General features: G+C 30.9%; 76 protein-coding genes, 2 tRNA genes, 2 rRNA genes and 1 riboswitch (2 of these 81 running past the window's edge). Of the genes, 56 read left to right on the forward strand and 24 right to left on the reverse strand.

The window, feature by feature from the left end; translation table 11 throughout:
- The 4 genes from OD91_RS12360 to cmk all read left to right on the forward strand — a co-directional run.
- Nucleotides 1-527 (forward strand): 23S ribosomal RNA (locus OD91_RS12360); it begins 2,353 nt to the left of the window's first position.
- 160 nt (nucleotides 528-687) lie between these two features.
- Nucleotides 688-798, forward strand: a 5S ribosomal RNA gene (gene rrf / locus OD91_RS12365).
- A gap of 134 nt (nucleotides 799-932) precedes the next feature.
- Nucleotides 933-1,928, forward strand: coding sequence for a type IX secretion system protein PorQ (gene porQ, locus OD91_RS12370; protein ID WP_255513254.1), 996 nt, complete (start codon nucleotides 933-935; stop codon nucleotides 1,926-1,928).
- Between the two features lie 6 nt (nucleotides 1,929-1,934).
- A complete protein-coding gene (cmk, locus tag OD91_RS12375; RefSeq protein WP_144896691.1) occupies nucleotides 1,935-2,618 on the forward strand; it encodes a (d)CMP kinase in 684 nt (227 codons plus the stop codon).
- Nucleotides 2,619-2,648: 30 nt separating this feature from the next.
- Here cmk and OD91_RS12380 read toward each other — a convergent pair whose 3' ends face one another.
- A complete protein-coding gene (locus OD91_RS12380; protein ID WP_144896692.1) occupies nucleotides 2,649-3,278 on the reverse strand; it encodes a 7-carboxy-7-deazaguanine synthase QueE in 630 nt (209 codons plus the stop codon).
- Nucleotide 3,279: 1 nt separating this feature from the next.
- Nucleotides 3,280-3,732 (reverse strand): RidA family protein, encoded by a 453-nt coding sequence (locus OD91_RS12385; RefSeq protein ID WP_144896693.1) that lies wholly within the window; start codon nucleotides 3,730-3,732, stop codon nucleotides 3,280-3,282.
- Between the two features lie 213 nt (nucleotides 3,733-3,945).
- On the opposite strand from OD91_RS12385, the gene rpsA reads away from it, so the two are divergent.
- Nucleotides 3,946-5,898 (forward strand): 30S ribosomal protein S1, encoded by a 1,953-nt coding sequence (gene rpsA, locus OD91_RS12390; protein ID WP_144896694.1) that lies wholly within the window; start codon nucleotides 3,946-3,948, stop codon nucleotides 5,896-5,898.
- A 259-nt stretch (nucleotides 5,899-6,157) separates the two neighbouring features.
- Nucleotides 6,158-6,664, forward strand: coding sequence for a hypothetical protein (locus tag OD91_RS12395; RefSeq protein WP_144896695.1), 507 nt, complete (start codon nucleotides 6,158-6,160; stop codon nucleotides 6,662-6,664).
- Here the strand turns inward: OD91_RS12395 and OD91_RS12400 are convergent.
- Nucleotides 6,653-7,450 carry a DUF6090 family protein gene (locus OD91_RS12400; protein ID WP_144896696.1) on the reverse strand — a complete coding sequence of 266 codons (798 nt, stop codon included), beginning with the start codon at nucleotides 7,448-7,450 and terminating at the stop codon, nucleotides 6,653-6,655. The two genes, OD91_RS12395 and OD91_RS12400, sit on opposite strands and share 12 nt — an antisense overlap.
- A gap of 148 nt (nucleotides 7,451-7,598) precedes the next feature.
- Here OD91_RS12400 and glmM point away from each other — a divergent pair, with 148 nt between their 5' ends.
- Complete coding sequence (glmM, locus tag OD91_RS12405; protein ID WP_144896697.1) at nucleotides 7,599-8,990, forward strand: phosphoglucosamine mutase; 1,392 nt, start codon at nucleotides 7,599-7,601, stop codon at nucleotides 8,988-8,990.
- A complete protein-coding gene (locus tag OD91_RS12410) occupies nucleotides 8,991-10,457 on the forward strand; it encodes an aminotransferase class V-fold PLP-dependent enzyme (RefSeq protein WP_144896698.1) in 1,467 nt (488 codons plus the stop codon). It begins immediately after the preceding gene.
- On the opposite strand, the gene OD91_RS12415 is transcribed toward OD91_RS12410, so the two are convergent.
- Nucleotides 10,450-11,337: a lysophospholipid acyltransferase family protein gene (locus tag OD91_RS12415; protein ID WP_144896699.1), complete on the reverse strand. Its 888-nt coding sequence runs from the start codon at nucleotides 11,335-11,337 to the stop codon at nucleotides 10,450-10,452. The two genes, OD91_RS12410 and OD91_RS12415, sit on opposite strands and share 8 nt — an antisense overlap.
- Before the next feature lie 80 nt (nucleotides 11,338-11,417).
- Here OD91_RS12415 and OD91_RS12420 point away from each other — a divergent pair, with 80 nt between their 5' ends.
- Entirely contained in the window at nucleotides 11,418-12,071 is a 654-nt protein-coding gene (locus OD91_RS12420) for a rhomboid family intramembrane serine protease (RefSeq protein WP_144896700.1), read from the forward strand.
- 142 nt (nucleotides 12,072-12,213) lie between these two features.
- Here OD91_RS12420 and OD91_RS12425 read toward each other — a convergent pair.
- Both OD91_RS12425 and OD91_RS12430 read right to left on the reverse strand, forming a co-directional pair.
- Nucleotides 12,214-12,286: transfer RNA gene (locus tag OD91_RS12425), tRNA-Gly, on the reverse strand.
- 60 nt (nucleotides 12,287-12,346) lie between these two features.
- On the reverse strand, nucleotides 12,347-12,793 hold the full coding sequence (locus OD91_RS12430; protein ID WP_144896701.1) for a GNAT family N-acetyltransferase: 447 nt from the start codon (nucleotides 12,791-12,793) through the stop codon (nucleotides 12,347-12,349).
- Nucleotides 12,794-12,907: 114 nt separating this feature from the next.
- Here OD91_RS12430 and OD91_RS12435 point away from each other — a divergent pair, with 114 nt between their 5' ends.
- The 14 genes from OD91_RS12435 (at nucleotide 12,908) to OD91_RS12500 (ending at nucleotide 38,715) form a co-directional block, all read left to right on the forward strand.
- Complete coding sequence (locus OD91_RS12435) at nucleotides 12,908-14,290, forward strand: kelch repeat-containing protein (protein ID WP_144896702.1); 1,383 nt, start codon at nucleotides 12,908-12,910, stop codon at nucleotides 14,288-14,290.
- A 395-nt stretch (nucleotides 14,291-14,685) separates the two neighbouring features.
- On the forward strand, nucleotides 14,686-17,493 hold the full coding sequence (locus OD91_RS12440; protein ID WP_144896703.1) for a triple tyrosine motif-containing protein: 2,808 nt from the start codon (nucleotides 14,686-14,688) through the stop codon (nucleotides 17,491-17,493).
- A 207-nt stretch (nucleotides 17,494-17,700) separates the two neighbouring features.
- Nucleotides 17,701-20,895 carry a TonB-dependent receptor gene (locus OD91_RS12445; protein WP_144896704.1) on the forward strand — a complete coding sequence of 1,065 codons (3,195 nt, stop codon included), beginning with the start codon at nucleotides 17,701-17,703 and terminating at the stop codon, nucleotides 20,893-20,895.
- Nucleotides 20,896-20,906: 11 nt separating this feature from the next.
- Entirely contained in the window at nucleotides 20,907-22,376 is a 1,470-nt protein-coding gene (locus OD91_RS12450) for a RagB/SusD family nutrient uptake outer membrane protein (protein WP_144896705.1), read from the forward strand.
- A 13-nt stretch (nucleotides 22,377-22,389) separates the two neighbouring features.
- The gene (locus OD91_RS12455; protein WP_144896706.1) at nucleotides 22,390-24,465 is read left to right on the forward strand and encodes a hypothetical protein; all 2,076 of its coding nucleotides are present in this window, start codon (nucleotides 22,390-22,392) and stop codon (nucleotides 24,463-24,465) included.
- 10 nt (nucleotides 24,466-24,475) lie between these two features.
- The gene (locus OD91_RS12460) at nucleotides 24,476-26,140 is read left to right on the forward strand and encodes a family 16 glycosylhydrolase (protein ID WP_144896707.1); all 1,665 of its coding nucleotides are present in this window, start codon (nucleotides 24,476-24,478) and stop codon (nucleotides 26,138-26,140) included.
- A gap of 113 nt (nucleotides 26,141-26,253) precedes the next feature.
- On the forward strand, nucleotides 26,254-29,718 hold the full coding sequence (locus OD91_RS12465; protein WP_144896708.1) for a hypothetical protein: 3,465 nt from the start codon (nucleotides 26,254-26,256) through the stop codon (nucleotides 29,716-29,718).
- Between the two features lie 61 nt (nucleotides 29,719-29,779).
- Nucleotides 29,780-31,042 (forward strand): glycosyl hydrolase family 17 protein, encoded by a 1,263-nt coding sequence (locus tag OD91_RS12470; RefSeq protein WP_144896709.1) that lies wholly within the window; start codon nucleotides 29,780-29,782, stop codon nucleotides 31,040-31,042.
- Between the two features lie 4 nt (nucleotides 31,043-31,046).
- Complete coding sequence (locus OD91_RS12475; RefSeq protein ID WP_144896710.1) at nucleotides 31,047-32,060, forward strand: glycoside hydrolase family 2 TIM barrel-domain containing protein; 1,014 nt, start codon at nucleotides 31,047-31,049, stop codon at nucleotides 32,058-32,060.
- A 6-nt stretch (nucleotides 32,061-32,066) separates the two neighbouring features.
- Complete coding sequence (locus OD91_RS12480) at nucleotides 32,067-33,557, forward strand: glycoside hydrolase family 30 beta sandwich domain-containing protein (protein WP_144896711.1); 1,491 nt, start codon at nucleotides 32,067-32,069, stop codon at nucleotides 33,555-33,557.
- Nucleotides 33,558-33,560: 3 nt separating this feature from the next.
- Nucleotides 33,561-34,973, forward strand: a complete 1,413-nt coding sequence (locus OD91_RS12485; protein ID WP_144896712.1) for an MFS transporter — start codon at nucleotides 33,561-33,563, stop codon at nucleotides 34,971-34,973.
- A 16-nt stretch (nucleotides 34,974-34,989) separates the two neighbouring features.
- Nucleotides 34,990-35,874 (forward strand): glycosyl hydrolase family 17 protein, encoded by an 885-nt coding sequence (locus OD91_RS12490; protein WP_144896713.1) that lies wholly within the window; start codon nucleotides 34,990-34,992, stop codon nucleotides 35,872-35,874.
- 310 nt (nucleotides 35,875-36,184) lie between these two features.
- Nucleotides 36,185-37,951 (forward strand): T9SS type A sorting domain-containing protein, encoded by a 1,767-nt coding sequence (locus OD91_RS12495; protein ID WP_144896714.1) that lies wholly within the window; start codon nucleotides 36,185-36,187, stop codon nucleotides 37,949-37,951.
- 302 nt (nucleotides 37,952-38,253) lie between these two features.
- The gene (locus OD91_RS12500) at nucleotides 38,254-38,715 is read left to right on the forward strand and encodes a kelch repeat-containing protein (protein ID WP_144896715.1); all 462 of its coding nucleotides are present in this window, start codon (nucleotides 38,254-38,256) and stop codon (nucleotides 38,713-38,715) included.
- Here OD91_RS12500 and OD91_RS13560 read toward each other — a convergent pair.
- Nucleotides 38,701-38,868 carry a hypothetical protein gene (locus OD91_RS13560; protein WP_186434454.1) on the reverse strand — a complete coding sequence of 56 codons (168 nt, stop codon included), beginning with the start codon at nucleotides 38,866-38,868 and terminating at the stop codon, nucleotides 38,701-38,703. The genes OD91_RS12500 and OD91_RS13560 overlap by 15 nt on opposite strands.
- A gap of 76 nt (nucleotides 38,869-38,944) precedes the next feature.
- On the opposite strand from OD91_RS13560, the gene OD91_RS12505 reads away from it, so the two are divergent.
- Nucleotides 38,945-39,997, forward strand: coding sequence for an AraC family transcriptional regulator (locus tag OD91_RS12505; protein ID WP_144896716.1), 1,053 nt, complete (start codon nucleotides 38,945-38,947; stop codon nucleotides 39,995-39,997).
- Nucleotides 39,998-40,125: 128 nt separating this feature from the next.
- Nucleotides 40,126-46,800 (forward strand): Calx-beta domain-containing protein, encoded by a 6,675-nt coding sequence (locus OD91_RS12510; protein WP_144896717.1) that lies wholly within the window; start codon nucleotides 40,126-40,128, stop codon nucleotides 46,798-46,800.
- Between the two features lie 58 nt (nucleotides 46,801-46,858).
- On the opposite strand, the gene OD91_RS12515 is transcribed toward OD91_RS12510, so the two are convergent.
- Nucleotides 46,859-46,932, reverse strand: a tRNA-Met gene (locus OD91_RS12515).
- A 111-nt stretch (nucleotides 46,933-47,043) separates the two neighbouring features.
- Between OD91_RS12515 and OD91_RS12520 the strand changes: the two genes are divergently transcribed.
- Entirely contained in the window at nucleotides 47,044-47,427 is a 384-nt protein-coding gene (locus tag OD91_RS12520) for an START-like domain-containing protein (protein WP_144896718.1), read from the forward strand.
- A gap of 98 nt (nucleotides 47,428-47,525) precedes the next feature.
- On the forward strand, nucleotides 47,526-48,356 hold the full coding sequence (locus OD91_RS12525) for an aminotransferase class IV (protein ID WP_144896719.1): 831 nt from the start codon (nucleotides 47,526-47,528) through the stop codon (nucleotides 48,354-48,356).
- Here the strand turns inward: OD91_RS12525 and OD91_RS12530 are convergent.
- From OD91_RS12530 to OD91_RS12550, 5 genes are all read right to left on the reverse strand, one after another.
- Nucleotides 48,349-48,900, reverse strand: a complete 552-nt coding sequence (locus OD91_RS12530; protein WP_144896720.1) for a YqgE/AlgH family protein — start codon at nucleotides 48,898-48,900, stop codon at nucleotides 48,349-48,351. The genes OD91_RS12525 and OD91_RS12530 overlap by 8 nt on opposite strands.
- A gap of 97 nt (nucleotides 48,901-48,997) precedes the next feature.
- A complete protein-coding gene (locus OD91_RS12535) occupies nucleotides 48,998-49,270 on the reverse strand; it encodes an HU family DNA-binding protein (RefSeq protein ID WP_144896721.1) in 273 nt (90 codons plus the stop codon).
- 188 nt (nucleotides 49,271-49,458) lie between these two features.
- Nucleotides 49,459-50,403, reverse strand: coding sequence for a methionyl-tRNA formyltransferase (gene fmt / locus OD91_RS12540; RefSeq protein WP_186434455.1), 945 nt, complete (start codon nucleotides 50,401-50,403; stop codon nucleotides 49,459-49,461).
- Nucleotides 50,400-52,277, reverse strand: coding sequence for an ATP-dependent DNA helicase RecQ (locus tag OD91_RS12545; protein ID WP_144896722.1), 1,878 nt, complete (start codon nucleotides 52,275-52,277; stop codon nucleotides 50,400-50,402). The genes fmt and OD91_RS12545 overlap by 4 nt, the downstream gene beginning before the upstream one ends.
- A complete protein-coding gene (locus OD91_RS12550) occupies nucleotides 52,277-52,813 on the reverse strand; it encodes an AAA family ATPase (RefSeq protein WP_144896723.1) in 537 nt (178 codons plus the stop codon). The genes OD91_RS12545 and OD91_RS12550 overlap by 1 nt, the downstream gene beginning before the upstream one ends.
- A gap of 96 nt (nucleotides 52,814-52,909) precedes the next feature.
- Between OD91_RS12550 and OD91_RS12555 the strand changes: the two genes are divergently transcribed.
- The 5 genes from OD91_RS12555 to OD91_RS12575 are packed head-to-tail and all read left to right on the forward strand — an operon-like array spanning nucleotide 52,910 to nucleotide 57,971.
- Entirely contained in the window at nucleotides 52,910-53,191 is a 282-nt protein-coding gene (locus OD91_RS12555; RefSeq protein ID WP_144896724.1) for a DUF493 family protein, read from the forward strand.
- A 12-nt stretch (nucleotides 53,192-53,203) separates the two neighbouring features.
- Nucleotides 53,204-54,820 (forward strand): peptidylprolyl isomerase, encoded by a 1,617-nt coding sequence (locus OD91_RS12560; protein WP_144896725.1) that lies wholly within the window; start codon nucleotides 53,204-53,206, stop codon nucleotides 54,818-54,820.
- A gap of 10 nt (nucleotides 54,821-54,830) precedes the next feature.
- Nucleotides 54,831-55,676 carry a hypothetical protein gene (locus OD91_RS12565; protein ID WP_144896726.1) on the forward strand — a complete coding sequence of 282 codons (846 nt, stop codon included), beginning with the start codon at nucleotides 54,831-54,833 and terminating at the stop codon, nucleotides 55,674-55,676.
- Nucleotides 55,642-57,018, forward strand: coding sequence for a peptidylprolyl isomerase (locus OD91_RS12570; protein WP_144896727.1), 1,377 nt, complete (start codon nucleotides 55,642-55,644; stop codon nucleotides 57,016-57,018). Before OD91_RS12565 ends, OD91_RS12570 begins: the two co-directional genes overlap by 35 nt.
- On the forward strand, nucleotides 57,018-57,971 hold the full coding sequence (locus OD91_RS12575; RefSeq protein ID WP_144896728.1) for a MoxR family ATPase: 954 nt from the start codon (nucleotides 57,018-57,020) through the stop codon (nucleotides 57,969-57,971). The genes OD91_RS12570 and OD91_RS12575 overlap by 1 nt, the downstream gene beginning before the upstream one ends.
- On the opposite strand, the gene OD91_RS12580 is transcribed toward OD91_RS12575, so the two are convergent.
- From OD91_RS12580 to OD91_RS12590, 3 genes are read right to left on the reverse strand one after another with little or no spacing between them, the layout of a single operon-like run.
- Nucleotides 57,968-58,513: an RsmD family RNA methyltransferase gene (locus tag OD91_RS12580; RefSeq protein ID WP_144896729.1), complete on the reverse strand. Its 546-nt coding sequence runs from the start codon at nucleotides 58,511-58,513 to the stop codon at nucleotides 57,968-57,970. The genes OD91_RS12575 and OD91_RS12580 overlap by 4 nt on opposite strands.
- Complete coding sequence (locus tag OD91_RS12585; protein ID WP_255513257.1) at nucleotides 58,513-59,325, reverse strand: DUF3822 family protein; 813 nt, start codon at nucleotides 59,323-59,325, stop codon at nucleotides 58,513-58,515. Before OD91_RS12585 ends, OD91_RS12580 begins: the two co-directional genes overlap by 1 nt.
- Nucleotides 59,306-60,040: a hypothetical protein gene (locus OD91_RS12590; RefSeq protein ID WP_144896730.1), complete on the reverse strand. Its 735-nt coding sequence runs from the start codon at nucleotides 60,038-60,040 to the stop codon at nucleotides 59,306-59,308. Before OD91_RS12590 ends, OD91_RS12585 begins: the two co-directional genes overlap by 20 nt.
- 104 nt (nucleotides 60,041-60,144) lie before the next feature.
- Between OD91_RS12590 and OD91_RS12595 the strand changes: the two genes are divergently transcribed.
- The gene (locus OD91_RS12595; protein ID WP_144896731.1) at nucleotides 60,145-61,572 is read left to right on the forward strand and encodes an ATP-dependent RecD-like DNA helicase; all 1,428 of its coding nucleotides are present in this window, start codon (nucleotides 60,145-60,147) and stop codon (nucleotides 61,570-61,572) included.
- On the opposite strand, the gene OD91_RS12600 is transcribed toward OD91_RS12595, so the two are convergent.
- Complete coding sequence (locus OD91_RS12600) at nucleotides 61,569-62,519, reverse strand: lipid A deacylase LpxR family protein (protein WP_144896732.1); 951 nt, start codon at nucleotides 62,517-62,519, stop codon at nucleotides 61,569-61,571. The two genes, OD91_RS12595 and OD91_RS12600, sit on opposite strands and share 4 nt — an antisense overlap.
- A gap of 101 nt (nucleotides 62,520-62,620) precedes the next feature.
- Between OD91_RS12600 and ppk2 (OD91_RS12605) the strand changes: the two genes are divergently transcribed.
- The 6 genes from ppk2 (OD91_RS12605) to OD91_RS12625 all read left to right on the forward strand — a co-directional run bounded on the left by ppk2 (OD91_RS12605) (nucleotide 62,621) and on the right by OD91_RS12625 (nucleotide 75,348).
- A complete protein-coding gene (gene ppk2 / locus OD91_RS12605) occupies nucleotides 62,621-63,478 on the forward strand; it encodes a polyphosphate kinase 2 (RefSeq protein ID WP_144896733.1) in 858 nt (285 codons plus the stop codon).
- Nucleotides 63,479-64,264, forward strand: a complete 786-nt coding sequence (gene ppk2, locus OD91_RS12610; RefSeq protein WP_144896734.1) for a polyphosphate kinase 2 — start codon at nucleotides 63,479-63,481, stop codon at nucleotides 64,262-64,264.
- Nucleotides 64,265-64,361: 97 nt separating this feature from the next.
- Complete coding sequence (locus OD91_RS13680; RefSeq protein WP_144896735.1) at nucleotides 64,362-65,681, forward strand: LuxR C-terminal-related transcriptional regulator; 1,320 nt, start codon at nucleotides 64,362-64,364, stop codon at nucleotides 65,679-65,681.
- Between the two features lie 131 nt (nucleotides 65,682-65,812).
- Nucleotides 65,813-69,802, forward strand: a complete 3,990-nt coding sequence (locus OD91_RS12620; protein ID WP_144896736.1) for a LamG-like jellyroll fold domain-containing protein — start codon at nucleotides 65,813-65,815, stop codon at nucleotides 69,800-69,802.
- Nucleotides 69,802-69,969 (forward strand): hypothetical protein, encoded by a 168-nt coding sequence (locus OD91_RS13565; protein WP_186434456.1) that lies wholly within the window; start codon nucleotides 69,802-69,804, stop codon nucleotides 69,967-69,969. The genes OD91_RS12620 and OD91_RS13565 overlap by 1 nt, the downstream gene beginning before the upstream one ends.
- Nucleotides 69,970-70,002: 33 nt before the next feature.
- A complete protein-coding gene (locus tag OD91_RS12625; RefSeq protein ID WP_144896737.1) occupies nucleotides 70,003-75,348 on the forward strand; it encodes a T9SS type A sorting domain-containing protein in 5,346 nt (1,781 codons plus the stop codon).
- Nucleotides 75,349-75,387: 39 nt separating this feature from the next.
- On the opposite strand, the gene OD91_RS12630 is transcribed toward OD91_RS12625, so the two are convergent.
- Complete coding sequence (locus OD91_RS12630; protein WP_144896738.1) at nucleotides 75,388-76,020, reverse strand: hypothetical protein; 633 nt, start codon at nucleotides 76,018-76,020, stop codon at nucleotides 75,388-75,390.
- A 62-nt stretch (nucleotides 76,021-76,082) separates the two neighbouring features.
- Here OD91_RS12630 and OD91_RS12635 point away from each other — a divergent pair, with 62 nt between their 5' ends.
- Together OD91_RS12635 and OD91_RS12640 are read left to right on the forward strand one after the other, a co-directional pair.
- Nucleotides 76,083-76,643 (forward strand): DNA mismatch repair protein MutS, encoded by a 561-nt coding sequence (locus tag OD91_RS12635; protein WP_144896739.1) that lies wholly within the window; start codon nucleotides 76,083-76,085, stop codon nucleotides 76,641-76,643.
- 36 nt (nucleotides 76,644-76,679) lie between these two features.
- Nucleotides 76,680-77,813: a cysteine desulfurase family protein gene (locus OD91_RS12640; protein WP_144896740.1), complete on the forward strand. Its 1,134-nt coding sequence runs from the start codon at nucleotides 76,680-76,682 to the stop codon at nucleotides 77,811-77,813.
- Between the two features lie 39 nt (nucleotides 77,814-77,852).
- Here the strand turns inward: OD91_RS12640 and OD91_RS12645 are convergent, their stop codons facing one another.
- The 3 genes from OD91_RS12645 to OD91_RS12655 form a co-directional block, all read right to left on the reverse strand.
- Nucleotides 77,853-82,877, reverse strand: a complete 5,025-nt coding sequence (locus OD91_RS12645) for a hypothetical protein (protein WP_144896741.1) — start codon at nucleotides 82,875-82,877, stop codon at nucleotides 77,853-77,855.
- A gap of 455 nt (nucleotides 82,878-83,332) precedes the next feature.
- Entirely contained in the window at nucleotides 83,333-87,151 is a 3,819-nt protein-coding gene (locus OD91_RS12650) for a proprotein convertase P-domain-containing protein (protein WP_144896742.1), read from the reverse strand.
- Nucleotides 87,152-87,446: 295 nt separating this feature from the next.
- Nucleotides 87,447-95,732: a LamG-like jellyroll fold domain-containing protein gene (locus OD91_RS12655; protein ID WP_144896743.1), complete on the reverse strand. Its 8,286-nt coding sequence runs from the start codon at nucleotides 95,730-95,732 to the stop codon at nucleotides 87,447-87,449.
- 295 nt (nucleotides 95,733-96,027) lie between these two features.
- A riboswitch (SAM riboswitch) is annotated at nucleotides 96,028-96,161 on the forward strand.
- A gap of 124 nt (nucleotides 96,162-96,285) precedes the next feature.
- On the opposite strand from OD91_RS12655, the gene OD91_RS12660 reads away from it, so the two are divergent.
- The 15 genes from OD91_RS12660 to cysM all read left to right on the forward strand — a co-directional run bounded on the left by OD91_RS12660 (nucleotide 96,286) and on the right by cysM (nucleotide 112,415).
- Entirely contained in the window at nucleotides 96,286-97,563 is a 1,278-nt protein-coding gene (locus OD91_RS12660) for an O-acetylhomoserine aminocarboxypropyltransferase/cysteine synthase family protein (protein ID WP_144896744.1), read from the forward strand.
- A gap of 9 nt (nucleotides 97,564-97,572) precedes the next feature.
- Nucleotides 97,573-100,968 (forward strand): bifunctional aspartate kinase/homoserine dehydrogenase I, encoded by a 3,396-nt coding sequence (gene thrA / locus OD91_RS12665; RefSeq protein ID WP_144896745.1) that lies wholly within the window; start codon nucleotides 97,573-97,575, stop codon nucleotides 100,966-100,968.
- Nucleotides 100,969-101,046: 78 nt separating this feature from the next.
- On the forward strand, nucleotides 101,047-102,213 hold the full coding sequence (locus OD91_RS12670; protein WP_144896746.1) for a PLP-dependent aspartate aminotransferase family protein: 1,167 nt from the start codon (nucleotides 101,047-101,049) through the stop codon (nucleotides 102,211-102,213).
- A gap of 27 nt (nucleotides 102,214-102,240) precedes the next feature.
- Nucleotides 102,241-102,654 (forward strand): Rrf2 family transcriptional regulator, encoded by a 414-nt coding sequence (locus OD91_RS12675; RefSeq protein WP_144896747.1) that lies wholly within the window; start codon nucleotides 102,241-102,243, stop codon nucleotides 102,652-102,654.
- Nucleotides 102,655-102,835: 181 nt separating this feature from the next.
- Nucleotides 102,836-103,099 carry a DUF2061 domain-containing protein gene (locus OD91_RS12680; protein ID WP_144896748.1) on the forward strand — a complete coding sequence of 88 codons (264 nt, stop codon included), beginning with the start codon at nucleotides 102,836-102,838 and terminating at the stop codon, nucleotides 103,097-103,099.
- Nucleotides 103,099-103,725: a phosphoadenosine phosphosulfate reductase family protein gene (locus OD91_RS12685; protein ID WP_144896749.1), complete on the forward strand. Its 627-nt coding sequence runs from the start codon at nucleotides 103,099-103,101 to the stop codon at nucleotides 103,723-103,725. Before OD91_RS12680 ends, OD91_RS12685 begins: the two co-directional genes overlap by 1 nt.
- Nucleotides 103,726-103,736: 11 nt before the next feature.
- Complete coding sequence (gene cysD, locus OD91_RS12690; protein ID WP_144896750.1) at nucleotides 103,737-104,642, forward strand: sulfate adenylyltransferase subunit CysD; 906 nt, start codon at nucleotides 103,737-103,739, stop codon at nucleotides 104,640-104,642.
- Between the two features lie 10 nt (nucleotides 104,643-104,652).
- Nucleotides 104,653-105,900 (forward strand): sulfate adenylyltransferase subunit 1, encoded by a 1,248-nt coding sequence (locus OD91_RS12695; RefSeq protein ID WP_144896751.1) that lies wholly within the window; start codon nucleotides 104,653-104,655, stop codon nucleotides 105,898-105,900.
- A gap of 23 nt (nucleotides 105,901-105,923) precedes the next feature.
- Nucleotides 105,924-108,026: a HEPN domain-containing protein gene (locus tag OD91_RS12700; protein ID WP_144896752.1), complete on the forward strand. Its 2,103-nt coding sequence runs from the start codon at nucleotides 105,924-105,926 to the stop codon at nucleotides 108,024-108,026.
- 2 nt (nucleotides 108,027-108,028) lie between these two features.
- Nucleotides 108,029-108,799, forward strand: a complete 771-nt coding sequence (cobA, locus tag OD91_RS12705) for a uroporphyrinogen-III C-methyltransferase (protein WP_144896753.1) — start codon at nucleotides 108,029-108,031, stop codon at nucleotides 108,797-108,799.
- A 5-nt stretch (nucleotides 108,800-108,804) separates the two neighbouring features.
- Entirely contained in the window at nucleotides 108,805-109,383 is a 579-nt protein-coding gene (locus tag OD91_RS12710) for a bifunctional precorrin-2 dehydrogenase/sirohydrochlorin ferrochelatase (RefSeq protein ID WP_144896754.1), read from the forward strand.
- A gap of 3 nt (nucleotides 109,384-109,386) precedes the next feature.
- Nucleotides 109,387-110,442 (forward strand): NAD(P)/FAD-dependent oxidoreductase, encoded by a 1,056-nt coding sequence (locus OD91_RS12715; RefSeq protein ID WP_144896755.1) that lies wholly within the window; start codon nucleotides 109,387-109,389, stop codon nucleotides 110,440-110,442.
- Nucleotides 110,442-110,771 (forward strand): 2Fe-2S iron-sulfur cluster-binding protein, encoded by a 330-nt coding sequence (locus tag OD91_RS12720; RefSeq protein ID WP_144896756.1) that lies wholly within the window; start codon nucleotides 110,442-110,444, stop codon nucleotides 110,769-110,771. Before OD91_RS12715 ends, OD91_RS12720 begins: the two co-directional genes overlap by 1 nt.
- Nucleotides 110,771-111,526, forward strand: a complete 756-nt coding sequence (gene epsC / locus OD91_RS12725; RefSeq protein ID WP_144896757.1) for a serine O-acetyltransferase EpsC — start codon at nucleotides 110,771-110,773, stop codon at nucleotides 111,524-111,526. The genes OD91_RS12720 and epsC overlap by 1 nt, the downstream gene beginning before the upstream one ends.
- A gap of 1 nt (nucleotide 111,527) precedes the next feature.
- Entirely contained in the window at nucleotides 111,528-112,415 is an 888-nt protein-coding gene (cysM, locus tag OD91_RS12730; RefSeq protein WP_144896758.1) for a cysteine synthase CysM, read from the forward strand.
- 107 nt (nucleotides 112,416-112,522) lie between these two features.
- On the opposite strand, the gene thrC is transcribed toward cysM, so the two are convergent.
- The 3 genes in view from thrC to thrA (OD91_RS12745) are tightly spaced (at most 36 nt apart) and all read right to left on the reverse strand, a layout consistent with a single transcriptional unit that may run on beyond the window.
- Nucleotides 112,523-113,806, reverse strand: a complete 1,284-nt coding sequence (thrC, locus tag OD91_RS12735) for a threonine synthase (RefSeq protein WP_144896759.1) — start codon at nucleotides 113,804-113,806, stop codon at nucleotides 112,523-112,525.
- 36 nt (nucleotides 113,807-113,842) lie between these two features.
- Entirely contained in the window at nucleotides 113,843-114,766 is a 924-nt protein-coding gene (locus tag OD91_RS12740; RefSeq protein WP_144896760.1) for a homoserine kinase, read from the reverse strand.
- A gap of 3 nt (nucleotides 114,767-114,769) precedes the next feature.
- Nucleotides 114,770-115,343 carry the final stretch of a bifunctional aspartate kinase/homoserine dehydrogenase I gene (gene thrA, locus OD91_RS12745; protein WP_144896761.1) on the reverse strand. 1,868 nt of this gene lie beyond the right edge of the window, so the window shows 574 of its 2,442 coding nt (coding positions 1,869-2,442); the start codon falls outside the window, past its right edge; it ends in the stop codon at nucleotides 114,770-114,772.

Below are 115,343 nucleotides of genomic sequence, written 5' to 3' on the forward strand. Positions count from 1 at the left end.
CAGGTCGATCAGGTTGGAAACAAGAGCATAGTGATCCGGTGGTTCCGCATGGAAGGGCCATCGCTCAAAGGATAAAAGGTACTCCGGGGATAACAGGCTGATCTCCCCCAAGAGCTCATATCGACGGGGGGGTTTGGCACCTCGATGTCGGCTCGTCACATCCTGGGGCTGGAGAAGGTCCCAAGGGTTGGGCTGTTCGCCCATTAAAGTGGCACGCGAGCTGGGTTCAGAACGTCGTGAGACAGTTCGGTCTCTATCTGCTGTGGGCGTTAGAAATTTGAGTGGATTTGACTTTAGTACGAGAGGACCGAGTTGAACTGACCTCTAGTGTATCTGTTGTCACGCCAGTGGCATGGCAGAGTAGCTACGTCGGGAAGGGATAAGCGCTGAAAGCATATAAGCGCGAAACCCACCACAAGATGAGATTTCTTTAAAGGGTCGTGGGAGATTACCACGTTGATAGGCTATAGGTGTAAAGACAGTAATGTCATAGCCAAGTAGTACTAATAACCCATAGACTTATGTACGCCGTTTTCCTTCCGCCTTGTGCGGAAGGGAACAACTCTTTTTTATTTTTTATAAAAATTTAGATTCTTTAGATATTATTTTTACTTCTATGTTAACTTATAGGCAGCAAAGCTGCGTTATAGGCAAAAGGCTGAAAGCCAAAAGTCAATAGCAAAAATTTAAGGTGATTATAGCAATGGGGCTCACCTCTTACCATTCCGAACAGAGAAGTTAAGCCCATTAGCGCCGATGGTACTGCCAATTAGGTGGGAGAGTAGGTCGTTGCCTTCCTTTGAAACCTCAATCTTTTAGATTGAGGTTTTTTATTTTTATATAACTTGTATAAAATATTCGAGATTTATAGCGTTATAATTAAGAATTCTTTTTTCTTTGTCGTTTATATGAAAAATTCATTGCTGCTTTTAATGATATTAGCTTTTACTTCTGTAAAAGGTCAAGTTGGAGGTGAAACAGTTTATCAATTTTTAAATTTATCTACATCTGCAAGACAAGTTGCTTTAGGTGGAGAAGTTTTAACATTGATGGATGATGTTAGTCAGCCAATTTGGAATCCGTCAGTAATAAATAGAGAGCTAGATAATCAATTAGCAGTAAACTACACGAGTTATTTAGCGGGTATAAATATTGGCTCAGCTTCGTTTGCAAAAATTATTAATAGAAGAATTGGAATTATTCATGGAAGCGTAAAATATTTAAACTATGGTAGTTTAGTTGGTGCTGATGAACAAGGTAATGAAACAGGTAATTTTTCTGCGAGTGATATTGCTTTTTCTGTTGGATATTCTTATAATATTCCTAATACTAACTTTTTTTTAGGAGCAAATCTTAAATTGATAAATGCTACAATAAATAACTTCTCATCTATTGGTATGGCAACTGATCTTGCTCTTTTATACCATAGTGATTATGATTCGTTTAATTTTACTTTAGTTGCTAGAAATATTGGTACACAGTTAAAGTCATTTAATGGAACTGGTGAAAAACTTCCGTTTAAGCTTGCTTTAGGGGGATCCTATAAATTAGAACATGTGCCTTTAAAATGGTATGTAACTGCTGATAATTTACAATCATGGAATATTTCTGTAGCGAATCCATCAAATCAAACTGTAGATTTAGAAGGTAATGTAACCACAGAGAATGTTTCTTTTTTAGGTAATATGTTTAGGCATTTTGTAGTTGGAGCTGAATTATTTCCAGAAAGTGCTGTAAATTTGCGATTAGGATATAACTTTAGACGATCAAAAGAATTGGCACTACAAAATGCTAGATCATTTAGTGGAATTTCTCTTGGTTTTGGAATTAAAATGAATAAAATGAAATTTAATTATGCTTATTCTAGAATTCACTCTGCTTCTAATGCGAGTACTTTTAGTTTGCAAATTGACTTAGACAGACGATAAAATTATATGAAAAAAATTATTATTGCTATCGATGGATTTTCATCAACAGGAAAAAGTACGATTGCTAAACAGTTAGCAAATAAACTTGGGTATATATATGTAGATACTGGCGCTATGTATAGAGCTGTCACGCTTTATGCTATGCAACAAGGTTTTGTTGAAGAATCATTTTTTAAAAGAAATGATCTTATCAAAAATTTACCAAAAATTTCTTTAGAGTTTCAATTTAATGAGAGTTTAGGTTTTGCAGAAATGTATTTGAATTCTGTAAATGTTGAAAAAGAGATTAGAACTTTAGATGTATCTAAATTAGTTAGTAAAGTGTCTACGGTTTCTGAGGTGAGACAAAAGTTGGTTGCTGAACAACAAAATATGGGTAAGAATAGTGGAATTGTTATGGACGGTAGAGATATTGGTACTGTAGTTTTTCCTGAAGCTGAATTAAAATTATTTATGACAGCTTCTCCGGATAAACGTGCAAAAAGAAGGTATAAAGAATTACTTGATAGAGGAGATGATGTAAATTATAAAGAAATTTTACATAATGTTGTTGAGCGTGATAGAATAGATTCTACACGAGAAGATTCTCCATTAATAAAAGCAGATGACGCAGTTGAATTTGATAATTCTGATATGGGATTAGAAGAACAATTTGAACGGATATATTCTTTAGTAGCGGATAGATTATAATAAAAAAGCAACCATATGGTTGCTTTTTTATTATGGAATATTCAAATATTTATGTGTTTGTAGTGATATTTTCCATTTAGGATTTTTCATCACATATTCTACTATTTGTTCTGTCATTTTTTCTTTCTTAGACCATTCTGGTTGTAAAAAGAGTTCACAATTATCACCTACTTTTTCAGCTTGTTCTTCTGCAAACTTAAAATCACTTGTATTATGGATAATCATTTTAAGCTCATCTGCTTCTTTGTAAACTTCTTCTAATGGTAATTTTGTCTTTTTAGGCGATAAACAAAACCAATCCCAAACTCCAGAAAAAGAATAAGCTCCAGAAGTTTCTATGTGGGTTTTGATATTTTGTTTTTGAAGTTGTTGTGTTAAATAATCCATAGACCACATTAATGGTTCTCCGCCAGTTACAACAACAGTCTTTGCATGTTTTTTTGTGCTTTCTACAATGCTATCTACAGAAGTTGGAGGATGTAAATCTGCATTCCAACTTTCTTTAACATCACACCAATGACAACCAACATCACAACCACCAATTCTTACAAAATATGCGGCAGTTCCGGTATGAAAACCTTCTCCTTGTATGGTGTAAAATTCTTCCATAAGCGGAAGCATTTTACCTAAATCAACTAATTCTTTTGTTTTTTTATCCATCTTATTTTTTTAGAGCAACGACTTCTATTTCAATTTTTGCTCCTGCAACTAAATCGGCTGCAAATGTAGTTCTTGCTGGTAAATTATCAGTAAAAAAAGTACGATAAACTTTATTCATTTTATTAAAATCATCTATATCAGATAATATCACGGTACATTTTATCACGTTATTTAAATCTGAATTATGTGTTTTTAAAACTTTTTCAATATTTACTAAAGTTTGCTTAGTTTCTGCTTCTATACCACCTTCAACAATTTTACCTAAAGTATGATCTTTTCCTATTTGTCCTGTTAAAAATAAAAGATTATCAACCTGTACAGCATCAGAAAAAGGGACGTTTTGTCTAGACTTTTCTATCGATTTATGGTGTTTAAGTACTGTTTTATTGTCTGATTTACAGGATGATAAAATAATAATTAAACATAATGAAAATATAAAGTGAGCTGTTCTCATAAGTGATTGATTTTATCAAACAAATATATAAAGAAGAAAAGTTAATTTTAATGAGTGTAAGTAATTAAAAATCAATGTTTTTTTGTAGATTTGCACTCCTTTTTACGAGTACAGATTTAAAAAGGGTTTAAAACAAATTATTAAGTTTAATTTCTCTTAAAGTTATTTTCGTTAAAAATCTGAATAACAATAAGATACAAAAAAAGTTCAGACATGTCTGAAGAAACAAAAAATACTGAAGAGCAAGTTGTTGCTAAAGAAGTAAAAAAAGCTGCTCCTAAAGCAGCAAAAGCGAAAAAAGCTAAAGCTGCTCCTAAAGCAGAAGAAACTGAAGTTAAAGAAACTGTTGAAGAAACAAAAGCTGTAGAAGCGGAAGTTGCAGAAGTAGTTGAAGAAACTAAAGTTGAAGAAGTAAAAGAATCTCCTGAAGAATTTTTAGCAAACTTTAACTGGCACAAATACGAAGAAGGTATTGATGCAGTTGATGATTCTAAACTAAAAGAGTTTGAAAAAGCCTTAGAAGGAATTGTTGGTTTTGTAAACGAGCGTGATGTTATTGAAGGAACTGTTGTAAGATTAACTGATAGAGATGCAATTATCGATATCAATTCTAAATCTGAAGGAGTTATTTCTTTAAATGAGTTTCGTTACAATTCTAGTTTAGCTGTTGGAGATACTGTAGAAGTATTAGTTGATAAAAGAGAAGATTCTTCTGGTCAATTAGTATTATCACATAGAAAAGCAAGAGTAATTAAAGCTTGGGAAAGAGTAAACAATGCTCATGAAACTGGTGAAGTAGTTAACGGTTTTGTTAAGTGTAGAACTCGTGGTGGAATGATTGTTGATATTTTTGGAATTGAAGCATTCTTACCTGGTTCTCAAATTGATGTTAAGCCAATTAGAGACTACGATCAGTATGTTGAAAAAACAATGGAATTTAAGGTTGTAAAAATCAATCATGAATTTAAAAACGTTGTAGTTTCTCATAAAGCATTAATTGAAGCTGATATAGAATTACAGAAAAAAGAAATCATTGGTCAATTAGAAAAAGGACAAGTATTAGAAGGTGTTGTTAAAAACATTACTTCTTATGGTGTCTTTGTTGATTTAGGTGGTGTAGATGGATTAGTACATATTACTGATTTATCTTGGTCTAGAATCAATCACCCGAATGAGGTTGTTGAATTAGATCAAAAATTAAACGTTGTAATTTTAGACTTTGATGATAACAAATCTAGAATTCAATTAGGATTAAAACAATTATCTGCTCACCCATGGGAAGCTTTAAATGCTGAATTAAAAGTTGGCGATAAAGTAAAAGGTGAAGTTGTTGTTTTAGCTGATTATGGTGCGTTTGTAGAAGTAGAACAAGGAGTAGAAGGGTTAATTCACGTTTCTGAAATGTCTTGGTCTACACATTTACGTTCTGCTCAAGATTTTGTAAAGGTTGGAGATAAAGTTGAGGCTCAAATCTTAACGTTAGATAGAGAAGACAGAAAAATGTCTTTAGGAATTAAACAATTACATCCAGATCCTTGGACAGATATCACTAAAAAATATCCTGTTGGATCTACACATTCTGGTACGGTAAGAAACTACACTAATTTTGGTGTGTTTGTTGAGTTAGAAGAAGGTATTGATGGATTAGTTTATATTTCTGATTTATCTTGGACTAAGAAAATTAAGCATCCTTCAGATTTTGTAACTGTTGGTGATCAATTAGAAGTTCAAGTATTAGAATTAGATGTTGAAGGTCGTAAATTAAACTTAGGTCATAAACAAACTCAGGATAATCCTTGGGATGATCACGAAGTTACATTTGCAATAGGTTCTATACATGCTGGTACAATTAAAGATAAAAATGATAAAGGAGCTACTGTTTCTTTTGAAAACGGAGTTGAAGCTTTTGCACCAACTAGATTCTTAGATAAAGAAGATGGTGGTAAATTAGGAAAAGGTGATGCTGTAGACTTTAAAGTATTGGAGTTTAGTAAAGAATACAGAAGAATAGTTGTATCTCATACTTCTATCTTTAGAGAGCAAGAAAAGAGAAATATCAAAACTGCAACTAAAAAGGCAGCAGAAGCAGATAAAACTACTTTTGGAGATATTGGAGGTCTTGCAGACTTAAAGAAGAAAATGGATGCAGATGCTAAGAAAAAATAATTTTCTTACACTATAAATTTTAAGAGCCGATGCATTTGCATCGGCTTTTTTTGTATATTTGTATCATCTTGATAAAAGAATACTACCTAATTCTTTTAAGTTTTTTGTTATCCCATTACCCCAAAATTTAGCACTTTCCCTCTTAAAAAGAATATTCTTTTTAACGCTGTAACTTTATTGTTATGGTCATTCTAAACTATATTATTTAAATATTTCTAATTTATTATAGCTTCAAATTAATATAATAATATAGATAGAAATGAAGAACATAATTTACAGATTGTTATTAATACTGATATTCTTATCAGCGTGTCAATCAGAGCTTTTATACATTGGGGACGAAGCGTCTACTTGTGAAAGAATTGATTTAAATATAGATTCTAGGTTTAAAAATCCTTTTGTAGAGAATTTGCCATCAGAAAAAATTGAGTATTCAAAAGAATGGCAATGGATTATGGAGAATGATACACTAAAAGTTTTTTCTAGAATTAAAATAAACGATACTACTACTACTAAAATTAATATGTTTAAGTTTATTGTGAGTGATGTTTGTGCAAATTCAGCAATAAATAAAACGTATGAAATTAGTGATCAAGGTTCAGTCATTCTAGAAAACACGATTGAAAAAGACTTTGTTTTTTTTACACAAAGTTATAGCAAAAACAATTTCTTAATTGGTAGAGCAAATTTTACTGATGGTTCAGAACCTGTTAAAATATTTATTGAGTTTGGTGAACAGAATGAAGTCTTAAGTTTAGTTGAGTGATATACCCCGATTTAACCCTAAATAAGAATCGATATTTTTAATTAAAGAATCATTTTCTACAAGGTTTTCTTTTATTAAATAAAGGAAATTGTCTTGTAAAACAAGTTTGGTTTTTATAGCGTTTATCAATTCTAATTTTGAAGCCGGTTCTTTAAGTTTATTTTGTATATATAAAGTTAAAGAAGGATCTAGAGTATCTGAAGAATTATCTTTATCAGTTGAAGGTTCATCTATTGTTATTTGAGAAAATTTATTAATCGCTGGATAAATTTCCTTATAAAAAATATTATTTAGATCGTTATTAACGTCATTGTCATTTGCTTCACATAACAAATAATAATTGATAATATTTATACTTAGAAGTTTATCGCTAATTAAGTTGAATTGTCCAGAGGTAATAAGTTCTTTATAAGTGTTGTCTACTCTTGAGTAATCGTACGTAATTGTTAAATAATTTAATTTGTCATCTAAACTGTCAATTTTAGAAAAACTAAAATTTGATTGGTAATCACTTATTAACTTTTCTTCTATTTCAATCGATTCTTCATAATGATCTATCATATCTTTTAAAATTACTTTTTGATATTCTAAATCTTCAACAATATTTGTTAAATACCATTTTTCTTTTTTTGAATTTTCTTTTTGAGCATTTAAATTATTGAATTGTAAGGCAAGCAAGATACCTATCATCACTAAAAATACTTCGCCAAAAGCATACAGTAGATATTTACTGAATTTATTATTATTTAAAAATTTCTGTTTAACTTTTCTAAAAAGACGTGTCATAGTGAGGGAATATTTTTAAAGGTACAAAAAATACTATAATTTCATAATAATCCTATTTTTTGACTCTTAAAAAATTATAAGAAGTTGCATTAATATTAAAAGATTTCCAAAGTAAATAATTTATATTTGTTTAGCTTAAAAACATAGAATGACATTAATAAAATCGATCTCGGGAATTAGAGGTACTATAGGAGGAAATACGGGTGATAATTTAACACCTATAGATGCTGTAAAGTTTGCTTCTGCTTACGGAGCATTCATAAAAGATAGAAACAATAACAAGAAAGACATTAAGGTGGTAATTGGTAGAGATGCCCGAATTTCTGGTAAAATGATTTCAAGTTTAGTCGCAAATACCTTAGTAGGTTTAGGGATTGATGTGGTTGATTTAGGTTTGTCTACTACACCAACAGTAGAAGTTGCTGTGCCATTAGAAAAAGCAGATGGAGGGATTATTTTGACTGCTTCTCATAATCCTAAACAATGGAATGCTTTAAAGTTGTTAAATGAGAAAGGTGAGTTTTTAAATGGAGCAGAAGGAGAGAAAATTCTTGAATTAGCAGAAAGCGAAGATTTCTCTTTTGCAGATGTTGATGATTTAGGAAGTTACACAAAAGATAGTTCGTATTTAGAAAAGCACATTCAAGAAGTTTTAAATTTAGAATTAGTAGATGTAGCAGCCATTAAAAAAGCAAACTATAAAGTAGTTGTAGATGGCGTAAATTCTACAGGTGGAATCTTTATTCCTGCTTTGTTGAAAGAATTGAATGTTGAGTGTATCGAATTATATTGTACTCCAAACGGACAGTTTCCTCATAATCCAGAACCTTTAAAAGAACATTTAATAGATATTTCTAACTTAGTTGTAAAAGAAAAAGCTCATTTCGGAATTGTAGTTGATCCAGATGTAGACCGATTAGCATTAGTGAGTGAAGATGGCGAAATGTTTGGAGAAGAATATACGTTAGTAGCTTGTGCAGATTATGTTTTAGGTAGGTTAGGTGGCGGAAATACAACCTCTAATTTATCATCATCTAGAGCGTTGAGAGATGTAACAGAAAAACATGGAGGAACCTACACTGCTTCTGCAGTAGGAGAGGTTAACGTGGTTATAAAAATGAAAGAAACCAATGCAGCTATAGGTGGTGAAGGAAATGGCGGAATTATTTATCCAGCTTCTCATTACGGACGTGATTCTTTGGTAGGTGTAGCCTTATTTTTATCACATATGGCGCATAAAAATATCTCATGTGCAGCTTTGAGAGCATCGTATCCAAGTTATTTTATGTCTAAAAATAAAATTCAATTAACACCACAAATTAATGTTGATGAAATTTTAGAGAAAATGGCAGCTAAATATGCCAATGAAGATGTGAATACAATTGATGGCGTAAAAATTGATTTTGCAGAAGAATGGGTACATTTACGTAAATCTAATACGGAGCCAATTATTAGAATATATACAGAAAGTAAATCGCAACAAAATGCAGATGATTTAGCGGTAAGATTTATTAATGAAATAAAAGAAATAATAGGGTAGATGGAGTCTTTAGAGCAGTATTTTCAAAAGTTTAGAGATCAGATTATTGGTATAGATCAAGAATTTGAAACACCATATGGTGTAAAAAAAATTATTTACTGCGATTGGACAGCTAGTGGAAGATTATATAGACCAATAGAAGAAAAGTTGCTAAATGATTTCGGTCCTTTTGTAGCCAATACACATACAGAAACTTCTACTTGCGGAGCTGCAATGACTATGGCATATCATGAAGCTAGAAATATTATTAAGCATCATGTGAATGCATCAAAAGATGATGTGCTGATTACCGAAGGTTCTGGTATGACTGGTGTCGTGAATAAATTTCAACGAATTCTTGGGTTAAAAGTAAACGAGAGTTTAAAAGAACACACTACTGTACCAGATGAATTAAAACCGATTGTTTTTGTGAGTCATATGGAGCATCATTCAAATCAAACTTCTTGGATGGAAACGATTGCAGATGTAGTTGTTGTGCCTTGTGATAATGAAGGTTTAATTTGTTTAAAGACCTTTGAAAAGACTATTAAAAAATATGCAAATAGACCCATTAAAATTGCGTCTATAATTTCTGGTTCAAATGTTACCGGAATAAAAACTGAATATCACGAAGTTGCAAAACTGATTCATAAATATGGCGGATTGTGTTTTGTAGATTTCGCATGTTCTGCGCCTTATGTAGATATAGATATGCATCCTCAAGAAAAAGATGCGTATTTAGATGCAATTTACTTTTCACCTCATAAATTTTTGGGAGGCCCTGCAACTTCGGGTGTATTAATTTTTAATAAAAAACTGTATAAAAACATGGTGCCTGATAATCCAGGAGGAGGAACGGTAAGTTATACAAATCCTTGGGGAGATCATGATTATTTTGATGATGTAGAAACTCGTGAAGATGGAGGAACACCAGCTTTTTTACAAACGATAAAAATTGCATTATGTATTCGTTTAAAAGACGAAATGGGTACACAAAATATAAAAAATAGAGAAGATGAAGTTAATAAGGTAGTTTTTGAAACCTTAGAAAATTTATCTGGCGTTCAAATTTTGGCTAAAAATCATAAAGAACGATTAAGTATTTTCTCTTTCTATTTTGAAAAGTATCACTTTAATCTAGTTGTAAAATTATTGAACGATCGATTTGGAATTCAAACACGTGGAGGGTGTTCTTGTGCTGGAACCTATGGACACTTTTTGTTAAATGTAGATCAAGCAACATCGAAAGCAATTGAAAGTCAGATTTTAGAAGGCTGTAATATAGAAAAGCCAGGTTGGGTTCGTTTATCAATTCATCCTACGGTAACTGATAAAGAAGTTCAATTTATTTGTAATTCATTAAAAGAATTATCAGAAAATATTGAAGATTGGTCTCATGATTATACCTATGATCCAATCAAAAATGATTACTCCCATAAAACTCAAAATTCTTTAGAAAAAAAGTTGGTAGAAAAGTGGTTTAAGTAGTTTTTGGTTCTTTTCCAACGTGCTTAAAACGTTTGTGAGACCATAAATAAAACTCAGGTTGCTTACTGATATGTTTTTCAATCATATCCGTATAAATATCAATTACTTTATTTCTAGGTAATGATTTAGCATCTTCTGTAATAGTTTCTATATCAATTTCATAATAGCCACGTTTTACTCGAGTCACATTTGCGTTTACAACAGCATAATCAAATTTTCTTCCAATCATGTCACCACCAATATGTACAGGAACTTTTTGACCGAAAAATTCTCTCCAATAATGTGCTTTTTCGACCGTAGGAGATTGATCTGAGGCTAAAACAAATAACCCTGTTTTATTGTTTTTATGATTTGTTAAAATAGTTTTTGTAGTTTCTGAAGCTTTTATTAGATGCATTCCAAATTTACTTCTGTATTTTTTCACTAGCCTTTCAAAGTATGGATTGTTCACTTTTGTATAAGCAGCATAAGAATCCATTTCAGTATTTAAAGTTAAACTAATAATCCATTCCCAATTACCATAATGCGCCATCATTAAAGCAATGCTTTTATCTTTTTTATATAAATCGTCAATCACTTTAATATTTTTAAAATGATATCGACTTTTTATTTCTTTCTCGCTGATGGTGAGTGTTTTAATACTTTCAAAAATAAAGTCTATAAAATATCGGTAGAATTTTTTATGAATGATTTTAAGTTCGGTAGCAGATTTATTTGGAAATGCTAATTTTAAATTATTCATCACTATTTTTTTTCTGTAGCCAATGATATAATATGTGATGTAGAATAAAAAGGTAGATTTTATATATAAAATTCTAAAAGGAAGAATAGAAATCAACCAAATAATAGGATAAAATAAATAATACGCTAACAATTTCATTTAAAAAAATATGATTGCAAATATCGGATATAAAATTGGAAACAATAATAATCCTGATTTGTTTTTGCTATGTTTGTTTTATGATAGGAGATATAAACCAAGTTGTATTAATTGTTATTGTTGCCACCGTTTTAGTGTCTATAAAAGGGTTTAATGATTTTTCTTTTTTTGAAAGTTATAAATTTCAAGTAAGTAGAATTTTAAACGGAGAAAAACTACGAATGATAAGTTCAGGTTTTTTACATGTAGATTGGTTGCATTTAGGGTTTAATATGTATGCTTTGTATTTGTTTGGCAATATTGTGAGTTCTAATTTAGGAAACATTAATTTCTTAATTATTTATGTAGGTAGTTTACTTGCTGGCAGTATTTATTCCTTAACATTTCACAAAACAGCACCTTATTATAGTGCAGTTGGCGCTTCTGGTGCTGTTTCTGGAGTAGTATATTCTTCTATTATGTTGTTTCCAGAAATGGAATTAATGTTATTTCCGTTACCAATTCCTATTCCTGGTTATATTTTTGGTGTTGGATACTTGCTATATTCTATTTACGGAATGAAAAAGCAGCTAGGTAATATTGGACACTCAGCACATTTAGGAGGTGCTATCGGTGGTTTTGTACTAACATTATTACTAGAGCCAAGAATATTTTCAATCAATAAAATGATGGTAATCTTATTAGCAGTGCCTATTATTTTATTATTAATTTTTGGAGATAAACTAAAAAAATAAAGCCTCACAAAATATGTAAGGCTTTAGAGCGAGAGACCAGGTTTATTTCGGCTACGCTCAATATAAACTTCTCACCTTACTTTTCTTATTTTATTACTATTTAGAGCAAAAAAAAAGACCTTACAATTAAGTAAGATCTTAGAGCGAGAGACCAGGTTCGAACTGGCGACATTCAGCTTGGAAGGCTGACGCTCTACCAACTGAGCTACTCTCGCTGATAGATGATGCAAAGATAAGCTCATTTTTAAATTTACCTATTATTTTCTTCTCTAAAATTAATAAAATTTTTGATCCTCTCGTAATACTTTAAGCATGTGGAAACCAAAGATTTCGAAGCCTTCGTTATAGTAAAACTTATGAGATTTTCTGTTTTCAACAAAAGTATTTAGTTCAATTCCTTCGCAGCCTTTGGATTTTGTGTGCTCGTAAATCCATTTAAAAAAGGTATTTCCTAACCCTTTATTTCTATGATTTTCGTCAATTACTACATGGTCTGGTTCTACAGATTTACCAATATAGTGCCTGGTAGAATACCACAGTCCCGATATTCCAATTAGTTCTTCATCCAAATACAAACCTATACATTCATAATGAGGTAGTTTTACCATTTCTAGTAATCGTTTTTCAAGAATAGAGTCAGGCGTTTTAGAATTGATTTTTCGAAGTAGGGGAATAATGGATAATATGTCTTTTGCTGGTATTGGTTTTATGTTGATATTCATTTTTATTAAAATTTCTATAAATGTAGAGATATTAAGTATATTAGATTAAAAAATATTTTAAATTATACACCTATTTTAGTTTGATAAGAAAAGACTTTAAAATGATAAACTGCTATGTTAAAAAAAATATTAACCCTTTTTCTCATATCCTTTTTAGGTATAAATACTTCATTTGCACAAAATATATCAGGAAAAGTATTAGGGAATAAATCAAAAAAAGGAATAGAAAAAGTAAGTGTATATCTAACAAGTAATAATAGAATTGGTGTAACCACTAATAAAACAGGTGTTTTCGTTTTAAAAATTAATTCTAAAGTTAAAGATACAGATAGTATAACATTTTCTTTGATTGGTTATAAAACTCGCAAAATAACAGTACAATTGTTAAAGCGAAATTCTCAAGAAATAATTTTGTCTAAGGAAACTAACTATATAGATGAAGTAGTAGTAAAAAACAAAAAAAGACAATCTAAGTTAAAATTTAAGAAAATTGCATCTTTAGATTCGGGTGTTTTTTCATTTGCCTCTTTAGTTGTAGGTAACAAACTATATATTTCTGGAGGAGATAAGACAATTGAAGAAAGGACTTATAGTAAAGCAATTGAAAATGCATTTGAAAAAGCGTTTGGAACTTCTTTTGTGTCAGAAGAAAGTATAATGAGAGAATGGGATACGACACCGAATTTTAAAGGATATAGTGACGTGTTATTTATTTATGACTTAGAAAAAAATACATTAAAAAAATCAAAAGTTAAATTTCAAAAAAGAGCCTATCATCAAATAAACTTTTATAATGATAATTTGTATGTTTTGGGTGGTAAAAATGTGAAATTTAATAAGAAAGAATATTTGCTAAATACAATCGAAGTATTAAATATTGACTCTTTACAAGTACAAACCGACAATGTAAATCCACACCAAGCAGTAAACTTTAATTCATTTGTTTATAAGGACTATTTAATAGTTGTAGGAGGTTCTGTAAAAATAAACAAAAAAGGAAAAAAAGTTTTTATAGATAAAATTCATTTATTCAATTTAAAAACCGGATTATGGCATGAAATAGGAAAAATGCCAAATCCAAGAGAAACTTCAGGTATTCTTGTCGACGATAAAATATTCTTAGTTGGTGGTTATAAAAATAAGCCAGTATCTTTTATTGAATCTTGGGACTTAACAAATAATGAATGGAAGTTAGAAGGAGATTTATTTACTGCTTTTAAAAAGCCAGCAATTACAAGTCATAAAAAGAACATTTATATTTATGATTATGGAAAATTATTGATTTATAATAATTCAGAAAAATCTTTAAAAGAATATAAGATAGGCCTACATTTAAAAGAAGCAAACATTCATTTCTATAAAAACTCACTTTATATTATTGGAGGATATATAGTAAAACATTATGGTACTGAACCTTCTACAGGTGTTTATAAAATTAAATTAACTGAATTCGCTAAAACGAAAGTAAATAGATTCAAAAAATTAAATAAGCACTAAATACAAACCTATACATTCATAATGAAGTATTTTTACCATTTCTAGTAATCGTTTTTCAAGAATAGAGTCAGGCGTTTTAGAATTGATTTTTCGAAGTAGAGGAATAACGGCCAATATGTCTTTTGCTGGTATTGGTTTTATGTTGATATTCATTTGATAATAATTTATGTAAATATATTATTTGAATTTAATTTTTTTTTGTTTCACAGAAATTAAATACAACAATTTTATCATTATTTAAATAATAAAGTTTTCCTAAATTTACTTACTTCTGGTTTTTTTTAATTATTCCTAGATTACATTCGTATTTACCTATACAATATTAATTTTGCCCTCAACAAAAAATAATGTATCTTGGTAAACTATCCCAGTTTTTATTATTCGAAAAAGTTGAAATGAAATTTATAAAATCGACATTTACTGTTTTATTGTTCTTTGTATTATCCATAAATATTGCTCAAGAATTACCACCTATAAATACATTTACTCCAGAAGATTATCGAGCTGAATCTCAGAACTGGTCAATAAGTCAATCTAATGATGGTTTTTTGTATGTAGTTAATAATCAAGGGTTGTTGGAGTTTGATGGTGTGAATTGGAAGCTTTTTCCTACACCTAATGAAACTATTATGCGTTCTGTAAAAGTGGTAGGAGATAAAATATATACTGGTTTTTACATGGATTTTGGATTCTGGAAAAAAGACGAATTAGGAGAATTACATTATACATCTTTAATTGAAAAAGCGAATATTACTCCTGATGAAGATGAGCAATTTTGGAATATTATTAAGATGAATGATTGGATGTTGTTTCAATCATTAAAAAGAATATACCTATACAATGATAAAACAAATCAATTTAAAATTATAGAATCTAAAACCAAGATTACTAAAATAATTCAAATCGATAATACCATATATTTTCAAAAAATAAATAAAGGTGTTTTTAAAATTGAAAAAGGAGAAGGTGTTTTAGTTTCTGATCATGATGTTTTTAAGGAGAATGAAATAATTTCTATCTATCAAGAAAATGAGAATCTTTTCTTTATAACAGACACTAAAGGGTTTTTCAAATTAAATAATTCTAGGTTAACTAAAATTGAGCTACCTTTTTATAATTCTTTTATGAATGCCACTATTTATAGTGCACAACAGCTTTCTAATGGAGGTTTTATCTTAGGAACTATTTCTCATGGAGCATATTATATTAATAAGGAAGGTGAGTTGATATACAACCTTAATTACAAAAATGGACTAACAAATAATACAGTTCTGTCTGTTTTTGAAGATGATAGAAAAAATATTTGGTTAGGTTTAGATAATGGAATAAACAGTATAAATATTGACTCTCCTTTTAGGATATATAATGATAAAAATGGTAATATAGGAACTGTATATGATTCTAAAATTCATAATGGAAATTTATATTTAGGAACAAATCAAGGGTTGTTTTATAAAAAATATCCCTCAAATAATGAATTGAAATTTATTGAAAATACTCAAGGACAAGTTTGGAGTTTGAAAAAGTTTGATGATAAGTTGTTTTGTGGTCATAATGCAGGAACATTTATTATTAACGATGATAAAGTAACTGTTATCAGTACAATAAATGGTACATGGGATTTAAAAAAGATTGCTGATGATAAGATTCTTCAAGGAAATTATGATGGATTACATATTTTAGAAAAAGAAAATTCTGAATGGAAATATTCACATAGAATTAAAGGATTTGATAATTCTAGTAGATATTTTGAACTATATAAAGATGATTTAATTTTTGTTAATCATGAATATAAAGGTGTTTTTAAGCTTAAAGTCAATAAATCTTATGATGAAATTTTATCATTTGAAAGAGATACTACAATAAGCAAAGGGCTACACTCAGGACTTATAAAATATAAAGGAGACATTGTTTATAGTTATAAAAATGGTGTCTATAAATTTGATGGAAATAAAAATAAGTTTTTAAAAGATTCATTTTTAAGTAAATTAATTCCCAAAGAAAATTTTATATCTGGTAAACTAGTTTTTGATACTAAAGAAAATCTATTATTTGGATTTGCTAATGAAAATATCAATTATTTAACCTCAGAAGAAATAAGTAATAACCCAATTATTAAGCAAGTTTCAATTTCTGAAAATTTTAAAAAAGGAGCAATTGGTTTTGAGAACTTTAATAAATTAAGTGAAAGTAATTATTTATTTGGAACATTGGATGGGTATACGTTATTTAACCTAGATAAAGTTAAAAATCATAATTATACTATAAAAATTAGTGGTGTAAAAAAGAATTCCTTAGACGCTAAACCTATTATTCTGCCACTCGGTTATGAAAATGAAAATATTGATTTAGATGCTGAAGAAAATAATATTCAATTCAAATATAATGTCCCGTATTTTGGTCAAGAATTGAATGTGAAATTTCAATATAAATTAATTGGACAGTCAGAGAATTGGAGTAATTGGTCTACAGAACCACAAGTGCTATTCAAAAACTTATCTTTTGGAGATTATACTTTTAAGGTAAGGGGTAAGGTTGGTAATAGTATTACTGAAAATGTAGCTAATTATAATTTCTCTATAAAAAGACCTTGGTATTTATCAAATTTAGCATTGGTTCTTTATATTATTTCTTTTATTATTTTCTCAATTTTAATGCATACAATATATAAAAGGTATTATAGTAAGCAACGAGAAGCACTATTACTGAAACAAGAAAAAGAGTTTAAACTTAAAAGTTTAGCAAATGAAAAAGAGTTGATGAAAATAAAAAATGACCAATTACGATTAGATGTAAATGGTAAAAATAGAGAATTGGCTATATCTACTATGAGTCTTTTAAAAAAGAACGAATTTTTAAGTTTAATTAAAACCGAATTGAAAGATGTTGAAAATAGAAAAGCTTATGATGTAGTTCGATTAATTGATAAAAACTTAAATAATACAGATGATTGGGAAATGTTTAAAGAAGCGTTTAATAATGCTGATAAAGACTTTATCAAAAAATTAAAAACCTCTCATCCAAATTTAACTCCAAATGATTTAAGACTCTGTGCTTATTTACGTCTTAATTTATCATCAAAAGAAATAGCACCATTATTAAATATATCTCCAAGAAGTGTAGAGGTAAAAAGATATAGATTAAGAAAAAAAATGAGTTTACCCCATGATGCGAACCTCACAGATTATATTTTAGAAATATAACCACACAACATTTTTTTAAATGACCTATACATTACCACAACATATATTAAAATAGCGAAAATAATGACATTTTATTTTCTGTAATTTTATTAGTAATAGCTTGATAAAAGAGTGTCTTTTTTACGATGTATATTTTTTGTAGGGTGTAAGTTTATGTAATTCACATTTATTTACCCTTAAATTTATCAAAAATTAAAAATCAATTTTATGAGAAAACTATTAATTGTAATAGTCAGCCTATTTTTCACATTCTTCTCTTATAGTCAAGATATGAATGTAAGTGGAGTTGTAACAGATACTACCTACGGAGACCCTTTACCGGGAGTAAGTATAATAATTAAAGGAACTACAAAAGGTACCCAAACCGACTTTGATGGTAATTATACCATTCAAGCCTCAAAAGGTGCTATTTTGGTTTTTAATTATTTAGGATTTAAAGTTAAAGAGGTAACTGTAAGTTCTTCTACGCACAATGTTAAAATGGAAGAAAGTTCAGAACAACTAGATGAAGTAGTTGTTGTTGGGTATGGATCGCAAAGAAAAGAATTAGTATCTGGTTCTTTTTCATCTTTAAATGCAGATAAAATTGCAGAAACAAATCCTACAAGGATAGAAGAAGCATTAACTGGAAATGCTGCAGGTGTACAAGTAACTGCAAATTCTGGTTCTCCAGGTTCTTCATTAAATATTAGAATCCGTGGTATTACAACCAATGGTAATAATGCACCTTTAGTAATTGTTGATGGAGTTAATATTGGTGAAGATCTTAGTGTTATTGATCCAAATGATATTGAAAAAATGGACATCATTAAAGATGCGAGTTCTGCTATCTATGGAGTACAAGCAGCGAATGGTGTAATTTTAATAACAACAAAAGCAGGTAAAAAGAATAGACCTACAAAATTTGCATATAATTCTTATTATACTATACAAGAAGCGTCAAATCAATTAGATTTAATGAATGCTACAGAATATGCAGTGTATGTAAATGAAACAGAAATTGCAGATGGTAACTCAATTCCTTATCCAAATATTGGTAGTTATGGTTTAGGAACTGATTGGCAAAAAGAATTATTTACTCAAGCTCAAATCTTAAATCATAGTATAAGTGCTAGTGGAGGTTCGGAAACAATCACTCATAGTACAAGTGCAAGTATTTTTCAACAAGATGGAATTATTAATCCAGAAAAATCAAATTTTAATAGACTTACAATTAAAAATAACTTAGGGATCGATCTAACAGATAAGTTAAAGTTAAATACTTTAATATTATATACTAATATTAATAGAAAAACTATTCCAGAAAACGGAAGAGGTTCTGCTTTATATCATGCATTAAATGCTTCACCATTAACATCAATTTTTGATGGAACTGATGGAACAGGTACTTCAAGAGGATTTTCATATATAGGTAGTGAGCAAGGGATAGAGATTATCAATCCTTTTGCATTAATAAATAATACTTATAACGAAACAAAAGTAAATCGATTTACAGGTAAATTAGAGTTGTCTTATAATGTAATAGATGATTTAAAAGTTACTTCAAGGTATAATTTTAACTATGCAGATGTTGTAAATAGAAATTATTATCCTTTAGCTTATTATGGGCCAAACAAGGTTAATAATAATGTTAATATAGATGCTAATAATCAGTTTGTAGTTGATACTAATGGTAATAATATTACAGACTTATATAGTACAGTAGCAGAAGATAATCAAAATTATTTTGATTACACTTGGGAATCTTTTTTAGAGTATAAGAAAACGATTGGAAATCATAATTTTAATTTCCTTCTAGGAACTGCATTTCAAAGTGTACAGTTTTATGGTGCCTATGGTTCTGGTTCTTTAGTAGGTTTGGATAACTGGGAAAATGCATATTTATTTAATTCCCAAAATGTTTATGATGAGCATATTTTGACGACATTAGATGGTTCTGGTAATATAGTTGTTGATAATAAAACAGTACAAAGAAATCAGTCTTCTTCTACAGGAATAAATGAAACAAGACAGTTTTCTGTTTTTGGAAGAATGCAATATGATTATGAAGGTAAGTATTTATTATCAGCAATGGTCAGAAGAGATGCTTCAACTTATTTTGGACCTAATAATAGAGTTGGGTATTTTCCTTCAGTTTCATTAGGGTGGATTGCTTCTAAAGAAGATTTTTTTAAGAGTGAAACAATTAATAATTTTAAAGTTAGAGGAAGTTGGGGTATCACAGGAAGTGATAAAATAAAAGACCCAGATACAGGGAACACATATAGGTGGATTGGAAACCTACAAGGAGCAAATGCAGAAGCAACGTATCCGTTTGGAAATGTTATTGTTAACGGAAATGCTCAAGGACAATTAGCGAATCCAGACTTACAATGGGAAACAAATACTCAAATTAATGTTGGTTTTGATTTAAGTTTCTTAGATAATATGTTTGATATTACTTTTGATTATTATACAAAAACTACTGAAAACTTACTTTTAGTACCTGAAGTCTCTGGGTTATTAGGTGCAACTGCTGGAGGTAGTTCTCCGCCAGTTGTTAATGCAGGTACGATTGAAAATAAAGGAATTGATTTAAGTTTAAACTTTAATAAACAGGTTTCTGATAATTTTAAAATCGGAGCAGGGTTAAATATAACTACAGTAAAAAACAAAACGATAGAAGTTAATAATGCAGCAGGCTTTATTTCAAGTGGTACATTTGGATTAAGTCAAAATACCTCAAGATTTCAAACAGGTTTACCTATAGGAACTTTCTATGGCTTAAAGACTGATGGAGTATTTCAAAATCAAGCAGAAATTAGCGCACATGCAACACAAGCTGGTGCAAAACCAGGAGATTTACGTTTTGTAGATGTTGATGGAGATGGTGTTGTTGAATTTGGTAGTGAAGATGATCTTACTGTTCTTGGAAATCCAATTCCTGAAATGACTTTAGGATTTAATCTAAATATGGATTATAAAGGATTTGATTTTTCAAGTTCATTGTATGCTTCATTAGGGAATGATGTTGTAAGAAGTTATGAGCGTTTCTTAACCTATAGCAATAAACCAAGATTGTATTTAGATAGATGGACTGGTGAAGGAACTTCAAATACTACACCGAGAGCCTCAACCAATGCTTCAAACAACTATTTGTTTTCAGATTTCTTTGTAGAGGATGCATCATTTTTAAGAATACAAAATGTGCAAGTAGGTTATTCTATACCCTCTTATGCTTTAAATAAATTAAAGATGGATAAAGTAAGAATATATCTTTCCGCAAATAATTTATACACGTTTACAAAGTATAGTGGATACAATCCGGATGTTTCTAATTCAAACCCATCTGCGGCAGGAGTTGATTTAGGACAATATCCACAAACACGTACTTATACATTAGGCGTTAATGTCTCATTTTAAAAAATATCAGGATGAAGAATAAAATAATATATAAAATTACAGTTGCATTAGTGGTTCTATTCACTATAAATTCTTGTGACGAGTATTTAGAAATTACTCCAGAAGGGAAACAGAATACAGAAAACTATTTTAATGTACCTCAAGACTATCATGACGCTTTAGTAGGAGTGTATGATTTGCTTAATACTACAGCATTAAATAACATGCTAGGAGAAATAGCATCAGATAATACTTTGTGTGGTGGAGAAAACCCTACAGATGTATTAGAATGGCAGCAAATAGATGATATGATTCATACACCAGATAATGGAGCTTTACGAAGTATTTGGCAATGGATGTATGCAGGAATTAGTAGAGCAAATTATATTGTAGAATTTCAAGATAAAACTCAATTTCAAGGAAAAGAACAAGTATTAGCAGAAAATCTTTTCTTAAGATCTTATTATTATTTTGAGTTGGTAAAGTTTTTTGGTGATGTTCCATTATATACAGATGGTAGAATAAGTATTGCTGATACTCAAACTATAGAAAAAACTCCTAAAGCAGAAGTTTATTCGAAAATAGAAGCAGACTTAAATGCAAGTATTAACAAACTTCCTTGGCAACAAAACCAAAAAGGTAGAGCAACAAGGGGCGCAGCTTTAGCTTTACTTGGTAAAATTTATTTATATCAAAAAAAGTATGATGAAGCTGCAGATGCGTTTAATAAAGTAATTGCTTCTGGTCAATACCAATTAGTTTCAGATTTCACAACAGTATTTTTAAACAATAATGAGAATAGTGTAGAAGCAGTTTTTGAAGTACAGTATTCTGGTACTCAAGAAGGAGCGAGTTTTGAATGTTTTCAATGTTTAGAAGGGAATTTTGCTGTAGGTTTTATGGGGCCTCGTTTTAAAGGAGGGAATTATGCACCATACGCTTCAGGATTTAGTTTTAATATACCAGTACAAGAATTAGTAGATGCATATGAAACAGGTGATACAAGAAAAGATGCTACTATTTTTGATATTGATGCATTTGTAGCGATTAAAACAGACGTTACATATAATAGAGGATCAGAACATACAGGTTTTTTTAACAAAAAATACATTCCTTATGCAGATGATAATGTAATACCAGATCAAAATATCAATAGAAGTAATAATTACAGAGCTATTCGATATGCAGATGTACTTTTAATGGCAGCTGAAGCAAATTTACAAGCCACAGTTCAAAAAAATAATCCTCAAGGTTTATTAGACCAAGTAAGAGATAGAGCTTTTGGAGATGCAAATCATAGAGTTAATGCAACTTTAGAGAATGTTCTTAATGAAAGAAGATTAGAATTAGCTGGAGAAGGACATCGCTTTTTTGATCAAGTAAGAACAGGTAAAACAAGTAGTATTCCTGGGTTTACAACAAGTAAAAATGAAGTATTTCCAATACCAAGAATAGAAATTGAATTGGCAGGAAATAGATGGGATCAAAATAATGGTTATTAAAAAAATATAAAAGATGAAAATAATAAACAAAATATCTAAAGTTTTTATCATTTTTATGATGATATTGGCTTGTACAGATGAAACTAATCTAGATTTTCTAGATGCTGTACCTGCTCCATCTAATGTTGCAGCAGCATTTAATATTACACAAGATAATACAGGTTTGGTAACAATATCACCAACTGCTGAAGGAGCTACTTCTTTTGAAATTCAATTAGGAGATGGAAGCCCAGCAATGGAAGTAAGATCTGGAAGTAATGTATCTCATACCTATGCAGAAGGAACTTATAATGTAAATATAATTGCGTCAAATATTAAAGGAGATACAACAGAAGCTACACAAGAACTTGTTGTGTCATTTCAAGCACCTCAAAATTTAGTGGTGACTTTAGAAAACGACAAAGCAATTTCAAAACAGTTAAATATTACAGCAACTGCTGATTTTGCCTCAATGTATGAGTTTCATTCAGGAGAAACAGGTGTAACTCAACCCGTTGCTACTGCTAATATTGGAGAATCAATTAATTACCAATATCAAACAGCAGGAACATATTCTATTAAGGTGATTGCAAAAGGTGGAGCAATTGCAACAACTGAGCATAATGAAGATTTTGAGGTTACTGCTATTTTAGCACCTTTAGCTTCTGTGTCTACACCTCCTAATAGGAGTGCAACTGATGTTATTTCTATTTTTAGTGATGCATATACAGATATCACAGATATAGATTATAATCCAAATTGGGGGCAGCAAACTGTTTATAATGCTTTTGATTTAAATGGAGATGCTATGCTTCAATATAGCAACTTAAATTATCAAGGAATTGATTTTTCAAATAATGTGCAAGATGCATCAGCAATGGAAACTTTACATATTGATGTTTGGACAGCAGATGCTACTTCAATAGATATTTTCCCTATTAGTTCAACATCAGCAGAATTCTTTGTAACAAAAACATTAGTGGCAGATCAATGGAATAGTTTTGAAATTCCTTTAAAAGAATTTACAGACCAAGGTTTAGTAATATCGGATTTAAAACAATTTAAGTTTGTAGGATCAGGTTCTGTTTTTATAGATAATTTATATTTCTGGAAAACACCTTCTGCACCTTCTATTTTGTCTGGAACTTGGAAATTATCTCCAGAGGCAGGTTCATTAAAAGTTGGTCCTTCATTAGGAAATGGAGATTGGTGGTCAATTGATGCCGCAAGTGTAACTACAAGAGCATGTTTATATGATGATGAATATGTATTTGGTATGGATGGGTCATTTAAAAATTCATTAGGAACCGATACTTGGGTAGAAACTTGGCAAGGAATTGCAGTAGAAGGTTGTGGTGTGCCAGTAGCGCCTCACAATAATTCTGGAGCCTTTACTTTTATTCATGATGAAACAAATAATAAAGTTACTGTTAATGGAGCTGGTGCGTATTTAGGATTGCCAAAAGTTAATAACGCTGGTGAATTACCAAATGTGGCTGTACCAAGTTCTATAACATATGATATTACATTATCAAATAACAATACTGTAATGGAGGTTAGTATAGAGGCTGGTTCTGGTGTGTTTTGGTCTTATAAATTAGTAAAAGATACATCACAAATAACAACACCAATAGATGGTACTTGGAAAATAGCTCCAGAAGCTGGTTCATTAAAAGTTGGACCTTCTTTAGGAAACGGTGATTGGTGGTCAATAGATGCAGCAGGAGTTACACAGAGAGCATGTTTTTATGATGATGAATATGTATTTAGTGCCGGTGGAGGTTTTAGTAATGTTTTAGGAGCTGATACTTGGGTAGAAGCTTGGCAAGGAGTAACAGCAGATGGTTGTGCAGCAGCTGTAGCGCCACATGATAATTCTAATGCAGCAACATTTGAATATGATGCTACAGCTAATACAATAAAGTTAAATGGAAAAGGAGCTTATTTAGGAATTCCTAAACCTAATAATTCAGGAGAATTATCTGACCCTACAACAGCACCAGATTCAATAACTTATGATGTAACTCTGTCTAACAATAATACGGAAATGGAAATTAGTATTGAGGCAGGTTCAGGAGTTTTTTGGACATATAAGTTATTAAAACAATAAAAATATTATGATGAAAAAAATTAAAAATATTTATATAGTTCTATTTTCTTTAATGACAGCTTTTTACGGATGTCAAGAAAATGAGTATCAACTAGGAGGGCTTATTTCTCCTTCAAATATTGTGGTAACTGCAGAAATAGTTGGTAAAGATGCAAATAATCCAAATGGAGACGGTTCAGGTTTTGTAATTTTTACAGTTACTGCCGATAATGTAATTAATTACCAACTTGATTTTGGAGATGGTAAGAAAGATGTAGAACCTACAGGAGTTATAAAACATAGATATACTAAAGTAGGTGTTAATAAATATACAGTAATTGTAAATGCAACTGGTACTGGAGGATTAAGTTCTAATACTACTACAGATGTTACCGTGTTTAGTTCTTTTACAGATGTAGAAGCAGAAAACTTTTTAAGTGGAGCTAATGTAGGTGATAGTAAAAAATGGTATTGGCAAGCAGATAAAGATGTGCATGTTGGTTTAGGACCAGTAACAGATGATTACGGAAATGGTGAATTTGCCTATGAAGCTTGGTGGAATGGTATTAAAGCTTGGGATACAGAAAAAGGTTGTATGTATGACAATGAGTTTGTCTTTACAAGAACTGCAGATGGAATTACTTTTGAACAAACAGTTGGACCAGCTTTTGTACCTGGAACTTATGCTGGAGATTTAGGAGTGGGAGGAGATCAATGCCATGATGAAACAGTTGCAACAACTATGTTTGGTGTTAAAAATGTTTCTTTTTTGCCCTCTTCATCTAAAGCAGCACTAGAAGGTTCTTATAATAACGAACCTTATAGAAAATCAAGCTTTGAAATTTCTGATGGAGGTTTTATGGGATGGTTAGTTGGAGCTAGTACATATGATATTATTTCTATTTCTAATGATGAATTAATTGTAAGAATTATTCAAAAAGGAGATGGATTTGCATGGTATCATAAATTTACATCAACAAAGCCGTCAAAAACAGCTCCAGTTCAATTTACAAACTTAGTTTGGGAAGATGATTTTAATACAGATGGTGCACCAGATGCAACTAAATGGACTTATGATTTAGGTGCTGGTGGTTGGGGTAATAATGAACTTCAAACTTATACTAATAATGCAGAAAATGCTAAGGTTGAAGGAGGTTCTTTAAAAATTACCGCTAAAGCTGATGGTAATGGTGGTTATACTTCCGCAAGATTAAAAACAGAAGGGTTATATAATTTTAAATATGGTAAAGTAGAAGTAAAAGCTAAATTACCTGCTAGTGCTGGTACTTGGCCAGCAATTTGGATGCTAGGATCTAATTTTTCTACTGTAAGTTGGCCAAAAAGTGGTGAGATCGATATTATGGAGCAAACTGGGGCTGATAAAAACAAAATATTGGCAACTTGCCATTGGGAAGATAGTACTTCAAATCAAAAAGCTGATTATGGAACAAATACTAGTATTTCCAATGCTTCAATTGAGTTTCACGTGTATTCATTAGAATGGACAGAAGCTTCAATAAAAATCTATTTAGATGATGTGTTATTTTATGAATTAACAAATAGTGCAAGTTTACCGTTTAATGCAGACTTCTTCTTAATTCTAAATGTTGCTATGGGTGGAAGCTTAGGTGGAAATGTAGATGCAGGATTTACAGAGGATACAATGGAAATAGATTATATAAAAGTTTATCAATAAGAATTTTTTGAATTAAAGTTTTGAGATTGGTTAGTACCTAACTAATCAATCTCTATTTACCCAACAAATAATATCAATAAAGCTAATAGTTAACATTAGTTTAAAAGCTATTAATGAATATCAATAAAGAATTAAATATAGGAAATATAAAATCTCAATTCTTAGAAAAAGAGGTTTTAGGACAGCAAGTTTCTTTAAAAGGAGAGACATTTTATAAGATTTCTAATGTAGATGGAATGCGTCCTTTTTTTATGAGCATAGTGAGTAACTCTAACCACTGGATGTTTATATCTAGTACCGGGGCTCTTTCTGCAGGTAGAAAAAACAGTAATTACGCGTTGTTTCCTTATTATACTGATGATATTATTACAGAATCATCTGAAGTAACAGGTAGTAAGACCATCATTAAAGTTAAAATTTATCAAGAAACTTATTTATGGGAGCCATTTTCTGAATTCAACAGAAATACCTATAAGATTTCAAGAAATATATATAAAAACTCATTTGGAGATAAAGTAATATTTGAAGAAGTAAATCATGATTTAAACCTCACTTTTACTTATGAATGGAATTCAAGTAATACCTATGGATTTGTAAAAAAATCAACCTTAATTAATCGTTCTTCAGATTCTATTGAAGTTCATGTTTTAGATGGCTTACAAAATATCTTACCATACGGAGTAGAAGAAGATTTACAAAGAGCAAGTAGTAATTTAGTAGATGCTTATAAAAGAAATGAATTAGAAGCTGATGTTGGTTTAGGAATTTATTCGCTTAGTGCAATAATTGTAGATAAAGCAGAACCTAGTGAAGCCTTAAAAGCCAATATAGTTTGGTCTTTAGGAAATGAAAAACCTACTTATTTATTATCGTCTCTTCAAGTTAATAATTTTAGAAACGGTTTTAAAATTGAGCAAGAAGTTGATGTAAAAGCAGAAAGAGGTGCATATTTTACTAGTTCAGTATTTGCTTTAGCGCCAAATACCGAAAATGAATGGTTATTTGTTACGAATGTAAATCAATCTATAACAGATATTAATCAATTAAAGGAAACAATTAAGAGTACTGAAAATTTAAAATCTTTAATTTTTGAAGATATTGAAAATGGTACTGAAAATCTTAAAAGTTTAGTTGGTGCAGCAGACGGAATTCAATTAACCGCAGATAATTTAAGAGGAGTACGACATTTTGCAAATACCATGTTTAATATTATGCGTGGTGGAATTTTTGATAATAATTATCAAATTGAAAAGTCTGATTTTGTAAATTATATACAAAATGCAAATAAAGAAGTATACAAGTTAAAATCTGCTACGCTTAACAAATTACCGTCAGAATTTACATTGTTTGATATAAAAAGCATTGCTAAATATGATGAAAATACAGACTTCTTTCGTTTATGTTTCGAGTATTTACCATTAAAATTTAGTAGAAGACATGGTGACCCTAGTCGTCCTTGGAATAAGTTTTCTATCAATACAAGAAGTGAAGTGGATGGTTCTAAAATATTAGACTATCAAGGAAATTGGCGTGATATTTTTCAGAATTGGGAAGCTTTAGCGCATTCATATCCTGAGTTTATTGAAGGAATGATTCATAAGTTTTTAAATGCCACAACTTTCGATGGTTATAATCCTTATAGAGTAACAAAAGGCGGTTTTGATTGGGAAACTATTGAACCAGATAATCCATGGTCTTATATAGGGTATTGGGGAGATCATCAAATTATATATTTATTAAAGTTTTTAGAATTTATAGAGAAACATTTTCCTAAAAAACTAACTGAGTACTTTAATAAAAATGTATTTGTTTATGCAAATGTTCCATATAGAATAAAATCATATCAAGAGATATTACAAGACCCAAAAAACACGATTGATTTTGATGATTCTTCAGAAGAAGAAATACAAAAGTTAAGAAATAATATTGGTGTTGATGGCGCTTTGTTAAGAGATGAAAGTAATGCTATCTATAAAGTTAATTTTTTAGAGAAAATTTTAGCAACAGTTTTGGCTAAAATGTCAAACTTTATTCCAGAAGCTGGAATATGGATGAATACACAACGTCCAGAATGGAATGATGCTAACAATGCCTTGGTTGGTAATGGTGTTTCTATGGTTACGCTATATTATTTAAGACGTTTTTTAGCTTTCTTTAAAAATATACTAAACAAAACAGAACAAGAAAGTATTGAGATTTCTAATGATTTATTTACTTTTTTCAAAGAAGTTAAAGAAACTTTAGAAGCCAAAGATGAATTATTATTAGGTAGTATTTCTGATACCGATAGAAAGTTAATTTTAGATCAATTAGGGACAGCAGGAAGTGCGTATAGAGAAGAAATTTATAAAAATGGTTTTTCTGGTGATAAAACATCATTGGGATTAAATGAAATAGAAGCTTTTCTTAAAATTTCTTTAGATTTTATTGAGCATTCTATAGAAGCTAATAAGCGTCCAGATAAATTATATCATGCATATAATTTAATGACTGTTAAAAATGATTCTGAAGTTTCTATCTCTTATTTACCAGAAATGCTAGAAGGGCAAGTAGCTGTTTTAAGTTCAGGTTACTTAAAAACGAATGAATCTGTAACGCTATTGGATGCTTTAAAAAACAGCGCATTATTCAGACCAGATCAATACAGTTACATTTTATATCCAAATAAAGAATTACCAAGATTTACCGATAAAAATAATATTCCAGATTCAGAGGTTCAAAAATCTGAATTGTTGCAAAAATTAGTTGCGGATAATAATACACAAATAGTACAGAAAGATTGTTTTAATCAATATCACTTTAATGGTAATTTTAATAATGTAGACAGTTTAAAAGATGCATTAAATAATTTATCTGATTCAGAATACAAGATTCTTATTGAAAAAGAGAGCAATTTAATTGCCAATGTTTTTGAGGGTGTGTTTAATCATAAAGCATTTACAGGTAGATCAGGTACATTTTTTGGCTACGAAGGCCTAGGGTCTATTTATTGGCATATGGTTTCTAAACTATTATTGGCAGTACAAGAAGTTAGTATTTCTGCAATTAATAATAATGATAGTAAACAAGATATTGGAAGATTATTAGATCACTATTTTGAAATTAATGAAGGAATAGGTGTAAATAAATCGCCAAAATTATATGGTGCTTTTCCAACAGATCCATATTCGCATACACCTGCAGGAAAAGGAGCGCAACAACCTGGTATGACAGGTCAAGTTAAGGAAGATGTTTTAAGTAGGTTTGGCGAATTAGGTGTTTTTGTTTCTAAAGGATCTATTTGTTTTAATCCAAGTATTTTAAGAAAAGAAGAATTTTTTAATGAAGCTAAAACGTTTCATTATATTAATGTGAAGCAAGAAACAAAAACAATAAATCTTCATAAAGATTCTTTAGCTTTTACCTATTGTCAAGTACCAATTATTTATAAAAAATCACTAAAAGAATCTATTCTTATAAAGTTTACAAATGATAGAGTTTTAGATTCTAATAATTTAGTAATTGAAAAAGAAATAAGTAAAAAAATGTTTAAAAGAACTGGGGAAATTGAATCAATAATAGTTCATGTAAAAAAATAAATTGAAAATAAAAAGAAACATAAATAGGCAATTTTTTATAAGCTGTTTTATAACATCAGCGATGCTTTTTTTATTGATAATAAATTTTTCGTGTAAAACTGAAGCTAAAAAAGAATCAGAATTAAATAATTTAAAAAATAAAGTGAGTATTTCAGCAAAAGACATTTTAGGAAACCCAAAATATTTAGCAATTTCTTATGGAGGCTATAGAACAGATTCAAGAGATGTTCAGCCAACTATATCAGAAATAAAAGAAGATATGAGAATTCTTTCAGCTATGGGTATTGGTGTTTTAAGAACTTATAATGTTCAATTACAACAAGCTGAAAATATTCTAAAAGCGATAACTGAAATTAAAAAAGAAGATCCTTCTTTCGAAATGTATGTGATGCTTGGTGCATGGATTGATTGTTTAAATGCATGGACTAGCCAAGAGCCAAATCATGATATTGAAAGTCCTAACAATACTGGAGAAATTGATAGAGCTGTAGCTTTAGCGAATAAATATCCAAATATTGTAAAAATTATAGCGGTTGGAAATGAAGCCATGGTACATTGGGCTACAAGCTATTTTGTGCAACCTAATGTAATTTTGAAATGGGTAAATCATTTACAAGACTTAAAACAAAAAGGAGGGTTACCATCAGATTTATGGATAACCAGTTCAGATAATTTTGCTTCTTGGGGTGGTGGAGATACCGCATATCATAAAGAAGACCTTGTAAAATTAATTAAAGCAGTAGACTATATATCTATGCATACCTATGCGTATCATGATACGCATTATACTCCTGCATATTGGGTTAATGATCCAATGGAACATGAAACCGATTTACAAAAAATTGATGCGGCAATGCTTAGAGCTAAAAATTATGCAATTAGTCAATATAATGGTGTAAAATCTTATATGAAAAGTTTAAATATTAACAAACCAATTCATATAGGTGAATCTGGTTGGGCGAGTCAATCTAATGGACTTTATGGAAAAGATGGGTCAAAAGCTACAGATGAGTATAAAGCAGCAGAGTATTATAAACATATAAGAGAGTGGACGAATGAGGAAGAGATATCATGTTTCTATTTTCAAGCTTTTAATGAAAATTGGAAAGATGCACAAAATCCTCAAGGTTCAGAAAATCACTTTGGGTTGTTTACAATCGATGGAAAGGCAAAATATGCCCTTTGGGATTTAGTCAATCAAGGTGTTTTTAAGGGATTAACAAGAAATGGTAATTCTATCACAAAAACTTACAATGGAGATAAAGAGCAGCTTATGAAAGATGTTTATGTTCCGAATACACAAAGTGCAATTTTAAACAATTAATAATATGAAAAATTACATTTTTTCCTTTTTACTTCTTTTTAGCATGTCTTTTTCATCATGTCAAAAAAACGATAATTTGGATAAAGTGTCTGTTAATAAAAGACAATTATTATTAAATAACATTCCTTATTTAATAAAAGGTGTTTGTTATCATCCAGTGCCTATTGGCAGTGATAAGAGAAGTTTTGAGACTATCGATAAAGATCTTGAATTAATGGTTGAAGCTGGCATAAATACAATACGAGTTTACATGCCAATTGATGATGTGAAAGTTCTTAATAAAATTGAATCTGTAGGTTTAAAAGTTATTATTGGATTTGGATATAATGATTCAAAAGATAAGTTCAATATTCATTCAGGAAATTTCATTACGTATATCAATACATATAAAAATCACAATGCAATTTTAATGTGGGAGTTAGGTAATGAGTATAATTACCATCCAGAGTGGTTTAATGACGATATAAAAAATTGGTATAATGCAATGAATGAAGCAGCAGCAAAAATTCATGAAATAGATTCCAATCGTCCAGTATCAACAGCTCATGGAGATTTACCAAATGAACAAGCATTATCATTAAGTCCAAATATTGATGTTTGGGGAATGAATGTTTATAGGATGGTTGTACCAGAAACCATTTTTCCTGAATGGGAAGCTATAAGTTCTAAACCAATGTATTTATCAGAAGTAGGTGGAGATAGTTATTTGGCAAAAGCAGTTGAAGGATTTGAGCAAGGTGAAAATCAAGAAGCACAAGCACACGCTAATAAAGTTATCCTGGATAAAATTTTTGACAATCAAGAAATATGTTTTGGTACAACCTTATTCTCATTTACCGATGGCTGGTGGAAAGCAGGAAATAATGATAAGCAAGATGTTGGTGGTTGGGCACCTAACAGTACTGGAATTCCTTATGATGGAGCGCCAAATGAAGAGTATTGGGGAATCGTAGATATCCATAGAAACAAAAAGAAAACTTTTAAAGTTGTTAAAGAAAAATTTAGAAGTATAAAATAGACTATTATGTTAAAATTAGTAAAATTCGTATTGATAATTATGTTAGTAATTTCATCTTGTAGTTCAAAAAAACAGCTAGAAGTAGAAGTGTATGAAACTTCTGAGAGTGGAAATAAACTAACTAAAATTTCCAATATAGAAGCTTCAAAAGATGATATAAAAGTTGTTATAAATCCAACGAAAAAATATCAAACAATTTCTGGTTTTGGTGGGTCTTTTACAGAATCTTCTGCGTATTTACTAAATCGTTTAAGCAAAGAAAATAGAAATAAAGTTTTAGAAGCTTATTTTGGGGAATCTGGCGCAAAATATTCGCTAACAAGAACACATATTAGTTCTTGCGATTTTTCTTTAAATAATTATACCTACGCACCAGTAGAAGGGGATGTAAACTTAGAGCATTTTTCAATTGATGAAGATAGGGATGATTTAATTCCGATGATAAAAGATGCAATGGAAATTTCTAAAGACGGGTTTAATATTATAGCTTCTCCTTGGACTGCGCCGCCTTGGATGAAGGACAATAAAAAATATGTAGGCGGTAAATTATTACCAGAATATAATGATGCCTATGCATTATTCTTTTCGAAATACTTAGATGCTTATAAAAAAGAAGGTATTGATATCTGGGGAATAACGGTTGTAAATGAGCCTCATGGTAATGGAAATAACTGGGAAAGTATGCATTTTTCACCCAAAGAAATGACTGATTTTGTTAAAGATCATTTAGGACCTAAATTAGAAAAAGAAGGTAAAAGTCATATCAATATTTTAGGATACGATCAAAATAGGGAAGGTTTAAATGAATGGGTTGATGAAATGTATAAGGATGAATTAACATCTAAATATTATGCAGGTACAGCAATTCACTGGTATGAAAGTACTTTCAAATATTTTCCAGAAAGATTGCAATACGCGCATGAAAAAGCACCAAACAAGTATTTAATTCAAACAGAAGCCTGTGTAGATTCAGAAGTTCCAAAATGGCAAGATGATGCTTGGTATTGGAAAAAAGAAGCTACGGATTGGGGTTGGGATTGGGCTCCAGATCATCAAAAGCCATGGCATCCAAAATATGCTCCAGTTAATAGATATGCAAGAGATATTATTGGTTGTCTTAATAATTGGGTAGATGGTTGGGTAGACTGGAATATGGTATTAGATACTCAAGGAGGTCCAAATTGGTTTAAAAACTGGTGTGTGGCACCAGTTATAGTAGATCCAGAAAAAGATGAAGTGTATTTTACACCAATTTACTACACGTTAGCACACTTTAGCAAATTTATTAGACCACAAGCAACGGTTATTGGAGTAGAAAATCCTGATAAATCTTTGATGATTACTGCTGCAAAAAATCCAGATAATTCTATTGCAATTGTTGTTTTTAATGAAGGAACTGAAGCAAAAAATATATCAATTTCTCTTCATGAGGAAAATGTAAGTATAAAAATTAAAGGACAAGCTATTCAAACGATAGTAATTCCTGCTAAAAAATAATATATGTCAAATACTATTACTAAAGTACCATTTGGTCAAAAAGTTGCTTTCGGAATTGGAATGCTCGCCAATCAAATGTTTCCAGCAGCAATAAGTATTTTTATAGTAGTATTGGTTCAAGATCTTGGTTTTCCAGGTTGGATGTGGGCTGTTGTTTCAGTCGGGCCTAGATTATTTGATGCTATTACCGATCCTATTATGGGTTTTATTTCTGATAATACAAAATCTAAATGGGGAAGAAGAAGACAGTATGTTCTGATTGGAGCTATTGTTATGGGAATTTCTTTTGTTATAATGTGGCAATTATTTAAAGATAACGGGATAGATTATAACTTTGCTTATTTCTTTTTTTGGTCTTTTATATTTTATTTAGGACTAACAATTTTTAGTGTTCCCTATGTGGCGATGGGGTATGAAATGAGTGAAGATTTTCATGAGCGAACTAATATTATGGCAGTTGCTCAGTGGATTGGGCAATGGGCTTGGGTGATTGCACCTTGGTTTTGGGTTATTATGTATGACACTGATTTGTTTGAAACTGCAGATTTTGCAGTTAGAGAATTAGCTATTTGGGTCGGAATTATTTTTGCAATATGTGCAATAGTTCCTGCAATTTTTATTAAAAGTAAATCTACTATAAATGAAAATTATTCACCACTAACAGCAAAGAATATTGGTGGAAGTTTAAAAGAGATTGGTAATGGTTTTGTGGAAGCTTTTAGTTCTAAGCCTTTCAGAAAATTATGTATATCTACTTTTTTTATTTTTAATGCCTTTAATACTGTTGCTGGTTTCACTTTTTTCATTATTGTTTATTATTTGTTTAGCGGAGATGCTGGAGCTGCAGGTATTTGGCCAACACTTTTTGGAAGTGTAGGTGCTTTAGTTTCTACTTTTATAGTGATTCCATTAGTAGCAAAGATGTCAAAAATGATGGGTAAAAAGAAAGCCTTTATGATATCACAAACAATTTCTTTAATCGGTTATATAATGTTTTGGTTTTTGTTTATTCCTGGTAAACCCTATATGTTTTTATTCGCTTTGCCGTTTTTCTCTTTTGGAATAGGTGGTCTTTTTACAATAATGATGTCTATGACAGCCGATGTAATTGATTTAGACGAATTAAATACAGGTAAGCGTAGAGAAGGAGTTTTTGGAGCAATTTACTGGTGGATGACAAAATTTGGTTTTGCCATAGCCGGTGGTTTAACAGGTACAATTCTAAGCCTTGTTGGATTTGATTCCGCATTAAGTGAACAGCCAGATAGTGCTATTTTTGGATTAAGAATTTTCTTTTCAGGACTTCCAATTTTAGGAACTTTGATTGCTTTGTATATTATGAAAGATTATGATTTATCAGAAGAAAAAGCAAACGAAATTAGGAAAAAACTAGATAAAAGAAAAGAAATAGCATAACTCCAACTTAAACAACATGTCTTATAGATCAGAAAAATTTTTGCCACTTGCTCAAATTGATTTTGAAGAAAATACTACAGAAATATTAAAGCAAAAAGCAAGCGCTATTTTAAAAAAAGGAATGCATGGTATTTGTTTTAGCCCATATTTAGAACATCAAAAACCAGGAGATACTATTTCTAAAGAACAAATTAGAGAGCGTTTAGAGGTTATTCAGCCTTATACTAACTGGATTAGAACATTTTCGTGTACAGATGGAAATGAACATATACCTATTATAGCAAAAGAACTTGGTTTAAAAACCTTAGTAGGTGCGTGGTTAGGAGTAGATAAAACGATTAATGAAACTGAAATCTCTAACTTAATAAGTTTATCAAAATCAAATTATGTAGATATTGCAGCTGTAGGTAACGAAGTAATGTATAGAGGAGATTTAACAGAAGAAGAGTTGTTAAAGCATATTCAAGATGTTAAAAGTCAGATTCCTAATATTCCAGTAGGATATGTAGATTCATACTACGAATTTTCTGATAGACCAAAGCTTACTGAAACTTGCGATGTGATTTTAGCAAATTGCTATCCTTTTTGGGAAGGATGTGATCAAGATTATTCTTTACTATATATGAAAGATATGTATCAAAGAGCTTTGAAAGCAGCAAAAGGGAAAAAAGTTATTATTACAGAAACTGGTTGGCCATTTAAAGGAACAAAATTACATGGAGCTCATCCATCAGAAGATAATGCCCTAAAGTATTTTATAAATTCTCAAAATTGGTCACAAGAAGATGCAATAGATATTTTCTATTTTTCATCATTTGATGAAACTTGGAAAGAAAGTTCTGAAGGAGATGTTGGCCCTTATTGGGGTATTTGGGATAAGTTAGGAGATGTAAAATTTTAAACATTTTTTGTTTAAATTAATGAAGCTACAAGATATACTTGTAGCTTTTTTTATTTTTTAAACTAAATAATTATTTACCTGTATTTCAGTAACTTAACAAAACACAACATTACCTATACAACAGTGTAAATAAATTTTCCATAGTTATTTATCATCAAAATAAAAACAACCTTTACCTCTTGTTAATAAAGGGTTTTAGCCTGTTTTGGCTGGTTTTTTTTGATTGTATATTTCTTGTAGTGGTGGTTTTTTATGATTATTAATAACTAATGGGTAATATTGGATATCTATAAATATAAAATAATTAATTATGATTAAAAAAATTACATTAGTATTCTTTTTAGTAACAACTTTTGGGTTTTCTCAAACAACTTTACTAGATTTTGAGTCTGCAACTACTTGGACAGATTTTGATGGTGGAGCAGTTACAACTATTGCAAATCCTCAAAATAATTCTGATAATTCTTCAGCTAAAGTAGGTCAAATGGTTAAAAGTGCTGGTCAAACTTGGGGTGGAAGTTGGACACAATTAGCTTCTGCACCTGATTTTGCTAATAATAATACACTTACTATGAAAGTATATTCTCCAAGAGTAGGAGCAAAAGTACTTTTAAAAGTAGAGAACGCTGCAGACGGAGCTATTAATTTCGAAAAGCAAGTAGAAACTACAAAAGCAAATGCATGGGAAACTTTATCGTTTGATTATTCAACTATAAATTCAACAAATTCATATGAAAAAGTTATTATAATTTTTGATAATGGAACAATGGGTGATGGTACAGCAAATTTTACTTTTTTAATTGATGATGTAGTTTTATCTAACGTTGCATCTACAACGACGATTGCTCTGCCTTTAGATTTTGAATCTGCTACAAGTTGGGGAGATTTTGATGGAGGTGCAGTTACCACAGAAAATAACCCAATGAGTAATGCAGATAATAATTCAGCTAAAGTGGGTAAAATGGTTAAAAGTGCTGGTCAAACCTGGGGAGGAAGCTCTTTAGTGTTAAGTGCTGCAATGGATTTTGCGAGCAATAATACTTTTACAATGAAGTTTAATTCTCCTAGAGTTGGAGCTAAAGTTCTACTAAAAGTAGAAAATTCTGGTGTACCAGCTGAAAATTTTGAAAAAGAAGTGTTAACAACCGTTGCTAATGCATGGGAGACATTAACTTTCGATTATTCTGGAATAGATAAAACAAAAAGTTATGACAAATTAGTTGTTATCATAGATAATGGTACAATGGGTGATGGTACTGCTAATTTTACTTTTTATATGGATGATATTTCTTTATCTAATGTTGTACCAACAAAAGATCAAATTGATTTACCTGTTGATTTTGAAGGTACAACTGTAGACTTTACAGTAACAGATTTTGGAAACAATGAATCTTCTTTAGTTGCAGATCCAACGGATGCAACAAATATGGTTATTAAAACTATCAAAAAGGCAACAGCTGAAACTTGGTCAGGTACTACTGTAGGAAAAGCAAATGGATTTAAAACCGTTATTCCATTTACAGCTTCAGTTAGAAAAATGAATGTTCGTGTATGGTCTCCAGACGCAAATACTCCTGTTAGATTAAAAGTTGAAGAATCAGGTGATAATACTCATAGTGTAGAAACAGAAGTGAATACAACAGTAGCTGGTGGTTGGGAAATTTTAGAATTTGACTTTGATAGTCAAGCTACAGGTACAGCAGCATTTGATGCTACTTATACGTATAATAAAGCATCTTTATTTTTCAATTTTGGTACAGACGGAGCTACAGCTGGTGAAAAAATATATTATTTTGATGATGTTAAATTTGGAGCGGCTTCTACTTCTAGTGTAGTTGATAATGATGTAGCTAAAATAAGTATGTATCCAAATCCTTCTAAAAATAATATTACAATCTCTTCTAAAGAAAAAATTGAAAATATTACAATTTATAACATATTAGGTAAATCTATAAGAACTATTAATGTTGATAGTAATTCTAAAAACATAAATGTCTCAGATTTAAATGCTGGTATTTATATGGTTAAGTATAGTGCTAATGGAAAAATAGGAACTGCTAAATTTATTAAGCAGTAGTTAATTATTGAAATAATTATTATAAGCGTTCAATTTATTTTGAACGCTTTTTTTTGTTATTATATTTTCTGTAATTTTAGTTTAAACTTTTTGCAGTAAGAGGAAAAGTAGAATATTTATACAATGAAATACAAATTATAGATATTAAAAATGAAACAATACAAATTGATAAAACAAATCCACACCAAGCAGTAAACTTTAATTCATTTGTTTATAAGAACCATTTAATAATTGTAGGAGGTTCTGTAAAAATAAATAAAAAGGGTAAAAAAGTTTTTACAGATAAAATTCATTTGTTCAATTTGCAAAGTGGTGCATGGCATGAAATAGGAAAGATGCCAAATCCAAGAGAAACTTCAGGTATTCTTGCCGACGATAAAATATTCTTAGTTGGTGGTTATAAAAATAAGCCAGTATCTTTTATTGAATCTTGGGACTTAACAAATAATGAATGGAAGTTAGAAGGAGATTTATTTACTGCTTTTAAAAAGCCAGCAATTACAAGTCATAAAAAGAACATTTATATTTATGATTATGGAAAATTATTGATTTATAATACTTTAGAAAAATCTTTAAAAGAATATAAGATAGGCCTACATTTAAAAGAAGCAAACATTCATTTCTATAAAAACTCACTTTATATTATTGGAGGATATATAGTAAAACATTATGGTACTGAACCTGCTACAGGTGTTTATAAAATTAAATTAACTGAATTCGCTAAAACGAAAGTAAATAGATTCAAAAAATTAAATAAGCACTAAATACAAACCTATACATTCATAATGAGGTAGTTTTACCATTTCTAGTAATCGTTTTTCAAGAATAGTGTCAGGTGTTTTAGAATTGATTTTTCGAAGTAGAGGAATAACGGTTAATATGTCTTTTGCTGGTATTGGTTTTATGTTGATATTCATTTGATAATAATTTATGTAAATATATTATTTGAATTTTATTTTTTTTTATATTTTGGATTATTAAAATTTTTAGTTAATGTTAGATAGAATTGCAAACTGGTATCATCTTTCTAAACAGTATTTCTTCACGTATAAAGAAGGTTTTTTTAATCTTTCTTTTTTGTCGAATTCTCCAGAAGTTATTATGAAAAGCTTTATAAAAATGCCTTTTGTAAAACATAATGCTGAAGAACAAAAAATAAATGTTGTAAATCCATTTGTTTTTGGAGAAAGTTATTATGCAGAATTAGAAGAGGGTTTATGGTTGTTACATTCTACTATTACCTATAAAAATAACGTATCTTTTACACCTATTTACGATAAATTTTTACCGTCCGATTATTATTGTTTAACCTTTGGATTTATAGAAAATAACTTTAAATTAAATCATTTTGAATCTAATAATGTTAAGATAATAAATGAAACTATTTCATTTATTAAACCCAAAAGCGATTATTTGCATTGTCATTTTAAAGGTTCTTCTAGCAAAATGTTTTTGATTTATTTTAATAAAGATTGGTTAGCTAAAAATATTTTAAACGCTCCAAATGTAAAGCAAAGCACTATAAAGTTATTTGAAAAAGAAACTAATAACATCATAAACTATACTATTAAGAGTGAAATTTTTAACAAAATTACATTACCTTTTATTAATTCTTATAAAGAAAATTCTAAAACTAATGTATTAGAACTAAAGAAATGTATTTACAATTTTTTAGATTATTTTTTTCAAAATTTAAATGATATAGAAAATTTTGAGCCTAAAAGAATAAGTGTAAAAAGTACGCTAAAAATAAATAAAATAGAGAACTATTTAATGAGCACCATTTATAATAAGTTTCCAGGTATTGATTTTCTTTCTGAAAAATTTAATGTCTCTCCCACCAAATTAAAAAATGATTTTAAATCTATCTATAATACCTCAATTTTTAAATATTATCAAGCCAAACAAATGGACTTGTCATTAAAATATTTACTTAGAGGAGAATATGTAAAAGATATAGCAGCTAAGTTTAATTACCAAAATGTAAGTAAATTTTCTAATGCTTTTAAAAATCATCATGCTGTTCTTCCATCACATTTCAAATAAATGTCTTATTGGGATATTACTGCCTTTTTAGATTAATTTTTTTTCATTTTTTTAGCTATCTTTGATATAGAATCTGTAAAAAGATTTACCCCTACCAAACCATATTATTAACTATACTATTTTTATTTATGAACAGAAATACTTCTCTCTGTATTTTATTGCTATGTTTATTTTTTTCAAATTTTTCATTTTCACAAATCGCTAGTGCTCAAACTATAAATTATGACACAGCAGATAATACCAATCTAGGTACTGTAGCCAATGATGGTGAAGGAGGGTCAACAGCGATCACAGGTGTACAAATAGATATTATTGCTATAGACGCATCGGGTAATACTACTGGAGTTGATCTAATCTATAATGTTACTGATGTTGGTTTTGGAGCTAAAATAGAAGAAGGAATATCTATCGGAAATGATCCTGCAACTGCTACTTGGAGAGGAATCTCCATTAAAACAAACGATGGAAGTGAATTCGATTTTAACGGATTTGAATCTTGGGAATTTGCAGGCGTTGTAACTACTTTAAATGTGCGAGGTTATAAAAACGGTGTAGCAACTGGTACAGGTGCTACTGCTATAACTACAGGAAATGTAGCTAGAAAAGAACATCCTGCTTCCGATTTTCCAGATGCTGATTTTGGAGATGTAGATGAAGTAAGAATTATAGCTGCTACAGATTACCATGGTACTTTTGATGTGTTTCTTTTTGGAGCTGTTGCTGGTGCCGGTGGCGGTGGCGGTGGAGGCGGAGGAGGCTCCCCAACCGTGCAATTTACAAATACAAGTTCTTCTAGAACTGAAAATAATACAGATGGTTTGGGCATAACCTTAGAGTTATCTGTGCCTTTTGTTTCAACAGTTACTGTAGACTATTCAGTATCTGGAACTGCAACTGGAGGAGGTGTAGATCATAATTTAGCAAATGGGACGGCTACTTTTGATGCTTTTGATACAAGTACTACCACTTTTGCATTCTCAATTGTAGATGATGCAATTTTTGAAACTAACGAAACAGTTGTCGTTACCTTATCTAATCCTGTAAATGTAACTTTAGGAACTAATACGATTCATACACATACAATAAACGATAATGATACTGCAGCCCTAACCATTGCAGATGTAAGTGGTAATGAAAATGATGGGAATATCACAGTAACGGCTACTTTAGACAATGCCGTGCAAGGTGGTTTTACAGTAGATGTAAATACAGCAGACGGTACTGCAACCATAGCTGGAAGTGATTATACAGCAGTAACAAGTCAAACGTTAACTTTTGCAGGAACCGCAGGAGAAACACAAACATTTACAATTACACCTACAGCCGATACAACAGTTGAAACTGATGAGGCATTAACAGTGTCTATGAATAATTTAGCGGCCACAACTTTAGCTGTTACCATTACAGATACTGCTACAGTTACAATTAATAATGATGATAGTAGTAATAATGCTCCAACAATTACAGGTACCACTACAGATACAGTAAATGAAGACACTACTTTAAATTTAAATGATGATATTCAAGTATCAGATGCAAATGCAGGTGATACACAAACGGTAACTATTATTTCAACAAACGGTACAGTTTCTTTAGGCACTACAGGAATTACTTTTGGTGGTGGAGGTAATGGAAGCGCAAATTTTACCGCAGCTGGTAGCCTTACAAATATTAATACGGCATTAATAGCTGCAACTTTTTCACCCACAGCCAATTTTAATGGAGCTGGTAGCGTACAAATTGTTTCTAACGATGGAACTACGAATTCTAATACGTTAAATATTGCTGTTACAGTAAATTCAGTAAATGACGTACCAAGTTTTACCAAAGGTATAGACTATCCTGTTAACGAAAATTCAGGCGCGCATACATTTAACGGATGGGCAACCAGTTTAAGTAAAGGTACTTCTGATGAAAACGGACAAACACTTTCTTTTAATGTAAGTAACAACAATAACGGTTTGTTTAGTGTACAACCTGCCATTGATGCAACTGGTAAGTTAACTTTTACTACAGCAACTAATCAATTTGGTGTGGCAACAGTAACTGTAAGTATTTCTGATGATGGCGGAACTGCAAATGGAGGTGTAGATACATCAGCAAATCAAACATTTACGATTACAGTTGCAGAAGTAATTGCTTTAAGTATTGCAGATGTTAGCGGAAATGAAGATGATGGAAATATCACTGTAACCGTAACTTTAGATAGTGCTGTAACAGGAGGTTTTACAGTAGATGTAAATACAGCAGATGGCACAGCAACCATAGCAGATTCAGATTATACGGCAGTAACAAGTCAAACCTTAACTTTTGCAGGAACAGCAGGGGAAACACAAACTTTTACTATTGCCCCAACTGCAGATACTACAGTAGAACCTAACGAAACATTAACAGTTTCTATGAATAATTTTGCAGGATCAAGTACGTATGTAGAGGCTTTTGATACAGCAACAGTTACCATAACCAATGATGATACAGCAACAGTTACTATTGCAGATGTTAGTGGTAATGAAAATGATGGGAATATAACTGTAACAGCAACCTTAGACAAAGCCGTACCAGGAGGATTTACTGTAGATGTAAATTCTGTAGACGGAACAGCAACTATAGCTGATAACGATTATACAGCAGTAACAAGTCAAACGTTAACTTTTGCAGGAACGGCCGGAGAAACACAAACATTTACAATTACACCAACAGCAGATACAACAGTAGAACCAGATGAAACTATCACGATAAATCAAAACAATTTAACGGGTACAACTTTAGGAGTTGTAATTACAGATACTGCTACAGTTACTATTACTAATGATGATAGTCTACCAGGTATGACTTTTTCATTAATTGGTTCTGCAACTGAAGTAGCAAGTTCGGCAATAGCTAATATTTCTATTTCTAAAGTGAGCCTTCTAACCATAACCGTAGATTATACAGTTACTGGTACTGCAAGTGCTGGAACTGATTATACTTTAGAAAACGGAACAATAACATTCAATCCTGGTGAAAATAATAAAGCCATTGTCATTAGTAATATTGTTGACGATGCAATTTTAGAAGAAGATGAAACTGTAATTATCACATTGTCTAATGCAGTAAATGCAAATTTATCGGGTAATAATGAGTTTACATACACAATAATAGACAACGATTCTGCAGCTATTACAATAGCAGATGTCAGTGGAAACGAAAATGATGGAAACATCACCCTAACCGCAACATTAGACAATGCCGTGCAAGGTGGTTTTTCTGTTGATGTAAATACAGCAGACGGAACAGCAACTATAGTTGATAACGATTATACAGCAGTAGCAAGCGAAACGTTAACTTTTGCAGGAACGGCTGGAGAAACACAAACATTTACAATTACACCAACAGCAGATACAACAGTAGAACCAGATGAAACTATCACGATAAATCAAAACAATTTAACAGGTACAACTTTAGGAGTTGTAATTACAGATACTGCTACAGTTACTATTACTAATGATGATAATTCTCCTGCAGTAATAGGAGGTGTTAGTACTGGATTAGTAACAGAAGATTCAGGTTTAACGATAAATAAAGCATTAACAATTACTGATGTAGATACAGGAGAAGATAGTTTTAAAACAACACCAAAAGTAAATGCAATTTACGGTACATTTACAATAGATGCTAAAGGTAATTGGTCTTACAATTTAGATGATACCAATACAACAATAGATGCTTTAAATACTGGCGATACAAAAGAAGATAAGATTACTGTTGAATCTTTAGATGGCACTCAACAAATAATAACCATTACTATAAATGGTATAGATGATATTACTATACCAATTGTTTTTGCAGGTAATGTTTCTGATATCATTACAACAAGTGCAAAATTAAAAGGAATTATAATTTCTAATGGAGGAAGCCCAATAATAGAAAGAGGGTTTATTTATTATAAAACGTCAGATAGTTCTAACCCTATAAGAAAAACTTCTAATGCAACTAGCAATCCTTTTGAAGAAACAATAGATAATTTAGACCCTCATACAGCATATACTTTTAAAGTTTTTGCTAAAAATGTAAAAGGAACCACAGAAAGTGCAGTAGAAACTTTTACAACCTTAAACACCCCACCAGCCTTTACATCTACACCTATATTAAAAGTTAGTCCAGGAGAAACCTATACCTATCCAATAACTACAGAAGATGCAGATGGCGATGCTGTAGAAGTTACCTCACAACCCTTACCAAGTTGGTTAACTTTATCTGGAAATGGTATAAAAGGTGATGTTACTACTCTTGCAGGTTCTACGCGTGATTTTGCAGATGCTAATGGAACTTCAGCTAAATTTAGTGGTCCTAATGGAGTAGTAATTGATGCAGCTGGTACTATATATGTAGCTGATACTAGTAATCATAGAATCCGAAAGATAAGCCCTAGTGGAGAAGTAACAACCTTGGCAGGTTCTTCACGTGGATTTGCAGATGGTACTGGAACTTCAGCTCAATTTGATACTCCTAGAGAAGTAGCAATTGATCCAGCTGGTACTATTTATGTAGCAGATGCTGGTAATCATAGAATCCGAAAGATAAGCCCTAGTGGAGAAGTAACTACCTTAGCAGGTTCTTCACTTGGTTTTGCAGATGGTAATGGTGCTACAGCTAAATTTTATTCTCCTTACGGAGTAGCAGTTGATGCAGCTGGTACTGTATATGTAGCTGATCGTAATAATTATAGAATTCGAAAGATAAGCCCTAGTGGAGAAGTAACTACCTTAGCTGGTTCTACAAAAGGTTTTGCAGATGGTAATGGAACTTCAGCTCAATTTTATTTACCTCGAAGTGTAGCAGTTGATGCAGCTGGTACTATATATGTAGCAGATACTGAGAATCATAGAATTCGAAAGATAAGCCCTAGTGGAGAAGTAACTACTTTTGCAGGTTCTACACGAGGTTTTGCAGATGCTAATGGAACTTCAGCTCAATTTAGATATCCTTATGGAGTAGCAGTTGATGCAGCTGGTACTATATATGTAGCAGATAATGAGAATCATAGAATTCGAAAGATAAGCCCTAGTGGAGAAGTAACTACCTTAGCTGGTTCTACACAAGGTTTTGCAGATGCAAATGGAGCTTCAGCTCAATTTAGATTTCCTATAGGAGTAGCAGTTGATGCAGCGGGTACTATATATGTAGCCGATACTAATAATCATAGAATACGTAAAATTTCTGGAGGTACAGTTTTAACAGGTACAGCACCCAATGAAATAGGTACACATACTATTATCTTAACAGCAAATGATGATAATGGTGGCGTAACTAAACAAGAGTTTACTATTAAAGTAAACACCCCACCAGCCTTTACATCTACACCTATATTAAAAGTTAGTCCAGGAGAAACCTATAGTTACCCTATAACTACTGAAGATTTAGACGGAGATGATGTAACGGTAACAGCAACTACAAAACCAGAATGGTTAACAATTATAGGCAGTAGTGTTGCAGGGGAAGTAACTACCTTAGCAGGTTCTTCACTTGGTTTTGCAGAAGGTAATGGTGCTACAGCTAAATTTTATAATCCTTTAGGAGTAGTAGTTGATGCAGCTGGTACTGTATATGTAGCAGATACTAACAATCATAGAATCCGAAAGATAAGCCCAAGTGGAGAAGTAACTACCTTAGCAGGTTCTACATCTGGTTTTGCAGATGGTAATGGAGCTTCAGCTCAATTTAATTTTCCTAGAGGAGTAGCAATTGATGCAGCTGGTACTATATATGTAGCAGATGAATTTAATCATAGAATCCGAAAGATAAGCCCAAGTGGAGAAGTAACTACCTTAGCAGGTTCTACAGCTGGTTTTGCAGATGGTAATGGAGCTTCAGCTCAATTTAATTCTCCTTACGGAGTAGCAGTTGATGCAGCTGGTACTGTATATGTAGCAGATACTAACAATCATAGAATCCGAAAGATAAGCCCAAGTGGAGAAGTAACTACCTTAGCAGGTTCTACATCTGGTTTTGCAGATGGTAATGGAGCTTCAGCTCAATTTAATTTTCCTTTAGGAGTAGCAGTTAATGCAGCTGGTACTATATATGTAGCAGATGAATTTAATCATAGAATCCGAAAGATAAGCCCAAGTGGAGAAGTAACTACCTTAGCAGGTTCTACATCTGGTTTTGCAGATGGTAATGGAGCTTCAGCTCAATTTTATTCTCCTAGAGGAGTAGCAATTGATGCAGTTGGTACTTTATATGTTGCAGATACTTTTAATCAAAGAATCCGAAAGATAAGCCCAAGTGGAGAAGTAACTACCTTAGCAGGTTCTACAAAAGGTTTTGCAGATGGTAATGGAACTTCAGCTCAATTTAATGATCCTAGAGGAGTAGCAATTGATGCAGCGGGTACTATATATGTAGCAGATACTCGTAATGAAAGAATACGTAAAATTTCTGGTGGTGCTACAATTTTAAAAGGTACTGCACCCAATGAAGCAGGTACACATACTCTTGTCTTAACAGCAGATGATGATAAAGGTGGCGTAACTAAACAAGAGTTTACTATTATGGTAGAAGAGAACACTACTAGTGTGTTAGACCATACTAATACTAAAATAAAACTTTATCCTAATCCAGTTATTACAAGTATAAATATTAGTGCAAGAGAAACTATTCAAAAAGTTTTTATTTATAATGTTTTAGGTAAGGAAATTAAAAGGTTTATTATTAAAAGTATGAGTAAAAAAATAGATATTTCAGATTTAAACCCTGGTATGTATTTAATAAAATATGTTGTAGATGGAAAAATAGGAGTTTCTAGGTTTGTAAAACAGTAGATAAATAATATTTTAATTGTAATTAAAAAACCCAAGAAATTTTTCTTGGGTTTTTTTGTAGCGAAGACGGGATTTGAACCCGTGACCTCAGGGTTATGAATCCTGCGCTCTAACCAACTGAGCTACCTCGCCTTGATTAAGAGGCTGCAAATATAACTCATTTTTATTTTTTTGCAAGCTAAAAATTATCGATTTTTTTAAAAAGGAATTAATACCTATATTGGCAACACAAACAAACACTAAATGAGTAAATTAAAGTACGAATTAGAATTTCCTATTCATGCTTCCCCAGCAATGTTATACCAATATTTTGCTACTGCATCCGGATTACAAGAGTGGTTTGCCGACAAAGTAAATACACGTGGAAAAATAATTACATTTATTTGGGATGATTCTGAAGAAGAAGCAACCATAGTCACTAAAAAATCTAACGAGCGAATTCAGTTTAAATGGTTAGAGAGTGAAGATGACGAAAGTTATTTTGAATTTAGAATTCAGGTTGATCCAATAACTAAAGATGTTTCTTTAATGGTAACCGATTTTTCTGATGATGAAGAAGAAATGGAAGAAGCAAAACGACTATGGGAAAACCAAATAGATGAATTGAAGCATACTATAGGAGCTTAATCAATTTAAAAATTAATTACTCGACAATTTTGTCGAGTTTTTTTATGCCTTTTTTTAAGGATTTTGTAGTAGTTTTGTTGCGTTCTAAAAATTAGATAATGTTAAATTTTAATGGAGAATTAATAGCTCCAGATACTTTTAAAGTAACATCCGAAAACAGAGCTTTTAAATATGGCGACTCCATTTTTGAAACCATAAAAGTTCAAAACAACAAAGTAGTTTTTTTTGAAGATCATTATTTTAGATTAATGGCTTCTATGCGTATGTTACGTATGAAAATTCCTATGGAATTTACCTTAGAATTTTTAGAACAAGAAATTTTAAAAACTGTTGCTATTCAAGAAAATTCTACATCTTTTAGAGTTCGATTAACCGTTTTTAGAAAAGATGGTGGTTTATATACTCCAAAAACGAATGATATTGATTATTTGATTGAAGTAAAAGAAAATACCTATCAAACAAAAAGTGTCTATAGATTAGATTTATTTAAAGACTTCTATAATTATTCTGGCTTATTATCTACCATTAAAACAAACAATAGAATTTTAAATACGGTAGCAAGTGTTTTTGCAGACGAAAATGATCTTGATAATTGTGTATTGTTAAACGAAAGAAAAGGTGTTGTTGAGGTTACAAATGGGAACATTTTTGTTATTAAAGACACAATTATAAAAACCCCAGCTTTAACAGAAGGTTGTATAAAAGGTGTGGTAAGGAAAAAAATTATTGAAACCTTAGAAAAACATCCAGAATATACAGTAGAGGAAACTGTAATTTCACCATTTGAGATCCAGAAAGCAGATGAGGTTTTTATCACCAATGCAATAGTTGGTATCCAACCTGTAACACATTATAGAAAGAAAAGTTTTAAAACTGAAATAGGAGAGAAGTTGCAAAAAAATCTACAGGTTTTACAATTTTCTAGTTAAGTTGAATATCACTTGGCGCGTTTGCCCAAATTTTATACTCGCCACCTTTTTGTAAGAGTTTGTTTTTCCAGATAGTATCGTTGTCTTCCGACAAGATATTGTCAAAATCATTTTCTGTAACAAACCAAGAATTTGTATTTAATTCTTGCTTGAGTTGAGTTGTGCTCCAACCAGAATAACCAAGGAAAAACCTGATGTCGGTATTTTTTATTTGCTTGGTGTTAAGTAGTTCATTTAAAACATCAAAGTTACCTCCCCAATAAATTCCTTTTTTTACTTCTGTACTATTGGTTATTAAATGTGGAATTTTATGAATAAAGTATAAATTGTCTTGCTCTACAGGGCCACCTTGATAGACTGTGAAATCGCAATCAATTTCTGGTAATACGTCTTTAATGGTATAATTTAAGGGTCTATTTAAAATAAAGCCAACGGCACTTTTATTAGTATGCTCAGTTAGTAAAATAATGGATCTATTAAAAGAACTATCATTTAGTATTGATGGTTCTGCAATTAGAAGTCTTCCTTTTTCTGGTTTTATCAAAGCTGTAACTGTTTTTCTCTCTTTAAATATAGTTAATTTTAGGCAATAAAAAAACTCCCTTAAAAAAGAGAGTTTTAATATACTTTAAAAGTAAGGCTTAGTTTACAGCTTTACTTAAGTCAGAACCTGCTTTAAACTTTGCAACATTTTTTGCAGCAATTTTGATTGTAGCTCCAGTTTGAGGATTTCTTCCGTTTCTAGCAGCTCTTTTAGATACTGACCAGCTTCCGAAACCTACTAAAGAAACTCTGTTTCCGTTCTTTAATGATCCAGCAACGTTATCTGTTAAAGACTGTAATGCAGCTTTAGCAGCACTTTTAGAAATTCCTGCGTCAGCAGCCATTGCATCGATTAAATCCGATTTGTTCATAATAAAATAGATTTTAAAAATTAATTGAAATATTTTTTTTGCTTTACAAAGCTTAACAAATATAGCAGGAATAAGGCTTTACGCAAGTTTTACCTATAAAAAATAGCTATTTTGTTAATAAATCTATGCAAAATGTTAATAAAGTAGGCTGAAAAAGGAATATTCTGTAGTGCCTATGGATAAAGGCATTAGCACATTTTAGCATCTTTATGGAATGAAAAACCATTTAAAAGGCTTTTTGAGTCCATTTTTTTCTTACCAGAAAGTTTAATCTCTTCAATTAAAATATAGCCATTTTTAACTGCAATTTTCAATTCTTTTTTGGAAGCAATAATTTTACCAGCATCATATTTATGTTTTTCATTTATTTTTTTAATACCATATATTTTTGCAGAAATTTCTTCTTCCTTATTATATATGGTTGTCCAAGCAGTTGGAAACGGATTTAATCCTCTTATATGATTGTAGATACTATCTAAAGAATCGTTCCAATTAATCTTACAATTATCAGGATATAGTTTAGGTGCCGATTTTTCTTCTTTTTCAGGTTGTTTAGCTGTGATTACTTTTCCTTTAGAAATTAAATCAACTGTTTTAGAAACTAAATTAGCGCCTAAATGCATTAGTTTATCATGTAAACCACCTACAGTTTCATCACTTTCAATGTCAATTTCTTCTTGTAAAATGATTTCGCCAGTATCAATTTTATCATCAATAAAGAAAGTAGTGACTCCTGTTTTTGTTTCTCCATTTATAATTGCCCAATGTATTGGTGCTGCTCCACGGTATTCTGGTAATAAAGAAGCGTGTAAGTTAAATGTACCATATTCAGGCATTTGCCATACTGTTTTAGGTAACATTCTAAAAGCGACCACTATTTGTAAGTTTGCTTTTAGGTTTTCTAAATCAGCAACAAATTCTTTACTTTTTAAGTTCTTAGGTTGTAATATTGGTAAATCTTGAGATAATGCATATTTTTTTACAGCAGATTGATGTATTTTTCTTCCTCTACCAGCTGGTTTATCTGTTGCCGTAATTACCCCTACAATAGTATAGTTATTTTCTACCAAATGTTTTAAAATAGTTACGGCAAAATCTGGTGTTCCCATAAAAACAATTCGTAAATCTTTCATACTATTTGATACTTATTTTGTTGATTAATATTGATTTCTTCTTCTGACAATAATGTGCGCAAATGTATTAAAATCTCTTGCTCATTAATATGCAAATGAGAACATATTTCTGAAGAAGATAAGTTGTTTTTTTCTTTTAAAAGTTTAATAATTTGACTTGAAATATTTTTATGTGTTGATTTTTTATTGCTTAAACAAACATCACAAATTTCGCAATTTAAAGTGTTTTTTTCATCAAAATAATGTAAAATTTGAACGCTTCTACAAATAGTGTCTGTTCGAATAAAATTTATAAAATCTGCTGTTTTTTGTTTTTTCTGAAGTAAGAATTGTTCAATCTCTTTAGAAATCCTATTAATAGTTTTATCATCTTCTCTAGGAAGTAAAAATGTGATCTCAGAATTGTTAGTTGCTTTATTATAAACTAAGAAACCTTGATCGTTTAATTGTTGTAATTGATTAATTATGATACTACTTGAAGTGTTATTTTTCTTAGCTAGATAAAATTCATCTATCTTAACATATTGCTCAAACAATCCTCCGTAAGTTCTTAAAAGTAAATTGATTATGTTTTTTTTGTTGGTGATTTTTAATACTTCAGAATTACTTGCAATGATTTTTACAACAGATTTTTTATTAAAATTATTTGTGATAGAAATAATACCATTATTTCTTAAAATAGTGATGATAGTTGCCGTTTTTGAAGTTGTAAAATTATACTTTTTACAAAATGATAAAAAGTTGAATTCTAGTGGTCTTTCTATGATTTCTCCCAACGAAATTTGAAAGTGTTGAAATAGTTTATTAAAAACTTCTTTTATTTCCTTTATAGTTGGAATTGCATTTTTTGTTTGATTTTGTAGTAACAAAATATCATGTTCATTTTGTAAAGTAACCGCAAAAGATTTTTTGCCATTCCTGCCAGCTCTTCCAGCTTCTTGTAAATAATTTTCTATGCTATTTGGTAAATCAAAATGAATAACAACACCAACATCAGATTTATCAATTCCCATTCCAAAAGCATTGGTAGAAACAATGATATTTACATCATTGTTCCTCCAATTTGTAAATGCTTCTTTTTTTTGAATAGAAGATAATCCACCATGATAAAAGGTGCTTTTAAAATTATTACTATTTATATAGCGACTAATCTCTTCAGATTTCTTTCTAGAATTCACATATATAATACTAGACGTTTTAGTTTTAGTAAGGATTTGCAACAATCTACCTAATTTATCTTCAACCTTAAAAACTTGATACGCTAAATTTTCTCTATTAAAAGACTTTTTAAAAATTACAGGTTTTTCAAGTGTAAGATTTTTTTCAATATCAAGAAGAACTTTTTTTGTTGCAGAAGCTGTTAAACAAATTGTTGTTGCATCAGGATGAATTTCTTTAAGAATTTCAATATTTCTGTAAGAAGGTCTAAAATCATGTCCCCATTCAGAAATGCAATGCGCTTCATCAATCGCAATGATGTTTACAGGAAGTTCTTTAATCTTGTCTTGAATAAATTTAGATTGTAGTCGCTCAGGAGAGAGGTACAAGAATTTATAATTTCCAAATTTTAAATTGTCAAAAAGTGTAATAATTTCATCTTGATTGCTTCCAGAAACTATTGTAGTAGCTTTAATTCCTTTTTCTTGTAGAGATGCTACTTGATCTTGAATTAAGGCTAATAGTGGAGAAATAACAATACAGATTCCATCTAAAACTAAACTTGGTATTTGAAAACAAATAGATTTTCCTCCGCCAGTAGGTAGAAGCGCAATGGTATCTTTTTTTTCTAAAACACTATTTATTATTTCTTCTTGTGGATTTCTAAAAGAAGTATGTCCCCAAAATTGCTCTAATATCTTTATGGGTGTATTCATTAAAGTGAAAGCGAGTTTATAATAAAATCGACTCTATTCTCTAAAGAACCAAAAGGCACATTTATAATTTTATAGCCATTCTCTTTATATGCTTTTTGCAAAAATGAATCAATTATAACTGATTCTTCAAATGTTTCATAACGTTCGTTATCTGAAGTGTATATTTCTTGCCAAGGCTTAAATAGAAAAACATGTGTGTATTTATATTGCAAACATTTTTCTTTAAAAAAACTTGGGAAATCGGTAGTAAGATATTCTAAATAAGCATAAACATCTGGTAAACCTCTATCAAAAAAAACAATGTTTTCTTTTTGACTATCAGCAGTGAGAAACTGTTGTTCTCTACCTTTTAATAGTAGTTCACTAAATAACAAGGGTTGTGATAAAAATAATTGATCGATGCCTTCTTTTTGTGCTTTTAGCGTAACTTCTCTAGAAATTTCTTCCATACAGAAAAAACCTCTTAATTTTAATTCGTTTAAGACAGTTGATTTTCCAGTTCCTGGCCCGCCAATAAGCACAATTTTTTGTTGCATTGAGTAAAAATAGCATTATGAATTGCTAAAAATAATAAATAGTGTAATTTTGTGGCTTATTATTTGTAAAATATATTCGAATAATTATTATTATTTATGAAAGATAGCGAAGCTTTTTACACAAAATTAAAAGCACAATTAGACGATACTACTAGTTTTCCTGCAGATTATATGTTTAAGTTTATAGTGCCTTCAGATGAAAATCAGGAAGAAGAAGTTAAAAACTTATTTGATGACGTTGGGGCAATTATTAAAACAAAAAAATCTAAAACAGGAAAATATATTAGTCTTTCTATCGTATTAAAGATTAGTAATTCTAAAGAAGTAATTTCTTACTACAAAAAAGCTGAAAAAATTAAAGGTATAATTTCACTATAATTAATTGACAAAATGAAAAAAAGTATTTTATTAAGTATTGTATTATCAATCACGCTAGTTGCATGTTCTCAAAACGATAAAAAAACATTAGTAACTATTGATGGAGACAATATTACTGTTGGAGACTTTAGAAAAGTTTATGAAAAAAATCTAGATGTAATCGAAAGCGATGATGCTAAAGATGTTGAAAATAATCTTGATTTATATATAAATTACAAGCTTAAAGTTAAAGAGGCTTATGCATTAAAACTGGATACGTTAAAATCGTATGTTAGAGAAATGGAAACGTATAGAAATGAGTTGTCAGCTCCTTACTTACAAGACAAAGAATTTACAGAGAAACTTATTAAGGAAGCTTATTTTAGAACAAAAAATGAAATTAAAGCGAGTCATATCTTAATAAAGATGAAAGAGGATGAAGCTGATACATTAACATATTATAATAAAATTATTGAAGCTAGAAATAAAATTGTTAATGGCGATAATTTTGATGAAGTTGCAGTTGAATATTCAGAAGATGGTTCTGTAAAAACAAATAAAGGAGATTTAGGGTATTTTTCTGCTTTTAAAATGGTGTATCCTTTTGAAGATGCAGCATTTAATACAAAGTTAGGTGAAGTTTCTAAACCTTTTAGAACTAGTTATGGGTATCATATTGTAAAAGTTGTGGATACGAGAATATCAGTAGGAGAATTAGAAGTAGCACATATTTATTTAAGAGATTTATCTGATAAAGGAAAAATTAAAATTGATTCTATATATCAAAAGTTAGAGAACAAAGAATCTTTTGAAGAGTTGGTGGGTAAGTACTCTGAAGATCAAGGGTCTAAAGCTAAAGGTGGGAGGCTTCAAAAATTTGGTACTGGTAGAATGATAAAACAATTTGAAGATGCAGCCTATGCATTAAAAAATGAAAATGATTTTTCTAAACCTGTAAAATCTAAATATGGTTGGCATATTATTAAATTAATAAAAAAGTATCCTGTTGGAAGTTTTGAAGAATCTAAAGGTGAGATTACTACTAAAATAAAATCTAGTGGCAGAATGAAATTATCTGATGAAGCGGTTTTAAATAAATTAAAGAAGAAGTATACAATTAAAATTGAAGATTCGTCAAAAAATTTATTAAAAAAAGAAGGTTTAAGAGCTACACCAAGCGATTCTCTTCAAAATAATATAGTAACTATTAATGGTAAGCAAATTAAGGAAGAAGCTTTTGTTTCTTTTATTAAAAGTAGGAGACATAAGTCTTTAGATGAGTTGCTTGATATGTTTATAGATGCTGAAGTTTTAAAATATTATAAAGAAAATTTAATAAATACTGAACCAGAATACGCGCAAACATTAAAAGAATATGAAGATGGTTTATTATTATTTGAATTAATGCAACAAAAAGTGTGGGATAAATCTTCTAAGGATACCATTGGATTACAAAAACATTTTGAAGCTAATAAAGAATTGTTTAAAGACAAAACTTTAGAAGATAATAAAGGTGAAGTCATAAATAATTATCAAGAACATTTAGAAAAAAGTTGGATAGAAAGTTTACGTCAGAATAGCACAATAGATATCAATAAGAAACAACTAAAAAAACTAGTTAAATTCTACGAGAAGAGAAAGAAATCGTAGTCAATTTTTAATGAAAAAAATAAGCATAATATTATTCCTTCTATTAATTACTTCATGTAATATTTTTGATTTTCAAAAGAAAAAAAATTTAGAAGAAAAGCCTTTAGCAGAAGTAAATGATGTACTGCTTTATAAAAAAGATATTGTAGGTTTTTTTCCTAAAAAAATTGATAAAAAAGATAGTGTAATCTTACTTAAAAGCTTAATAGATACTTGGGCATTAAAGAATATCATGCTTAAAAAAGCAGATGATAACTCTACTCAAGAAAATGTTGAACAAATTAATAAATTGGTAAAAGATTATCGAGAAAGTTTATTAATCAACAATTATAAAGAACGTCTTATAAAACAACAGCTAGATACAATAGTTTCTGAAGATGAAGTCTTTAAGTTTTATAAAAAAAACAGCCAAAATTTTAGATTAAATGAAGAGCTTATTAAAATAAAATATCTAACCATGGGGAATGATATTTTTGATAAAGAAGCAATTATAGAGCAATTTAAATCAGATGATATTCTTGATAGAGAACAATTAGAAAATCAAGTGTTAAGCTTTAAAAAGTATCGATTTAACGATTCTACTTGGATATCATTAGATAATGTTTTGTTAAAAATCCCTTTTAAGAAGGAAATCCTGTTAAAAAAATCAAAATTCACTCAAAAAGAAGATTCATTAGGGTTATATTTGGTGGCTGTAAAAGATGTTTTAAAACGGAATAGTATTGCTCCTTTAAGCTATATTAAACCTAGTATTAAACAAATGGTTTTACATCAACGTAAATTAGAGTTAATTAGAGAGATAGAAAAAATAATTTTAAAAGATGCAGTACAGAATAAAGACTTTACAATTTATTAAACTTTTCACTTTAGTATTTTCATTAGTAGTAGTTCAAAATATATCAGCACAAAAAACTAAGATAGATGGTTTAGCCGTTGTTATTGGTAAAAATATTGTGCTAGATTCTGACATAGAGAAGTTTAAGCAAGAGGTTGAGCAAAATAATGAAGGTAAAATTACAATCTCTGATTGTGAAATGTTAGAGCAATTAATGTTACAAAAATTATTAGCTCATCATGCTATTGTTGATAGTGTTACTGTTTCTGATGCAGAAATTAATGCCGGTGTTGATAGAAATATTAGATATTTTATACAACAATATGGAAGTGAAGAAAAAATGGTAAATGCTTATAACTTTAATGATGTAGATGATTTAAAAAAGGAGCTATATAATATTGAAAAAGAAAAAATGTTAATTGGGAGAGAACAGGCAAAAATTACTGAAACAATTGATGTAACTCCAGAAGAAGTTAGGATTTATTATAATGGATTAAAAAAAGAAAATAACTTACCAGAATTTCCAGCTGAAATCTCGATGGCTCAGATTGTAGTTTATGCAAATCCAGAAGCAAATGAAAGTGAGCGTATAATTAAAAAACTAAACCAAATAAAGAAAGATATTGAAGGTGGTTCTAGTATAAAAATGAAGGCTATCATTAATTCTGAAGATCCGGGAGTTACTCAAAATGGAGGAAGATACCCTGTAACCAAAGAAAGCGGATTAGATGCCACTTTTAAAGACATGGCTTTCTCATTGGAAGTAAATGAAGTATCAGAACCATTTAAAACTCAATTCGGATATCATATTATGCAATTGCATACTGTTAAAGGGAATATCAGAGAAGTATCTCATATTTTATTACAACCTCAAATTCCTGAAGATAAATTAAAAGAAACAGAAGCAAAAGTTGAAAAAATTAAGCAAGAAATTAAAGACGGTGAAATTACTTTTGAAGAAGCAGTAAAAAAATATTCTGAAGATAAAGCAACAAAATTTAATGGTGGAGTTATTATTAACCAAAGTACAGGTGAAACTACTTTTGATTTAACCAGAATGGATCCAGCTTTGTATGCACGTGTAAATAATTTACAAAAAACAGAAATTTCTGATGTTTTTTATGATGAAACTAGAGAAGGAGAGAAGATGTATAAGTTTTTGTATATGAAAGATAGAACCAATACACATACTGCAGATTTAGTAGATGATTATGTGAAGATTCAGCAATTAGCTTTACAAAAGAAAAAACAAGAGACTATTAGAAAATGGTCTAACGAAAAAATTAATGACACGTATATTAAATTAAATAACAACCATAAAAAATGTACGTTTGAAAGAAACTGGAAAAAGGAAATTAATTAATGTCAGACGTAGCAGCAGTAAATAATTTAGTAGAAAAATACTCCCAATTAAAAACTGAAATTAGTAAAATAATAGTAGGTCAAGAAGAGGCGGTAAACTTTGTTTTACTATCTATATTTTGTGGCGGTCACTCTTTGTTAGTTGGTGTACCAGGTTTAGCTAAAACTTTATTGGTTAATACCGTTTCTGATGCTTTAGGTTTAGATTTTAAACGTATTCAGTTTACACCAGATTTAATGCCTTCAGATATTTTAGGTAGTGAGATACTAGATGAAAAACGTCAGTTTTCTTTTATTAAAGGGCCTATTTTCACTAATATTATTTTAGCGGATGAAATTAATAGAACGCCACCAAAAACGCAAGCAGCTTTATTAGAGGCTATGCAAGAGCGTTCTGTAACAATAGCTGGAAAACATTATAAATTAGACTTACCATTTTTTGTATTGGCAACTCAGAATCCTATTGAACAAGAAGGTACGTACCCTTTACCAGAAGCGCAGTTAGATAGATTTATGTTTTCTATTAATTTAGACTACCCTTCTTTTGCTGAAGAAGTACAAGTAGTAAAAAATACAACATCAATAAATTCTCAAGAAATTATTTCGTTGTTTTCTGCTGAAGAAATTATTGAAATTCAAAAATTAATAAGAAAAATCCCTGTAGCTGATAATGTTATAGAATACGCTGTTTCTTTGGTTGGTAAAACAAGACCAAAATCTACAGAAGCTACCGACTTTGTGAAACAGTATTTAGATTGGGGAGCAGGACCAAGAGCATCACAAAATTTAATTTTAGGAGCTAAGGCTCATGCAGCAGTTAGAGGGAAATTTTCCCCAGATATAGAAGATGTGAAAGCAGTTGCTATTCCAATTTTATCACATAGAATTGTAAAAAACTACAAAGCTGAAGCTGAAGGTATTTCTGTTGCTGATATTATTAATACTTTACTTTAAGCTTCTTCTTTCTCAAAGAAACTAAAAACATTACTTCCATAACGTTTATCGTAACTGTGTTTTGGGTGATTACTTAAATCTGTATGTTTAGAGTGTTCAATAATTAAAACACCTTCTTCATTTAAAATATTTCTTTCAAAAACTACATCAGCTATTTTAATAAACTGACTTTCTTCAAAATCATAAGGTGGGTCAGCAAAAATAATATCAGCAGTTAATGGTGTTCTCTCTATGAATTTATAGACATCATTTTTATACGTGTTAATTGGAAAGTCAAATTCCTTAGAAGTTTCGGAAATATATTTTATACATCCAAAATGTGCGTCAATAGCATAAATGTCTTTTGTACCTCTTGAAGCAAATTCATAACTTATATTTCCGGTGCCAGAAAATAAATCTATTACAGAAATCGAATCAAAATAGTAGTGGTTGTTTATGATGTTAAACAATGCCTCTTTAGACATATCTGTAGTTGGACGTACTGGGAGTTTTTTTGGAGCACTTAGGCGCCTTCCTTTATATTTTCCTGATATGATTCGCATTAACTTAAAAGGATATAATTATTGTGGTTAGAATGAGGTATTGTGTCGAAAATTGAATTCGTGTTTTCTATAAAATCAACTTTTCTAATATAATCGTAAGTACTATTATAAATTTCTGATTCTGTATCAATATCACCTAAAAGTATAAGCTGAATAGTATCTGTGTCTAATTTTAGTTGTTCTGCAACAAATAAAATATAGTAGATAAAATCTTCTTTAGTTTCAAAAGAAAAGCAATTCGCAAGAATTAATTTATTGTTTTCAATAACAACAATATCAAGATTTTTTGGATGAACATTAACATACATCACTTTTTCTTCGCTTTTATTATTTGAAATTAGCTTGTCAATTAATACTGATAAATGATGTTTAAATTCAAAAGTTCCAAAATTTTGAAATATAAAGTTGTTAATATTTACATACGGAACATAAACATTTTTAGCTTCTATTTCCTTCAAATCATCAAAAACTAACAAATCATTTGCAAGTATTTTTATGTTGTGTTGTAAATATTCTTTTAGATTATTTTCATCAAAATACTCATTAGGTACTAGCGAAAATAAGTTGTTGGTATGAATTGCTGTAATAGTAGCAAAGTCTTGTTGTAAAATGTTGTTTTCCTTAAAAGTGGCAGCTAATTTATCTAATAAGATATTAGGTGTCGCTATTGTTTTGTCAAAAGAAAAACTTTCAAAATGGAGTGTTTCTTTAGTTGCGCTGTTTTTAACACAAAAAGAAAATCCATCCAAACTGAATTGGATGGATACTATATTTTTATTAGTAGTTTCTATACTATTCGTCTTTTTTTGCACTTGCTTTATCGTAAGAAGGCGGCCAATTTCCACCAGTACTAACTTCTTCTAAAGAACCTACAGAAACAAATTCTCCTTTAATCTCATCAGCTACAATAGCTTCTAGTTCTTGTTTTACTAATGAAGGATCCATTCCTTTTAATATTGATGCTTTATCTGTTTTTGCTTCGAAAGTAGGAACTTTTAATCCTGCTACTTTCTCAACCATACCAACAGTTAAGTCGAATTCTTTACCTGCTACACCAGGTACTTTAAACATGTTTTTGTAATCTTTACCATCAAAATCTTTTACAACTGGTTTGTAACCAATAGTATCTGTTACTTTTTTCTCTACTTCTTTTGTAATTCCACCACCAGTATTGATAGTTTCAACAACATTTTTTGTTTCAGTAACAGCAAATTGAGCAGTATCTATAAATTGAATTAATGCATTCTTATCTTTAGCGTAAGTTCCATTTACTTCATAGTGAGCTAATTGAGCGTCTCTAATAATTTTTAGGCTATTAATAACCTTAGCGAACTTTACTTTTTTGTCTTTATTAAATTCAATGGGTCCCATAACGCCATTATAAATTTTAAAAACTAAAAATATTGATAATAACAGTAATAATAAAGATGCTATCCATCTTAATTTAAGAGGTAAATATTTTACTACTACATATGCTAATAAAACTGCAACTAGAACAGCTCCTATAATCCAAATTAATAATCCCATTTTTATGTATGTTTTTAATATGCTTCTCGCAAATCTACAATTTTTTTTTAATGATAAAAACTTTTATTTATAAATCAATGTATCTTTGGTACTTTAGAATTTTTATGATAAAAATACCAAACGATTTTTATAAGGAAATCAATAAAAATTTTCCTCATAACCCAACAGTAAAACAACATGAATTACTACATCTTTTGTCAGAATTTATTTTTAAAGAAGATAATCAATCATTGTTTTTACTTAAGGGATATGCTGGTACAGGTAAAACTACAATAATTAGTACAGTAGTTAATAACTTGTGGCGTGCAGGTAAAAAGGCGGTATTGTTAGCGCCAACTGGTAGAGCTGCAAAAGTAATTTCTGTGTATTCTAAAAAGCAAGCTTTTACAATTCATAAAAAAATATACTTTCCAAAAAAACAAAGTAACGGAAATGTAGCTTTTGTTTTACAACCCAATAAACATACAAATACTATTTTTATTGTTGATGAAGCTTCTATGATTCCGGATAAACCGCAAAATGGAAAGTTGTTTGAAAAAGGATCTTTATTAGACGATTTAATTTCATATGTGTATTCTGGGAAAAATTGTAAAATTATTTTTATTGGAGATACGGCACAATTACCACCTGTAAAATTGAATGTTAGTCCAGCATTAGAAGTAGATAGGTTAAGGATAGATTATAACAAGACAGTTCAAGAAATTGAATTAGATGAGGTTATGCGTCAACATGAGAATTCTGGAATTCTTGTAAATGCAACACATTTAAGATTGCATGTACAGAATGATTCAACACAATTTCAGTTTAATATTAATTTTCCAGATATTATTAGATTAGAGGATGGATATGATATAGAAGATGCAATAACCTCTGCTTATGATAATGAAATTGGGGTAGAAGATACTGCAATTATTGTACGTTCAAATAAAAGAGCCAATCAATACAATGAGCAAATTCGAGTAAGAATTAGAGGGCAAGAAAATGAAATTTCTTCGGGAGATTATGTCATGGTTGTAAAGAATAATTATTATTGGCTAAAAGATTCTTCTACAGCTGGATTTATTGCCAATGGCGATATTTGTGAAGTGCTACGGATTAATTCGATTAAAGAATTATACGGATTTAAATTTGCTGAAGTAGAGCTTAGAATGATTGATTATCCAGACATGCATCCTTTTGAAACCGTTTTATTACTCGATACTTTAACGAGTGAAAGTCCTTCACTTACTTATGAAGAATCCAATAAATTATACGAAGCTGTAAAAGAAGATTTTGCACATGAAAAATCGAAGTACAAGCAATTTATGGCGATTAAAAAGAATAAATATTTTAATGCTTTACAGATTAAGTTTTCTTATGCAATGACTTGTCATAAATCTCAAGGAGGACAATGGAAAACTATTTTTGTAGAACAACCTTATTTACCAGAAGGAATAAGTACAGAATATTTACGATGGCTTTATACCGCAGTTACAAGAGCTCAAGAAAAATTATATTTGATAGGTTTTAAAGATGATTATTTTGAATCTTAACGGATTAAATAACTAAGTATTATTGATCCGTAACTATGTCCGCTAGTAATCCTTAAATCTTTACTTTTATTGGTGTTGTAATTAAATACATATCCAAAATTAAATCGATTTACGGTAAATTTAACTCCTAATTCTAAATCAAAAACTATAGGATATAACTCTTTTGTTACATCACTATTTTTGTTTAGAAAACTTCCTTGTATGGTTGCATCATAATGAGAATACCGAATGATAGGTTTAAAATATAAAAACGATTCTAATACTCTATTTTGATTTGTAGTATCGTTATTTAAACTTGTATTAAATCCTATAGAATTAATAATGCTCTGTAAAGGCTTAAAACCAATTCTGGTATAAAATCCAGTTGATAAGTTTGTAAATACTGTCCCGACTTTTATATCGTTTATCCAATGTATATCAAAATAAGAGTCGTCTGTGGAAATTAAAAACTTATTGTAACTAGCGTTTAGATTGATGCCAAAGGCATTTTTTATCTGATATTTCCAACCAACTGCTGGGGAAAAATTATAGATATCATGAATAAAACCTTGTAATTCTTCACCGTAAGCTGCAGGGCCAATTACACCAATTTGTAGACTTGTTTTTAAAGTAGAGTTGTTTTTATAAATTCTATTGATGCCAAAACTACCATATAAATAAGCAGCAAAAGGTCTGTCGTGTAATTTAACACTTGTAATTACTGCCTTAAAAGGCGTATACATATATTGGCCAACTTGCCATTCGTAGATTTTTTTCGCTAACTTTTCATTGTTGTTTTTTGTAAGATGTCGGTAGGTTAAAAACATACCATTGGTGTAATATCTATCTTTAGAAATAGATACATACAGGTCATTATCATTTACAAAACTAAATTCTTTAGCAAATTTTTCTTGTGATAAAACTGAAATCGATAGCAATAAAAAGAGACAGCAACTAATTTCTTTCATTGGGGCAAATATAGTAGTTGTAGTTTTAAAATAATTTCTTTTTATCAGTTTAATTAAAAAAAGTGCTTATTTTTAGCTCCGTTTTATACCAAACATGTTTTATGGAGCAACAACCAAAATTAACTTTAGAGGATTTTCAACGTATTCAATCAAATGAAGACTTAATTGAATGCTTAAAAGAAAAGAAAATTCCTTTTCATAAAGTTGAAAAAACCATATTATATAATGAAGAATTACGTTTGCTTCAAATAGAATTGGTAAAGTTGCAACAATGGATTTCTAAACAGAATAAGAGAGTAGCAGTAATTTTTGAAGGTAGAGATGCAGCTGGAAAAGGTGGAAATATCCGTCGTTTTATGGAGCATTTAAATCCGCGTTCTACAAGTTTAGTTGCTTTAAATAAACCTACTGAAGTTGAAAAAGGACAATGGTATTTTCAACGTTATATTAAAAAATTACCAAATCCTGGTGAAATTGTTTTTTTTGATAGAAGCTGGTATAATAGAGCAGTTGTAGAACCTGTAATGGATTTTTGTACTAAAAAAGAGTATAAAGATTTTTTATTGCAAGTACCAGAATTTGAACATATGTTGTATGAAGATGATATGATTATTATTAAATTTTGGTTATCCATTTCTAAAGAAGAGCAGCAAAAACGTTTTGATGGAAGAAAAGATAATCCTTTAAAACGCTGGAAATTTAGTCCAGTAGATCAAAAAGGGCAAGAGTTATGGGATAAATACACCGTTTATAAGGAAGAAATGTTTAGTAAAACACATACTTCTTATTGTCCATGGATGATTATAAAAACCAATGATAAAAAAACAGCAAGATTAGAAGCAATTAGACATGTGTTATCACAGTTTGATTATGATGGGAAATCAGCAGCTTCAACAACTATAATTCCAGATCCAAATGTAGTTATGCGTTATTATCGTTCATCAACTAATTTAGATTAAATGGAAAAAGAATTTACAGATTTAGATATTAAAAAACTGAATTCTAATAAGGGTTTGTTAGCGCTTTTGTCTAAAGAACCTTTAAATGTAGAACGTGCGCTTAGGTATTTGAATTATGAGAAAAAGTTAAAAAAACTTCAAGTAGAATTAATTAAATTACAAACCTGGGCGATAGAAAATAATGAGCGAATCATTATTTTGTTTGAAGGTAGAGATGCCGCAGGAAAAGGGGGAGCAATAAGAAGAATTACTGAGCGTATTAATCCGCGTCATATGCGTATTGTTGCGTTACCAAAACCAAGTGAAGACCAAACTACTCAATGGTATTTTCAACGATATGTAGAGCAATTCCCAAAAGCAGGAGAAATTGTTTTCTTTGATAGAAGTTGGTATAACAGAGCTATTGTTGAGCCTGTTAATGATTTTTGTACTAAAGAAGAATATGAAATTTTCATGAATCAAGTAAATGATTTTGAAAAAATGATTTTACAAAGCGGAATTTTCTTGGTTAAAATTTACATGTCTATTTCTAAAAAAGAACAAGCTAAACGTTTTGAAGACTTACAAAACGATCCATTAAAACAATGGAAAATGACTGCTGTTGATAAACGTGCGCAAGAATTATGGGATGATTATACAGAGTATAAAAAAGCCATGTTTTCTAAAACAAATACCGAAATATCTTCATGGAAAGTAATTAGAGCTAACAGAAAAACTGAAGCAAGAGTTGCTGCAATTAATCATGTGTTAGACAAAATTCCTTATCAAAAAGATATTAAGATTTAAAATAATCAATCAAGTTAAATAAACTTTTTTAATATTTGTATTTTTTTGATTAAATTGTTTTGTTAAATAAATAGTATTGAAGTTTATACCCTATAAATTGAGAAAAATAATCGTTTTATTTTTAGTGCTTTTTTCTTGTAAAAGTTTTTCTCAAGCAGAAATCTCTTATCTGCCTGATACAAGCAATCAAAATACTATAGATAATGTTAAGAATCTAGAATTTATAAAAGTAGATAAAACCATTAACAAAGGCATTAACAATGGTGTTTATTGGTTTAAGATAGAAAATGTTGCAGAAAAAACGATTATTCAGTTTCCTAACAATCATTTAGCAAATGGTGTAGCTTATTATAATGACAAAGAAATTTTGTCAGAAAAAAATGAACGCTTTTTAACCTTTATTATAGAGCAATCACCAACGTTTATAAAACTAAATATAATTAAAGAAGCTTATATTCCTATTACCATACAAGAGTATTCAGATTATAAATATAGTAGTAAAAAAGATAATTTATTTACTGGTTTTTACTACGGTTTTGCCTTTGTTGTAGTATTAATAAACCTCTTTTATTTTATCAACTTTAGAGATAGAACTTTTTTATACTATGCACTTTTTTTATTTGGTGTTTCAGCATCTTTATTTATAAGTGATGGTATTTTAAGTTTTTTTAGTTTATCAGAAAAAACTATAGATATTATTACTTTAGTAGTTCATATTACAACTTCTATTTTAGGTGCTTTATTTGCTACATCTTACTTACAAACAGATAATTATTATCCTAAGTTGCAATATGTTATTTTAAGTTATATAGTTATTCAGGTTCTATTATTTATACTTTATTTAGTAACTAATAGCTTTAATTACTTTGCTTTAATAGAAGTTTTTTCATTTACCTTATTAGGTATTTACTGGGTAACAAGTTTATTTTTATTTAATAAAAATATTTTCACCAAAGTATTTGCAGTGGCTTATGTGTTTATCTTTTTACTAGGAGTAGATTATTATGTACTCAAGTTATTCGGATTTCAATTACTTCAAATTAGCAGAGATTATATAAAAATGGCAGGTTTTTTCGAAATGATTTTACTCTCATTCGCGGTAATTTACAGGATGCGTATTTTGCATGAAGAAAACATACAAATGCGAAATGACATTACTAAGTACGCAACACAAATATCTTCCTTATCTGAAGAGTTAGAAAAAAACAAACAAGGGAAAACCAATTATTTTACCGAGTATGATTTATCTGAAAGAGAGCAAGAAATTTTTACGCTGTTAGCACAAGGAAAAAGCAATAAAGAAATTGCAGAAACACTTTTTATTTCTGTAAATACCGTTAAATATCATATTAAAAAAATATACAGCAAACTGAACATTAAAAATAGAGAAGAAGCCAAACAAATTTCTGTAATTTAGTTTAATTATTGAAAAATAGTTATTTATCGTTTTACAACTACCCCTCAACTACCCTCTATTTTTCTTCATTTAAGTAAACGTTTTGTAATTTTATAATTATAAAAATCATTTTTATAATTGCTATAAATTATATGAATATTAAGAAAATTAGATTACTTTTTATAGTATTATTTTACTGTTTTATTTTTAATACAAAAGCACAAATAACACAAACCCTAACAGGAGCAACAACTATTGTTTGCCCACAAGATAATACGTTAACACTGCAAAACTCTGAAACCAATTTTAATTATTTCTTACGAAATGATACTACAAAAGAAGTGATTGGAAACCCACAAACAGGAACAGGAAGTGCTTTAAATTTTCAAACAGGTATAGTTTCAGAAACTACCGATTTTCATGTATTTGCAGCCAACCCAAGTTACGCTTTAACTTTTGATGGAGTAGATGACTATGTTTCAATTCCACATAATGCTTCTCTAAATTTTTCTACTGGAGTAACTGTTGAAGCTTGGGTTCATCCAACAAATATTACAAATGGTTATCAAGAGATTTATAGAAAAGAAGGTACAGATGCAGTAGGTAGAATTTTATTTTCCTTTCAAAATAATGGCACAATTTTATCTTTTGGAACACATACCACAACAGATGCTTATACAGAATTAGATGTATCTATAAATCCAGCAGATTATAACAATCAATGGGTACATATTTTAGCTTTTTTTGATGATGCTACCAATGCAATGCGTGTGTATAGAAATGGCGTAGAAATTGGTAATAAAGCTAGTAATGGTACATTGGTTAATTCTGCAAATCCACAAGCAGGTTATATTGGTTCTTGGAACGGAACTGCAGAATATTTTCAAGGTAAAATAGCTTCTTTAAGAGTTTGGAACAAAGCTTTAACCACACAACAAGAAATACAACAAGCCAAAGACAATGTATTTGTAGGCGATGAAACCAATTTAGTTGCCTATTACCCGTTTTTCGAAAATGCGGGCACACAACTTACAGATAGTTCTACAAACGCCAATAACGGAACAATTAACGGTGCAACTTGGAGCACAGGTACAACAGGTGGTGTGGGTAAAGTAGTTTCTAATACACAAACTATTACAGTTAATTTGCCTACTATTATTTATGTAGATAAAAGTGCAACAGGAAGTAATAATGGAAGTTCTTGGGCAAATGCATTTACATCTATACAACCAGCAGTTACTGCAGCAACAGAAAATCAAGAAATACGTATTGCCCAAGGCGCTTATAATATAACTAACCAAATTAGTATTACTAAAGCTTTAGTAATTAAAGGAGGTTACGCTATTGGTGGTAGTTGTACACAAGACATTGCCAATAACCCAACCATAATAGATGCCTATGAGTTTGCTAATAATAATAAACAAAGAGTTATAAATGCAACACACACAACAGGTACATTATTTTTAGAAGGGGTAACCATACAAAACGGAGATACATTTAATTCTACATTTGGTGGTGGTGGTATTGCTACTGTAGGCAACTTACATTTAAGTTTTGTTACCATAAAAAATTGTAAGACAAGAGTTGGTGTTAATAGTTTTGGTGGCGCAATTTATTCTTTAGATGGAAATATAACTTTAAATAATACTATTTTAAATAACAATACTACTGATAATGCTAATGGAGGTGGAATTTATACAGATTCTGGTGATATTTTGATAACTAATAATAGTCAAATAACTAACAATTCTTCTTCTTCTGGAGGAGGGATTTATACTTCTATTGGAAGTATAACACTAACCAATAGTCAAGTAACCAATAACACTTCTTCTTCTTCTAATGTTTCTTTTGGAGGAGGGATTTATAATTCTAGTGGAAGTATAACACTAACCAATAGTCAAGTAAGCAATAACACTTCTTCTTCTTCTTCTTTGTCTGCAGGAGGAGGGATTTTTAATTCTAATGGAAGTATAACACTAACCAATAGTCAAGTAACCAATAACACTTCTTCTTCTTCTTCTTCTTCTTTTTCTTCAGAAGGAGGAGGGATTCATACAAATGATGGACTTATTACCTTAACCAATAGCGTAGTAAGCAGTAACACTTCTTCTTCTTCTTCTTCTTCTTCTTCTTTTGGAGGAGTTCGTGGAACAACAATTTTGCAAAACTCTATTTTATGGGGCAACACCAAAAGTACAGATGGTGGTGTTAATTTTACACCCAGTGAACATTCTGGTACACTTACTGCTAATTATAGTCTTATTAAAAACCAAAACCCAACAGGTACCGCAAATATAGATGCTACTGTGGGTGGTTTTAATCCTTTATTTGTAGATGAAGCCAATGGAGATTATCGTTTGCAAACAGGAAGTCCATTAATCAATGCTGGTTTAGATAGTTATAATACCACTTTAGCAGATTTAGACAACAATGTCAGAAAAGTAGGTGTAATAGATATTGGTGCGTACGAATTTAATGGAGCAACCAACGCCAATACTTCTTGGACAGGAGCAACAAACACCTTATGGCAAGAACCTACCAATTGGAACAATGGTGTGCCAAATGCAAACAGTAATGTTACAATACCCACAGGTTTAGGAAATTACCCAACAGTTACAAACCTAAACAATGCAACTGCTTTTAATCTTGATAATCAAACAGGAGCAAGTGTAATAATTAATGCAGGCAAAGGTTTAACCATAGAAAACAATCTAACTAATAATGGTACAATAACTGTACACTCTAATGCTACCAATAGTGGTGCATTAGTTGTAAAAGGTTCAGCATCTGGTAACATCACCTACAACAGATATGTAACTGATAACTGGCATACAGTTGGTACACCAGTAATTGGACAAACTATACAAGATGTAGCAGAAAATAACCAAGTCATCCAAAATGGAGACAATACAAAATATGCTATTGCTCCTTATAATAATGATATTCCTTCTAATAATTGGGAGTATGTGTCTGTGGCAAATGTTGCTAATGTTGGTAATTTTGTAAACGGAAAAGGGTATTCTATGAAGCGAAATCCTGCAGGAACTTATTCTTTTACAGGAGCTATAGAAAATAGTGATAAACAAGTTGCTTTAACAGAGGGTTCTAAAAACAATTGGAACTTAATTGCAAATCCGTATCCTAGTTTTTTAAAGTTTAACAATTTAGCTGATGCAAGTAGTAATCTATTGTTACAAAATGTAGCACAAATAAACTCAAATAATTTAGCAGTTTATATTTGGGATACTACTACATCTGGTTACAAACCATACAATCATGCAAGTACCAACTTGCAATATATTGCACCAGGACAAGCCTTTTTTGTAAATGCAAAATCTGGTGGTGGTACATTTACATTTTCTAAGAGTTTACAAACTACAAGTACACAAAATGTTTTTGCAAAAACCAACAATGCAATTTTTGAAATAAATCTTTCAGTGTCATTTCGAGCGCAGTCGAGAAATCTTACAAAATCCACAGAAATTAAATATTTACCTAACACTACCAAAGGTTTAGATGTTGGTTACGATGCAGAAACGTTTACAGCCCAAGACAATAGTTTTAGTGTTTATACACATTTGTTAGAAAGCAATAACAACAAAACCTTTGCTTTGCAATGTTTGCCTCCAACAAATTTTGAAGAACAGATTATTCCTATAGGTATTAATGCAGATGTTAATACAACTATTAATTTTTCTGTGGATGTAAAAAACATTCCAACAGGATTTACTATTTATTTAGAAGACAAACAAGAAAATACGTTTACCAAATTAAACGATAATGGAAACTATGAAATTACTGTTTCTGAAGCACAAAGTGGTATAGGTCGTTTTTATTTGCATACCACCAATCAGGTTTTAGATGTTAATGAGTTCTCGACTGCGCTCGAACAGACAAGAATATGGTTGACTGAAAAGAGAATCTTAAAGATTGCCAATTTGCAAACCGAAAAAGCAACACTAAAATTCTATGATTTGTTAGGAAAAGAGGTGTTTGTAAAACAATTGTCTCCTCGAACGATCCCGAAACTTCGGGAGAGAGGTCTAGAAATACAGTTACCAAATAGATTACAACAAGCGGTTTATTTGGTGAGGTTACAAACAGAGAAAGGGATAAAAACAACTAAAATTATTCTTGATTGATGAAAGAATCTTCAAAAATAATAACAAGAAAAGAAGCTATTCAAAAGATAGGAAAGTATAGTAAATATGCTGCCTTAACATCTTTAGCTACTTATATGATTTTGCATCCCAAATCTGCACAAGCTATGAGTGATGCTCCAGATGATGGTTTAGGAATTGGTTTTTGAAAAACTTAAGAATTATATTAATTTTATGCCCTTATGAAAATAAAATTACTGATTTGCTTAACTTATATTGGTTTCCTATGCCTATCATCATTTAGTCAAACAATCTATGTAGATATTACTGCCTCTGGTAGTAACAATGGTACTTCTTGGGTAAATGCGTATACCAATATACAAGATGGGGTAAATGCAATTTCTACAGGTGGCGAAATTTTAATTGCAGCAGGTACATATAAACAAGGCGCAGAAATAACTATTAATAAAGCGTTAACCTTAAAAGGTGGTTATCCTACTGGAGGTGGTACACAAGACATTACCAATAATGCAACTATTTTAGATGGTAATACTACACACAGAGTGTTAAGTGCTACACATACTACAGGTACTTTATTTTTAGAAGGACTAACCATACAAAAAGGACATGCTAACAATCATGGAGCTGGTATTTATGCTACTGGTACTTTAGACTTACAGCAGGTAGTGGTATCTACCAATCAAACTACCATTACTTCCTCGAATACTGCATCGTTAGAAGTTTATGGAGGAGGAATTCATGGAACTAATATTACAGTAACTAATAGCAGAATAACTAGCAACAATGCTTCTGCTTATAATAATGCTGGTAATCCTTTGCCTATGACAAGTAATGCATATGGAGGAGGAATTTATGGAACCAACATTACAGTAACCAATAGCCAAATTACACATAATTCTACATTAACTTTTGTTGATTCTGCTCAATCAAATTTTAATTCTTTTGGAGGAGGGATTTATGGAACCAATATTACAGTAATCAATAGCAAAGTGGCCAGTAATAATGCTTTTAGTAGTATGGCAGGAAGTGGGATTAATGTTTCTGATTCTAGTAGAGGTGGAGGAATTTATGGAGCAGCTACCATAACCTTAACAAATTCTTTAGTAACTAATAATTCAGTTGCTTCTGTACTGTATTTTTTTGGAGGAGGAGTTTATGGAACAACAATTTTACAGAATAGCATTTTATGGGACAATACTAAAAGAGAATTTTCAAATGCTAATTTTATACCTAGCGAGCATGAAAGCGGAACATTAACCGCTAATTATAGCCTTATTAAAACCCAAAACCCAGCAGGTACTGCAAATATAGATGCAACAGTTGCTGGTTTTAACCCGCTATTTGTAGATGAAGCTAATGGAAATTATAGCTTACAAACATGTAGTCCACTTAAAAATTCAGGTAATGATTCATATAATGCTACCACACAAGATTTAGATGGTAATACACGTAAAGTGGGTACTATAGATATTGGCCCTTATGAATATAGCCTTTCTAATAATGGAATAAATATCATTTATGTAGATATTACTGCTAATGGAAGTAACAACGGAGGTTGTTGGGCAAATGCATATAACTCTTTACAAGATGCAATAGCAGCAGCAACTGCAGGATCTGAAATTTGGGTTGCCAAAGGAACGTATACACCAGATGTAGGTGTAAATGTAACTTTAGGTGATAGAAACGCCTCTTTTGTTATGAAAAACAATGTAGGCATTTATGGAGGTTTTAACGGTACAGAAACCTTACGAACTCAAAGAGATTGGGAAAATAATACCACTATTTTATCTGGAGATATAGGCATTTTAAACACAGAAACAGACAATTCTAAAACAATTATAAAATTTGAAAACCTAGATGCAACTCCTGTTTTAGACGGATTTACCATTACCAAAGCTTATGGAACGGAGACTCTTGGTGGTGGCTTATATATAGATGAATCTTCTCCAACAATTTCAAATTGTATCATTACAAATAATAAAAGTAAAAATGGAGCCGCTATTTACACTAGATTAGAGAACCCTGTTTTTAAGAGCTGCACCATTAGTTTTAACCACGCTTTACCTAATGGTAATGCTGTTGTGTATACAAATGCTAACGATACATTTATAAATTGTAAATTTATTGGTAACTCTTCAAATTATGCAAGTGGTGGTGCTATTCTTAAAAGTTCTAATGATAGTAAAGCCATCAATTGTTTTTTTGATGACAATACAGGTTATACTGCTGGAGTGATATTAAGAGGCGGCGGTTCTTTTGATTTTACCAATTGTACGTTTACCAATAACAGATCTCTTAATAATGTTGGTACTGTAGCATTTGGAAGTGGTTTAACCTTTGTAAATAGTATTTTGTGGGGAAATATAGGCGGATCAAAAATAAACGGTACTATTAGTTATTCTATTTTACAAGACGACACAGAAGATGGTACGGTTACTTTTCCTAGTGGAGTTACCGATGGCGGACATAATTTAGACAGAAACCCAAACCTTGTTGAGGGTTATAAAGAACTCCCTTGTATAAGTCCTTCTATAAACAGCGGTAACAATGCTGCACCCAATTTGTCGGGTATTACCACAGATATAGATGGAAACCCTCGAATTTATGAAGGAACGGTAGATATAGGTGTTTTTGAATTTCAACAAGATAAGAATCCCACTTTTAATTTCCCGGATGATATTATTTATGTCAATAAAAATGCAACCGGAGCTAACAATGGGTCTTCCTGGGTAAATGCTTTTACAAAATTATATGATGCCTTATTTTATATCAATGGATGTGGAGCAACAGCCTCTCAAATTTGGGTTGCTAAAGGGACTTATATTACAGATGATAGCTTCTTTAACAATGTAGGGGATAGAAACAACCATTTTAAATTACCCAATATTAGTATTTATGGAGGTTTTGCGGGGAATGAAGCACCAACGTTTAATCTCAATACCCGAGATTTACAAGCCAATGAAACCATTTTAAGTGGCAATATTGGTAATGAAATAAGCAATACAGACAACACTTATACTGTTGTAATTGCCAATAATTTAAACAATATAACCATAGATGGCTTTACAATACGTGATGGTTATGGTACGAGTCCAAAAAATGGCGGTGGTATTCAAATACTTAACTGTAACAACACCGTTACTTTTAAACAACTTAAAATTACTAATAACAACAGTGCAAGATATGGTGGGGGCGTATATATCAGTAACTCTCAATCCAATATAACCCATAGTCTTATAAAAGATAATTTCGCTTCCTCTAAAGGTGGAGCTATGTATACTACTAATTCTTCCCCAAATCTAAGCAATATTACCTTTTCAGGAAACACCGCTAATATCGCTGGAGGTATGTATAATAATAATTCTTCCCCAAGCATTACCAATACCACCTTTTCGGGAAACACAGCTACAGTTGGTGGTGGAGGTGGTATCTTAAACGCTGAATCTTCTTCTCCAAACCTTATCAATACTACGTTTTCAGGAAATACTGCAAATTATGGCGGTGGTATGTATAATGATTATACTTCTTCTCCAAACCTTATCAATACTACGTTTTCAGGAAATACTGCAAATTATGGTGGTGGTATGTATAATGAATTTCCTTCTTCTTCTCCCACACTATATAATACGGTATTATATGGAAATGGTACAGATATTGTAAATGGTTCCGGTGCAACTATACATGCAAGTAGTGCAAATAACTTTTCGCAAAACTTTACAGGAACAAGTTTTACCACGCTAACGGCAGATCCTTTTAAAAATAGTGTAGATCCTGATGGTACCGATAATATATTTAGTACCCCAGATGATGGTTTTGTACCAGCAATAGGTAGTCCGCTTATTAATGCAGGTAATAATACCTTTAATTCTTTAACAACAGATATTGCAAATAATACACGTTTTGTAGGTACTATAGATATTGGTGCGTATGAATTTAATGGAGCAACAAACGCCAATACATCTTGGACAGGAGCAACAAACACACTTTGGCAAGAACCCACCAACTGGAACAATGGTTTACCAGATGTAAATAGTAACGTAACTATACCTACAGGTCTAGGAAATTACCCAACAATTACCAATCTAAATAATGCAACAGCTTTTAATGTAGAAAATCAAACAGGAGCAAGTGTAACAGTTAATGCAGGAAAAGGATTAACCGTTGGTAACAATGTAACCAATAACGGAACAATTACCATACATTCTGATGCTACAAGTAGTGGTTCTTTGGTTGTAAAAGGAAATGCTTCAGGAAATATTACCTATAACAGATACGTTACAGACAATTGGCATACAGTTGGTGCTCCAGTACTAGAACAAAGTATTCAAACCGTTGCAGAAAACAACCAAGTAATTCAAAACGGAGATAATACAAAATATGCAATTGCTCCTTATAATAATGATATTCCTTCTTCTAATTGGGAATATGAAACTGTTGCTAATATTGCTTCTGCTGGTAATTTTGTAAACGGAAAAGGTTATTCTATGAAACGCGCTACAGCTGGAACATACAGTTTTACAGGAAGCATAGAAAACGGCGATAAAACAGTAATCTTAACAGACGGTTTTAAAAATAGATGGAACCTAATTGCAAATCCGTATCCCAATTTTTTAAAGTTTAATAATTTAGCTGATGCAAGTAGTAATCTATTGTTACAAAATGTAGCACAAATAAATACCAATAATTTAGCAGTTTATATTTGGGATCCAGCAACTTCTGGATATAAACCTTATAATCATGCAAGTACCAACTTGCAATATATTGCACCAGGACAAGCATTTTTTGTAAATGTAAAAGATGGAGGTGGTACATTTACTTTTAATAAAAGCTTACAAACAAATCATTCAGGAAATGTTTTTGCAAGAGTTAAAAACGAAATATTTGAAATGAGTTTAACAGTTTCTGATGGGAAAAATGTAAAATCCACAGAAATAAAATATTTAGATAACACTACTAAAGGTTTAGACGCTGGTTATGATTCAGAAATTTTTACAGCCCAAGACAATAGTTTTAACGTTTATACACATTTGTTAGCAAACAATAACAACAAAGCATTTGCTTTGCAATGTTTACCGCCAACAAATTTTGAAGAACAAATAATACCTATAGGTATTAATGCAGATGCTAATACAGCTATTAGTTTTACAGTAGAAGCAAAAAACATTCCATCAGGAATGAACATCTATTTAGAAGATAAACAAGAAAATACGTTTACAAAATTGAATGATAATGGAAATTATGAAATTGTATTATTAGAAGCACAAAGTGGAGAAGGACGTTTTTATTTGCATACTACAAGTGAAGTTTTAAGTACTGAGTTCTCGACTGCGCTCGAACAGACAAAAATTTGGTTATCAGAAAACAGGGTTTTAAAAATTTCAAATCTAACTTCTGAAAAAGCAACTATAAAATTGTTTGATATATTAGGAAATGAGGTTTTTAAAACAAGTTTTAAGACAGAAAATAATTCTTCAATTAAATTACCTGAAACTATTACAAATGCAATGTATTTAGTACAATTAAAAACAAAAAAAGGAATAAAATCTACTAAGATTTTTGTTGACTGATTAGATTTTAGATTGTTATCGAATTCAGAGTCAATAACTCTAAGCCATTAACTTCTTTACTTCAGAAAATATAAAATAAACTTCACCAGCAATTTGTTCATTCGTTTTTAAATAAGTTTCGTCTTGTAAATCAGAACCGTCAGAATGTTTAGGATCTACAAAAGGTAAATGAAAACGATGTAATGCTGATGGAATAAACGGGCAATTTTCGTCTGCATTATTACAGGTAGTTATTGCAAGAAAAGGTTGATTATTTTGTGGGTCATCAAATACTTTTGAAAAACCAAGAATAGATTTTTCAGCTCCTTCAAAAGAAATAGAATATTTCGGGTTTTGATGAGAGAAATCTTCAACATCAAAATTAAAACCAACACTTTGTAGTGTTTTTACTGTATTTCTAAAAAAAGCTGTTACTTCCGTTCCGCCAGAAAAAGCATTAATATTTACATCAAAATACTGAGCTGCATAATACCCCCAGACTTGTCCTAATTGACTTCTTCTTGAATTATGAGTACAAATAAAATTCAAGTTTACAACTTTATTTTCTTGTAACTCTTTTGCAATAGTATCAGCTATTTTAGCAAGTAATGTTTTTCTATCAGTATCTAAACTGATATTTTTTATTGAGTTTTCAAAGAAGTTTTTAGTAGAAGTAACCGTAGTATGAATCATCTTAGTATTTTTGTGTAAATATAGTTATTGATATCACATTAAAAATTAATTTAAAGTTAAGAATGCGTTTAGAAATTGGAGATAAAGTTGCGGTTTTAGATGATGTAATTTCTGGTAAGGTTGTTAAAGTTGAAAATAATAACATTACTATAGATGAAAATGGAATGTTGTATACTTTTGAAGCTTCTGAATTGGTGAAGATTGAACAAGATCAACATGATTTATCAAAGTATTTAGATATCAATAATAGCATGCTTAAAGAGAAAGAATCAGAAGTTGTTAAAAAGAATTCTGCGTTTAAAAAAACAAAGAATGAAGTTATTATGGAAGTTGACTTACATATTAATCAACTTATAAAATCTACAAGAGGTTTAGATAATTATGATATGCTAAACTTGCAATTAGATACTGCAAAACGTAAATTAGAGTATGCAATTAGTAAGAGAATTTCTAAATTAGTTTTTATTCATGGAGTGGGAGAAGGTGTTCTAAAAACCGAGCTTCAGTATCTTTTTAATAAATACCCAGTAAAATATTACGATGCTTCTTATCAAAAATATGGATTGGGTGCAACTGAGGTGTATATTTATCAGAATGTAAATAATTTCGAAAATAATTATTGATTGTTAAACAATCTTTAAAAAATGTACTTTTGCGCTATGAATGCTATATATTTAGATAACGCTGCCACTACTTTTTTAGATAAAGAAGTGATTGAAGTTATGCATCAATCTATGATTGATATTAATGGAAATCCTTCTTCTACGCATCAGTTTGGTAGAAAAGCGAAAGCATCTATAGAAACGGCAAGAAAAAATATTGCTAAGCATTTTAATGCCTCAGCTGCTGAAATTATTTTTACTTCTAGCGGAACAGAAGCTGATAATTTAATTTTATTTAATGCAGTAGAAAACTTAGGTGTAAAAACTGTAATTACTTCAAAAGTAGAGCATCACGCTGTTTTACATACCTTAGAATATTTAGAAAAACAGCAAAATATTAATGTAAAATATGTTGATGTAAACGATAAAGGTAGCATTAATTTAGAGCATTTAGAACAACTCTTAAAGGATACTGCTGAGAAGACTTTAGTGAGTTTAATGCTTGTGAATAATGAAATAGGTAGCATTTTGCCTATTGATAAAGTTTGTAAACTTTGTGATGATCACAACGCTTTATTTCATTCGGATACAGTTCAGGCTGTTGGTCAATATCAAATAGATTTACAAAAAACTCCAATTGATTTTATGGTGGCGAGTGCTCATAAATTTCACGGACCAAAAGGAGTAGGTTTTGCGTATTTTAAAAAGGGTTTTGGAATTCAGCCAATGATTCATGGAGGTGAACAAGAAAAAGGTGTTCGTTCTAGTACCGAAAATGTGCATTCTATCATAGGAATGGAGAAAGCATTAGAAATATCGTTAAAAAATATCGAGAATAATAGCACGAAGATTAAAGCCTTAAAAAGTTACTTTATTACTGAACTAAAATCAAATTTTTCAAATATTTCATTTAATGGTGATTCTGATGACTTAGAAAATAGTTCATATAAGATTTTAAGTGTTCGTTTTCCCGTTGAAAATAATATGTTGCTTTTTTCTTTAGATTTAGCTGGTATAGCTGTTTCTGGCGGAAGTGCTTGCCAAAGTGGAAGCAATAAAGGATCTCATGTGTTACATGCTTTTTTAAACGAGGATGATGCTTTAAAAACTTCAGTTCGTTTTTCTTTTAGTAAACAAACAACAAAAGAAGAGTTAGATAGAGTTGTTGTAAAACTAAAAGAGCTTCTATAAATAGAAGCTCTTTTTAAATAATTAACTCAGACAAATGTGTTAATTTTTTATAACAATTTTCTTATTTATAATTCCTTTATTGGTTTTAATTTTTACAACATATAATCCTTTGCTAAACTTTTTTCTTAGTTTAAGTTTAAACTTATTACGTTGCTTTTTAATATTCCAATTTTGTACTTTTCTACTATTAATTCTAAACAATGAAACTTGTTTAACTTTAATTTTATCTTTTTTAACAACTACAATTCTGTTGTTCTTCTTGTTATAGAATACCTTTAAAGGGTTTTTAGTTTCTTTTGTAGCTTCATCTTCATTTTCACCATCAAAAGCAAGAGCAAATCGATCAGTATAGGTTCCAGAAGCTAAATTTAAAGTTGCTTTAGAATCATTAAGTTTATATATAGTGTCGTTTTCTATATCTTTTAAGAATACGTTTCTATTAATGTATTGCCATTCATCAATCTTAATAGTTAACTCACCAGCATTTTCTACAACAAGCTCTAAAGGAACTTCTAATTCTGGAGTAATAGCTTGCACACCAGCAATAGCATACTTGTTTTCATCTTCATCAAATTTCCAATAGAAATCTGTATTACTTTCTACATATACTTTAGAGTCGTATCCCTTGTCTGAAGCAAAGGTGTTATTCTTATTGAAAGAAATACCAATCTGTCTATGTAAACCAGCATCATTTTGATCTTTATAATCTAATCCAAGCTTTATAATTGGTAAAGTGTTCTTACTAGTTTTAGTTACTTTTTTAGCTGCGCTTGCAGTTCTAAAGAAAACTGATTCTGTTCCTTCTGTCTTATATTCTCTTTGACTATTGTTAAAAGTAATTGCACCACCATCAGTATCTCCACTAATAAAGAAACCTTGCCCTACAGCAATATAAGGCTTAGGAGCTGTATAACTACCACTCCCTAAAGAAGGTGTAGAGTCATCACTATTATCATTAGAAGTTACCTGATCTGCAGATAATCCCATAGAAATATTTCTAGTAGAATATCCACCTACATAACCAGCATAATTATGACCGCTTGTATCGGTAGAAGTATCTTCTTCACCAGCATGTTGCCAGAAATACAACGTACCATCTATAGCATCTATATTATCTTCAATAAATTTCTTAGCGCTCAATGCAGATGCATAAGGATTCCCAACTAAATATGATTCGTTTGCACCAATAGCCGTTGGAAGGTTACCATCTTTAGGCGTACCCGAGAATGTGTAATTCTGTGCTTGTCCAGGCCCTTTAAATGTAAAACCATCTGTTTGTGGTATATCTCCAGCTTTTCCTTTTCTAGACCAGTTAGATCTTCCACCATCACCACTTGCATAGGTATAAATCCAATAATCTGCAATTGCAATAGGAGAGGAGGTGTTACCATCATATCCACCTACAAAGGTGATGTCTTGTGCCATATTATTTCCAGGAGTACCAGAAAAAGAAGTAGGATTAGTTCCATCTTTTAATACATCTTCAATAGAAAAAGTACTACTACCAACTGTGTTAACAGGAGAACTTAAATAGTTATATCTGTATTTACTTGGTACTTCAGAATTTTGATCTATATACAATTTTCCATCACCAGTAATTTTTGTAGCATCTGTATGCGTTTGGATTAATTGAGAATTTCCAACTAATCGTATTTCATCGTTAGTATTAGTTAATGTGATATCATTTGTAACTACCAATAAATTATTTGTTACTGTTAAATTGTTATTATTAGTAACAACCAACTTTCTTGCACTTAATTTATCTGTATGATTATGATCTTGATTAATAACTACATGTCTTGATCTATCTGGATACCCATTAGACCAATCAGTATTTTCTCTAGTGGTTAAATTTATTCTATGTAAACCTAATAATGTATTAGCTTCACTATTAGAATTCACTATTTCAGAAAGTAAAGGATCATGGGGATGTCTTTGTGGACCTCCATTTGCTAAATCTCTATACGGATCTAAATTATCATCAACAAAAGCTACCCATTCTGATGCTGTAAATGTTGTATTAGGTTCTGTAACATCGTCAATTCTCACATAAGACGTATTATTTTCTATGGTATGTACTTCATCAATTCTATTACTCCAAGAACTGTTATCGTTGGTTTTTGAAATAACAATGACATCATTTGTATCAGAAAAATCTGTAACATTATTGTCTGTAACCGCACTTCCTTTTATATTAGAAATACCTGAAGAGTTCGATTTAATTAAGATAGATTCTCCTGCATTTATTATTTCTGAATTTGTAAAAGAAGCAGTAGGTGACACATTAGAATTATCTCCAGTTGAATCTTTGAATAATGAAAGGTAAAAACTTGATTTTGATATGATACCACTTTGGTGTGTGTTTGTGATTTCTATCCATCTTTCTGTAGCTGTTTGATAGATTTGTGTAATCATTGGAACACCACAGGCACTTAGGTCACTGTCTAATGCATTTGCATAACTATTTGTGAAATTTGATGCTGCTGTTGAAGTATCATTATCTTCCAAGCTATTTGCATATCCATTTGCACCAACTGGATCTATATTTATATCTATTACTGCATTGTCTGTATTATTTGCAATTCCGTCATCTGGATTCGTTCCACTAGCTATTAAAGTTGTTGGTACACCTGCTTCTGCAGCGTCTGAACATCCATCTCCATCAGAATCTAAATCTAAAGAATTTATGATACCGTCACCATCAATATCATTATTTGAAACTGTATTTGATGCCCAAGTTTGTCCAGTTGCGCCAAAATAATTTGAAACAATAACTTCACCTTCATAGGTAATACTTGCAATACCATACCCAGCTGCTGTGGCACTCGTTGCTATTGCAGCATTTGTTCCACCAGAATTAAAATCAAAATTTGGTAAATTCCCAAAAACATATTTAGCATCTGTTTGTGTAAATAAAATACCAGACATGGTATCTTCTATTTTAATTTTTATCGCTTTTGTGTAAACATGGTCATATGCAAGTACCCAAATTTCATCACCACTATTAAAATCTGCAGGAATGGTAACAGTCTGAGTTTTTTCTGAAAGAAACCAACCTCCATCTAATACAACAGTAATTGGTTTATTTCTTAAAGAAACTACAGTTTCTCCATAATCTTCTTCTGTGTCTAAAATTCCATCATTATCATCATCAATATCTATATGATCTAAAACCCCGTCATTGTCTGAATCTATACAAGCATTTATTGCACTGTCGATTGCAATTTGATAAGTTTCATTATAATCCGGAGTTCCATCATTGGCTGTTCCGTTATTTGCACCATTATCAACTAAATCAACTAATCCATCATTATTTGTATCAGTACCAGAAAATTGAAAGTTCGTTGTTAAATCTCCTGTTGCACCTACTTCTGCTGCATCAGAACAACCATCACCATCAGAATCTAGGTCTAATCTATCTACTATACCATCGCCATCTGTATCTTTATCTGTACAGGTATAGGCTGAATTTTTCTCAGATATTTTAAAGTTTTCAAATGTTTTGTCAAATATACCAGATGAGAAAACAATTTTATAATCGCTATTTTGCCCTTGAAAAGATCTGTATTGAGTTCCATTTCTTTTTAATGTTACAAAACCAGTTACATCAATATCCATTTCAAATTTATCACCAGCTGTATATGCGTTATGACCAGTCTGCGCATTGTTATGTAATGACCAATGACTACCAGCAGCTAAATATATTTTTTCTCCTAAATCTAAGTATCCATTAGGTACTTCTGTTCTGTTTGTAGCTATTAAGCCAATCATTGCATAATTTGTAACTGTGGGAACTGTAAATTCTAAATGAATAGGTAAAGAGAATTCTTGATCTGAATATGCCGACTTCCAAGTATTATTGCTTGTTAAATCTAAAGTTGATCCATCAAAACTAGAAATGATAGAAGTTGTTCCGTGAAATGAAGCTTCGCTTAAGTTTTCTGATTGACTACAATTTATTGATTCTGTTGAATCTAATATTCCATCATTATCATCATCTATATCTATATGATCTAAAATTCCATCATTATCTGTATCTGTACAAATATTTGTTGTACTGTCGATTACAAACTGGTTAGAAGCAATATAATCAGGTATTCCATCGTTAGCTGTTCCATTATTTGTTCCATTGTCTACTAGGTCTACTAATCCATCATCATTAGAATCTACATCTGGAAATTGATAATTAAATGTTAGATTTCCAGTTGCACCAGATTCTACAGCATCTGAACAACCATCGCCATCAGAATCTAAGTCAAATCTATCTGGTTTGTTATCATTATCTGTATCAATATCTGAACAGACTCTTTCTGTATTAGCATCAGAAATAATAAAGTTTTGGAACTCTTTTCCAATTGATTGTGATGTTACGGCTATTTTATAATTTGATGCTTGTCCTTGATAACTTCTTATTTCAGTTCCGTTTCTTTTTACGGTAACAAATCCATTTTCATCAATATCTAATTCAAATTTATCGTTTGTGCTATATGCTGTAGCTCCTGGGTTCCAAGTCGCATTAAAATAACCATAGAATCTATTACCTGCCCAAAAGAAAAACTTTTCAGCATTATCATTCCAACTAGTACTTCTCTCAGTGTCATTTACTGAGATTAATCCTAACATAACTCTTCCTGCTGTTGTAGGTGTTGTAAACTCTAAATGTATTGGTAATTCTAGTTCTTGATCTGAATATGCAGATCTCCAGCCATTTGAATTTCCAACAGCGACATTAAAATCTGTTCCTGACACATTTGATATTATTGAAGTTTCTCCATGAAAAGTAAACGTTGATAAATCTATACTTGCAGTACAATTTATAGATTCTGTAGTGTCTAAGATTCCGTCATTATCGTCATCTAAATCAATATCATTACAAATGCCATCTCCATCAAAATCATCATTGTCAGCCATGCCGCCAATTATACCGTTACAGGGAGTTGAGTTTTGAGTTATGCTATTTGCGTATATATTTTGTGAAGTAAATATTATTAAACAAAAGCTAAGTAATACAATAAGCTTGTTTATTACTGATACTTGTTTTTTATTATGTAGTGTGTCTTTCATATTTATTTGCAATTAAAAATGTTCTAAATAAATACTAATTAAGTATTTTCTTTTTATAAAGATTGCTTAATTAATCCATGTTAAGAGTGTTAATTTTTTACTCCTAACTTCAGTAAATAAATTTAGATTTTTGCTTAATTCGACTGAATTAATATTTGGGGTATGTAGCAAATAAATATTTAATATATGCTTCTTTAAATTTTAGTAGCATATGTATTAAATTTCTTACAACAATAATACATCTTTTTATGGATAGTATCTTTTTTTTTAGATAAATGACATTTATAGAAAGGTGAAATACCCTTTTTATTAGGCAACCTTAATAATTTATAAAAATAAAATTGATTAATTTTCGTGAGTATTGTGCTTAATAAGAGTTAGATAGAGTTGTTGTAAAACTAAAAGAGCTTCTATTTACAGAAGCTCTTTTTTAATAATATACCCAGACAAAGGTGTTAATTTTTTATAACAATTTTCTTATTTATAATTCCTTTATTGGTTTTAATTTTTACAACATATAATCCTTTGCTAAACTTTTTTCTTAGTTTAAGTTTAAACTTATTACGTTGCTTTTTAATATTCCAATTTTGTACTTTTCTACTATTAATTCTAAACAATGAAACTTGTTTAACTTTAATTTTATCTTTTTTAACAACTACAATTCTGTTGTTCTTCTTGTTATAGAATACCTTTAAAGGGTTTTTAGTTTCTTTTGTAGCTTCATCTTCATTTTCACTATCAAAAGCAAGAGCAAATCGATCAGTATAGGTTCCAGAAGCTAAATTTAAAGTTGCTTTAGAATCATTAAGTTTATATATAGTGTCGTTTTCTATATCTTTTAAGAATACGTTTCTATTAATGTATTGCCATTCATCAATCTTAATAGTTAACTCACCAGCATTTTCTACAACAAGCTCTAAAGGAACTTCTAATTCTGGAGTAATAGCTTGCACACCAGCAATAGCATACTTGTTTTCATCTTCATCAAATTTCCAATAGAAATCTGTATTACTTTCTACATATACTTTAGAGTCGTATCCCTTGTCTGAAGCAAAGGTGTTATTCTTATTGAAAGAAATACCAATCTGTCTGTGTAAACCAGCATCATTTTGATCTTTATAATCTAATCCAAGCTTTATAATTGGTAAAGTGTTCTTTCTAACTTTGGTTACTTTTTTAGCTGCACTTGCAGTTCTAAAGAAAACAGATTCTGTTCCTTCTGTCTTATATTCTCTTTGACTATTGTTAAAAGTAATTGCACCGCCATCAGTATCTCCACTAATAAAGAAACCTTGCCCTACAGCAATATAAGGCTTAGGAGCTGTATAACTACCACTCCCTAAAGAAGGTGTAGAGTCATCACTATTATCATTAGAAGTTACCTGATCTGCAGATAATCCCATAGAAATATTTCTTGTAGAATATCCACCTACATAACCAGCAAAATTATGACCGCTTGTATCAGTAGAAGTATCTTCTTCACCAGCATGTTGCCAGAAATATAAGGTACCATCTATAGCATCTATATTATCTTCAATAAACTTTTTAGCACTCATTGCAGAAGCATAAGGATTCCCCACTAAGTATGATTCGTTTGCACCAATAGCCGTTGGAAGGTTACCATCTTTAGGCGTACCAGAGAATGTATAATTCTGTGCTTGTCCAGGCCCTTTAAATGTAAAACCATCTGTTTGGGGTATATCTCCAGCTTTTCCTTTTCTAGACCAGTTAGATCTTCCACCATCACCACTTGCATAGGTATAAATCCAATAATCAGCAATTGCAATAGGAGAGGAGGTGTTACCATCATATCCACCTACAAAAGTGATGTCTTGTGCCATATTATTTCCAGGAGTACCAGAAAAAGAAGTAGGATTAGTTCCGTCTTTTAATACATCTTCAATAGAAAAAGTACTACTACCAACTGTGTTAACAGGAGAACTTAAATAGTTATATCTGTATTTACTTGGTACTTCAGAATTTTGATCTATATACAATTTTCCATCACCAGTAATTTTTGTAGCATCTGTATGCGTTTGGATTAATTGAGAATTTCCAACTAATCGTATTTGATCATTAGTAAACCTAAGTTCAATGTCATTAGTAACTACTAAAAGATTATTATCTATTGTTAAATTTTTATTATTTTGAACTAACAACTCTCTAGCACTTAATCTAACTCCAGTATGATTGTAATGTTGATTTATATGTACATTTCTACTTCTATCTGGAAAACCGTTATTCCAAGCTCCATTTGTTCTTGCTGTAAGTTTTGTTCTGTGTAAACCTAAAAGAGTATTTGCTTCTGTGTTTGAGGTTGCAATTTCTGAATATAAAGGATCATGAGGATGTCTTTCTGGACCACCATTGGCTAAATCTCTATAAGGGTCTAAATTATCATCAACAAAAGCTACCCATTCAGAAGCTGTATACGTTGCATTAGGTTCTATAACACTATCTATTCTTACATAGCCTGTATTGTTGGTTATGCTATTAATTACATCTGTTTTACTTTCCCAAGTTAAGTTGTTTTTAGCTGTAGAGAGTGTTAAAATATCATTTCCATCCCAAAGTCTTGTTATGTTAGTATCTACTATTGATGGTGCATTAACATTTGTAATAAGGCTAGAGGATCCTCTTTTAAATAATAAAGATTCACCAGGATTTAGAACTGTATTGTTTGTCGCTGTATATGTTGGAGAAACACCCGTTTGATCTCCTGTTTTGTTTTGAAATAATGATAGCACAAGAGAATTTGCAGGAACAACCGCAGTTGAATGAATATTCGTAATTTCTATATATCTATTTGCGCCAGGACTTGTAGTTTGTACTACTTGTGTTATCATTGCTATACCACAACCACTTTTTGTATTATCTAATGCATATGTTGCATAATTAGTAGCAATAAAAGCATCGTTTGCTGTTGCAGAACTAGTATCGTTACTTTCTAAACTAGCTGCAAAACCATTGTCACCAACTGCGTCTAAACTAGTGTTTATAACTGCATTTTCTGTGTTGTCTGTTATACCATCTGTTTTTATACCACTACTTTGTAATGTAGAATGTACAGATGCTTCTATTGCATCTGGACAGCCATCATTATCTGAATCTAAATCTAACTTATCTATAATTCCATCATTATCTGTATCTGTACATAAAGCAGTTGCAGATGCACCAGACCAATCTAGATTTTTAATATAAAAATCATCTCCATTTGCAGTAAATACCCAATCTATTGTGTTATTTATTTTTGGATTTGGTATAGATAACGTAATAGAGGTGAAAGCGCCTGTAGTTGTAGTAACTGAAAAAGTAGCAGGGCTTACAGTTGCACCATTTGAGGCTACAGCGGTAGCAGTTGTATTCGCTGATAGGTTTGAAAATGTTGCATATATAACTCCATTTATAACAAACTCTAAAGTTGCTATTTGTGATGAATTAATAAAATCATTTATACCATTTGTTCTGATATCAAAAGTGAGCTCTAAAGTTTCTAAACCAATGTTAGAAAAATTGATGGTTGGTGAAGAAAAAGTATCATTATTAATATTATCTTCTTGATTAAAAACCTGGGTTGAATTAATTAATTGCCAGCCACTTGTATTAGAATTTGTGTAATTATTAAAATCCGAAATATCTGGTGTGGTACCTTTACATTCGTCTTTATCTAAAATACCATCATTATCATCATCAATGTCAACTGAGTCAGGAACACCATCATTATCAGTATCAATTTCATAACATAAATTAAGTGTTACTGTGTTAATTGTACCACCATCAAATTCAATTGCATCTGTTACTTCTAAAGTCCAATTTCCACTTGAATTTTCTGAATTAAAATCACTAAGATTCCCTTCAGGATTAAAAGTCCCGTTGATTGTTGAATTATTTGTTGGTAAGTTGTTCGTAGAAGCGTCATCAAATGTAGCATTGTAATTCTCGCCGCTTCCTCCATTTGCTGTAGATAGTTCTACTCTAGTACCTGTAGGTGATATAAGAAATATTTCTAAATCACTATTCCAAGTATGTGTAATGTTTACAGAAACATTTACATCAGAAATCGTAAAACTGTCTGGTACGTTTATGGTTGTGTTATACGTTACATTAGCTGCTGTTGTAATTGTTGTATTTGGATTTACGGTATAATCACTACAAGTTTGTGCAGTTAAATTAAGAGATGTTAAAATTACAAATAGAAAAATTGCTTTTGTAATTGTTTTTTTTGAGAATAGCATTCCCACAAATGCATCAACTCTAAAATTCTTTTTTATCATTTTGTATATTTAAAAAAAGGGGGTGCATAAAGCACGTCTATATATTATGACCCCTAAAATTTTTAAAGGTCACAAATATACTGCGAAATTTAATATTTTACGAATCTTATATTTTACACAAAAATAGTAGTATTAACTCATTAGTTTTTATTTAATAGATGAAGTAAGCTTTTTATTAGATAAACGGAAGTAAAAGTTAGATAATGGTTTTTTTTCATGTAAGTTTTATGTTTACTAAAAAAAAAGAGAGCTATTTTTAAGTAGCTCTCTTTAAGTTTTTTATTTAAAAATTTAATTAATTGATAATTAATTTTTTTGAAATTTTACCTTTATCTGTTGTTATGTTAACAATATAAATTGAAGATGAAATAAAGTCTGTATTTAATTTATTATACGTGCCTTTAATATTTTTCCAACTAGAAACTTTTCTTCCCAAAAGATTAAATATCTCAACGTTATTAATAAGATTATTACTGTTATTTTTAATGACTAATTCGTTGGCACTATTATCTGAATAGATATTAATATTTTTGCTTAACTCTAGATCTCCAGTGCCTAATGCTGCACCTCCAAAAGTTATAATAAATCTTTCAGTATAAGTTCCTTTTGGTAATGTTAATGAAACAGGTCTCGTTAAATCAAAAATTTGTCCCGTAACTAAATCAACCAAATAAATGTCATAACCATCCATGTTTTCTTTTTCATCTATCATCACATGCATAGGATCTTCTGTGATAACATTAAGTCCGAGAGGAATTCTCATGTCTTGAGTTATTTTCCCAATTCCAGCAATCACTAAATTTGATTCTGCTTCAGGAAATTTCCAGAATAAATCATTAGCTTGTAAGTCAAATATTGCACTATCAAAACCACTTTCATAGGCAAATGTATTTCCTTCTTTAAAGTTTAATCCTAATTGTCTGTGTACAACAAAATTATTTTCATTAGTGTAATCAAAACCAAGTTTTAATGTTTTAATTTCGTTATTAGTTCTAAAGAAAATATTATTTGAACCAAAGTCTCTTTGAGAATTTCTAAACCTTATAGTACCACCTAAATTAGCTGAAACAAAGAACCCTTGTCCAACTGCAATAAATTGATCTGGTTCTGTATAAGAATGATTTCCTAAGCCAGCAGTTCCGTCAATAACTGAATTTGCTGCAACTCCCATAGCTTGATTTCTTTGCGAATATCCTCCTTCATAACCAAATTTACCATGACCTTCTGCTTGTGGGTCAGTTGTTGTACTTTCTCCTTTGTGTTCCCAGAAATATAAAGTACCATCAATTACATTTGTATTGTCTGCTATAAATGTTGTCGTATTTATATTACTTGGATATGGATTTCCTAATAAAGAAGCTGTTCCAGGAGAAATCACTTTATTGATATCTCCATCATTAGGAGAGCCTACAAAAGTAAAGTTTTGTGGATTTCTACCTGTACTTTTCATAATATATCCCTCTCCAATATTTACTGGATTAGTATGACCTTTTTGAGCCCAGTCATCTCTTGTTACTCCGTTAAAATAAGAGAATATCCAGTAGCTTGCAATCGTAATTGGATCCGTTTGTGCTCCATTTAAAGATGCTAGATTAGTATATGGTATGAAATTAATGTCTTTTGGTGAAGAGTTTAGAGATGTTGGTGTTGAGCCATCTTTCATAACACTTGCAACGGTAAATGATGTTGCACCTCTAGCTGCTACAACAGGTGATGACCAATAATTATATCTATAGGTGTTAGGTAGGTTAGAGGCTTGATCTCTATATATTTTACCATCCCCTTGTACATTATTATTACCAGTATGCCTTTGAATAATTTGCGCATCTCCAATTAATCTAATTTCTCCATCTAATATGAAATCTTCATCAAACCATAAATAATTATCATTTGCAATAGTAAGTTTAGAATTTGCTTTTACCCAAACACATTCTACTACTGCATTTTCAGTTAAACTTGCATGCGTTAATGTTGCTTCTGCATCAATAATTAGCACTTTATCTACATCTGAAGTTTCATCACTAGGGCCATTTGCATTTCCAGCACCACCTGTCCAAGCATTAGTGTCTCCATTCCAGAAAATTCCATTTATTTCAGAATACGTAAAATATTTAGTACCGTTAAAATCTACATTAGCAACATAATTACTAACAGTATTACCTCCTTGAGTTATATCTTTAGTTGTGTTAATTTGATAATACTCTAAGTTTGTTGTAAAGTTTGAATCGTCTGCAACCTTTAATACCTTTAAAGTGCTAGGAGTGTTAAGTTGAGAGTCGATGTTTGTTACGGGGACAGCTACTTCTACCAAACCAATATTTCCAGTTTCTACTACTTTCCATACTCTATCTAATTGTTTTTCAGGTGCACAAACTATTTCTGTTGTAGTTGTGTTGGTTAAACTAGAATTATTATTACCCCATACTAAGAATGAGTTGTTGCTGCTAATATTATTATTGTTTGCAGGGTTTGAATCTGCAATACTAACATGACCTATAGTTATAATGCCATCGCTATTAACAGAGGAAGATTGCTTTTGCATTAACGCTAAAGCATCATACCTTCCAATTCCAGCGACATCATTATGATAGGTGCTATTAGCATCTCGATCCCAAATAGTTGTTGTCGTTGTGTTGTCATATAAAATATAATCTCCTTCAGTAATATTTGCACTTGTATTAGTTTCATCTAGCGTAAATCCATATTTAATTGCTAAATAACTTTCTACTTGTTGCCTTTCTACGTCAGTATGTTGGGTGCTAAATAGCATTACTTCTGCAACACTACCTGTAATTCCTCTTGTGTTATTTGTTCTATCTCTACCAACATAATATGTATGACCAGCATTTGATGGATTAGAATCAAATATTCTTGAATGTAATTCGTAATTATCTGGTCTAGCTCTTGTTGTAAAATCTATTGCAAAACCATTAACATATTCTGTTCCGTCTCTTACTTCAGCAGGAGTGAAGGTTGCATCATATAGTTGTGAATCATCTGTAAAACCATGACCAATCCCATCTCCATCGTTATTAGTAAACGCGGTAGTAAATCCAGCAGTTGATGTATCATTATATACTATATACATAGAACCTGGATTTAAATTACCAGTATAAGTAAGAAAATCTGCACCGTTATTAAAAGTTACAACGGGGTTAAAGTTTAAATTGTTTGCTGTTACGGTATTATCTGGTGTACCAGCACCAGTAAAATCTGCATTTGATGTAGTTTGATCCTCCCAGTCTGTTACTGTAGCACCTCCTGTTACACCAATATCTGCACGTAACCATAAGGTATTACCCATTACTGCAGGATCTACAGAATCGTCTGAATCATCTCTATAGTCTAAATCTTGTCCAGAACCCGAATCTCCATCCGTATCTGGTAATATACTTGCTAACGGATTGTTTATATCATCATTAGAATCCCAATTTTCTCCTGCTGTTGAGTTAATTCCTTCAAAAGCATCATCTAAACCATCACCGTCAGAATCTGTACCTGAGGCAGTATTCGCCATTCCGTTTTCTTCTATATCTGGTGTTCCATCATTATCTGAGTCTAAGTCTAAATAATCTGGAGTATCTGTATTATCTGTGTTTGTTATTGGAAGATTGGTTGTACCACTATCGTTCACATCTTCATAAATATCATATAAACCGTTTGCTCCAACACTACCAGATGGTGCAACATATCCAGCACTTGTTTGTGCTTCTATATTATCTGGAATACCATCACCGTCTGCATCAATATCTAAAGAGTTAATAATACCATCACCATCTGTATCACAACCCAATATTAAATTTACTTGAGTGGTCGTTAATGCAGTTTCGTAGTATGCAAATTCATCCATTAATCCAGTGAAAAAATTACTACCAGCTGATCCAAATGCATTAGAAGCATTGGCGCCACCAAAACCACTATTATCAGTGTGTTGGGCTAAAGTGCCATAACCTGTTGATAATGTTGGTGTAGCTACCCCATCTAAATATAATGTAACATTACCGTTTGCATATGTTAATGTTATATTATACCAAGTTCCCACATTTAAAGTAGTAAGAGAAGATGTGTCTAGATTTTGTTGTACATTATTTTCTCTAACTGCAGCTTCTAAAACATTTCCATTTAATCTTATCGCAACACCATTACCATTACCACCTTCATCTAGTAAAAATTGTGTTCCAGTAACTGAACTTGGATTTACCCAGAATGAATGCGTGAAGTTCTGAATAGTTTTCTCTAAAAAATCTGCATTTGTACTATAATGTAATAAATAGCTTCCATTAAATGATACAGAATGTGACCCTCTAACCGCATTTGTAGAATAACTAAGTGCGCCTGGATTATTTACTAAATTATGATTTGTAGTAGAATCATCTGTTGTAGAATCAAAACTATAATGTGCTTCATAATTTGGTACAGAAGGTAAACAGTTACTGTTCTCAATTGAATCTGGTATTCCATCATTATCATCATCAATATCTACACTGTCAGGAATTCCATCTCCATCTGTATCAATATCAGATGTAGTATCTCTATAATCTAAATCACCAGCTGCATTAGCATCTCCATCCACATCTGGTAAAATGCTTGATAAAGGATTGTTTATTTCATCATTTACATCATAATCATTAGTGTTTCCACCTTCAAAGCTATCATCTAAACCATCTCCATCAGTATCAGTTCCGCTAGCAGTATTTGCCATTCCGTTTTCTTCAATGTCTGGTGTTCCATCATTATCGGAGTCTAAATCTCTATAATCTGGTAAATCTGTATTGTCATGATTATTGGGAGATAGTCCTGTTGCTGTAAACGTATCATTATTTTCATAAGCACTATCTACACCGTTAGAACCTACATTTCCTGTTGGTACTACATAACTTTGTGTTGTTTGTGCTTCTATATTATCTGGAATACCATCGTTATCAGAATCAATGTCTAAATAATCTGGGTTTCCATTAGCGTCTGTATTTGTTAAAGGTAAATTTGATACAGCTCCTGGAGTATCATTATCCTCATAACTTGCATATAAACCATTGTTACCCACACCACCAGATGGCGCTACATAACCCGCAGTTGTTTGTGCTTCTATATTATCTAAAATACCATCGTTATCTGAGTCTAAATCTAACGAGTTTATAATACCATCTCCATCAAAGTCGTTACAACTAGGCAATGAAACATTTGCTGCTTGTACCCATAAGCTTAAACTTTCATTTGCAGGTATTTCACCATTATTCCACAGTGTTCGTTGATGATCTGCATTCGGAAACCAAGTAAAACCATTTACATTACCACAAGGGTGTATTATTTTTTGATGTAAAAGGAAATTTGAACCGGATGAACAATTTGCATTTACTGTTAATTCTGTTGCTCCTGTACCAGACCAACTATTATTTAGAGTGTTGTCATCACCATTTCCATCATTAAGGTTACCTCTATGTAAAGAAATATTTGAAGTAATTCTAGACAAATAGGTAGCATCAGTTGATGTTGCATCAATTAAACCACCAGAATGAGATACTCTTACACTTGTCGCATCTGTTAACGTTGCTAAAATTGTTGGATTTAGTATACCACGTGCAGCATCTGTTAAGGCTGTTCCTTGTGGTAAATTACCAGCGCCGTTACCAAAATCTACTGCAATTTGCACAAAACCATTTGCATCTACGTATGTAGAGAATTGATTGCCATTTAAATTAAAAAAGTAAACACCGGCGCTTGAAACAGATCTTGCCTGCCCTAATGAAGTAAAAGCAGTGCCAACTGAAGTACCGTCAATACAAGAATTACTAGCATCTTCTACCGTATCTAAAATACCATCGTTATCATCATCAATATCTATTGAGTTTACAATACCATCACCATCAGTATCGATACCAGCTAGATTATCTCTATAATCTAAATCTCCACCTGAATTAACATCAGTATCAACATCTGGTAAAATACTTGATGCAGGTGTATCAATATCATCATTTGCATCCCAAGGTTCATTAGCTGCGCTATTTCCACCTTCGAAAGCATCGTCTAACCCATCTCCATCAGAATCTGTACCTGTTACAGCATTTGCCATGCCGTTTTCTTGAATATCAGGAGTTCCATCTTCATCAGCATCTGTATCTCTATAATCTGGTTCGTCTGCTAAGTTATCTGTATTTGTTGGTGTAAGACCAACTGCATTATAATTGTCTGTAAAATCGTAGGCATTATCTAATCCATTTACGCCTACAGTACCAGAAGGTGCAACATATCCTAATGTTAATTGTGCTTCTATATTATCTGGTATACCATCGTTATCAGAATCGATATCTAAATAATCGGGTATTGTCCCTGATGCATCAGTATCAGAATTAGGAATTGGTAAGTTTGATATTCCACTTTCATTAACATCTTCATAAATATCATATAAACCATTTGCACCTACTGCTCCAGTTGGAGCAACATAACCTGCAGTAGTTTGTGCTTCTCTATTATCTATGATTCCATCATTATCAGAATCTAAATCTAAAGAATCTACAATACCATCTCCATCCGTATCTCTAGTACAAGAAAAATAAGCACCTACCACTGCTTCAGCAACTTCAAATCTACCACCAGATCTATTAATCATTTCTACTTGAATATACTGTGTATTTGAATCTAATACATAATTTATAGCTGTTACATTTGTGGCTATTACTGATTGATCGATAATAAAGGGGTTTGTGCCATTTCCTAAATCTTGAGTTGCATTTGTTAATTCGGCAACTCTTAGTTGTTTTGCTCCTGTATTATTTTTCCAAATATGAAATGTGATTGTAGTACCAGAAGGAATTATTCCTCCTAAATCTAAAACAAAATATTCTCCATTGCCATTTAAATGTACACCTAAATTATCTGAAATAATTCCATCATTTATAGTAAGAAGACCACTGTTAATTCCAAAATTTGCACCTATACTACCAGGTGGACCACTAGGATTATTAACACAACCTTCATCAGTATCTAATATTCCATCATTATCATCATCAATATCCACAGAATCTGGAATTCCATCACCATCAGTATCTAATCCGTTAACCGTATCTCTATAATCTAAATCTCCTACAGTATTTACATCGGTATCACTATCTGGTAAAATACTGGAAGCTGGCGTGTCAATTTCATCATTAGAATCGTAATCAGTAGTATCACTACCTTCAAAAGAATCGTCTAAACCATCACCATCTGTATCTGTTCCAGAAGCAGTGTTAGCCATTCCGTTTTCTTCTAAATCTGGTGTTCCATCATTATCAGAATCGGAATCTCTGTAATCTGGTTCATCTGTTAAATCTGTATTGGTTGGATTTAAAGCTGTTGGGTTATAAGTGTCATTATTTTCATAAATACTATAAACTCCATTTGAGCCAACAACTCCAGAGGGAGCAACATAACCAGTTGTAGTTTGTGCTTCTACGTTGTCTGGAATACCATCATTATCTGAATCGATATCTATATAATCTGGATTTCCATTAGAATCTGTATTGGTAAGTGGTAAATTTGAAATCCCACTTTCATTTACATCTTCATATACATCATATAAACCATTTGCTCCAACATTTCCAGCAGGTGCTGTGTAGAATCCTGTATTTTGCGCTTCAGCATTATCTAATATACCATCATTATCGGCATCTAAATCTAAATGATTTGGAATTCCGTCTAAATCAAAATCAAAATGATCTTGAACTCCATCATTATTAACATCTCCTAAATTTCCACCACTACCATTATTATCTGAGTCTAAATAATTAGGAACTCCATCATTATCTGCATCTGCACTTGGGTCTGTACCAGTTGAATTTTCTGCGGTATCTGGAATACCATCATTATCATCATCTATATCTACACTATCATCTACTGTATCGCCATCTGAATCAAGTACTTCTATTGCATTTACGTCGTCGACAGAAAACAAAAGTGCTTCCCAGTTAACTCCTTCAGGTGTTCCTTCAAAAGTTGCGTCTGCACCTGGAAAGACTCTAAAGCGCATTGTTGTTGCATCTGCAACAAAAATAAATGTATTTTGAGACCAAACATCTTGAGAAACATTTGTTATAGTTACCCTTTGATAAGTACCAAACTGATATTCAAAAAAGTTTAAATATGTACCGGCATAATATGCGTTATTTCCACTTCCACCATTTGCATTTGTTCTAGCAGTCATTGAAAATACTCTTAATTTATAAATCTTTCCAGGAATTAAACCAGTAATATTAGTTTCAACATTTTCTTCAAAACCGTCACCCCCTATATCTCTTAACGTAATAAAACGGACATCTCCAGTTGGAGGCAATGGTAATTGACCTCCAGGAACATTCCATGAAGCACCTGCACCAACAAATCCCTCTCCTCCAGCTATATCTCTATTAGAAATGTCAGGAGTACCATCAATACCATCATCTGCTTCCTGCCAATCAATTGGATTACAATTCCCACAAATAGCAGAGGAAGAACCTGTACCTGGGATAGTTTGTGAAAAAGATTGCGTGTTTGTTAATAACAATAGTGCTAAAACAAAAAAGAAAATAGCATTGTTACCTACTGGGAATAGTCTTAATAATTTCATATAAAATTATATAATTCATAAATTACTGGGGAACAATAACAAGCAAAAATACAGTTGTATATCTATATATGCAAATTTAGAGTAATTTATTTGCGATGTGTTAAGTGGTTGTAGGTTAGTTTGTTGAGTGTTGATATGAAAAAGTTAGTTAATAATTTCGTTTATTTTTAATAATGAAATTTCTATCATCTAATTTTATAATAGACATAAAAAAATAAAATAAACTCTTTTTTACTTGGATATTAAATTTTTCTAAGCATATATTTGCATTCACAAAGTTCAATAACTTATTGAAATGTTATCAAGAAAGGTGGAGGGATTAGACCCGTTGAAACCTTAGCAACCCTTTAGTAATAAAGAAGGTGCTAAATTCTACCCTGTGCTGAACTAGTTTCAGTATCTCATTAAAAGAGATTGGATAGATAACAAAAATGAATTTTCTATTTCTAGAACATTCAATTTTCTTAATAACATTTTTCGAGTAAGGTTCATCAAAATAATTGATGCATTTGACTTTTGGTTTAATTAATTATTAACTCAAAAAACTAGAAAAATGAGTACATTAAAATTAGCAACAAACGCATTGCACGCAGGACATGACGTAACTGCCAATGCAGGAACTAGAGCAGTTCCTATTTATCAAACAACATCGTATGTTTTTAACAATTCAGAACATGCTGCAAATTTATTCTCTTTAAAAGAATTAGGATTTATTTACACACGTTTAAATAATCCAACAAATCAAATTTTACAAGAGCGATTAGCTGCTGTAGAAGGCGGAATTGGAGCTGTAGTTTTTGCTTCTGGAACATCTGCAATTGCTACAGGTTTATTAACGTTATTAAAATCTGGTGATCATATTGTGGCGTCAAGTAGTTTATACGGAGGAACGTATAATTTATTAAATGTAACGCTAAAAAGATTCGGAATTACAACTACGTTTGTAGATGCTTCTAATCCAGAAAATTTTGCATCAGCAGTACAAGATAATACAAGAGCATTTTTTGTAGAATCATTAGGAAATCCAAAATTAGATGTCTTAGATTTAGAAGCAATTGCTGTTCATTCTAAAGCAGCTGAAGTTCCTTTTATTGTTGATAATACAGTAGCTACACCTGCTTTATTAAATCCATTAAAACATGGAGCAAATATTGTAATTCATTCGTTAACAAAATATATTGGAGGACAAGGAACTTCTATTGGAGGTGCAATTGTAGATGGAGGAACATTTAATTGGGCAAATGGTAAATTCCCAGAATTTACTGAGCCTTCTGAAGGATATCATGGATTAGTATATCATGAAGCATTAGGTGCTGCTGCATTTACTTTTAAATTAATTTTAGAAGGTTTACGTGATTTAGGTGGCGCATTAAGTCCAACAAACGCGTTTAATATTATTCAAGGTTTAGAAACGTTGCCAGTTAGAATTAAACAGCATTCAGAAAATGCTTTAGCATTAGCAAAATGGTTAGAGCAACAAGATGAAGTTGCTTGGGTAAATTACCCAGGTTTAGAAAGTAGTAAATATAATTCTTTAGCTAAAAAGTATCTACCAAAAGGACAAAGCGGAATTGTAACATTTGGTGCTAAAAAAGGATTTGAGGCAGCAAAAAATATTGCAGACAATACTAAGGTATTCTCTTTGTTAGCAAATATTGGTGATACAAAATCATTAATTATTCACCCAGCAAGTACAACACATCAACAATTAGATGAAGCGGCTCAAGCAAGCGCTGGTGTTTCTCAAGATTTAATAAGATTATCTGTTGGTATTGAAGATATAGAAGATTTAAAAACGGATTTAAAAGCAGCATTTGCTGAAATAAAATAAAACAAAACTTTGAGCAAGAATTTGCAACATATCGATATTCTTAGTTTTACTACAGAAAGTGGTACACAATTTAAAGACATCCAATTAAGTTATCAATTGTTTGGTCAAAAATTGGGTACTGCCCCTGTGGTTTTGGTCAATCATGCATTAACTGGTAATAGTGATGTTGCTGGCGAAAATGGTTGGTGGAAAGATGTAATTGGATCGCATTTAGCGATTGATACAAATCAATATACCATTCTTGCTTTTAATATTCCTGGAAACGGTTTTGATGGTTTTTTAATCGAAGATTATAAAAGTTTTATTGCAAGAGATATTGCAAATATCTTTTTAATCGGATTAAAAGAATTAAAAATTGATCAACTATTTGCTTTAATTGGAGGTTCTTTAGGTGGTGGAATTGCTTGGGAAATGACAGTTTTAAATCCTGATATTACTCAACATTTAATTGCTGTTGCTACCGATTGGAAATCTACGGATTGGTTAATTGCAAATTGCCAAATTCAAGAACAATTCTTAGTAAATTCCAGCAATCCTGTTCACGATGCTCGCATGCATGCTATGTTGTGTTACAGAACACCAGCGTCTTTTAAAGAACGTTTTCATCGCTCTAAAAATGACGAATTAGAAATCTTTAATGTAGAAAGTTGGTTGTTGCATCATGGAGAAAAATTACAAGAAAGATATCAGTTAGCTTCCTATAAATTGATGAATCAATTATTGAAAACAATTGATGTTACCAAAGGAAGAAAAGAAGAGTCTATTTTAGAAACTATAAATGCTGATATTCATATCGTCGGAGTAAATTCTGATTTGTTTTTTACTGCTGAAGAAAATAGAGAAACGCATCGAAAATTAGCATCAAAACATGCAAATGTAACTTATAACGAAATTGATTCTGTTCATGGTCATGATGCATTTTTGATAGAATACGAACAATTAGAAAAAATTATTGAGCCAATTTTTAATAAAGACTCAAAAAATAGAAAAATGAAGATTTTAAAGTTTGGAGGAAAATCATTGTCTAATGATGGAATTCCACACGTACTTGAGATTATTGAAAAGAAAATCAATAATAAAGAAAAAATTGCAGTTGTCGTTTCTGCAAGAGGAGAAGCAACAGATCAATTAGAAGAAATTTTAGAAAGAGCTTCAAAAAATAAAGAATTTCAAACTTCGTTTGATGCTTTTAAAAATTATCAAAAAAAGTTAACTCCTGAGGTCGATTTTTCCGAAGAATTTTCTCGTTTAAAAAACCTTTTTGAGGGCGTAAAATTATTAGGAGATTATAGTCAGAAAATAAAAGATGAGGTGTTGGCACAAGGAGAATTATTGTCGATTAAAACCTTGTCGAATTTATTACAAGAAAAAGGTATAAAAGCCAATGCAACTGACGCTAGAAATTTACTAAAAACCGATGAGAATTTTGGTGATGCAAAACCGTTAAGTAACGTTTCTAAAGAAAATATTATAGCTCATTTTAAAAAGTACAATGGCGCTACAGTTAATGTTATTACTGGATTTATTGCTTCTAACTTAAAAAATGAAACTACAACGTTAGGTAGAAACGGAAGTAATTATACAGCAGCACTTTTAGCAAATTATTTAGATGCAGAGGAGTTGCAAAATTACACACATGTTGATGGTATTTTTACTGCAAATCCAGATTTAGTTTCTGATGCAAAAAAAATTGAAGAATTATCGTATTCAGAAGCGAATGAATTAGCAAATTTTGGAGCCAATATTTTACATGCAAAAACCATCATTCCGTTATTAGAAAAGAATATAAATTTACGTATTTTAAATACGTTTAATCCAGAAGATAAAGGGACATTAATTACGGCAAAATCTACATTAAAAGGAATTAAATCGTTATCAACATTAAACAATGTTGCTTTAATTAATTTTGAAGGTAGAGGTTTACTTGGTAAAGTTGGTATTGATGCTAGAATTTTTAGAGCCTTAAGTAATAAAAATGTAAATGTAAGTATCATTTCTCAAGGATCATCTGAGCGTGGTATTGGTTTTGTTGTCGATAAACATAAAGCAAAAGATGCTGTTGAAGCGCTAGAATTAGAGTTCGAAAATGATTTATCTACACAAGATGTGCACCAAATATCTGTGATAGATGATGTGTCTGTAATTTCTATTATCGGTCAAGATTTAAGTGAATTTCATTTACCATATAATGCATTGATAAAAAATCAAATAGTTCCAGTATTATTTAATAACTCAATTTCTGGTAAAAATGTGAGTTTGGTTGTTAAAAAGAAGCAATTAAACAAAGCTTTAAATGTAATTCATGGACAAGTTTTTGGAGTCGCTAAAAAGATAAATATTGCATTATTTGGTAAAGGTTTAGTTGGTGGAACGTTAATTGAGCAAATATTAGAAAACGCAAAAACGATTTTAGAAAAACGTAAAATTCAGTTAAACATTTTTGCGATAGCAAATTCTAAAACTGTTTTATTAAAGCAAAATGGAATTTCTAAAAACTGGAGAAAAAATTTAGAGGATTTAGAAGATGATAAAAATGCAATAAATTCGATTATAGAGTTTGCAGCTAAACATCATCTAGAAAATTTAATTGCAGTAGATAATACAGCAAGTGTTCCTTTTACAGAAAATTATATTTCATTAGTAAATGCTGGGTTTGATTTAGTTTCGTCAAATAAAATAGCCAATACCTTGTCTTTTGATTTTTATAAAGAATTAAGAAGAACTTTAGAAAATAATAATAAAAAATATTTATACGAAACTAATGTTGGTGCAGGTTTACCGTTAATCGACACAATTAAATTATTACATGATTCAGGTGAAAATATTACAAGAATTAGAGGTGTTTTCTCAGGTTCATTAAGTTATATTTTTAATCGTTATTCTGCCGATGATGTATCTTTTGATACAGTGTTGCAGGAAGCAATTGATAAAGGTTTTACCGAGCCAGATCCAAGAGAAGATTTATGTGGGAACGATGTTGCTAGAAAACTACTAATTTTGGCAAGAGAATTAGATTTAGAAAATGAGTTTGATGATGTGAAAATAGAAAATTTGATCCCAACAGCTTATAGAGAAATATCTTCTCAAGAATTTTTATCAGACTTAATAGTTTTAAACACTAATTTTGAAGATAAAAAAGGAAGTCAAGATGAAAATCATGTATTGCGATATATTGGTGATTTATATGGAGATTTATCACAAACAAAAGGGGATTTGGATGTGAAATTAGTTTCAGTACCAACAAGTTCTCCGTTAGGAAGCTTAAAAGGTTCGGACGCAATATTCGAGATTTATACAGAATCGTATGGTGAGCAGCCTATTGTAATTCAAGGAGCAGGAGCAGGAGCAAAAGTAACTGCAAGAGGTGTTTTTGGAGACATTTTACGATTAGCAAATAATAATTAATTACTATTAAATGATTAAAAAATTAAATAATTCAATTAAGAGTTTTTATTTTTTAATCTTTAAATTATTCAATAAATAATGAGCGATTATCATTTTGAAACGGATGCAATTAGAAATCAAACAGAAAGATCACAATTTTCTGAGCATTCTACACCTTTATATTTAACTTCAAGTTTTGTTTTTGATGATGCTGAAGAAATGAGAGCTTCTTTTGCAGAAGAAAAGCAGCGAAATTTATACAGTAGATTTTCAAATCCCAATACAACAGAATTTGTAGATAAAATTGTAAAAATGGAAGGTGCTGAAGCTGGTTATGCTTTTGCAACGGGTATGTCTGCTGTTTTTTCAACATTTGGTGCGTTGTTAAACGCAGGAGATCATATTGTTTCATGTCGTTCTGTATTTGGATCTACACATTCTATGTTTACCAAATATTTACCTAAATGGAATATTGAGACTAGCTATTTTAAAATCAATGAAACTGAGAAAATTGAAAGTTTAATTCAGCCGAATACTAAGGTTTTATATGCAGAAACACCAACGAATCCAGGAGTTGATATCATAGATTTAGAGTTGTTAGGTGAAATTGCAAAAAAACATAATTTATTATTAATAATAGATAATTGTTTTGCAACACCTTATTTACAAAATCCTATAAAATTTGGAGCTGATTTGGTTATTCATTCAGCAACTAAATTAATTGATGGTCAAGGAAGAGTTCTTGGAGGCGTTACAGTTGGTAGTGAAGATTTGATAAGAGAAATTTATTTATTCTCTAGAAATACTGGGCCAGCAATGTCGCCATTTAATGCATGGGTTTTGTCTAAAAGTTTAGAAACGTTATCAATTAGAGTAGAAAAGCATTGTGAAAATGCGATGAAAGTAGCTGAATTTTTAGAAGACAATGCAACTGTAAATTTTGTAAAATATCCGTTTTTAAAATCGCATCCTCAATATGAAGTAGCAAAGAAACAAATGCGTTTAGGAGGTAATATTGTTGCTTTCGAAATAAAAGGAGGTATTGAAGCTGGACGTGCTTTTTTAAATAAAATTAAGATGTGTTCTTTATCAGCAAATCTAGGAGATACAAGAAGTATTGTTACGCATCCTGCATCTACAACGCATGCAAGTTTATCTGAAGAAGATAGATTAGAAGTTGGAATTACAGATGGTTTGGTTAGAGTTTCTGTAGGTTTAGAACATGTAGATGATATTATTGCAGATTTAAAACAGGCTTTACAATAGTTTTTTATTTGAGTATATTTGTAGAATATGCTTTCTAAAAAAACAAAATACGGAATTAAAGCGCTTACTTATTTAGCAAGACAGGAAGATAGAAATCCTGTGCAAATTGCTACAATTTCTAAGAGCGAAAATATTTCTTTAAAATTTCTAGAAAGTATTTTGTTAACGCTTCGAAAAAATGGTTTTTTAGGTTCTAAAAAAGGAAAGGGTGGTGGATATTACCTCCTAAAAGAACCTTCAGAAATCAAAATGACTTCAGTTATGCGTGTTCTTGAAGGTCCAATAGCTATGGTGCCTTGCGTTAGTTTAAATTTCTATGAAAAGTGTGATGATTGTCCTGATGAAAACCTTTGTGCTGTCCATAAATTAATGATTCAGGTTAGAGACAATACGCTAGAAATTTTCAGAAATACTTCGTTAGCAGATTTGTGTAATTGCTAATACAATAAGTCAATTCTTAACTTAATTCAATATTCTTAATATTTTACATAAAAATTTATTAATCTACTAAATCTATAGGATTTAACGAATTATTCACTTTCATTCTTATTTTTATTAATAAAAATGCATTATGTTTGCATACTCTATTGAATTAATAGGGTAATAAAAATGTTGAATTATTATGATTTTAGATCAGGTGATTTTAAATAAAAAAGAAGCAAAAGGAAGTTTTGAGGATGATAAAAATTCTGAGAAACCGATACGTAGCGTAGCAAAAGCATTGAGTTGGAGAATTGTAGGGACGCTAGATACGTTAGTGGTTTCATATTTTATCAGCGGAAAAATAGCATTAGCAGCTACCATAGCATCCGTAGATTTTTTAACAAAATTAGTGTTGTATTTCTTTCATGAAAGAGTTTGGAATACTATAAAATGGGGGAGATAATGAGTTTACAAGCAGAATTAAATTTAGAAGAATTAAACGAAGGATTAAAGAATTTAAATCCTAAACAAATAGTGGAATGGGTTTTTGAATTGAATAAAAAAACCATCATCACAACTAATTTTAGACCTTATGAATCCGCCATTTTAGGACTGGTTTCTAAGGTGAATCCATCTACAAAAGTTATTTGGTGCGATACAGGTTATAATACTCCGCAGACATATAAACATGCTGAAGAATTGATTGAAACATTAGAGTTGAACATCCATTTATATGTTCCAAAACAGTCTGTAGCACATAGAAACATAGTGTTAGGATTGCCTTCTGTAGAGGATCCAAAACATGTAACGTTTACAGAGCAAGTAAAGTTAGAGCCATTTAAAAGAGCATTGGCAGAACATCAGCCAGAAGTATGGTTTACAAATTTAAGAAAAGGGCAAACTGCCTTTAGAAATAGCATTGATATTTTATCATTTAGTAAAGACGGAGTCTTAAAAGTAAGTCCATTTTACAATTATTCTGATGAACAATTAGATGCGTATTTAGAAGAAATTAATTTACCAAATGAGTTCAAATATTTTGATCCAACAAAGGTAGAAAGCAACAGAGAGTGTGGTTTGCATATATAAAAGACATGGTTATGAACACAAATACAATTAAAGTAGGCGCATTAGAAAGCGAAGCAATTTACATTTTTAGAGAAGTTGTTGCGCAGTTTGAGAATCCGGTATTGTTATTTTCAGGAGGAAAAGACAGTATTACTTTGGTAAGATTAGCTCAAAAAGCATTTTATCCAGGTAAGATTCCATTTCCTTTAATGCATATTGATACAGGTCATAATTTTCCAGAAACGATTGAATTTAGAGATCGTTTGGTGAAAGAATTAGGCGTAAAATTGATTGTAAGAAACGTACAAGATAATATTGATAACGGACGTGTAAAGGAAGAGCAAGGTAAGTATGCAAGTAGAAATATGTTGCAAACAGAAACTTTGTTAGATGCTATTGAAGAGTTTGGTTTTGATGCTTGTATTGGAGGAGCGAGAAGAGACGAAGAAAAAGCGAGAGCGAAAGAGCGTATTTTTTCAGTAAGAGATGATTTTGGTCAATGGGACGAAAAAAATCAACGTCCAGAATTGTTTGATATGTTAAATGGTAGAATTGATTTAGGTCAAAATGTACGTGTTTTTCCAATATCAAACTGGACAGAATTAGATGTTTGGTCGTATATCAAAGCAGAAGATATTGAAATTCCATCGATCTATTTTGCGCATAAAAGAAAAACATTTTTTAGAGATGGATTAATCTGGTCTGCGGATGATGAGATTGTATATAGAGATGAGGAAGAGGAAGTTGTAGAAAGAATGGTTCGATTTAGAACTGTAGGTGATATGAGTTGTACGGCAGCAGTTTTATCAACAGCAGTAGATATAGAAAAAGTAGTAGAAGAAATTAGAGATTCTTCAATTTCAGAAAGAGGAGCAAGAATTGATGATAAGCGTTCTGAAGCTGCAATGGAAAAAAGAAAACAACAAGGATATTTTTAAAGTTAAGAAGATGAACGTACTAAAAATAGCAACAGCAGGAAGTGTAGATGACGGTAAAAGTACCTTGATTGGTAGAATTTTATACGATACAAAATCATTAACAGATGATAAGTTAGAGGCAATTGAAGAAAAAAGTAGACAACGTGGTTTTGACTATTTAGATTTTTCTTTAGCAACTGACGGATTAGTAGCGGAAAGAGAACAAGGGATTACAATTGATGTAGCTCATATTTATTTTTCTACACCAAAAACTAGTTTCATTATTGCAGATACGCCAGGTCACGTAGAATATACAAGAAATATGGTTACAGGAGCTTCAAATTCACAAGCTTCAATTGTTTTAGTTGATGCAAGAAATGGAGTAGTAGAGCAAACATATCGTCACTTTTTTATCAATAATTTGTTGAGAGTAAAAAACGTAATTGTTGCTGTAAATAAAATGGATTTAGTTGATTTTTCTCAAGAAAAATTTAATCAAATTAAAGGAGAAATAGAATATCTTTCTTCTAAAAGCGAATATCAGAATCAGCAAATAACATTTATACCAATTTCTGCTTTACAGGGAGATAATGTAGTTGATAAATCGGATAAAATGGATTGGTATCAAGGAGAAACACTATTGAATTATTTAGAAGGTTTAGAGCCAGAAGATGTTCAAGAACAGTCTCAAACGCGTTTTCCTGTACAGAATGTTATTCGCCCTAAAACAGAAGATTATCATGATTATAGAGGATATGCTGGAAAAATTTATGGAGGTGATTTAACTGTTGGAGATGAAGTGACAGTTTTACCATCAGCAACAAAATCAAAAATAAAAAGTATTCAGTTTTTTGATAAAGAATATTTAAAAGCAAAAAGAGGAAGTTCTGTAAGCATCACTTTAGAAGATGATGTAAATGTAAGTAGAGGAGATATGTTAGTAAAGTCTGGCGAAGAACCAACAGTTACTAAGCAATTAGATGCTACTATTTGTTGGATGGATAAAGATCCTTTACAAGCGTCATCTAAATATTATATAAAACATGGTGTTAATGATGCGCAGGCAAAAATCATGAATTTATCGTCGATTATTCATACAGATTTTTCAGGAAAAACAGAAGATGTTTCTCAATTAACATTAAATCAAATTGGTGAAGTAAGCTTAAAGTTAAGCAAACAATTATTTGTGGATAGTTATGAAAATAACAAAGCAAATGGCGCCTTTATTTTAATCAACCCAAAAACAAACACAACAGCAGGAGTAGGCTTTATTAAGTAAGTTACTGTTAAAAAGATAAGAGTATGCAAAGTTTTAGAACAGAAATAGAAAACCCAGTTGTAGAAAAAGATATTATAGAATTAGCAGATAAAATTGCAAAGTTCAATAATTTACAAATCGACGAAGAAAAATTTAGAAGTCTACGTTTAGCTAGAGGTGTTTACGGTCAGCGTCAAGCAGGCGTTCAAATGATTCGTATAAAATTACCATATGGTAAAGTTAAGAGTAATCAATTAAGAAGAATTTCTGAAGTTTCGGACGAATATTCTAGAGGAAGATTACATATTACAACGCGTCAAGATATTCAAATTCATTACGTAGATTTAAATAGAACTCCAGAATTATGGGCAGAATTAGAGCGTGATGATGTTACCTTACGTGAAGCTTGTGGTAATGTTGTTAGAAATGTAACAGCATCAGAAACTGCAGGAATTGATGTAAACGAACCTTTTGATGTTTCTCCGTATGCAGATGCATTGTATAAATTCTTTTTACGTAATCCAATCTGTCAAGAAATGGGGCGTAAGTTTAAAGTTTCTTTTTCTTCTACGGATGAAGATACAGGTTTGTCTTATTTACATGATTTAGGATATATTGCTAAAATTCAAGATGGTGTTAGAGGTTTTAAAGTGATGGTAGCTGGTGGATTAGGTTCTCAACCTAGACATGCAGAAGTGTTATATGATTTTTTACCTTCTGATAAAATTATTCCAGTAATGGAAAGAGTTTTAAGAATTTTTGATCGTTTTGGTGAGCGTAAAAGTAGAGCGAAAGCAAGAATGAAATTCTTATTAAAAGATATCGGTTTAGAAGCTTTTAGAGAATTAATTGAACAAGAACAAAATGCAATAGAACTTAAAACAGTTGCTATTGATGCAGATTCTTATGTGCCATCTACTCCAGTTTCTGTAGATACGCCAAAAGTAGAAATTAAAGATCAAGCAGCATTTAATTTATGGAAATCAACCAATTTAATTCCACAAAAACAAGAAGGTTTTTATGGAATCGGAATTAAGGTTTTATTAGGAGATTTTTATACAGATAAAGCACGTTTATTAGCAGATTTAGTAGAAAAATATGCAGCAGGTGAAATTCGTTTAACATTACGTCAAAATATTGTTATACCGTTTGTTAAAGAAGATTTGATTCCGTATTTCTATCAAGAATTAGAAAAATTAGGTTTTGTAGAAGCTGGATATAATAAAGCAGTAGATATTACAGCGTGTCCAGGAACAGATACATGTAATTTAGGGATAGCAAGTAGTACAGGAATCGCAGAGGAATTAGAAAGAATGATTGCTGCTGAATATCCTCAATATTTAGAAAATCAAGATTTAGTTATTAAGATTAGTGGATGTATGAATGCTTGTGGACAACACAATATGGCAAACATAGGTTTTCAAGGGATGACAGTAAGAACTCCAGAAAAATTAGTTGCACCAGCTTTACAAGTTTTATTAGGCGGTGGTAATTTGGGTGATGGAAATGGAATTTTTGCTGATAAAGTTGTGAAAGTACCTGCTAGAAGAGGGCCAGAAGCTTTACGTAGAATTTTAAATGATTTTGAAGCCAACGCAAACGGAAAACAATTTGTTGACTATTATAAAGAAAAAGGTGAGAAATATTTTTATGATTTTTTAAACGATTTACAAGATGTTTCTAATTTAACTCAAGAAGATTTTATTGATTGGGGAGAAGAAGAAAAATATGTAAAAGAAATCGGAATTGGAGAATGTGCAGGTGTTGTTATTGATTTAATTGCAACATTATTCTTGGAAAGTGAAGAAAAAATAGACAATGCAAAAGAAGCTTTTGAAAACGGAGTGTATTCTGGAGCAATTTATTACGCATATCAATCTATAGTGAATTCTGCGAAAGCATCATTATTAGCAGAAAATAAGAAAACTAATACACACGCTAGTATTATTTCTCAATTTGATGAATTATTTGTTTCATCTGGGAAAATAGATTTAGGAGCTTCTTTTTCTGATGTGATTTATCAGATAAACAAGTATGCTCCAACTGCAGAATTTGCAGAGAAATATATAAAAGATGCAAATGTATTTTTACAAAAAGTAAGAGCGTGTAGAGAAGCTGAAACAGCTGTTGTAGAAAAAACGATATAATGATGAATTTAAATAAGCCAAAATTAACCATTGTTGGTGCAGGACCAGGAGATGTTGAGTTAATTACTTTAAAAGCGATTAATGCTTTAAGAGCTGCTGATGTGGTTTTATATGATGCTTTGGTAAATGATGAACTTTTAGGGTATGTAAATCCAGACGCAGAAATCATTTTTGTAGGAAAAAGAAGAGGTTGTTATAAATATCAACAAGAACAAATTAACGAATTAATAGTTGCAAGAGGTCATTCTCATGGGCATGTTATCAGGTTAAAAGGAGGAGATCCATTTATATTTGGTAGAGGTGCAGAAGAAATGGAGTATGCAGCAAAATATGGTTTAGAAGTATCGGTAGTTCCAGGAATTTCGTCTTCATTATCAGTTCCAGCTTATCAAAATATTCCGCTAACCAAACGAGGTATTTCAGAAAGCTTTTGGGTAATTACCGGTACAACTAAACAACATAAAATTTCTAGTGATGTTGCTATGGCAGCAAAAACAAATGCAACTGTTGTGATATTAATGGGAATGGGGAAATTATCTCAGATTGTTGAGATATTTAAAGGTGAAGGAAAAGAAGATTTACCTGTCGCAATTATTCAGAATGGAACTACTAAAGATGAAAAAGTAGGCATAGGAACTGTTTCTACGATAGAAAAAGTTGTTTATGAAAACGAGTTAAGCAATCCTGCAATTATTGTTTTAGGTGAAGTTGTAAATCATCGCGATGAATTACTTAAGGTACAAGAACAATATCAACAAGGTATTTTAGCGTAAAAAAGATGGAGAGAAATAATTTATATCCAATTTTTTTAAAAACTAATAACCTTCAAGTTTTAATTGTAGGTGGTGGGTTTGTTGCTGAAGAAAAATTAACTTTCTTGTTAAAATCAAGTCCAGATGCTAACGTTACAATTATTTCTCCAATGTTTAGAGAAGGTACCATAGCTTTAGCAAAAAAAGGAAATGTAACACTTGTCAATAAAAAATATAAAAAACGCTATTTAAAAGGAAAGCATATTGTTGTAGCAACGACAGATATCCCAAAAGTAAACGAAACGGTATATGCACATTGTAGAAAGAAAAATATTTTAGTAAATGTTGCTGATAATCCACCATATTGTGATTTTTATATGGGAGGAATTGTAACCAAAGGAAATGTAAAAGTGGCAATTTCTACAAACGGAAAATCGCCAACAACAGCAAAAAGATTACGTCAGTTTTTTGAGGAGGTAATTCCTGAAAATATTGATGATTTAGTGAAGAATTTAAACGAATATAGAAAAACCATCAAAGGAGACTTTGAGGAAAAAGTTGAAAAACTAAATGAATTTACGAAAAGTTTAGTTGAAAAAAAGTAGATTATGATTACAACAGATATATTAATTATAGGCGCAGGGCCAACAGGATTATTTACCGTTTTTGAAGCAGGATTGTTAAAATTACGTTGTCATTTAATTGATGCGTTAGCTCAACCTGGCGGACAATGTTCAGAGATTTATCCTAAGAAACCAATTTACGATATACCAGCATATCCAGAAATTTTAGCAGGAGATTTAACTGATAATTTATTAGAACAAATTAAGCAGTTTGAACCTGGTTTTACAATGGGTGAGCGTGCAGAAACGATAGAGAAGCAAGATGATGGTTCTTTTATTGTAACAACAAATAAAGGAACAAAACACCAAGCACCAATTGTTGCGATTGCTGGTGGTTTAGGTAGTTTTGAACCTAGAAAACCAAAGTTAGAAAACCTAGAAAAGTTAGAAGATAAGGGTGTAGAATATATTATTAAAGAGCCAGAATTATATAGAGATAAAGATGTTGTAATTGCTGGTGGTGGAGATTCTGCTTTAGATTGGTCTATCTTTTTAACGGATGTTGCAAAATCGGTAACGTTAATTCATAGAAGAAATGAATTTAGAGGAGCGTTAGATTCTGTAGAAAAAGTACAAGAATTAAAGAATTTAGGAAAGATAAATCTAATAACTCCAGCTGAAGTTGTAGGTATATTAGGGGAAGATAAAGTTTCTGGAGTTGTTGTTCAGAAAAAAGGAGAAGATGCATTTATTGTTGATACAGATCATTTTATTCCGTTATTCGGTTTATCACCAAAATTAGGGCCAATTGCTAATTGGGGATTAGAAATTGAGAAAAATGCTATAAAAGTTAACAATGCTTTAGACTATCAAACAAATATTCCCGGTATATTTGCAATCGGAGATGTAAATACGTATCCAGGAAAGTTAAAGTTGATTTTATGTGGATTTCACGAAGCAACTTTAATGTGTCAAAGTGCGTATAAAATCATTCATCCAAATAAAAAGTATGTAATGAAATATACAACAGTTGGTGGTGTTACTGGTTTTGACGGAACCAAAAAAGAAGCGCCAAAAGCAGTTGTTAAAGCGATAGATTAGTGAGTGATATTAACATAAAAATAACCGATAGAGAAGGAGTTGTACACGAAGTTGTAGCACCTACAGATATGGCAATGAATTTGATGGAAGTAGTTCGTTCTTACGAGCTTGCTCCAGAAGGAACCATTGGTGTTTGTGGAGGTATGGCAATGTGTGCTTCTTGTCAGTGTTACGTGAATTCCGATCATGAATTAAATGAAGTGACTGACGATGAAGATGCAATGTTAGCAGAAGCATTTGATGTAGAAGATAATAGTAGATTAGGTTGTCAAATACAAATGACCCCTAATTTAGAAGGATTGGAAGTAACTTTAGCTCCAGAATCATAATGAAAGTAGAAGAAATTACACGTTTGAGAAGCTATAATGTTTGTTTAAAAGACACCGTAGAAAAATTCACAAAACAATTGTTTTATGCATTGTTTGATGAAGTTTATAAAAGTGCTCATAAAGAAGAAATTGAACAGCTTTTTTGTGCAATTTCTTCAAAACTTAACATTAAAGATTTAAAAGGTATTTGGTCAGTTTACACAACTAGTTTTTTAGAAATTAGAGAAGCGTTAGATTTAGACGCAAATGCTTTTAATAATACAGATCCGGCTTGTAAAAGTTTAGAGGAAGTATATTTAGCGTATCCTGGTTTTTATGCAATAGTTATTCATAGATTAAGTCATCAATTATACAAATTAGAGGTGCCGATTTTACCTAGAATGATGAGCGAGTTTGCACATAGTTTAACAGGTACAGATATTCATCCAGGAGCGGTCATTGGAAAATCATTTTTTATTGATCACGCAACAGGAATTGTTATTGGAGAAACGACTGTGATTAAAGATGACGTGAAAATTTATCAAGGAGTTACTTTAGGCGGAATCCAAGTTGCTAAGAATTTAGCTTCCACAAAGAGGCATCCAACGATAGAAAATAATGTAACTATATACGCAAATGCTACTATTTTAGGTGGTGATGTTGTAATTGGTGAGAATTCTATTATTGGAGCTAATGTTTGTGTAACTGAATCTATTCCAGAAAATTCTTTAGTAATTGAGCAATCAGAGAATAAAATCATAAAAAGAAAGTCCTAAGATGAAGACAAAAAGTATTATCGATTTTGTAGGAAATACTCCTTTAGTTGAGGTTAGAAATATCTTAAAAAAAGAGGGTGTACGATTATTACTGAAACTTGAAGGAAATAATCCAGGTGGAAGTGTAAAAGATAGAGCTGCTTTTAATATGATTTCTGAAGCGCTTAAAAGACAAAACATAAGAGAAGGTGATACTTTAGTAGAAGCTACTAGTGGAAATACAGGTATTGCTTTGGCTTTAATGGCAAAGGTTTTAGGTGTAAATATGGTACTTGTTTTACCGGAAAACTCTACTCCAGAACGAATTAAAACGATGAGAGCTTATGGAGCGGAAGTTGTTTTGACACCACAGGATTTAGGTATGGAAGGAGCAAGAGATCATGCCTTAGATTTAAAGTATAAGAAAGGATATTTTAGATTGAATCAGTTTGATAATAACGATAATTTTAAAGCACATTATAAAACTACTGGGCCAGAAATTTGGAACGATACTGAAGGCCAAGTAACACATTTTGTTTCTGCTATGGGAACAACAGGAACCATAATGGGTGTTTCTGATTTCTTAAAAGAACAAAATAAAGATATCACTATTATTGGAGCTCAACCCAAAGAAGGTTCTAGAATACCAGGAATTAGAAAATGGTCTGAAGATTATAAACCTGCTATTTTTAATGCTAAAAAAGTAGATCAAGTTATAGAAGTTGGAGAAGAAGATGCTAGAAATATGACACAGCGATTAGCTAAGGAAGAAGGAATATTTTCTGGAATGAGTAGTGGTGGAGCAGTTTATTCTGCTTTAGAACTAGCTAAAACAATAGACAAAGGCGTAATTGTTGCTATTATCTGTGATAGAGGAGACAGATACTTGTCTTCTGATTTGTTTGAGTAGTATTTTTTTGTCATTCCTGCAAAAGCAGGAATCTATACCTAAAATTGTTAAAAGGGCTTCTGCTTTCGTAGGAATTAACAAAATGAAGATTTTAATAGAGTTATAAACTAACTATTCAAAAAACTTTTCAACTCCTCATAAGTTCCAATCTTTAAAGCTTCTTTTTCTTTATCAATAACTGATTTTATTTGCTCAGGAATTTCAACTTCTACAGGTAGCGTTTCTGTAACAACATCTAAAAATTTTACTGGATGTGCCGTTTCTAAGAAAATTCCGAATTGCTCTTCTGTTATTTTATATTCTTTTAAACCTAAATACCCTACAGCTCCGTGAGGATCTGCAACATAATTAGCGTTTTTATAGATGTCTTTCATAGCAACTTTCGTTGCTTCATCCGTAAAAGAATAAGAAGAAAAAGCAGTTTTTAATGCTTCTAAATCGTTATTAAATAATTCTTGAATCCTGATAAAATTACTTGGATTTCCAACATCCATAGCATTAGAAATTGTTGCTTTAGATGGTTTTGGATTGTAAACGCCGTCTACTAAATAATTAGGAACGGTGTCATTAACATTGGTTGCAGCAATAAATTGTTTTACTGGTAGTCCTAATTTTTGCGCCATTAAACCGGCACAAATATTTCCGAAATTTCCACTTGGTACAGAAAAAACAACTTCTTTATTCTTTTTATATACTTGTTTGTAAGCAAAGAAAAAATAAAACATTTGTGGTAGCCAACGTGCAATATTTATTGAATTTGCTGAAGTTAAGGTTCTAGGAATATCACTATCTAAAAAAGCAGTTTTCACCATTTCTTGACAATCATCAAAAACGCCATCAACTTCTAACGCTTTAATATTTTGACCTAAAGTTGTTAATTGCTTTTCTTGAATATCACTCACTTTTCCGCTAGGATATAAAATAACTACATCTACACCTTTAACACCTAAAAATCCGTTTGCTACAGCACCTCCAGTGTCACCAGAAGTAGCAACCAAAACAGTAATCTGATTGTTGTTATTTCTATTAAAATAGCCTAAACAACGTGCCATAAATCGTGCACCAACATCTTTAAATGCCATGGTAGGACCATGAAATAATTCTAAAGTTCCGATGTTTTTTTCAATCTCAACTACAGGAAAATCAAAGTTGATCGTTTCTTTAATAATCTGTTGTAAAACATCTTTTGGAATTTCATCACCAACAAATTGTTTAATCGCTTCGTAAGCAATTTCTTCATTAGAATAATCACCAATAGTATCAATAAACTCCTTAGAGATTGGCGTGATGTTTTCTGGAAAATAAATACCTCTATCTGGCGCTAATCCTTTAACAACAGCTTCTTGAAAACTTACTTTTGGTGATTTATGATGTAAACTATAGTAGTTCATTTTTTTTGTCTTTAGTGCTAGTTACATTTCTAATAACTAAGAAATTATTTTCACTCCTTCTGTACTAATTTTAGAAGTAAATAAATTATAATCTATATTTTTATTTTGATATGCTTTGTCAATCGCATTGTATACTTTTTCAGCAATTTCATCACCTTTACAAAGTGCAAAAATTGTAGGTCCAGAACCTGATATTCCAGCACCTAATGCTCCAGCTTTGATAGCTTCACTTTTCACTAAATCAAAATGTGGAATTAAATGTTTTCTTGCTGGCTCTACAATAACGTCGGTTAATGAATTGGAAATTAAGTTATAATCATTGGAATGTAAACCGCTAATTAATCCACCAACATTTGCCCACTGAGTTACAGCATCCTTTAAAGGAACGTCTTTCGGTAAAACATCTCTTGCGTCTTTTGTTTTAACTTCTATTTGAGGATGAATTCCAACAACTCGTAATTCACTCGGAACTGGTAATTTAATGATGTCTAATGGATGATAACTTCTAATCAATACAAATCCTCCGAAAATTACTCCTGCAACATTATCAGCGATTTGTGTACCACAGGCAGCTTCTTCACCTAACATAGCAAATTGAGTTAACTCTAATTGACTAAAAGGTTTGCCTAATAATTCGTTTACACCAAAAGCTGCTCCGGCAGCACTCGCTGCGCTACTACCCAATCCACTACCAGGAGAAAAACCTTTATGCATGGTCATGGTAATTCCAAAATCTACTGAATGTTTTTCTAGCATTGCTAAAGCAACAACGCCAGCAGCATTATTTTCTGCTTCGACAGGTAAATTAGCACCAGTTATTAAAGATATTTTTACACCTTTATCCTTGGTTTTAGTAAATGTCATTTCATCTCCTAACGCATCAATTGCTAGCCCTAAAGAGTCAAATCCACAGGAAACATTTGCAACAGTAGCAGGAGAAAATATTTTTAATTCATCCATAATTTAATTATTACCAATTCTAATTACATCTGCAAATACACCTGAAGCAGTAACTTCTGCACCAGCACCAGCACCTTTTATCTGTAAAGGATTTACAGGATATCTGTCTGTAAAAAACAATACAATATTATCACTTCCTTCTAAATTATAAAATGGATGATCTGAAGGAATATGTTGTAAGCCAACATTAGCTTTTCCGTTTTCAAACTCGGCAACATATTTTAATCGACAATTTTTATCGTTTGCTTCCTTAAATATTTGCTGAAATTGATTTTCAAATTCAGTTAACGACGCGTAAAAATCGTCATTATTAGTAGTTTCTAAGCTTTTTTCTGGTAAAAATGCATTGTTCTTAATATCTGAAAGTTCTAAGTTATAAACACTTTCACGAGCAAGAATCAATATTTTTCTGGCAACATCAATTCCACTTAAGTCAATTTTAGGATCTGGTTCTGTAAATCCTTCTGCTTGAGCGGCAGCAACTACATCGTGAAATGTATTTGTATCATTAAAATTATTGAAAACATAATTTAAGGTTCCAGATAAAACAGCTTGAATTTTATGAACTCTATCGCCT

It is taken from the genome of Lutibacter sp. Hel_I_33_5 (genome assembly GCF_007827455.1).
Taxonomy (GTDB): domain Bacteria; phylum Bacteroidota; class Bacteroidia; order Flavobacteriales; family Flavobacteriaceae; genus Polaribacter.

What these genes read in the sequence shown, in the direction of transcription:
- OD91_RS12465 (WP_144896708.1), top strand. Translation starts at nt 26,254, where the DNA reads ATGAATATCAATAAAGAATTAAATATAGGAAATATAAAATCTCAATTC.
- OD91_RS12450 (WP_144896705.1), top strand. Translation starts at nt 20,907, where the DNA reads ATGAAGAATAAAATAATATATAAAATTACAGTTGCATTAGTGGTTCTA.
- OD91_RS12695 (WP_144896751.1), top strand. Translation starts at nt 104,653, where the DNA reads ATGAACGTACTAAAAATAGCAACAGCAGGAAGTGTAGATGACGGTAAA.
- OD91_RS12430 (WP_144896701.1), bottom strand. Translation starts at nt 12,793, where the DNA reads ATGAATATCAACATAAAACCAATACCAGCAAAAGACATATTATCCATT.
- OD91_RS12650 (WP_144896742.1), bottom strand. Translation starts at nt 87,151, where the DNA reads ATGATAAAAAAGAATTTTAGAGTTGATGCATTTGTGGGAATGCTATTC.
- rpsA (WP_144896694.1), top strand. Translation starts at nt 3,946, where the DNA reads ATGTCTGAAGAAACAAAAAATACTGAAGAGCAAGTTGTTGCTAAAGAA.
- OD91_RS12490 (WP_144896713.1), top strand. Translation starts at nt 34,990, where the DNA reads ATGTCTTATAGATCAGAAAAATTTTTGCCACTTGCTCAAATTGATTTT.
- OD91_RS12510 (WP_144896717.1), top strand. Translation starts at nt 40,126, where the DNA reads ATGAACAGAAATACTTCTCTCTGTATTTTATTGCTATGTTTATTTTTT.
- OD91_RS12680 (WP_144896748.1), top strand. Translation starts at nt 102,836, where the DNA reads ATGATTTTAGATCAGGTGATTTTAAATAAAAAAGAAGCAAAAGGAAGT.
- OD91_RS12575 (WP_144896728.1), top strand. Translation starts at nt 57,018, where the DNA reads ATGTCAGACGTAGCAGCAGTAAATAATTTAGTAGAAAAATACTCCCAA.
- OD91_RS12630 (WP_144896738.1), bottom strand. Translation starts at nt 76,020, where the DNA reads ATGATTCATACTACGGTTACTTCTACTAAAAACTTCTTTGAAAACTCA.
- OD91_RS12740 (WP_144896760.1), bottom strand. Translation starts at nt 114,766, where the DNA reads ATGGATGAATTAAAAATATTTTCTCCTGCTACTGTTGCAAATGTTTCC.
- OD91_RS12400 (WP_144896696.1), bottom strand. Translation starts at nt 7,450, where the DNA reads ATGACACGTCTTTTTAGAAAAGTTAAACAGAAATTTTTAAATAATAAT.
- OD91_RS12380 (WP_144896692.1), bottom strand. Translation starts at nt 3,278, where the DNA reads ATGGATAAAAAAACAAAAGAATTAGTTGATTTAGGTAAAATGCTTCCG.
- OD91_RS12445 (WP_144896704.1), top strand. Translation starts at nt 17,701, where the DNA reads ATGAGAAAACTATTAATTGTAATAGTCAGCCTATTTTTCACATTCTTC.
- cysM (WP_144896758.1), top strand. Translation starts at nt 111,528, where the DNA reads ATGAAGACAAAAAGTATTATCGATTTTGTAGGAAATACTCCTTTAGTT.
- thrC (WP_144896759.1), bottom strand. Translation starts at nt 113,806, where the DNA reads ATGAACTACTATAGTTTACATCATAAATCACCAAAAGTAAGTTTTCAA.
- OD91_RS12505 (WP_144896716.1), top strand. Translation starts at nt 38,945, where the DNA reads ATGTTAGATAGAATTGCAAACTGGTATCATCTTTCTAAACAGTATTTC.
- OD91_RS12560 (WP_144896725.1), top strand. Translation starts at nt 53,204, where the DNA reads ATGAAAAAAAGTATTTTATTAAGTATTGTATTATCAATCACGCTAGTT.
- cobA (WP_144896753.1), top strand. Translation starts at nt 108,029, where the DNA reads ATGAATTTAAATAAGCCAAAATTAACCATTGTTGGTGCAGGACCAGGA.
- OD91_RS12520 (WP_144896718.1), top strand. Translation starts at nt 47,044, where the DNA reads ATGAGTAAATTAAAGTACGAATTAGAATTTCCTATTCATGCTTCCCCA.
- OD91_RS12545 (WP_144896722.1), bottom strand. Translation starts at nt 52,277, where the DNA reads ATGAATACACCCATAAAGATATTAGAGCAATTTTGGGGACATACTTCT.
- ppk2 (WP_144896734.1), top strand. Translation starts at nt 63,479, where the DNA reads ATGGAAAAAGAATTTACAGATTTAGATATTAAAAAACTGAATTCTAAT.
- OD91_RS12385 (WP_144896693.1), bottom strand. Translation starts at nt 3,732, where the DNA reads ATGAGAACAGCTCACTTTATATTTTCATTATGTTTAATTATTATTTTA.
- OD91_RS12435 (WP_144896702.1), top strand. Translation starts at nt 12,908, where the DNA reads ATGTTAAAAAAAATATTAACCCTTTTTCTCATATCCTTTTTAGGTATA.
- OD91_RS12590 (WP_144896730.1), bottom strand. Translation starts at nt 60,040, where the DNA reads ATGGGATTATTAATTTGGATTATAGGAGCTGTTCTAGTTGCAGTTTTA.
- OD91_RS12675 (WP_144896747.1), top strand. Translation starts at nt 102,241, where the DNA reads ATGCTTTCTAAAAAAACAAAATACGGAATTAAAGCGCTTACTTATTTA.
- OD91_RS12595 (WP_144896731.1), top strand. Translation starts at nt 60,145, where the DNA reads ATGATAAAAATACCAAACGATTTTTATAAGGAAATCAATAAAAATTTT.
- OD91_RS13565 (WP_186434456.1), top strand. Translation starts at nt 69,802, where the DNA reads ATGAAAGAATCTTCAAAAATAATAACAAGAAAAGAAGCTATTCAAAAG.
- OD91_RS12655 (WP_144896743.1), bottom strand. Translation starts at nt 95,732, where the DNA reads ATGAAATTATTAAGACTATTCCCAGTAGGTAACAATGCTATTTTCTTT.
- OD91_RS12715 (WP_144896755.1), top strand. Translation starts at nt 109,387, where the DNA reads ATGATTACAACAGATATATTAATTATAGGCGCAGGGCCAACAGGATTA.
- OD91_RS12565 (WP_144896726.1), top strand. Translation starts at nt 54,831, where the DNA reads ATGAAAAAAATAAGCATAATATTATTCCTTCTATTAATTACTTCATGT.
- ppk2 (WP_144896733.1), top strand. Translation starts at nt 62,621, where the DNA reads ATGGAGCAACAACCAAAATTAACTTTAGAGGATTTTCAACGTATTCAA.
- OD91_RS12640 (WP_144896740.1), top strand. Translation starts at nt 76,680, where the DNA reads ATGAATGCTATATATTTAGATAACGCTGCCACTACTTTTTTAGATAAA.
- porQ (WP_255513254.1), top strand. Translation starts at nt 933, where the DNA reads ATGATATTAGCTTTTACTTCTGTAAAAGGTCAAGTTGGAGGTGAAACA.
- OD91_RS12710 (WP_144896754.1), top strand. Translation starts at nt 108,805, where the DNA reads ATGGAGAGAAATAATTTATATCCAATTTTTTTAAAAACTAATAACCTT.
- OD91_RS12420 (WP_144896700.1), top strand. Translation starts at nt 11,418, where the DNA reads ATGATAGGAGATATAAACCAAGTTGTATTAATTGTTATTGTTGCCACC.
- OD91_RS12475 (WP_144896710.1), top strand. Translation starts at nt 31,047, where the DNA reads ATGAAAAATTACATTTTTTCCTTTTTACTTCTTTTTAGCATGTCTTTT.
- OD91_RS12645 (WP_144896741.1), bottom strand. Translation starts at nt 82,877, where the DNA reads ATGAAAGACACACTACATAATAAAAAACAAGTATCAGTAATAAACAAG.
- epsC (WP_144896757.1), top strand. Translation starts at nt 110,771, where the DNA reads ATGAAAGTAGAAGAAATTACACGTTTGAGAAGCTATAATGTTTGTTTA.
- OD91_RS12625 (WP_144896737.1), top strand. Translation starts at nt 70,003, where the DNA reads ATGAAAATAAAATTACTGATTTGCTTAACTTATATTGGTTTCCTATGC.
- OD91_RS12570 (WP_144896727.1), top strand. Translation starts at nt 55,642, where the DNA reads ATGCAGTACAGAATAAAGACTTTACAATTTATTAAACTTTTCACTTTA.
- OD91_RS12495 (WP_144896714.1), top strand. Translation starts at nt 36,185, where the DNA reads ATGATTAAAAAAATTACATTAGTATTCTTTTTAGTAACAACTTTTGGG.
- OD91_RS12670 (WP_144896746.1), top strand. Translation starts at nt 101,047, where the DNA reads ATGAGCGATTATCATTTTGAAACGGATGCAATTAGAAATCAAACAGAA.
- OD91_RS12580 (WP_144896729.1), bottom strand. Translation starts at nt 58,513, where the DNA reads ATGCGAATCATATCAGGAAAATATAAAGGAAGGCGCCTAAGTGCTCCA.
- OD91_RS12440 (WP_144896703.1), top strand. Translation starts at nt 14,686, where the DNA reads ATGAAATTTATAAAATCGACATTTACTGTTTTATTGTTCTTTGTATTA.
- OD91_RS12600 (WP_144896732.1), bottom strand. Translation starts at nt 62,519, where the DNA reads ATGAAAGAAATTAGTTGCTGTCTCTTTTTATTGCTATCGATTTCAGTT.
- OD91_RS12410 (WP_144896698.1), top strand. Translation starts at nt 8,991, where the DNA reads ATGGAGTCTTTAGAGCAGTATTTTCAAAAGTTTAGAGATCAGATTATT.
- OD91_RS12480 (WP_144896711.1), top strand. Translation starts at nt 32,067, where the DNA reads ATGTTAAAATTAGTAAAATTCGTATTGATAATTATGTTAGTAATTTCA.
- OD91_RS12460 (WP_144896707.1), top strand. Translation starts at nt 24,476, where the DNA reads ATGAAAAAAATTAAAAATATTTATATAGTTCTATTTTCTTTAATGACA.
- OD91_RS12660 (WP_144896744.1), top strand. Translation starts at nt 96,286, where the DNA reads ATGAGTACATTAAAATTAGCAACAAACGCATTGCACGCAGGACATGAC.
- OD91_RS12485 (WP_144896712.1), top strand. Translation starts at nt 33,561, where the DNA reads ATGTCAAATACTATTACTAAAGTACCATTTGGTCAAAAAGTTGCTTTC.
- OD91_RS12700 (WP_144896752.1), top strand. Translation starts at nt 105,924, where the DNA reads ATGCAAAGTTTTAGAACAGAAATAGAAAACCCAGTTGTAGAAAAAGAT.
- OD91_RS12620 (WP_144896736.1), top strand. Translation starts at nt 65,813, where the DNA reads ATGAATATTAAGAAAATTAGATTACTTTTTATAGTATTATTTTACTGT.
- OD91_RS12455 (WP_144896706.1), top strand. Translation starts at nt 22,390, where the DNA reads ATGAAAATAATAAACAAAATATCTAAAGTTTTTATCATTTTTATGATG.
- OD91_RS12415 (WP_144896699.1), bottom strand. Translation starts at nt 11,337, where the DNA reads ATGAAATTGTTAGCGTATTATTTATTTTATCCTATTATTTGGTTGATT.
- OD91_RS12550 (WP_144896723.1), bottom strand. Translation starts at nt 52,813, where the DNA reads ATGCAACAAAAAATTGTGCTTATTGGCGGGCCAGGAACTGGAAAATCA.
- fmt (WP_186434455.1), bottom strand. Translation starts at nt 50,403, where the DNA reads ATGAAAGATTTACGAATTGTTTTTATGGGAACACCAGATTTTGCCGTA.
- OD91_RS12685 (WP_144896749.1), top strand. Translation starts at nt 103,099, where the DNA reads ATGAGTTTACAAGCAGAATTAAATTTAGAAGAATTAAACGAAGGATTA.
- cmk (WP_144896691.1), top strand. Translation starts at nt 1,935, where the DNA reads ATGAAAAAAATTATTATTGCTATCGATGGATTTTCATCAACAGGAAAA.
- OD91_RS12470 (WP_144896709.1), top strand. Translation starts at nt 29,780, where the DNA reads ATGCTTTTTTTATTGATAATAAATTTTTCGTGTAAAACTGAAGCTAAA.
- OD91_RS12635 (WP_144896739.1), top strand. Translation starts at nt 76,083, where the DNA reads ATGCGTTTAGAAATTGGAGATAAAGTTGCGGTTTTAGATGATGTAATT.
- OD91_RS12395 (WP_144896695.1), top strand. Translation starts at nt 6,158, where the DNA reads ATGAAGAACATAATTTACAGATTGTTATTAATACTGATATTCTTATCA.
- OD91_RS12555 (WP_144896724.1), top strand. Translation starts at nt 52,910, where the DNA reads ATGAAAGATAGCGAAGCTTTTTACACAAAATTAAAAGCACAATTAGAC.
- OD91_RS12535 (WP_144896721.1), bottom strand. Translation starts at nt 49,270, where the DNA reads ATGAACAAATCGGATTTAATCGATGCAATGGCTGCTGACGCAGGAATT.
- OD91_RS12525 (WP_144896719.1), top strand. Translation starts at nt 47,526, where the DNA reads ATGTTAAATTTTAATGGAGAATTAATAGCTCCAGATACTTTTAAAGTA.
- glmM (WP_144896697.1), top strand. Translation starts at nt 7,599, where the DNA reads ATGACATTAATAAAATCGATCTCGGGAATTAGAGGTACTATAGGAGGA.
- cysD (WP_144896750.1), top strand. Translation starts at nt 103,737, where the DNA reads ATGAACACAAATACAATTAAAGTAGGCGCATTAGAAAGCGAAGCAATT.
- OD91_RS13560 (WP_186434454.1), bottom strand. Translation starts at nt 38,868, where the DNA reads ATGAATATCAACATAAAACCAATACCAGCAAAAGACATATTAACCGTT.